Raw genomic sequence first — 111030 nt, 5'->3', positions numbered from 1 at the left:
GCGCCGACCGCCCGGCCCACCGACGCCGAGACGGCGGCGGAGTGCGAAAGCCACCGCGCCGCCCGGCCCAGCGCCGCCCGCGCCGCGTCCCCCGCCTGGCCGCGCCAGTTCTCGTCCGTGGCGGCGACCAGCGCGGCGACGTCGGCGGTCGACTCCTGCAGCCGTTTCGCCAGCCCGTCCCAGCGTGCGCCCGCCTCGCCCGCGGCGACCGGGTCGTTGCCGCGCTCGACCTCCGCGGCCATCGCCTCGTGGCTGTAGGCCTCGTACCGCGCGGTGGGAACGGGAGGTTCGGGCACGGTGCACCTCTCTCAGGGCAGCTTCGGTTCGACCAGCCCGGCCACCGTGCCCGCGCGCCGGCACGCGAGCGGGGTGTCCGAGAAGCCGGTGTTGCTGACGTCGATCTGGACGCTGGCGCGGTCGCCCACCCCGAGCAGCACGGCGCAGGTCCCGTCGGCGGCCTTCTTGTCGGCGACCTTCAGCCCCGGGTGCTGGCCGACCGTCGTCTTCGTGGCGTTCTTCTTCGCGACGTCGAGGTCGGCCAGCCCGTTCTTCTCGTCGAAGGTCACGGTGACGCCGAAGGTGCCGGGCACGGTCCAGTCGCAGGCGCGCGCGCCCGCGATGGCCTTGGGTTTGCCGAGCACGTTCACCCCGGCGGTCGACCGGTCCTGCGGGGAGAGCAGCGTGCAGGGGTCGAGCGCGGCGAGGCCGGTGGGTGAAGGGGACGGCGGCGGCACGGCGGAAGCCGAGGCCTGCGCGGAGGCGTGCCCCGCGGCGGCCGGCGGAGCGGCCTGCTGCCCGCACGCGGCAAGGAAGAGCGCGGCAAGGAAGAGAAGGAGGGCCGGGGCGAGGAGATACGGGCGGAACCCGCCCGCCGTCGACATCGGCTCGCGCGCACTCGGCCGGAACCCCCGCGCCGGTCCGTGGCCCCGCACGCCCAGGGGACTCCCCGGCCCGCGGCTCAGCCCGCGGCTCCGCGCGTCCGTCTTGTTCCCGGGCACCCGCTCAGCCACCCGTGCAGTCCACGCCGTCCGCCGCCTGCTCGTCGGCGTGCTGGTACTTCGCCAGTGCCTCGCCGATCCGGTGCTTGAGCGTCTCGAGCTCCTTGCCGAACGCCGTCAGCTGCTGCACCGCCGAGCCCTGCCCGCCGATGCCGTATTCGGCCATGAACTCGCCGATCTCGCCGGCGTACCCGCCGCCCAGCGGCACGCTCCGGCCGAGCACCTTGGCTTCGCGGACCATCTCGCCCACGACGTCCTGCAGCTCGCCGAGCTTCGCGTAAGCGTCCGTGGCCAGCTCGGGCGCGACCGCGAAGCCACGGACGTCGAAGGGCGGCTGCGTTCGCACCTCGCTCATAAGCGGTTACGCCTCTCCGTAGCCGGGCGACCTCGAACCGCAGCATACGACAGAACGGGGTGTCAGCGGGAGCACCCAGAATCGGGTGACAGGCCACCCGATCGGGGTATCGTCGCTGCTTGCGCAGCGTCATCAGCAGTGTCGTCGCCCGCGGTGCCGGACGTGTTCTCCCGGGCTTCGCGGGGTTCCGCCCCTCGGTTCGCCCGGGTTTGACACACTGGGTGGAAGGCTGGTCGCTGCGCGCGGACAGCAGCGAGGGGCCGTTCGGCCCGGCCGTGCGCACAATGCGCGCGGCCATGCGCCACCAGGAGGTCGAGTGACGTCGAGAATCCAGTCTGCGGCGCCCGGATCGGGCGAGCAGGCAACCGGGCGGCCGCCTTATCCGGCGGAGCCCTCGGGCAACGGCCGGGCCCCCGGCCACCCCGGCAGAGTGCCCCTGGACGAACTGCACGAGACCGCGCGGCGGATCGCCGCGAACGTGGAGCGGGTGCTGGTCGGCAAACCCGAAGTCATCCGGATCGCGCTGGTCACGCTGCTCGCCGAAGGCCACCTCCTGGTCGAGGACGTCCCCGGCGTCGGGAAGACGTCGCTGGCCAAGGCCCTCGCCCGGTCGATCGACTGCACGGTCAGCCGCATCCAGTTCACCCCGGACCTGCTGCCGAGCGACGTCACCGGCGTCTCGATCTACAACCGCCAGTCCGGCGAGTTCGAGTTCCGGCCCGGCCCGGTCTTCGCGAACATCGTGGTCGGCGACGAGATCAACCGCGCCTCGCCGAAGACGCAGTCGGCGCTGCTGGAGTGCATGGAAGAGCACCAGGTCACCGTCGACACCTCGACCTACCACCTCGACGAGCCGTTCATGGTGATCGCCACCCAGAACCCGATCGAGATGGAAGGCACGTACGCGCTGCCGGAAGCCCAGCGCGACCGGTTCACCGCGCGGGTCTCCATCGGTTACCCCGACCAGCAGGCCGAGCTGGCCATGGTCGACGAGCACGCCGGCCACAACCCGATGGACGACCTGCAGCCGGTGTCCGACGGCGAGACCGTGCACCGGCTGATCGAGACGGTCCGCAGCGTGCACATGGCGCCCGAGGTCCGCCGGTACGCCGTCGACGTCGTCGCGGCCACCCGCGGAGTCCCGGAGATCCGGCTCGGCGCGTCCCCGCGGGCCACGCTGCACCTCGTCCGCGCCGCGCGGGCGCAGGCCGCGCTGTCGGGCCGCGACTACGTCGTGCCGGACGACCTGCACACGGTGGCGGTCCCGGTGCTGGCGCACCGCTTGGTGCTGACCACCGAGGCCCACGCGGCCCGCCGGTCGGCGACCGACGTCGTGCGCGCGGTGCTGCACCGGGTGCCGGTGCCGCAGGGCGCCCGGCCCTAGCTTTCACCGCCGAAGGGGAAGAGAACGGCATGCTGCGTGCCCTGTCCGGCCTGACCACCCGCGGCCGCTGCCTGCTGGCCGCGGGGATCGCCGCCGCGGTGTGCTCGTTCGTGCTCAACGAACGCGACCTGCTGCGGGTCGCGGTGTTCGTGGTGGCGCTGCCGCTGCTGGTCGCCGCGTTCATCTCGGCGACCCGGCTGCGCATCGGCGCCACCCGCACGCTGCGCCCCCAGCGGGTCGCGGTCGGCGGGAACGGCGAGGTGCAGCTGGAGCTGTGGCGCAGCGGACGGCTGCCCGCCGGCGAAATCCTCCTCGAAGACGGCGTGCCGTACGCGCTGGGCTCGCGGCCACGGTTCGTCGTCGAACGCCTGCCGCACGACCGGCGGGTCGCGCTGCGCTACCCGCTGCAGCCGGTGCTGCGCGGGATCCAGCAGGTCGGGCCGCTGCGCGCGACCATCACCGATCCGTTCGGGCTGTGCGAGTTCGAGCGCGAGCTGATCGGGCACTCGCGGCTGGTCGTCGTGCCGCGCGTGGTCTCGCTGTGGGGCCTGCCGAGCGGCGCGGGCATCGGCGTCGGCGACGACGGCACGGTCCGGCTGCACGCCGGGCAGGGCGAGCCCGACGTGATCGTCCGCCAGTACCGCCAGGGCGACGACCTGCGGAAGGTCCACTGGCGCTCGACCGCCCGCCGCGACGAGATCATGGTGCGCGTCGAGGAGCGCCCGTGGCGCGGGGGCACCACGGTGCTGCTCGACCACCGCGCCGCCGCCCACCACGGCAGCGGCCCGGCCGCCAGCCTGGAATGGGCGGTGTCCTTCGCCGCTTCGGCCGCGCTGCACCTGCGGCGGTCCGGGCACCGCGTCCGGCTGGTGAGCGAGCACGGCGTCACGCTCGCCGACACCCCGGGCGACGGCGGCGACCACTACGACCACGTCGTGCTCGACGCGCTGGCCGCGCTGCAGCCCGCGCACCAGCGCGACATCACGCTGGCCGGCGACCCGGCCGAGGGGCAGGAACTGATCGCCGTGCTCGGGACGGTGAGCACCGAGGCGGTGCACGAGCTGACCCAGTTCCGCCCGCGCGGCATCCGCAGCCTCGCCGTCCTGCTCGACACGCCCACGTGGTCGGCGGGGGTGAGCGCACCCGAGCAGAGGGCGGCGGCCACCGAGGACTCGGCCGCACTGCTGCGCGCGGCCGGCTGGGGCGTGATCGTCGCCGGGCCGGGCTCGCCGATGCCCCAGGTGTGGGCCGACCTCTGCCGCAGCGGCGCCCGCCGCGGCACGCTGATCGAGGACCTGCGATGAGCACCGCCGCACAAGTTCGACAGAGCCGAACTCCACCACACTCGCGCCCACCGCGGCACGCTGAACGGGGGCCCGCGATGAGCACGCGACGCACATCCGACCGGCCCGCACCCCGAGCCGAACGCCACCGCACCAGCGCCCACCACGACACCGGGATCGGGGGCCTGCGATGAGCACCGCCGCACCGCCGCGCAAGTTCGACCGGCCCGCGCCGCGGCCGGAACGTCCGCTTTCGGCCTGGCGCAGCAGCGTCCTGGCCCCGGTCGCCGCCGGGGTCGCCACACTCTGCGCGGCGACGTCGGTGACCAGTGTCGTCACCGGGCTCGCCTGGTTCGGCTACCTGTTCGTCGCCGTCCTGCTCATCGGCGCGACCGGCCTGGCGCTGCGCTCGCTGCAGGTGCCGACCGTCCTGGTCGGCCTCGGCCAGCTGCTGGTGCTGCTGTTCCTCATCACCGGGGCGTTCACCACGCACGGGATCCTGCAGGTGATCCCCGGCCCGGACGCGTTCTCCGAGATCGGGGCCACGCTGTCGGCCGCCGCCGAGCAGATCCGCGTCGGGCTTCCGCCGGTCGAGGGCAGCCAGCCGATCCTGTGCCTCATCACGATCCTGATCGGCCTGGTCGCCGTCCTGGTCGACACGCTGACCGTGGCCGCCGCGGCACCCGCGGCGACCGGGCTCGTGCTGCTCTGCGTCTACGCCGTCCCGGCCGCCTTGAGCGAGGAAATGCTGCCGTGGTGGACCTTCCTGCTCGGCGGGGCGGCGTTCGCCGGCCTGCTGGCCGTCGACGGCAACCACCGGCACCGGCGCTGGCGGACCCGCGAGGCGCCCGGGCGCAGCGGTAAGCCGGCGGTGCTGTCCGCGCCGGTCGCGGTCGTCTGCGCGGCGATCGTGCTCGGCCTGCTGGGCGGGGCGATCACCTGGGTCGGCACGGTCGGGCGGATGCCGTTCGGCAGCAGCGGGAACGGTGCCGGCGCGGGCTCCGGCGGCTTCGGCATCCAGCCGTTCACCGAGTTGCGCGGCATGCTCGACCAGGGCGCCAACCGCGAGCTGTTCAAGGTCCGCGGCCTCGGCACGGACCGCAGGCTGATGCGCGCGATGACCCTGGACACCTACTACCCCAACAAGGGCTGGGGCCTGCACGACGACGGCCGTTCGCAACAGGGCGTGCCGGTCGGGCCGCAGCTGCCGCCGGCGCCGGGTGACGACGGCAGTGGCACCGCACGCCGGATCGACGTCGAGCCGACGAGCTGGCGGGACAACTGGCTGCCCGTGTACGGCGCGCCGCGGGTGATCGACGGGGCGGCCAACGGCTACCTCTACGACCAGATCAGCGGCACGGTGTTCACCACCCGCAGCGAGGCTCCACCCGCGTACACCGAGTATGCGGCGCTGAAGGAGCCCACGGCCGCCGAGCTGCGCGTGACCTCGCGGGTCGACGACCTGCCGCCGCGCTACACCCAGATCGCCCCGGTCGACGACCGCGTCCGCGCGAAGACCGAGCAGCTGATCGCCGGCGCGTCCAACGACTTCGACCGGGCCTCGGCGATCTGGCGGTACTTCACCGCGCAGAACGGGTTCGTCTACGACACGAAGACCGCGCCGGCGAACGACGCCGACGCGCTCACCGACTTCATCCTCAACGGCAAACGCGGCTTCTGCGAGCAGTTCGCGTCGGCGATGGGCGTCATGCTGCGGGTGGCGGGCATCCCGTCGCGGGTGGCGATCGGCTTCACCCCGGGGGTGCAGGTCAACGACTACCTGTCGATCAGCACCCAGGACGCGCACGCGTGGGTCGAGGCTTACTTCGGCGGCAAGGGCTGGGTGACGTTCGACCCGACGCCGCTGTCCGACGGCCGCGGCATCACCCCGTCGTACCTGCAGGCCGGCCCCCAGGACGGCAACCAGCCCGAGGACACCCAGGTGGCGCCGAGCACGGTCCAGTCGAGCGCGGCGCCCACCGGTGTCCCGCGCGACACCGATCAGGGCCTCCCCACGCAGGCGGCGAAGGACGCTTCGGGCAACGACGACTGGCTGTTCACCATCGCACTGGTGCTCGCCCTGCTGGGGGCGGGGGCGCTGTTCGTCGCGGCGCTGCTGCGGCGGCTGCTCGATCGAGGCCGCGCCAACGCACGGAAATCCGCGTCACGGGACACCGTTCCACCGTCCGGGACCGGACCGGCGGAGGGCGACCGGAGCGAGGGCGCGCTGCTCGTGCGGGCGCCGGCTCCCGTGGCGGCGCCGTCCCGGCCCCAGGCGGTGGTCGGCTGGCTGCCGCTGCTGGCGGCCGGGTTCTGGATCACCGCGCTCGGCCTGCTGGCGGCGACCGTGGCCTGGTGGCTCGGCGTGCTGGTGGTGGTGCTGCTGCTCCTGGTCACCGGCCCCGCCCTGGTCCGCGAGGCGGTCCGGCGACGGCGGCTGCAGCGCATAGTCCAGCAGCAACCGGGCGCGGCGGACGCGGCGTGGGCGGAGCTGCGCGCGGAGTGCGCCGACCGCGGCCTGCCCATCCCGAGCAGCGACACGGTACGCGTGGCCGGGCAGAAGCTGGCGGCGAAGCACCACCTCGACGACGAAGGCCGCGAAGACCTCCGGACGGTCATCGGCGTACTGGAGCGGTCCTGGTACGGCGAGGACGACGCGCCTCAGCCGGAGCTCCCGCCGGCCTTCGAGGGGCTGCGACGGAGTCTTCGCCGCAACGCGCCGCTCTCGTGGAAGGGCCGCCTGTTCCCGAAATCGGTCTTCCCCAACCGCGACTGACCCGCCGAGACATGCGCTGACCGGCACCACCCGTGCTTGGAGACGTGATCAGCCGGGCATCGCCCGTGATTGGGGGGTCGACTCGCGTGATTGGGGAGACGACACGCGTGATGCCTCGCCAGACGCGCGTGTCGTCCTTCCAAGTACGCGTGTCGTCCCTTCAGGCACGCGTGTCGTCCCTTCAGGCACGCGAGATGGCTCACCCGGGTGGGGGTCACCTGGTGTGATCGCTGCGGAGCGCGCGTGGGCGGGGTGGATGAGCACACAAAAAGATCCGCGTCCCCCGTGCGGTGGGACGCGGATCTCGTCGTCTTGCGGCGCTACTGCTCTTCGAAGCGCTGGCGGAAGCGCTCCTCCATCCTCTGGGTGAAGGAACTCCGGCGGCCCGATGGCTTGCCACCGCGGGCGCCTGATCCACCGCCCTTGCCGTCCCCGTCGGCGCCGTGCCGAATCGATGTGACGGCCAACATGACTCCGAAGAACATCACGAGGAACCCGAGCACGCTGATCAGCGGGATGTCGGCCACCCGGAACTGCGGCACCACCACGCCCAGCACCAGCAGGGCCACGCCCACTACGAACAGGGCGATGCCCTGAATACGCCGTCGGCGAGCGGGGCGACGCAACCGGGTGCCACGCACCGTGGATGCGAACTTGGGGTCCTCGGCATAGAGCTCGCGCTCGATTTGATCGAGCAGCCGCTGCTCATGCTCGGAGAGTGGCATCTTTCCTCCTCCGGCACAGCTGTCGCGGGCGCCGGGCCGCGCAACGTCCTGGACCCAACAGCCAACCCCAGGCGGGGTGGCACTGTCCAGGATACGAGGCCCGCGGCCGCACGACTACCCGATCCCGCATCCAGAAGGGATCGAATTGGGCTAAATCCCGCCCGAAGGGCGTTGCGGACCGTTACCGTCGCCGATCGTGACCTTTTTGCAGCTTCCACGTCGTTGTGGGCGAACGCCGCCGAGCCGAAGATCACAGGCCGTGCCCGGCCGCCCGGGACGAGAGGCCGGCCGCCGTCGATCACCCCTCCCGCGGCCCCAGCAACGACGCCGGCCGCACCGCCGCGGAGCCGAACTTCGACCGCGCCACGTCGGCCGCCACTTCGGCGTCCCGCCAGCGCGGAGCCGGCGAGTCGAACACCAGCTGCTCCCCCGACTCCCCCGTGTCGAGCCCTTCGACGCGGACGCCGATCAGCCGCACCGCCCCGGTCGGTGCGTGCTCGGTGAGCAGCGCCACGGCGACCGCGTGGATCTCGCGCGCCACGTCCGTCGCCGAGACCAGCGTGCGGGCCCGGGTGATCGTGCGGAAGTCGGCGAACCGCACCTTGATCGAGACCGTCCGGCCCCGCACGCCCCGCGCCCGCAGCGTCGCACCCACGCGCGAGGCCAGCCGCAGCAGTTCCAGCCCCAGCTCGGCCCGGTCGTGCCGGTCGACGTCGAAGGTGTGCTCCGCGCCGATCGACTTCTCCGGCGAGTCGACCACCACCGACCGCTCGTCCACGCCGTGCGCGAGCCGGTACAGGTGCTCGCCGATCGCGGTCCCCAACGACTTCTTCAGCCGCTCCGGCGGGAACGCGGCGACGTCGGCGATCGTGTCCAGCCCCAGCCGCCGCAGCTGTTCTTCGGTCCGCGCGCCGACGCCCCACAGCGCCGACACCGGCAGCGGATGCAGGAACGCCAGGGTCTCCGCCGCGGGCACGACGACCATGCCGTCCGGCTTCGCCATGCCCGACGCCAGCTTCGCGACGAACTTGACCTTCGCCACCCCCACCGAGCAGGCGATCCCGTGCTCCGCGGCAACCCGCGAACGGATCTCGGCGCCCAGCGAAGCCGGCGTCGCGCCCAGGCGCCGCAACGCCCCGCTGACGTCCAGGAAGGCCTCGTCGAGGCTGAGGGGTTCGACCAGGGGCGTCAGCTCGCGGAAAATGCCCATGACGCCGCGGGAGACCTCCCCGTAGAGCCCGGACGTCGGCGGGATGTTGATCAGGTGCGGGCACAGCCGCTTCGCCGTCGAGAACGGCATCGCCGAGCGCACGCCGAACTTCCGCGCCGGGTAGTTCGCCGCGGCCACGACGGCCCGCGGCCCGCCCCCGGACACCACGACCGGCTGGTCCGCCAGCTCGGGCCGGGTCCGCAGCTCGACCGACACGAAGAACGCGTCCATGTCGACGTGCAACATCCCGCACCCGGTGTCGTCCGGCACCGGCTCTCCCGGCCGGACCCGGAACCGGCCCATGCCGCCCGGCAACTCAGCATTTCGCCCCACGCCCGGGACGCTACCGGGCACCACCGACAGTTTCGGCGAACCGGGGCGCCAAGGCGGAAACCCCTCAGGCGGGACGCGCCACCGCGTGCAGCCGGCCCGCGATGTCCCGCAGCGCCGGCGTGCCCGCCGCCGCCCGTTCGAACTCCGCCAGTTCGTCCTCCCGGACGTCGCCGGTGACCAGGTCGGTGATCACCCGGTCGCCCTGCAGGAGGGTCACGTCCAGGCCCGCCGCCACCAGCTGGGCGCGCAGCCCTTCGGCATCGAAGCGGCGCAGCACCGTGTCGCCCGGGGCGGTGCCGTTCACGCTCTCGAGCAGCCGCCGGGCCTCGCCGACCCGGCCTGCCAGCGCGCGGTGGAGCACCGCCGCGTGGCGGTTGGCCACCAGTACCGACACCGCGCCGCCGGGGGCGACCGCCGTCGCGAGCGCGGTGAGCACCGCGGCCGGGTCGTCGACGATCTCCAGCAGCCCGTGCGCCAGCACCAGATCGGCCGAACCGGCCGGGACGTGCCTGCCCAGCGCGTCGGAGTCGTCGGCGATCACCGTGATCAGCTCCGAGACGCCCTCTTCCTCGGCCCGGCGCTGCAGCGTGGCCAGCGCGTTCGGGCTCGGCTCGACGACCGTCACCCGGCAGCCCGCCGCCGCGAACGGCACCGCCCAGCCCCCGCTGCCGCCGCCCACGTCGACGACGCGGGGGTGCTCGACGCCCCGGGCGCGGGCGGCCTTGAGCTCGGCCTCGAGCACCCGGCGAACGGCGCCCGAACCCCGGGCGGCCACGGTCTCCGTCTTCATGCCGCACAGGGTAATGCCCGGCCCCGCCCGCCTCCCCGGCTCCTCCCTTCGGGTGAACACACCCGGTGGCACCAGGAGTGACGACGATCGCGGCCCCTTGCCCGGCGGCGCCCCTCGCGCGCACCCGTAGGCTGGTCGTCGTGCACACGGTCGCCGTACTCAGCCTCAAGGGAGGCGTCGGCAAGACGACGGTCGCTCTCGGTATCGCGTCCGCCGCCTTGCGTAGGGGCACGCGGACGCTGGTGGTGGACCTCGACCCGCAGGGCAACGCCACCACGTCGCTCGACCCGCCCTTCACCGACGCCACCCTCGCGGACGTGCTCGAGACCCCCACCCGCGAGATGCTGGAACGCGCGATCGCCCCGAGCGTCTGGAGCGAGGACGTCGACGTCCTCGTCGGCACCGAAGAGCTCGAGCTGCTCAACGACCCGGACGCCGGCAGCGAGCGCCTGGCGAACTTCTCGCGCGCGCTGGACGAGCTGCACCGCGCGCCGCTGCGCGAAACGCCGTACGAGCTGGTGGTCCTCGACTGCCCGCCGTCGCTGGGCCGCCTGACGAAGTCGGCGCTGGTCGCCGCGGACAGCGCGCTCATCGTGACCGAGCCGACGATGTACGCCGTCGCCGGCGCGCAACGCGCCCTGGAAGCGATCGAGAAGATCCGCAAGGAGCTCAACCCGGACCTGCGCCCGATCGGCGTCCTGGTCAACAAGCTGCGCGCGCGCTCCTACGAGCACCAGTTCCGGATCGCCGAGCTGCGCGAGAACTTCGGCTCACTGGTGATGCCGACGGCGATCACCGACCGGCTCGCGGTGCAGCAGGCCCAGGGAGCGTGCAGCCCGATCCACGAGTGGCACTCGCCCGGCGCCCAGGAAATCGCGCTGACGTTCAACATGGTGCTGGCGAAGGTCCTGCGCTCCAACCGGGCGGGCCGGCACCGCATCGCCGCCGAGGACGCCGAGGGCCCGGACTGGCCCGAAGGCCCGGCCCCGGAGACTCCCGAGGCCCCGGCCGAGGTGTCCGAATCCGCGGGGTGAGCCGTGCCCGAAGGTGACACCGTGTTCCTGGTCGGAAAGCGCTTCGCCAGGGCGATGACGGGGAAAACGTTGCTGCGCGGGGAGTTCCGGGTGCCCCAACTGGCCACTGTGGACCTCTCCGGCCGCGAGGTGCTTGGTGTCGGGACGGTGGGCAAGCACCTGTTCACCCGCTTCTCCGGCGACCTGACCCTGCATTCGCACCTGATGATGGACGGCATGTGGGACGTCTACCCGGCCGGCGCGAAGTGGCGCCGGCCCGGCCACCACGCGCGCGTGGTGCTGACCGCCGCCGACGTCCAGGTGATCGGTTTCCGCGTCCACGACCTCAAACTCGTGGCGACGAGCAAGGAACACGACCTCGTCGCCCACCTCGGCCCGGACCTGCTTGATCCACAGTGGACGGACGAGCACGCGGCCCTGGCCACCGCGGCCCTGGCGGCCGATCCGGCCCGCGAGCTCGGCCTCGCCCTGCTCGACCAGCGCGTGATGGCGGGCGTCGGGAACCTCTACAAGTGCGAAATCTCCTTCCTGCTGGGCGTGACCCCGTGGACGCCAGTGTCCGAAGTGGACGCCGGACGCACGGTGGCGCTGGCCCGCAAGCTGCTGCTGGCCAACGCCACCGCCGGCCGCTTCGACCAGAGCACCACCGGCCACCTCGACCGCAACCGCAAGAACTGGGTGTACGAGCGCACCCGCCAGGGCTGCTTCCGCTGCGGCGGCCGGCTCCTGGTGCGCACGCAGGGCCACGACGTCCGGCAGCGGCCGACGTGGTTCTGCCCGAAAGACCAGGCGGGTCCGTACCCGGAGCAGTAAGCTCGCGCACGTGACGACGTTCAAGCTCCCGCTCTACGGGACCGACACCGAACGCGGCGACCTCGCTCCCTGAGCCGCCCGCGTTCCCGCCCGTCACCCCACACCTCCCAGGGAGCTCAGTCATGCCCGGAATCCTGACCGGGCAGGCGCTGCGCGCGTTCGCGCACGCCCTGCCCAAGGTCGAACTGCACGTCCACCTGGTCGGCTCGGCGAGCCTGCCGACCGTGCTCGAACTCGCCCGGCGCCGTCCGGGGGCCGGCGTCCCCACGGACGAGCGGGAGCTCGCGGAGTTCTTCACCTTCCGCGACTTCGCCCACTTCCTCACCGTCTACCTCGCGGTCACCTCGCTCGTCCGCGACCGCCACGACATCCACACCCTGGTGACCGGCCTGGCCGCGGACCTCGCCGCGCACAACTGCCGCTACGCCGAAGTCACCGTGACGCCGTACAACCACCTGCTCGACGGCGTGTCCGGCGACGACCTGCTGACCGGGCTCGAAACCGGCCGGGCCCGCGCCGCCGAACTGGGCGTGGAACTGGCCTGGTGCTTCGACATTCCGGGCGAAAAGGGCGTGCAGGCCGGGCGGGAGACGCTCGTGTTCGCGTTGCGCGAACGTCCCGGGGGCCTGGTGTCCTTCGGGCTCGCCGGACCCGAACTGGGGGTCGGACGGGCGCAGTTCGAGCCGTTCTTCACACGAGCACGGGAAGCCGGGCTGCACAGCGTCCCGCACGCCGGGGAAACCACCGGCCCGGCCACGATCTGGTCCGCGCTGCACGACCTCGGCGCCGAGCGGATCGGCCACGGCACCAGCTGCACCGCCGACCCGGCGTTGCTGGACCACCTTGCGGCACACCGGATCCCGCTCGAAGTGTGCCCCACCTCGAACGTGCGGACCGGCCAGGTCGCGACCATCGCCGCGCACCCCGTGCGGCGGATGCTCGACCACGGCGTCGTCGTGACGCTCAACACCGACGACCCGCCGATGTTCGGCGCCACGCTCACCGGCGAGTACGTCGCCGTCGCCGAGACGCTGGGCCTCACCGCGGCCGAACTGGCCCGGCTGGCGGAGAACGCCGTCGACGCGTCCTTCCTCGACGAAGCGCGCAAAGCAGTCCTCCGGAGCGAGATCACCGCTGTGGCTTCTCGAAAATGACGTTGCCGGACCCCCCGAACTTCGCCTAGCGTGGAAGTACACGAGAAAGGAGGTGGTCCTAAGTTGTATTCCAACAGGACTCGTGAGGTGACTGTCCGCTAGCGGATGGTACGTGGAGGACTTTGAGCAGCGATACAACCGAGCCACCTTCGGCTCATCGCCTGCTTCACGTGGTGCCTGATAGCGAATACCAGGCAGTCACCGTGCCCCCGGGGTTTCCGAGCACCAGTCCGGCTCGGGCTCAGGCGTTTGACGGCGTCTGAGAGCACCCCCGGGGGTCCCTTTATTTCCCTCATCTGTGCAGGTCATGCCACCCGGCGTCGCCGGACGACCGCCCGGCGATCAGCGTTTCGCTGTTCCGTCCCCCGGACGGCTGATGCTCGCTAGCCTGAAAGCATGCTCAGGCCGGACTACCCGATCACCACGGCACGCCTGCTCCTGCGCCCGTTCACGCCCGGGGACCTCGACGCGCTGAACTCCTTCCAATCCCGCGCCGACGTCGCCCGCTACCTGTACTGGGGCCCGCGCAGCCGCGCCGAATCGGCCGCGGCGCTCGCCAAACGGGTGCACAGCTCGACGTTGACGAAGGAAGGGCAGTTCCTGGCCGTGGCGGTCGAACTGGCCGCGACGGGACAGCTGATCGGCGACCTGAACCTGGAGTGGCTCAGCAGCGAGCACCGGCAGGGTGAAATCGGGTTCGTCTTCCACCCGGACCACCACGGCAAGGGCCTGGCCGCCGAGGCGACCACGGAGCTGCTGCGGCTGGGTTTCGAGGATCTGGGGCTGCACCGCATCATCGGCCGCTGCGACGGCCGGAACACCGCGTCGGCCGCGCTGATGGAACGCCTCGGCATGCGCCGGGAAGCGCACCTCAAGGAAAACGAGATCGTCAAGGGCGAGTGGACCGACGAGCTGATCTACGCGATGCTCGAGGACGAGTGGAAGGACCGCGACTGAGTGGCCGCTTTCACGTGAAAGCGACGCTCCGGTCGCGCGTCCCGGGCGATTTGGCAGCATAGGGGCGTGTTCTTCGACAAGATCGTCCGCCCGGCGCTGTACCGGCTGTCCCACCACGACCCCGAGCTGGTGCACGAGCGCACGATCGGCGTCCTGGCCCGGCTGGGCAAGGCCGCGCCCGCGCTGGGCGGGGCGTTCCGCGTCGACGACCCGGTGACCGTGCTGGGCCTGCGGTTCCCCAACCGCGTCGGCCTGGCCGCCGGGATGGACAAGAACGGCCGCGCGCTGCCCGCGTGGGCCGCGCTGGGCTTCGGGTTCGTCGAAGCCGGCACGGTGACGCGGCTGGCGCAGCCGGGCAACCCGAAGCCGCGGCTGTTCAGCCTCCCCGCCAGCGACGCGGTGATCAACCGCATGGGTTTCAACAACGACGGCGCGGAAGCCCTGTCCGCCAAGCTCGCGCGCGACGGGAAACCGGGCATCCCGCTGGGGATCAGCATCGGCAAGTCGAAGGTGACACCGCTCGAGGACGCCGTCGAGGACTACCGGTTCTCGCTGCGCGCGCTGTACCCGTACGCGGACTACTTCGCGATCAACGTCAGCTCGCCGAACACGCCCGGGCTGCGGCAGCTGCAGGACCGCACCGCGCTCGCCGAACTGCTGGGCGAGCTGCGCTCGACGTCGCTCGAGCTCGCCGGGAGCGGTACGCCGACGCCGGTGCTGGTCAAGGTCGCCCCCGACCTGACCGACGACGCGCTGGCCGAGCTGCTGGAGGTCGCGCTCGAACACGGCGTCGCCGGGATCATCGCGACGAACACGACCTTGGCGCGCGACGGCATCGCCCCCGCGGAAAGCGGCCTGGCCGGACAGGCGGGAGGGCTGTCCGGCCGGCCACTGACCACCCGCGCGGCCGAGGTCGTGCGGTTCGTGCACGACCACACCGGCGGGCGCCTGCCGATCATCGGGGTCGGCGGGATCATGGGCCCGGACGACGCGCTCCGGCTCGTCGACGCCGGCGCGTCGCTCGTGCAGCTCTACACGGGCTTCGCGCTGCACGGGCCGGGGCTGGTGCGCCGGGTCAGCCGGGGTCTCGCGGCCCGGCAGTAGACACGAAGCGCACGTAGCCGCGCCAGGACTCGTAGCGCTCCAGACCAGGCCCCGCCGCGGCCGGGTCGCACCGCACCGCCGGCGGGGTGGTGCCGTCCTCCAGCTCGACGCGCTCCAGCACGAACGGCGCCTTCAGCGTGGCGGCGAAGCGGTCGAAAGCGGCCGGGGACAGCCGCCAACGCTCGCCGTCGAGGCCGGTGCCGCCGTCGAGGACGCCCGGCTGCGGCGGTTCGGTGTCCAGGAGCACCATCCGGTAGCGCTCGGTGGTCCGGACCGGCCCGGTGAACCGGGCGCCGAGTGCGGTGAGGTCGGTGTTGAGCGGCTGTCCGCGCAGGTGCGCGCCGAACACGACGACGTCTTCGCCCGGCTCCGGGTAGGGCGTCATCGGCTCATCCGTGCAGACGGTCGCGAGGTCCAGGGCGATCTGGTCCTCGAACGCCCGCGTCAGGAAGGTGACGCCGAACGGGCGGCGGTCGCCGGGCAGCACCGGGACGGTGACCGCGGCCAGGTCGAGGAGGTTCGCGAAGGCCGTGCAGGAGGCCAGGCGGTGGCCCACGCCGGCCGGGTCGGCCAGGGCGTCGGCGAGTTCGGGGTGGTCGGGCACGGTGGGCAGGAGGAGGGCGTCGAAACCGGCCGGGACCTGCGCCGGGAGGGCGATCGGGTGGAGCACGGCTCCCGACGCCGTCAGCCGGGCGAGGACGCTCTTGAACGCGAGGCTCGCTGCTTCGCCCAGGAGAAGGTCGGCCGGGAACGCGATCCGCGGGTGCTCGCCCGCGCCGAGGCGGACGTCGGCGGGCCAGGGGCGCGTGGCCGGGTCGGCGCCGTCGGGGCCGGTCATCAGGGCGAGGGCGTCCCGGGCGGTGATCAGGCCGTTCGCGTACACGGAGATGCCGTCGTTCGCCCGGACGCCCGTGGCGGGCAGCAGTCCGCGCGTCGGCTTCACGGCGGCGACGGCGTTCAGCGCCGCCGGGACCGCGCCGCCGGTGCTCAGCGCCAAGTCGACGATGCCGAGCGCGACGGCGACCGCCGCGCCGCTGCCGCCGACCTTGGTGCGGTCCCAGGCCGCGGCGAGCGGACCGGCCCCCGTCTTGCCGAGCACGACGGCGCCGGCCGAGGTGAGCCGCGCGACGACGGTGGCGCTGGTTTCCGGGACGCGGCGCCCGGACGGCTGCTTCGCGACGTCGATCAGGTCCTGGACGGCGAGGACCGTGCCGGCCAGCGGGAGGTCCTCCCCCGCCTTGACGCGTTCGTCGACGGCCTTGGCGTCGACCAGGACGTCTTCGACGGCGCGGAGGGTGGTCCAGAGTTCCGGGCGGCCGGTCTCGGTGAGGCGTTCGAAGGCCGCGATGACGCGCTGGGAGGCGGTGGGCGGGGTGGTCGGCACGGGGTCCGGGTCCGGCGGGAGCGTGTTCACGGGGCGTCCTTTCCTCGGCGGTCGAGAAAGTCCACTGTGTACGGTCGGCGCCGGCGAACCTCAGTGCACGGCGGGCCTCCCGGCGAGTGACACCTCTGCATGCATGACAGAAACGTTAGATCGCGGACGTTTCCGTCGCCAGAGGTTTCCGATTACGTGCGGGTTTCGGCACCGAGAGGTGAACAGGGCGCGACGCCGCGGCGAAACGCACGATCACGCACGCGCAGTGACCAACTCCCCATGCCCCCGGATGGCGGCACCCGAACGGCCGAGTTTCAGATCCGAATGGCGGCAGAAAGCCTCAACCCGCGTGATCGAAGCCGGAGCTCGCGTGATTGCCGACGCAACTCGCGTGATCAGAGCCGTAACTCGCGTGACTGGAGGCGGAAGTCACGAGATACGGCTTCAATCACGCGGGATCCGGCCCGAATCACGCGGGTTTGGCTCAGCGGGGCATCGCAGTGATGCCTGACCGGGTCAGGAGAGTTCGCGGAGGGCCATGGCCAGGCCGGCCAGGTGGTCCGTTGCGTCGGTGAGGGCCTGCTTGGACGTCACCAGGCCGTCGCCGGCGGCGGCGACCGTGTGGCCCGCGGCCGCTACCAGGCCGCGGTAGCCCTCGAGGCCGTCGTCGAGCTGTTCGCGGAGCTTGGCGACCGCCGCGTGCAGGGCCGCCTGCTCGCGCGCGGGCGCCGAATCACGGCCGCGCTCGATCGCCTGGATGCGGGCCGCCAAGCCGCGCAAGGCGGCCGCCGCTTCGGCCGAGGTCTGCCGGGCGTCCGCGACGGACACCTCCGAGACCGGTGTCGTCCCCACCGAGGACGGCACCGAGAGCTGGCGCAGCAGCTCGGTCAGCGAGGCCTCGCACTCGGCGAGCCGTTCCATCGGCTCGCGGGCCGCCGACCGGGCGGGTGGCAGCGGCGGCGGTCCGGCCGGCGCCGCCGGGATCGGGGTGCGCTTCAGTTCGCGCAGCTTGAGGCCGGAGCGGACGCTGAACGTGCCGAACACGACGGCCCCGGCGAACGCCGCGATCGCCTGCGGCATCATCGGCGCCCCCGCGGCGCTGATCCAGCCCATCCCGGCCGCCAGGGTGAGGACGCCGCACAGGATCGTCAGCAGGATCCACAACGTCAACGCGCGGGACGTCCGGCGCTTGCGGCGCTCCAGCTTCGCCGCCGGGTGGTTCCAGCGGTCCCACTTGGCCCGGGCCTCGGCGAACGCCGGGACCTGGCTCGCCATGGACGTCAGCGACGTCGTCACGTCGGGCCGGCGGACGGGCGGCCGCTGCAGCGGGTTCGGACGGCGCGGGGGTGCGGGCTTCCCGCCGGCCTGGTCGGCCGGCGGGAAGTACTTCTGCACCTTCTGGAGCTTCTCCTGGGCGCGCACGGCGTAGTCGGGCAGCTTCTCGATGTGCTTCTCCAGCTTCGCGCTCAGCTCGCCGAAGTCACGCCGTCTGCCCTGCTGCGCCATTGCTCGCCCCCTTCGAACGGTGGCCCGTGTCAGGCCGGGTTCTTGCCCTGCTCGGCCTGCACGCGCGACTGGATCTCACGCTGGATGTCGGCCGAGCTGCTGCTCGCCGGCGTCTGGGCCGTCTTGCCGCCGTCGGTGACCTGGGCGACCGAATCGCCGCGCATCGACGAGCGGATCTGCTCGAGCCGCGAGTGCCCGGCCAGCTGCGTGGTGGAGGCCTGGACCTCCATCATGCGCCCCTGGACCGAGTTCTGCGCCAGCTCCGCCGAGCCCAGCGCCGTGGTGTAGCGCTTCTCGATCTTGTCGCGGACCTCTTCCAGCGACGGCGTGTTGCCCGGCGCGGCCAGCTGGCTCATCTGGTTCAGCGAAGCGGAGACCTGCTCCTGCATCTTCGCCTGCTCCAGCTGCGAGAGCAGCTTGGTGCGCTCGGCCAGCTTCTGCTGCAGCATCTGCGAGTTGCGCTCCACGGCCTTCTTGGCCTGGGCCGCGGCCTGCAGCGACTGGTCGTGCAGCGTCTTCAGGTCCTCGATGCTCTGCTCGGCCGTGACGAGCTGCGTCGCGAAGCTCTCCGCGGCGTTCTCGAACTCGACGGCCTTCTGCTCGTCACCCTTGTTGCGGGCTTCGTCCGCGAGGACGAGCGCCTGCCGGGTGGAGGCCTGCAGCTTCTCGACCTCGCCGAGTTGCCGGTTGAGCTTCATCTCCAGCTGCCGCTGATTGCCGATCACGGAGGCGGCCTGCTGCGTCAGCGCCTGGTGGTTGCGCTGCGCCTCCTCGATGGCCTGCTGGATCTGTACCTTCGGGTCGGCGTGCTCGTCGATCTTCGACGAGAACGCCGCCATCATGTACTTCCAGAACTTCACGAACGGGTTGGCCATCTCCTCCGCCTGCCTTCTTGCGTCCCACGGGCCTTTGCGATCTCGGGGTGGGGCGTCGCTCCCCTGCACTTGCAACGCACCGACCCCGGCGTCGGGTTCCATCGTGTCAGGTCGGCCACGTCCATTCCAGGCGACCCCGGGGGATTTCAGGGTTCGTCCCTGATCACCCCTGGAGGTAACGCCGACGGCCCCGGGCGGGTTGCCCGGGGCCGTCGGCCGAAATCGTGGTGGAAACCTCACCGTGGAAGCGCACAGAACTCGCGGAAGACACGTGCTCCGCGCGAGCCCACCTCGCCCTTACGCGGCGATCGTCGAGGCCAGCTTCGGCTGCCCGATCGTCGTGCGCAGCGTCGTGTTCATCCGCGGGGCCGGGGAAACCCGCAGGTCGGCGAGGTCGTTCCCGATCAGCTCGGACATCAGGCGGCCACCTTCGATGCCGGCCGCCGAGGCCTTGGCACCGCGCTCGGGCACCTTCTCCCGGGGCGTGCCTTCCACGATCCGCTCGTCGACCGGTGCGACCTCGACGTTGTCGAGGGCCGAAACGTCCGCCGCCACCTTGTGCAGCAGCTCGCCGAGCGGAAGGTCCAGAGCCTGGCAGATGGACGCGAGCAACTCGCTCGACGCCTCCTTCTGCCCCCGTTCCACCTCGGAGAGGTAGCCGAGGCTGACCCTGGCGGCGCGGGAGATGTCGCGCAGCGTACGACGCTGGTTGGTGCGGGCATGACGGAGCCGATCACCGATCGCCTCACGCAACAGCACGGTCATCACGCGCCTCCCTTCCGTACAAGTACTCCCTACGTTACCCAGAGCGGCGCCCCGGGCGCAGGAGTTGGTGGGCTCGTACGCCAAGGGCGAACGCGTGTTTCAGGCCAAATGTTCCCCGAGCAGGGCAAACGCCGCCCGGACCGATTCGGTCCTGATCACATCGCGATCGCCGGTCAAGGCCAGCGTACGGACTGTGCGTGTTCCCGGCCCGGCCAGCCCGACGTGCACCGTGCCCGGTTCGACGCCGTCCTGGGCCGACGGCCCGGCCACGCCGGTCAGCCCGAGGCCCCAGGTGGCCCCGCACCGGTCGCGGGCGCCCTCGGCCAGCTGGGCGGCGACCTCGGGGTGGACGGCGCCGTGCTCGGCCAGCAGGCCGGCGTCTACTCCGGCCAGCGCGGTCTTCAGTTCGGTGGCGTAGACGACCAGGCCGCCGCGCAGCGCCGCGCTCGCCCCGGGCACGCGCGCCAGGGTGGCGCAGACCAGCCCGGCGGTGAGCGATTCGGCCGCGGCGACGGTCGCGCCCCGCGCGGTGAGCGCGGCGATGAGCGCGGCGGCCTGTTCATCAGCCGCCACGGGGGGTCGCCGGTCGGCCACGCTCAGCTCCCGGTGACCCGGCGCCCGGCCGCACGCAGCCGCACCGCCCGGACCAGGTAGTCCACGCCGGTGACCACGGTCAGCACCAGCGCCAGCCCCATCAGTGCCCAGCGGACCGGGTCGGCGCCGGCGGGCAGCGGCAGCAGGTACGCCACGATCGCGGCGATCTGGGCCATCGTCTTCGCCTTGCCGCCGCGGCTGGCCGGGATCACGCCGTGGCGGATCACCCAGAAGCGCAGCAGCGTGACGCCGATCTCGCGGACCGCGATGACGATGGTGACCCACCAGCCGAGCTCGCCCAGCACGCTCAGCCCGACCAGGGCGGCGCCGGTGAGCGCCTTGTCCGCGATCGGGTCGGCGATCTTGCCGAAGTCGGTGATCAGCCCGTACTTGCGGGCGACCCAGCCGTCCAGCTGGTCGGTCGCCGACGCGACGGCGAACAGCCCGGTCGCGATCGCGCGCCAGGTGGTGTCGTGGCCGTCGCCGACGAACAGCGCGACGACGAACAACGGCACCAGGACCAGCCGCGACAGCGTCAGGAGGTTCGCGAGGTTGAGCGTGGGGACCGGGGTCGGCTCGGGGACCGAGGCTTCGTGGGTCAGGCCCTCGTCGGCGGCGTCGCTGGGGAGCGCACTCACCGGTCGGCGTCCGGTACCGCGCGGACGATCAGGTCCACGCCCGCCGAGTCGACGACCTCGCACCGCAGGAAGTCGCCGACCCGCGACTTCTTCACGGGGGTCCGGGTGGCGGAGCCCCCGGCCCGGGGCGAAGCCCCGGATGTCGCAGTCTTCTCCGGCGCGTCGAGGATGATGCACTCACCGTCGACCTCGGGGGCCTGGTGCGCGGCGCGCCCGGTGAGCTCGCCGTCGTCGTCCCGCTCGACGAGCACGTCGACGAAGGTGCCGATCCGGTCCTCGGCGCGCTGCGAGGTCAGCTCCTCGACCAGCGCGGAGATCCGCGTGACGCGCGCGGCGACCTCGTCGGGGTCGAGCTTGCCGTCGAAGGTCTCGGCCTCGGTGCCGTCCTCGTCGGAGTAGCCGAAGACGCCGACGGCGTCGAGGCGCGCGCCGGTGAGGAACCGCTCGAGCTCGGCCAGGTCGTGCTCGGTCTCGCCGGGGAACCCGACGATCACGTTGGTCCGGATGCCCGCTTCGGGCGCGTATTCGCGGATCTGCTCGGTCAGCGCGAGGAACGAATCCGTCGAGCCGAACCGGCGCATCCGGCGCAGCACCTGCTCGCTGGAGTGCTGGAAGGACAGGTCGAAGTACTCGGCGACACCCGGCGTGGTCGCGATGGCCTTGACCAGCTGCGGGCGGGTCTCGGCCGGCTGCAGGTAGGAGACGCGGACGCGCTCGATGCCGTCGATCTCCGCCAGGCGCGGCAGCAGCCGCTCCAGCGCGGTGGCGCCGTCGCGGCCGAAGTCCTTGCCGTACGACGTCGAGTTCTCGCTGACCAGGAACAGCTCCTTGACGCCGTGCTCGGCCAGCCACATGGCTTCGGCGACGATCTCGTCGGGCTGCCGCGAGACGAAGGAGCCGCGGAAGGACGGGATGGCGCAGAACGAGCAGCGCCGGTCGCAGCCGGAGGCGATCTTCAGCGCGGCCACCGGCGAGTCGTCGAGGCGCGTGCGCAGCACCCGCGGACCCCAGCCGTGCTGCGCGTGGCCCGGGACCTCGACGGTCTCGGCCGCGGCGGGCCGCTGGACCGGGCTGATCGGCAGCAGCTTGCGGCGGTCGCCGGGGGTGTGCGAGGCGATCTTGCGGCCGGCGACGACGTCGTCGAGCCGGTCGGACAGCTCGGCGTAGTGGTCGAAGCCCAGCACCGCGTCGGCCTCCGGGAGGCTGTCGGCGAGCTCGTGGCCATAGCGCTCGGCCATGCAGCCGACGGCGACGACCTTCTTGCCCGTGTCCGACGCGGCGAGCAGCGTGTCGACCGAGTCCTTCTTGGCCGACTCGACGAAGCCGCAGGTGTTGACCACCACGACGTCGGAGTCCTCGGGTTCGGCCGCCAGCTCCCAGCCGCCGGCCGCGAGCCGGCCCGCCAGCTCCTCCGAGTCGACCTCGTTGCGGGCGCAGCCCAGGGTCAGCAGGGAGACGCGTCGGGGGGCGGCTGGGTCCGTGGCAGGGGAAGGCACGACGTTCAGGGTAGCCGCCGGGCCCGGGCGGGCCGACGACGGCGTAGTTCGGTCGTGACAACCGGGGCTCCGCCCCGAGCCGGGGGCTTCGCCACCCGGACCCCCGAAAAGCAAGCTGTAACAACCGGGGCTTCGCCCCGAGCCGGGGGCTTCGCCACCCGGACCCCCGAAAAGCAAGCTGTAACAACCGGGGCTTCGCCCCGAGCCGGGGGCTTCGCCACCCGGACCCCCGAAAAGCGAGCTGTGTCGCCGCGCGCGCCGGGCGATGTGGCAGGGTTGACGATCGTGCCGTCCGACTCGCCCCGCCCGATCGTCCGCCGCGCGCGGATCGCCGACGTCCGCAAGATCAAGGCCCTGGTCGACTCGGACGCGGGCCGCGTCCTGCTGGAGAAGGACCTGGTCACCCTGTACGAGGCGGTTCAGGAATTCTGGGTCGCCGAAGTGGGTGACGAGGTGGTCGGAGCGGCCGCGCTGCACGTCCTCTGGGAGGACATCGCCGAGCTGCGCACCGTGGTGGTCGACAAGGCCGTGCGGGGCCAAGGCGTCGGGCGGGTGCTGGTCGCCCGGCTGGTCGACGAAGCGCGTGAGCTGGGTCTCAAACGGCTGTTCGTGCTGACGTTCGAGACCGGCTTCTTCGCCGGGCACGGGTTCGTGGAGATCGACGGCACCCCGGTGTCGCACGAGGTCTACGAGGAGATGCGGCGTTCGCACGACACCGGCGTCGCCGAATTCCTCGACCTGCCCTACGCCAAGCCCAACACCCTGGGCAATTCGCGGATGCTGCTCGAGCTCTGAGCCACCCCCTACGGCTGCTGGACGATTTCCGCATAGGGGCCGGATTCAGGGGGAAAATTTCCCGACAACCTCCTTTCGGGCGGTGACGTGCGTCACGGCAGGCCCGAAGCTGATCGGGCACTTGTCCCCGATCGGCGAGGAAAACACCGATGCGCACGACACTGCGGAACCTGGGGGCCACCTTGACGGTGGCCGTTTCTGTCGGCGCGGGCGCCCTGCTGGGCACCGGCACCGCGGCCGCCGTCGACATTCCGACGGTCACCGACCAGTACCTCTTCCACACGACGCTGTCCGGGTTCGAAACGATCCGGAACTCCGCGCCCTACTCCGGCCAGCTCGACTGGTCGTCCGACGGCTGCTCGTGGTCGCCGGACACCCCGTTCGGCTGGCAGTTCCTGCCGGGCTGCCACCGCCACGACTTCGGCTACCGCAACTACAAGAAGCAGGCCCGGTTCACCGAGGCGAACCGGCTGAAGATCGACGACAACCTCTACATCGACCTGAAGAGCGTCTGCGGGTCCAACGTGGCGTGCAAGGGTGCGGCCTGGACGTACTACCAGGCGGTCCGCAAGTTCGGCGGCTGAGCCCGGCCCCCTCTCCCCTGGCCCGGGTCCGCCCGGGCCAGGATGGGGTCATGGAGATCGATCACCTGCTCAGCACGACCCGCGCGGTGCGCCGGAAGCTCGACCTCGACCGGCCGGTGGAGCCCGAAGTCCTCGAAGAGTGCCTGAACCTGGCGCTGCAGGCGCCCACGCCCGGCAACGTCCAGGCCTGGTGCTGGCTCGTGGTGCGCGACCAGAGCGTGAAGGACCGGCTCGGCGTGCTGTTCCGCGAGGTCGGCGAGGCCTACCTCGCCGGCAAGGCCGCCGAGGCGGACTCGCGGGCGCTGGCGTCCGGGCAGCACCTGATCGACGTGATCGAGCGCGTCCCGGTGCTCGTGATCCCGGTCCTGCACGGGCGCCCGGCCGGGGACAACGCGGTCGACGCGGCCTTCTACGGCGGCATCTTCCCGGCGGTGTGGAACTTCCAGCTGGCGCTGCGCTCGCGCGGCCTGGGCTCGACGCTCACGACGTACCACCTCGCCCGCGAAGCCGAAGCCGCGGAGATCCTCGGCATCCCGGACGGCCACACGCAGGCCGGGCTGCTGCCGGTGGCGTACACGACCGTGCCGGACTTCAAGCCCGCCCGGCGTAACCCGCTGTCGGAAGTCGCCTTCCTCGACCGCTGGGGCACGCCGCTCAGCTGATCCGGACGGTGGCCTCCCCGGCGTCCTCGCTGACCGACACGAGCTCGATCCGGCTGGCGGCGAACGACGTCGCCTGCGGGCCGGTGCGCGGGCCGCTGTGCAGCTCGGCCGTGGTGCTCTCGCCGTGGCCGGGCTCCTTCAGCAGGAACGCCAGCGTCGCCTCCCCCTGCCAGATGCACTGCATGCCGGGACGGCACCGCGAGTCGGCGACGACCCTGGTGTAGCGCACGGTGAGGTCCTTGCCCTGCACGGCGGCTTCCTGCCCGAGGCGCAGGGTGACGTCCTGCCCGGCGGCAGCGCTCACGGTCGAGGGCGGCGCGGCAGGCCCGGGCCCGGGCCGCCCGGCGGCGACCGAGCTCCCGGCGCCCACCGTGACGACGGCGAAGGCGAACAGTCCGGCTACGAATCGCTGTAGGTCCACGTGCTGTGGACGGAACGGACCGAGCCGGGGTTGCACCGGTTACTCGTCGCCGTCGGGGTCGGTGTCCACCGGGCCGCCGCCGCGGATCATGAACAGGACCGACTCCAGTTCCTCCGGCTTGATCAGGACGTCGCGGGCCTTCGAGCCCTCCGACGGGCCGACCACGCCGCGGCTTTCCAGCAGGTCCATCAGGCGGCCCGCCTTGGCGAACCCGACCCGCAGCTTGCGCTGGAGCATCGACGTCGAGCCGAACTGGGACGTCACGATCAGCTCCGCCGCCTGCAGCAGGACGTCGAGGTCGTCGCCGATGTCCGAGTCGATCTCCTTCTTCTCGCCCGCCTTCTGCGTGGTGACGCCGTCGTTGTAGTCCGGCTGCGCCTGCTCCTTGGCGAAGTTGACGACGGCGGAGATCTCTTCGTCGCCGACGAACGCGCCCTGGATGCGGACCGGTTTGCCGGCACCCATCGGCAGGTACAGCGCGTCGCCCATGCCGATCAGCTTCTCCGCGCCCGGCTGGTCGAGGATGACTCGCGAGTCGGTCAGCGACGACGTCGCGAACGCCAGCCGCGAGGGCACGTTGGTCTTGATCAGGCCGGTGACGACGTCGACCGACGGCCGCTGCGTCGCCAGGACCAGGTGGATGCCGGCGGCTCGGGCCTTCTGGGTGATGCGGACGATCGCGTCCTCGACGTCGCGCGGGGCGGTCATCATCAGGTCGGCGAGCTCGTCGACGATCGCCATGATGTACGGGTACGGCCGGTATTCACGCTCGGAGCCCGGCGGTGCGGTGATCTCGCCCGAACGCACCTTCTTGTTGTAGTCGTCGATGTGCCGGACCTTGTTGACCTGCATGTCCTGGTAGCGCTGCTCCATCTCCTCCACCAGCCAGGCCAGCGCGGCGGCGGCCTTCTTCGGCTGGGTGATGATGGGCGTGATCAGGTGCGGGATGCCCTCGTACGGCGTCAGCTCGACCATCTTCGGGTCGATCAGGATCATCCGGCACTCGTCCGGCGTCGAGCGCGCCAGCAGCGACACCAGCATCGAGTTGACGAAGCTGGACTTACCGGATCCGGTCGAACCCGCGACCAGCAGGTGCGGCATCTTCGTCAGGTTCGCGGTGACGAAGTGGCCCTCGATGTCCTTGCCGAGGCCGATCACCATCGGGTGGTTGTCCTTGACCGTCGACGGCGCACGCAGGACGTCACCCAGGCGGACCATCTCGCGGTCGGAGTTGGGCACCTCGATGCCGACCGCGGACTTGCCGGGGATCGGCGCCAGCAGGCGGACGTTGTCGGTGGCCACCGCGTAGGCGATGTTCTTGGTCAGCGCGGTGATCTTCTCGACCTTCACGCCCGGGCCGAGCTCGACCTCGTAGCGGGTGACCGTCGGGCCGCGGGTGAAGCCGGTGACCTGGGCGTCGATGCTGAACTGCTCCAGCACGCCGGTGATCGCCTCGATCATGGTGTCGTTGGCCTTGCTGCGGGACTTCGGCGCGTCGCCGAGCTTCAGCAGGTCGGGCGGCGGGAGCTGGTAGTCGCCCTCGACGGTCCGCGTCATGGCGAGCGGCGGTTCCGGGGCCTTCTTCGGCTTCTTCTCGGGCACCTCGGCCGGCGGCGGCTTGGGCAGGACTGTGCTCGCCTTGGGTGGCTTGATCGGCGTCGGTGCCTCGGCGAGCGCGGCGTCGAGGTCGAGCTGTTCGCCGGCCTGGCGCCGCCGCGACGGCTTGCGCAGCCGCGCGGCCTTCGGGTCGGCTTCGGTGACGGTGTCCTCGTCGGTGGCGAAGCCCGAACGCAGTGCCTCGGCTTCGGCGATCTCGTCCTCGTCGAGGCCCCAGTGCCGCAGCCGGTGCGGGATCTCGCGCACCGGCGTGCCGGTGAACACGAGCACGCCGAAGAACAGGGCGAGGATCAGCAGCGGCACGGCGACCCAGGTGGTGACGCCCATGGCGAGCAGGCCGCCGGAGAAGGCGCCGACGATGCCGCCGGCGTACATCCGGCCGTCGTTGGTGTCCGGCAGCGCGGTGAAGATGTGCAGCATCCCGAGCACCGACAGGACGACCATGATCGTGCCGACCACCATCCGCGGCCGCGTATCCGGGTGCGGCTCGGACCGCATCAGCGCGACGGCGACGACGACCAGCACCAGTGGCAGGGTCACGGCCCCGGCGCCGAGGACGGTCCGGGTGGCGATCTCCACCCCGGCGCCGATCGGCCCGGCCGCCCGCCACCAGACGCCGACGGCCGCGACGATGGCCAGGGCCATCAGGCCCAGCGCGAGCCCGTCGCGGCGGTGTTCCGGCTCGAGTTCGCGGGTGCGGCCGACCGTGCGGGCCAGCGTGCCCAGGCCCTTGGCCAGCAGGTTCCAGGTGCCGCGGACGCCCTTGCCGAAGAGCCCGGGAGTCTTCCGGCGGCCCCGTGGCGCGGGCTTGCGGCCGGACGACGTACGAGCCTTCGCGGGTGTACGCGGCTTACGCGCCGCTGCCCCCTTCGCGCCGCTTCCCGTGCTTCTCTTCCTCGTCGCCGACCCAGCCATGCGTCAACGGTAACCGGCATTGCCAGTCAGTCCCGTGCGCCACTCTCGGCCCAGGGTGAACTTCTGCCTCACACCGGAGGTTGAGCGGCCATCCGGGTGAACCGATCCGGCCAGTACGCAATCGGGTGAAATCGACGTCTGCCATGCTCTGCCCCATGCTCGCGCTGCGCACCGCCGAACCGCCCCGCCGTGCTCCCGCCATCTGGCGGACCATGCTGAACATCGACCGGGGGCTGGTGAACCTGGTCGGGCGGCTGACCGTCACCGGCCGGATCCCGGCGCAGCTGCGCGGCAAGCCGCTGCTGATGGCCGCGAACCACATCGGCGTGTTCGACGCGTTCGTGCTGATGGCGGCGTGCAAGCGGCTCGGCATCAACCCGCGGTTCATGCTGGCCGGCGGCATCCTGGACGCGCCCGTGATCGGGCCGGCGCTGCGGGTCAGCGGGCACCTGCGCGTGGACCGCAAGCACGCCGGGACCGCCGTCGGGCAGTTCACCGCCGCCGTCGAGGCGCTGAAGACCACGCGCGAGCCGATCATCGTCTACCCGGAGGGCCGGATCAGCCACGACCCGGGCCTGTGGCCGGAGCGCGGCAAGAGCGGCGCCGCGCGGCTGGCGCTGGCGGCGGACGTGCCGGTGATCCCGATCAGCCAGTGGGGCGCGCACGAAGCCGTCTACTGGGGCACCGAGACCGTCAACGGCCCGGCCGACCTGGTCCCCCTGGCCCGCTCGGGGCTCAGCGCGCCGCTGCGCCGTCCGCGGTTCCGGGTGCACTTCGGCGACCCCGTCGACCTGTCGGACGTCGAGCCGCAGCGGCCGGGCGCCGGGGTGCGCGCGCACGCGAAGATCATGCAGGCGATCACCGACGGTCTCGTCCCGCTGCGCCGCGACGAGCTCGACCGGCCCCGCTTCCACGACCCCACGCGGCCCACCGACACGGTCAGCCCCTGGAAGCCGGCGTCCGGATCGTGAGACGCGCGGGCCGGCACCCCTAGAGTCGGCGGACGTGAGCACACGGATACTCGTCGTCTACTACAGCTCGACCGGGAACACCGCCGCCCTCGCCGGGTCGCTCGCCGCCGGGGCGCGCGAGACCGGCGCCGAGGTGCGGGTGCGGACCGTGCCGGAGACCGTGCCCGCCGACGCCATCGCGCGGAACCCGCGCTGGCAGGCGTGGGTCGACGCCGGCCCGCACCACGAGCTCGCCACGCTCGGCGACCTCGAGTGGGCCGACGGGCTCGCCGTCGGCAGCCCGACCCGGTTCGGCGGGCCGGCCGCCCAGCTCAAGTCCTATCTGGACAGCACGGGTGGCCTGTGGGCGCAGGGGAAGCTCGCGGACAAGGTCGCGACGTCGTTCACGACGGCGTCCACCGCGCACGGCGGCCTCGAGTCGACGCTGCTGGCGATCAACAACGTCTTCTACCACTGGGGCGCGATCGTCGTGCCGCTCGGCTACACCGACCCGCACCTGAAGGAGTCCGGCAACCCGTACGGCGGCTCGTTCGTGTCCCGGAAGTCGGCGGCGCCGGACGAGGTCGCGCTCGACGCCCTGCGCCTGCAGGGCCGGCGGCTGGCCACCATCACCACGCACGTCGCGACCGGGCTCAAGCGGGCCGAGTAACCGGAAAAACCGTTTCGGCAGTGACGCGGCGGGCCTTAGAGTCGCGACGGTGACGACCGAGCTGCCCGTCCTCGCGCCTCCCCGGGTCGCCCGCCGCGGCCGCGGGACCGCTCTCGTCCTGCTCGCCGCCCTGTTCTTCAGCACGTCGGGCACGCTGGGCAAGTCCGCGATGTCCGCCGGTTTCACCCCGGAGCAGGTGGCCGCGATGCGGATCGGGCTCGCCGGGGTGCTGCTGCTCGGCGGCGTCGCGCTGGTGGCGCCGCGGAAGCTGCGGATCCGCCGCACCGAACTCCCCGTCCTGGGCGGTTACGGCCTGCTCGGCGTCGCCGGGGTGCAGCTGCTCTACTTCGTCGCCGCGGGCCGGATCCCGGTCGGCATCGCGATCCTGCTGGAGTTCATCTCCCCGGTGCTCATCGCGCTGTGGGTGCGGTTCGTGCGGCGGCACCGGCTGCCGCGGTCGGTCTGGGGCGGTATCGCGCTGGCGATGGCCGGGCTGTCGCTGGTCGCCCAGGTCTGGCAGGGCGTCACGCTGAACGGCGTCGGGCTGCTCGCCGGCTTCGGCGCGGCCCTGTGCTCGGCCGGGTACTTCCTCCTCGGCGAACGCGCCGTGGCCGACATCGACCCGCTCGGCCTGGTCACCTGGGGCATGGTGATCGGCGCCGTCCTGATCAGCTTCGTCGCGCCGCCGTGGACGTGGCCGCTCGGGCTGCTCGGCACCGAGGTCGGGTTCGGCGCCTGGCGGCCGCCGGTCTGGCTGCTGCTGGTCCTGCTGGTGCTGGTGGCGACCGTGCTGGCCTACGTCTTCGGGATCTCGTCGCTGCGGCACCTGCCCGCGTCGGTGGCGAGCGTGCTCGGGCTGGTCGAGCCCGTGATCGTCACGGTCACGGCGTGGGCCCTGCTCGGCGAGGAGCTCACCTGGCCGCAGCTGCTCGGCTCGGCGATCCTGCTGGCCGGCGCGTACCTGGTGCAGCGGAAGTCGGAGATCCTGACGAGCTGACCTTGCGCAAGATCTTCACCCGGTGGCGCCGGAGTGCGACAATCCCGCACCGTGACGGCGAAGACGCAGGGGCTGCGGCCCGAACTCCGGCAGCGGCACGTCCGGATGATCGCCCTCGGCGGCATCATCGGCGCGAGCCTGTTCATCGGCAGCGGCGCGGTGATCCACACCGTGGGCCCGGCCGCCGTGGCCTCCTACGCGCTCGGCGGGCTGCTCGTCGTGCTGGTGATGCGGATGCTCGGCGAGATGGCGACCGCGGCGCCGTCGCTGGGTTCGTTCATGGAGTACGCGCGCGACTCGCTCGGCGGCTGGGCGGGCTTCACCATCGGCTGGCTGTACTGGTACTTCTGGGTCGGCGTGGTCGCGTTCGAGGCCGTCGCCGGCGCGAAGATCCTGCAGGGCTGGATCCCGGGCGTGCCGCAGTGGGTGTTTTCGCTGGCACTGATGCTCCTGCTGACGGCGACGAACCTGGCGTCGGCGCGCTCCTTCGGCGAGACGGAGTTCTGGCTGGCCTCGATCAAGGTCGCCACCATCGTGGTGTTCCTGCTGCTCGGGACGCTGTTCGTGCTCGGGCTCTGGCCGGACGCGCACTTCTCGGTGGGCAACATCGGCCTCGACGGCTTCGTGCCCCACGGCGGGTTCTCGGTCGTCCACGGCGTCGTCATCGTGATTTTCTCGTACTTCGGCGCGGAGATCGTCACGATCGCGGCGGCGGAGTCGGACCAGCCGGAGACGGCGGTCCGCAAGGCGACTTCGACGATCGTCTGGCGCGTGATCGTGTTCTACGTCGGCTCGGTGGCGCTGCTGGTGATGATCACGCCGTGGCGCGAGATCCCGAGCGAGACGAGCCCGTTCGCGGCGGCGTTCGGCCGCTTCGGCGTCCCCGCGGCGTCGACGATCGTGTCGGCGGTGGTGCTGACGGCGGCGCTGTCGGTGCTGAATTCGGGGCTGTACACGGCATCGCGGATGCTGTTCGCCCTGCACCGCCACGGGTGGGCGCCGGGCTGGATCGCGGACACGAACGCACGCGGCGTGCCGTGGAAGGCGATCCTGGCGTCCACGTCGATCGGGTACGTGGCAGTGGTGATGAGCTACGTGTCCCCGGACAAGATCTTCTACTTCATCATCAACTCGGCGGGCGCGGTGGCCCTGTTCGTGTACGCGATCATCTGCGGCTCCCAGCTCCGGATGCGGCGCGAGCTGGAGGTTTCGGCGCCGGATCGGCTGAAGCTCCGGATGTGGGGATATCCGTGGCTGAGCTGGGTCACGCTGGTCCTGACGCTCGTGGTGGTGGCGTCGATGCTGTTCGTCGACGAGGACACGCGAGCCCAGCTGTACCTGAGCCTGATCAGCCTGGCGGTGATCCTGGCCGTGTACGCCCTCATCCGCCGGCGAGCCGGCTCAGGGCCCCGAAAAACACGTCGGTGATCTTGGCCGGGTCCGGGGCGATGAACGCCTGACCTCCGGTGGCTGCGGTCAGCTGGTCCAGTTCCGCCTTGTCCGCGTCCGGGCCGATGCCCACGCCGATCAGGGGGATCGGGCGGCGGGCGTCCTGGAGCTCGGCCAGCTCGGCCAGCAGCTCCGGGCGGGACACGCTGTGGGCGTCCTCGTTGCGGCCGTCCGTCATCACGATCACCAGGTTCAACCGGCCGGGCTCCCACTCGCGGCGCGCCGTGCGGTACGTGTCCAGCACGCTGTCGTAGAGGCCCGTGCCGCCGTCCGGTGTCGCCTTGACCTGGGCGAGCTTGTCCAGCGCGCCGCTCGCGAGGTGCTGGGCCACCGGGGCCATCGGAAGCAGCTCGCGGTAGTCCTTGTCGCCGTCGAGGCGGGTCGAGAACGCCAGCATCCTCAGCTGGGTCGCCGGTTTGAACAGGTGCATCGCCTTGGCCGCCGCCTGCATCGTCACCTGCATCCGGTCGAGCCCGGTCCCGGGGACCTGCGCGTTCATCGACCCCGATACGTCGACCAGCACCTGCACCCGCGCGCTCAGGTTGATGCCGGCCCACTGGTTGAGCAGCTCGTCGACGGCGGCCGCGGGCGGGAGGTTCGCGGCCTTGATGCCGCCCGGCGACACCCGCGGGTCGTCGGGGTGGTCGCGCAGCGCCTGGCCGCCCGCCGCGCGCAGACCGGTCTTCGCGATCGCGTCGGCGCCCGGGTCGCCGAGGACCGCCTCGCGCAGCGCCTCGACGATCGGCCGTTGCTGCGGGGTGATCCCGCTCAGCTCCGCGAACGGGTAGTCCAAAGTGGGCACGGCGGTGGAGTAGACGGCGATCAGCGGCGACTTCGGGTCCTCGACGTTGTGGCGCAGCAAGGAGTTCTCCGACGCGGGGAACGCCGTCACCGCGGCCGTGCCACTGCCGTCGCTCGACCCCGGCAGCCGCGCGATCAGGTCCGTCTCCGTGCCGAGCGTGTTGGCCGAGAACCGCCGCAGCAACGCGACGTACGCGGCCGAGGGCTCGGGCGCCGCCTTGACGCTCTCCCGCAGGCCGAGCAGCGCCACCGCGCCGACCGGGTCGCGCGCCGGGTCGGGCATCCCCGGGACGCTCCCCGGCGCGGCCAGCGCCTCCGCCCAGGTGAGCGCCCGGTCGGGCCAGCCGAGCCCCTTGGCGACGTCCGCCGCGACGGCGAGCACCACCGGTGAGCTGGCCACCGACGCTCCGGTTTCGGGGACGTCGGCCGCGCCGAGCTGGTGGGCGCGGCGCAGCGCGAGCGTGGAATCCGGCACCCAGACCTGCGGCCGCGGGCCCCCGTCGGAGAGGGCGAGCCGCTCGGCCGCCTGCGTCGCCTCCTTGGTTTGGACCTCGACGCTGCCACACTGCAGGTCGAGCCCGCGCGCGACGAGCGACAGCGCGGGGGCGATGTCCGAGGACGCGGTGACGAGGACCTTGGCGGGCTGCTCGCACGTCGGCCGCGAGCGCCCGGCCGACACGGTGATCCACGCCGCGGCGCCGAGGACGAGCACGAGGCCGGTCGCCAGGGCGGGCGCGAGCAGCCGGCGTCGTCTGCCGTCCGAATGACGTCCCATCGGCGCGGCCTCTCTGCGCGAGGCGGGTGGGGATCAAGGCTATCCCGCAACGAACCAGCCGCATGTGCGCCGGACGGCCTAACAGGCCCCCAAAACCGTGAATGCCACCTTGAGGGACTTCAAGTTCCTCAAGGTGGCATTCACGGTTTGGACCGGGGGCTAGACCGGGATGACCGTCGGGACGATCATCGGACGGCGGCGATAGGTGTCGGCCACCCAGCGGCCCACCACCCGGCGGACCGCCTGCGCGATCCGGTGGGTGTCGGTGATGCCTTCGGCCTCCGTGCGCGCCAGCTCCATCTCCACCAGCGGCACGACCGCGTCGAGCGCCTTCGGGTCGTCGGAGAAGCCGCGGCCGGACACCGTGGGGCTGCTGACCGGGCGGCCGGTGCTGGAGTCCACCGCGACGCTGATCGAGATGAACCCGCCCTCGCCGAGGACCAGCCGGTCGGACAGGGTCGACTCGCCGACGTCGCCGACCGACAGGCCGTCGACGTAGACGTGGCCGACCTCGACGCGGCCGGTGCGGGACGCCTTGCCGTCGACCAGGTCGACGACCACGCCGTCCTCGGCGATGACCACGTTCTCCGGGGCGACGCCGGTGCGGATCGCCAGCTCGCCGTTCGCGCGCAGGTGCTTCCACTCGCCGTGCACCGGCATCACGTTGCTCGGCCGCACCGCGTTGTACAGGTAGAGCAGCTCCCCCGCCGACGCGTGGCCGGACACGTGCACCTTGGCGTTGCCCTGGTGGACGACGTTCGCCCCGAGCCGGGTCAGGCCGTTGACCACGCCGAACACCGCGGTCTCGTTGCCCGGGATCATCGAGCTGGCCAGCACGACGGTGTCGCCGGCGCGGATCGAGATCTGCCGGTGCTCGCCGCGCGCCATCCGCGACAGCGCCGAGAGCGGCTCGCCCTGCGAACCCGTCGAGACGAACAGGACCTTGCTCTCCGGCAGGGTGCTCGCCTGGTCGAGGTCGACCAGCAGGCCGTCCGGCACGTTGAGCAGGCCCAGCTCGGCGGCGATCCCCATGTTCCGGACCATCGACCGGCCGACGAACGCGATCCGGCGGCCGTGCCGCTGCGCGGCGTCGAGCACCTGCTGGACGCGGTGGACGTGGCTGGCGAAGCAGGCCACGATCACGCGCTGGTCGACGCGGCGGATGACGTCGTCGAGGACCGGGCCGATGTCGCGCTCGGGCATCACGAACCCGGGCACCTCGGCGTTGGTCGAGTCGACGCAGAACAGGTCGACACCCTCGTCGCCGAGCCGGGAGAACCCGGCCAGGTCGGTGAGGCGCCCGTCCAGCGGCAGCTGGTCGAGCTTGATGTCGCCGGTGTGCAGGACCACGCCCGCCGGGGTGCGGATCGCGACCGCGAGCGCGTCCGGGATGGAGTGGTTGACCGCGAAGAACTCGAGGTTGAACACGCCGACGTCGCGGCGCTCGCCCTCGCGGACCTGGATCAGCTTCGGCCGCTGCCGGTGCTCCTTGGCCTTCGCCGCGAGCAGCGCGTTGGTGAACTTCGAGCCGTAGATCGGCAGGTCCGGCCGCAGGCGCAGGAGGAACGGGACGGCACCGATGTGGTCCTCGTGCCCGTGGGTGAGCACCAGGCCTTCGATGTCGTCGAGGCGGTCCTCGATCGCGCGGAAGTCGGGCAGGATCAGGTCGACGCCGGGCTGGTCGTCCTCGGGGAAGAGCACCCCGCAGTCGACGATGAGCAGCCGTCCGCCGAATTCGAAGACGGTCATGTTGCGCCCGACCTCGCCGATGCCGCCCAGCGCGACGACGCGCAGGGCTCCCTCGGGCAGTTCGGGCGGGGCGTTGGTGGGGCCTGGACCTTGGGGAAGTGAGCTCACCGAGGCAGTGTCCCAACGCTGGTGTGCGAGGTCGGCGCTACGTAGGCCGCTCGCGAATCTGCTTGTGCCACCCGCTCACCATGCCAGGCCTGAGCCGCCGTGTCGCCCAGCGGCACGCCGCCCTGGGCAAGATCGGCGGCGATCAGGGCCGTCTGCTCGGCGGTCGGCGCGACGATCGGGAGCCGCGGGCCGCCGATGTCGAAGCCGCGCAGCCGCAGCGCCGCCTTGCTGAAGGCGACCCCGCCGACCCGCGACATCGCGCGCAGCACCGGCAACATGCCGCGGTGGTTCGTGCGGGCGGTGGACGTGTCGCCGTTCTCGTAAGCGTCGATCATCGCGCGGATCCGGCCCGCGACGACGTGACCGATCACACTCACCACGCCGACGCCGCCGACCGACATCCACGGCAGGTTCAGGCCGTCGTCGCCGGAGTAGTAGGCGAGGTGGGTGTTGGCGATCACCTCGGAGCCGGCGATGAGGTCGCCCTTGGCGTCCTTGACCGCGACGATCCGCGGGTGCTCGGCCAGCCGCAGCAGCGTGTCGACCTCGATCGGGACGACCGAGCGCGGCGGGATGTCGTAGAGCAGCACGGGCAGCCCGGTGCTGTCGGCGACCGTGGTGAAGTGCGCGTACAGCCCGGCCTGGCTGGGCCGCGAGTAGTACGGGGTGACGACCAGCAGGCCGTGCGCCCCGGCCTCCTCGGCCTGCTTCGCCTGCTCGACGCTGTGCGCGGTGTTGTTGGTGCCCGCGCCGGCCACGACGGTCGCGCGGTCGCCGACGGCCTCGACCACGGCGCGGATGAGTTCCTGCTTCTCCGCGTCGCTCGTGGTGGGGCTCTCGCCGGTGGTGCCGTTGACCACGAGGCCGTCGTTCCCCAGCTCCACGAGGTGCTCGGCCAGCTCCTGCGCCCGCTTCAGGTCCAGTGCCCCGTCGGCGTCGAAGGGGGTGGCCATCGCGGTGAGGACCCGCCCGAACGGCCGTCCGGGCGCTGCGGTAGGTGGGTTGGACATGGCAGAACGGTACCTCGTCCCGCCGACGAAAACCGCGCCGACCTGGTCACGGGCGCCAAGTGCGGAGGATTTCCCGGTGCCGGCCGCTCGTCGCGGAACTTCTACTTGACCTTGGTCACGATCGGGGCGGAGATGGGGCCGCCGTCGCCCTTCGCCAGCACGCAGTAGAACTCGCGCGTCGGGTACTCACCCGACTTGTCGGGCACGCTCTGCCACTCGCCCTGCGTCGGGACGAGTGCGCGGTACGTGAGGCCTTGGCGCTGGGTTTCGGGGACGATCGAGGAGCGGAAGGAGGTCGCGCAGCGGGCTTCGGCCACCGCCGTGACGGCGGCCAGGCCCGGGTAGGCGGCGACTTCCGCTTCGCTGTCGGACCAGCTCGCGGTGCCGATGGGGTACCCGGCGTCGTAGATCTCGAGGGTGTGGCTCTCTTTGCAGTCGCCGTCGTTCTCGTCGCTGATGACGCCGCCGTCCTGCACCGGGGCGTTGTAGCAGAGGTAGCTGGAACTGGCGTCCACGCGCATCTGCCCGCCGAGGCCGAACGTCATGGTCGGCAGCATCTGCTGGTCGACGGCCGGGGTTTCGAACGCCTTGCCCGCGAAGAAGCCGCCGACCAGTGCGCCCACGACGAGTACCGCGGCCGCCGAGAGCCACAGGGCGCGGTGGTTCTTCTTCGGCGGCTGCGGCGCGGGGGCGCCCAGCATCGCGGTGCCGTGCGGCGGGGTGGGCCGCACGCCCTGCGCGGTGGTCAGCAGGTTCTGGGCCTGGGCCGCGGTCAGCCGGGCGTCGGGGTTGGCGACGAGCAGGCCGAGGATCGCCGCGGCGAGCGGGCCCTGGCCGCGGGTGAGGTACGGGATTTCGGTCATGATCGCGTGCAGCGTCGCCGCCGTGGTCGCCCGCTCGAACGGCATCGAGCCTTCGACGGCGAAGAACAGCGTCGCGCCGAGGGACCACAGGTCGGACGCGGGCATCGCTTCCCGGCCTTCGACGCGCTCGGGCGCCATGAACGCGGGCGAGCCGACGATCATGCCGCTGGTGGTCAGGCGCGGGTCGTCGACGGCGTGGGCGATGCCGAAGTCGGTGAGCTTCACCCGGCCGTCCGGCGGGACCAGGATGTTCGCCGGCTTGACGTCGCGGTGCACGATCCCGGCGGCGTGCGCGGCCTGCAGCGCGGCGAGCACCCGCTCCCCCAGCTGCGCGGCCTGCGCGGCGGGCATCGGGCCCCGCTGCCGCACGAGCTCGGCGAGGCTCGGCGCCTCCACGAGCTCCATGACGATGAAGGTGGTGCCGCCGTCGGTGACGACGTCGTAGACGGTGACGATCGCCGGGTCGTTGAGCCGCCCGCCGGTACGCACCTCGCGCAGGGCGCGTTCGGAGAAGACGGCGGCCGACTCGGCGTCCGGCAGCCGCAGCTCCTTGACGGCGACCTGGCGGCCGATGACCTGGTCCTGGGCCCGCCACACGACACCCATGCCGCCCCGGCCCAGCTCGCCCAGCAGGAGGTAGCGGCCCGCGACGACCCGCTGACCAGGCGTGGCGGGCGCCTGCGGTGGGTAGGGCCGGGTCTGTTCGTCGGTCACGGTGCTCCTTCGGGCGGCGGTCGCGCAGATGCTAGTCGGACCGCCGCGGAGCGCTCGGGGTTCCGCGGAATTCGGGACTCAGCGGGGCGGGGTGTAGGTCTCCCCGTGGTACGGGATCCACCGGTACCCCGGGGCGAAGTCGCTGAACTCGGCGCGTTTCCCGGTCGCCGCCCAGATGTCTTCGCTGACCACCAGACCGGCGAGGCGCGTCAGGCCGGTCTCGGCCATCAGCTCGTCGTAGGTGCGGAATCCGCCCGTTTCGAACCCGGCGAGGGCGTAGCGGTAGACCGGCGGCGCCGTCCGGAGGAGCCAGTAGAGCCGCCGCGCGACGGCGGTCATGGCCGTCGCCTCCGCCCCCGAGTTCGGCCCGTTCCGGCCGAGACCCTCGGGCTGCACCCCGCACCACCAGCCGCTGCCGTGGGTGAAGACACGCGCCGACCAGCCGTCGAAGTGCCGCGCGAGATCGCGGGCGTGGGTCTCGCGCTCCCCGCATTCGGCGTTGAGGGCGAAGATCCTGGCCATGACCACGTCTCCCCGTTCGTGGGTCAACCGGTGACCGTCAGGTAGATGAGCACCAGGTTGAGAGCGATGATGATCGCCGCGATCACCGAGGCCGCAACCGTCGTCAGCCGGCGGTTCGCGTCCACCCCCATCACATCACGGTCGGCCGTCAAGCGGATCAGCGGTACCAGCGCGAAGGGGATCCCGAACGACAGCACCACCTGGGAAACGACCAGCGCGGTGCTCGGGTCGGCGCCGAGGGCGAGCACCACGATGGCCGGGATGAGCGTGATCAGCCGGCGCAGGACCAGCGGGATCCGCTTGTGCAGCAACCCTTGCATGATCATCGCGCCCGCGTACGCGCCGACCGACGTCGAGGCCAGGCCGGACGCCAGCAGGCCGATCGCGAACATCAGGGCGATGCCGGGGCCGAGCGCCTGGGCGACCGCGCTGTGCGCGCCTTCGATGCTGTCGACGCCGTCCTGGCCCTGGAGGTTCGTCGCGGCGAGCAGGAGCATGCCGAGGTTGACCGCCCCCGCCAGCAGCATGGCCAGGCCGACGTCGGCGCGGGTGGCGCGCAGCAGGCGGCGGCGGGTGGTCACGTCGGGCAGGCCGTGGCGGTCGCGGACCAGGCCGGAGTGCAGGTAGACGGCGTGGGGCATGACCGTCGCGCCCAGCATCGCCGCGGCGATGAGGATGCTGCCCGCGCCGTCGAACCTCGGCACCAGCCCGCCGAGCGTTTGGGTGGCCGACGGCGGCTCGACGAACAGGCTGGCCAGGAAGCCGATCGCGATCACCGCCAGCAGCCCGGTGACGACCCGCTCGAACGTCCGCTGACCGCCGCGGTCCTGCACCGCCAGCAGCGTCAGCGAAACCGCGCCGGTGATCACGCCGCCGACGATGAGCGGCAGGTCGAACAGCAGGTTGAGCGCGATGGCGCCGCCGACGACCTCGGCCAGGTCGGTGGCGATGGCGACGACCTCGGCCTGCGCCCAGTAGGCCAGCCGCGCCGGCCGGGACAGGCGGGCGCGCAGGGCCTCGGGCAGCGACATCCCGCTGACCAGGCCGAGCTTCGCCGACAGGTACTGCACGAGCACGGCCATCAGGTTCGCCGCGACGATCACCCAGACCAGCAGGTAGCCGTAGCGGGCGCCGGCGCTGATGTTGGAGGCGACGTTCCCGGGGTCGACGTAGGCGATGGAGGCGACGAACGCGGGCCCGAGCAGGGCCGACCCGGTGCGCAGGCGGGACACCAATCTCGGGCGGACAGCCTCGGTCACCGCCATGAAGCCTGCCTTTCACCGGATGTCGGGGATCCCAAACCGAAGTTTAGGCATGCCGAACTTTGCTTTTCAAGGGTGAGCGCGCCCACCCTCGCGTCCGGATACCCAAAAAGCCGTGAAGGCCACATCGAGGGACGTAGCGTCCTTGGAGGTGGCCTTCACGGACTTCGGGTCAGGGGTGGGCGACCTCGTGGCCGGATTCGCGCAGCGCCGTGACCGCGTGGTCGAGGTCGGTGGCGCGCACCAGGATGTGGTCGGTGTCGAACGTCGACATCGAGAACAGCGCGACCCCGGCGGCGGCCAGCTCCGAGGCCAGCGCGGCGATGATGCCGGTGAGCGTGAACTCCAGCGGGCCGCGGACCGACAGCAGCCGCCAGCCGTCCTCGGCCGCCGTGCTGCCGCCCGGCTCGCGGCCGGCCGGGCAGATCACGGACAGTTCCTCGGGCGTCCGCGTCACCGACACGAAGGCGTCTCCGGGTTCGAGGAGCTCGGCGGGCACCGCGGCGTCCGCGGGCAACCGCACGACGGCGTACTCGCCGGGCCGGACATCGATCGCGAGTCGCTTCATCAGCCTTCCAGCACCTTCGGGCTCGTGGCGATCTCGGTGCCGTCGGGCAGCGTCGAGATGGTGAAGTCCGCGAACACGTTCGCGGCCGCTTTCTGCAGCTGCCGCAGGCATTCCACGGCCAGCTCGCGGATTTCGACGTCGGCGTGCTCGGTGGCGCGCATCGCGACGAAGTGGCGCCAGGCGCGGTAGTTCCCCGTCACGACGATCCGGGTCTCGGTCGCGTTCGGCAGCACGGCGCGGGCGGCTTGGCGGGCCTGCTTGCGGCGCAGGGTCGCGCCCGGGACGTCGGCGAACTTCTCTTCGAGCCCGGCCAGCAGCTCGGTGTAGGCGTCGACGCTCGCCCGGGTCGCCGCGAGGAACTTCTCGTGCAGCACCGGGTCGTTCGCGATCACCTCCGGCTCGACGAACTCGGCGTTGCGCTCCGGGACGTAGCGCTGCGAGAGCTGGGAGTAGGAGAAGTGGCGGTGCCGGATCAGCTCGTGGGTCAGCGACCGGGAGATGCCGGTGATGTACAAGGTCACCGAACCGTGCTCCAGCACCGAAAGGTGGCCGACGTCGATGATGTGCTCGAGGTAGCCGGCGTTGGTCGCGGTGGCCGGGTTCGGCTTCGTCCAGGACTGGTAGCAGGCGCGGCCGGCGAACTCGGCGAGCGCTTCGCCGCCGTCCGCGTCGGTCGACCACGGCACGTCTTCGGGCGGGAAGAACTCGGTCTTCGCGATCAGCTGCACTCTGGGTGACACGGTTCCGGTCACGTCAGCACTCCTTCTCCCGGCACCCGCGCAGCCTAACCGCGCGGGGCCGCCCACTCCCGGGGGACACGTGACATCACGCCCGCCTTGACTGACGCCACAGATGACGTCATAGTGGTGTCATGGACCTGACGCCGTACATCGCCAACCTTCGCGAGGACCTCGCGAACACGGCTGCCGCCGGGGACGAGCACACCCGGCGGGCGGCCGCACTGCTGTCTTCCGCGCTCGAACCCGCCGTCCGCCTGACTCTGATGAACGCCCTCGCCGACCTCGCCGCCGAGGTCACGGCCGCATTGCCGGGCCAGGTGGTGGACGTCCGGCTCGACGGCCGCGATGTCCGCGTGGTCGTCACCGGCACCGCCGAGGAGACGGCGTCACACGCGACACCACGTGACACCACCCCGCCGCCACCGATCGACGGTGGTGACATCAGCCGGATCACGCTCCGGCTGGTCGAGCAGATCAAGGGGCAAGCCGAGCGCGCGGCGGCGGCCCAGGGCGTCTCGCTGAACACGTTCGTTTCGCAGGCGGTGCAGGGCGCGCTGGGGCACGGCGCGCTCGGCGGCGGGGGCCACAAGCACCACGGCAAGGGCGACCGGCCCGGGTCGCACCTGCACGGCTGGGTCGAAGGCTGAGGGGATCACGATGAGCGAAGAACAGACCACACCGGCCGAAGAGCCGAACGACGAACTGGTCCGGATCGACGAGTTCGACACCGAAGTCCCGCTGGAGCTCGACATCAGCGTCACGATCGGCCGCGTCGAGGTCGTCCTCGACGGCGATTCCGGCGCGCGCGTCGAGCTGCGGCACGACCAGGGCGAGCAGCAGCCGTGGGTGGCGGGCGTCAACAGCCTGCTGTCCTGGGTCGGCGAACGCTTCGGCGACCAGCTGGGCGTCGACCCGGGCGCCTCCCCCGCCGAGGCGGTGCGGCAGAGCCGGATCGAGAAGCTGGGCAACCGGCTGGTCGTGAGCGCGCCGAAGGCGTGGCAGCTGCGCAACGTCGCGCTCGCGGTGAAGGTGCACGCGCCGGCGGGCTCCCACGTCGAGGTGCGGGCCGGCGCGGCGGACGTCACGGTGACCGGCTCGGCCGGCCGCGTCGACCTGCTGACCGGCTCCGGCGAGGTGAAGCTCGACCGCGCCGACGGCTCGGCCACGATCCGCACCGGCAGCGGCGCCGTCAAGCTCGGCCCGACGCTCGGCGGGCTGCAGCTGCGCAGCGGCAGCGGCCACGTCGAGGCGTCGTCGATCGCCGGGTCGGCCACCCTGGCCACCGGCACCGGCGACGTCTGGCTGGGCGCGGTCTCCGGCGAAGTGATGGCCCGCACGGGCAGCGGCGACCTGTCGGTGGCCGACGCCGGTTCGGGCACGCTCGATCTGATCACCGGCTCCGGCGAGGTCCGGATCGGCATCCGCGGCGGGACGGCGGCCGAGGTCGATCTGACCTCCAGCGCCGGCCGGGTCTCCAGCGAGCTGGACGTCGCCGACACCGCCCCCGAAGGCGGCGTGAAGCTGAAGGTCCGCGCCCGCACGGGCACCGGCAACGCCGTGGTCACCCGCGCGGCGAGCTGAGCAAGGGGGAGGGACGGGCCGTTCCCGGCGGGGGTGCCGGGGACGGCCCGTTCGCGCGAACACCGGAAAGCGTCGTGCGGTGGGGTGGAGTGCATGACTCGTCCATGTCGTCCGGCACGTCGCCCGAGCCGGGGATACCTGCCGTGCGCCGCGCCTCAGCGCACCAGCTTCGCCAGCGGCCCCGCCAAGTCGCCCCGCAGGCCTACGGCCACGCCTGACAAGCCGAGCCACTCCGCCATGTGGCGCAGCTCTGCCGCCAGCTCCGGGAGTACCCGGGCCACGTCCGCGCCTTCCTCGGCGAACGCGCCCTGGACCCGCAACACCCCTGCCGCACGGTCGGCCTTCAGGTCCACCCGCGCCACCAGCGAGCCGTCCAGCAGGAACGGGAACACGTAATACCCGTACACCCGCTTCGGCTCCGGGACGTAGATCTCGATCCGGTAGTGGAACCCGAACAACCGCTCGGTGCGGGCCCGCTCCCAGATCAGCGGGTCGAACGGGCACAGCAGCGCGCGGCCCGGCACCGACCTCGGTGTGCGCGACGCCGTATGCCGGTACGCCACCTGCTTCCAGCCGCGGACCTCGACCGGCTCCAGGACCCCGGACTCCACCAGCTCCGTCACCGCCTGGCGGGCCGTGGCCGGGCCGAGGCGGTAGTAGTCGCGCAGGTCGGTCTCCGTCGCGACGCCCAGTGCGCGCGCCGAGCGCTCGATCAGTCCGCGTGCGCCCTCCTCCGCCGAGACCGACCGGGCCAGGATTTCCGGCGGGACCACCCGCTCGGTGAGGTCGTAGAGCCGCTCGAAGGACCGCCGCGTGCCCGTGGTCAGCCGGCCGATGCCGAACAGGTACTCGCAGACGCGCTTGACCTCCGACCGCTCCCACCACGAGCCCGGGCCCCGCCGCTGCGCGTCCGCCTCCACTGCGCGTTCGATGCCGCCCGCGCCGATCGGGCCGAACTCCTTGACCACCGACAGGATCTCGTCGACCAGCCCCGGCGACTTCTCCACCAGCGGCCGGTAGTTCCGCCACCAGCCGTCCCGCTTCGCGCCCGACCGGATCAGCGGCCAGTCTTCGATCGGCAGCAGGCTGGCCTCGTGCGCCCACGTCTCGACCAGCAGCCGCGGCTGGCGGGCCGAGTGCGCCCACGCCGCGCTGTCCAGCAACTCGGGCTCGTACGCACCGAGCCGCGAGAACACCGGCATGTAGTGCGCCCGGACCGCGACGTTCACCGAGTCCAGCTGCAGCAGCTGCACCCGCGAAAGCACGCGTTTCAGGTGCCGCCGCGAAGGCGCACCGGACGGACGTGGGTCGGCGAAGCCCTGCGCGGCCAGGAACGTCTTCCGGGCCGTCGAGACACTGATCGTTTGCATGGTGAGGACATGGTGCCAGCCACCACCGACAGTTTTCGCGAGAACGCTCCACCACCGCCCTCACCGGAGGAGCTTCGCTCCGCTGTACTAACTTCTGCCCATGAGCGACGCCGCCGTCCGCCCCGCCGACCTGTCCGACGCCGCGGAGATCGCCCGCATCCAGCGGGACACCTGGCACGCCGCCTACGAGGACCTCCTCGGCAAGCAGGCGCTGGCCGAACTGGACGCCGCCGACCTCGTCGGGACCTGGACCGAGACCATCGACTACCCCGCCACCCTGGTCTACGTCGCGACCGAGGGCGAGTTCACCGTCGGCTTCTGCGTCGCGGGCCGCGCACCCGAAGGCGAGGTCGCCGCCGCCGACGGGAGCCTGCCCGAGGACGCGGACACCACCGGCCTGATCGCCACCCTGCTCGTCGAGCCGCGCTGGGGCCGCCGCGGTCACGCCGGACGGCTACTCGCGACGGCCGCCGCCGGGCTCCGGGCCGACGGCGCCGGGCGCGGCATCGCCTGGGTCGCCCAGGGCGACCACGCCACCCTCGGCTTCTACCGGCGGGCCGGCTGGCACCCCGACGGCACGGTCCGCACCCTCGACACCGGCGAACGCACGATCCGCGAGGTCCGGCTCACCGGCCCCCTCGACCTCGCGCTCGCCTGAACCCGGGAAGATCACCCACCGCATCACCGCGTACATGAACACGCCTTCGCAGGCGCCCGCGAGCAGCCGCGAGACGTGGTATTCGACGCCCAGCGCCGTCAATCCCGCGCCCACACCCAGCAGAAACGCGGCGTAATTGACAGCAATCGCCACGATGTAAAGCGCGAGCTGGATTCCGACGGCGGCGTGGGAATGGAAGTTGAACGTCCGGTTCAGCACGAAACTCAGCCCGAACGCGCAGCCGTACGCCAGCGTGATCGCCAGCCACACCGGCCGGCCGAGCAGGCCGTGGAACACGGTGAGCAACGCCAGGTCGACCCCGAACGTCAGACCGTTGATGAGGCAGAACCCGAGGAACGTCGGCGCCACGATCCGCGACAGGCCCAGCGGCAGCACGCGCACGACGGCCCGGCAGAGGGCGCCGAATCGGTCAGCGGGCGTACGGGTTTGCTCGGTGGCCACCCCGCCAGCGTGCCGGTGGAGGGTGACGGCCGGCCGTCCGGCAGGTGATCTTCTGGTGCCGGCCACCGGCCGAAAGGTGGGGCCAACACCAGTGCGCGGAGATTTCAGGCTGATAACTTGGAAGAACGCGAGCGATTTTCAGGAGGTGACACGATGAGCTGGATCCTGCTGACGCTGGGCGTGGCGTTCGGTTCGGCCATCGTGCCGCTGATCAACGCCGAAGTGTTCCTGCTCGGGCTGTGCGCGAGCCAGCCGGGGCTGCACTGGCTGTGGCTCGGGGCCGCGGTGGCCGTCGGGCAGATCGCCGGGAAGACGCTGTACTACCTCGCCGCGCGCGGCACGATCAAGCTGCCGAAGCCGCTGCACGACCGCTTGCACCGCGAACGCCCGATGACGCCGCGGCGCGTGCGCTGGCAGCTGCGGACCAAGCGGCTGCGTGGCCGGGTCGAGTGGCTGCGCGAGCGCTGCCACCGGCACCCGCACTGGATGGCCGGGACCTACGGCGTGAGTTCGTTGGTGGGCCTGCCGCCGTTCATGGCGACGAGCGTGCTGGCCGGGCTGGTCCGGATGCGGTTCGTGACCTTCCTGACCACGGGACTGGCCGGAAGGTGGATCCGGTTCAGTTTGATAGCGGCTTCACCCGCGGTGTTCGCGGGGTGGCTGCACCACTGACGCCACTGAGCAGAGTGCGGTCCGCGCGACCCTGCGGCCCGGGAACACGATGCCCTCTATCGCGCCATCTCCTGCAGCAGCGCCCGCGAGGCTTCCTCGCTCAAAGCCTTGCCCGACAAGAGCTTCACCAGCTTCCGGTAGCCGGCGACAGCGCCCGGCTCGTTGATGAAGGCGCTGGCGTGGTGATGCTCCAGCAAGACTATCGGTGACTCACTGGAAAACTCGTAGAGCGCGAACATGTCCCCCTTGCCCGGGTGATATCCCACGTCAGCGGGCACGATCCGCACTGAAATGTTCGAGGTGACAGCCAAGCCGAGCAGGTGGTCGATCTGGTCGGACATGATGTTCGGGTCGCCCACCACTTCGCGGATCGCCCGTTCGGAGACGATCGCCTTGAGCCGCGCCGGCTCATCCCCGGAAAGAATGCGCTGCCGTTTCAGGCGGGCCACCAGCCGCGCATCGACATCCTCCACCCTGATTTCGGAAGCGGCCAGCAAAGCCCGGGCGTAGTCGGGAGTCTGCAACAGCCCCGGAATGACCAGCGGGGACCAATTCGTGATCAGGCTCGCCGAACGTTCGCACTGGATGACCGCGGTGAGCGCCGCGGGCAGATCCGACGGGTTGGCGTCCAGCCAGTTCGGATCCTTCACGTGCTGGGTCAAGGACAAAATCCGGTTCGTCACCGCCCGGTCCACCCGCAGGTACCCGAGGATCCGCGCCACCTCCTCGATCGGCGGCACCCGGACCCCGAGTTCCCACTGGGACAGCAACCGCGGGTCCACCTCCAGCGCCCTCGCCAGCTCGCGCAATCCGAAATTCCGTGCTTCGCGTACTTCGCGCAGCGACGCGGACAACGCCCGTGAACCAGGAGAAGACGAAGTCGGTTTCATGCGGGCGATAATACGAAGGCCCCGCATTTCCCGAATGAACGACAACTGTCAGCGAATTGCCACACCTGGGGAACTCAACGGTCCGCCGCCTCCAGTTCCACGGCTTTCTTCATCGTCTCGCGGGCCCGGCGACGGTCACCGGCGACGTCGTACGCGTACGCGAGCCTGTACCAGACCCGCCAGTTCCCCTGGTCGGCCTCGACCTCCGCGCGGCGCTCTTCGAACCACGCGTCGGCCGCCTCGCGGTCCACCCGGCCCGAGGGCCGGCGCGGCAGGTCCGAGACGTCCGGGAGCGCGCCCTCGGCGTCCAGGCGACGCGACAGGCGCTGGATCTGCAGACCGCTGCGCCAGGTCACGACGACGACCCAGACGCCGAGGACGGGCAGCAGCAGGACGCCGGCCCCCAACGCGATGCCGACGCCCGTTCCCGTCTCGAGCAGGGCGAACGCCCGGTCCGCGAGCAGAACCAGGTACACCAGCAGCGCCGCCGTCAGCAGCAGCGCGACATTGCGGGCCTTCACAGGTCGAGGACGTTTTCCAGACCGACCGTCAGGCCGGGCCGCGTCAGCACCGTGCGGACGCCGAGCAGCACACCCGGCATGAACGACGTCCGGTCGAGCGAGTCGTGGCGGATGGTCAGGGTCTCCCCCTCGCCGCCGAACAGGATCTCCTCGTGCGCGACCAGGCCCGGCAGCCGGACCGAGTGCACGCGGACGTCCTCGACCGAAGCGCCGCGGGCGCCGTCCAGCTCGGCCGTCGTCGCGTCCGGCCCCGGCGTCACGCCCGCCTCGGCCCGCGCGGCGGCGATCATCCGCGCGGTGTGCGCCGCGGTGCCCGAAGGCGCGTCGGCCTTGCGGTTGTGGTGCAGCTCGATGATCTCGGCGGAGGCGTAGAACTTCGCCGCCTGAGCCGCGAACCGCATCGCCAGGACCGCGCCGAGGGCGAAGTTCGGCGCGATCAGCACCCCCAGCTCCGGCTTCGGCTCCAGCAAGGCACGCAGCTCGGCCAGCCGCTCCTCGCTGAAGCCGGTGGTGCCGACGACCGCGTGGATGTCGTGCTCGACCAGGTACTTCAGGTTGTCCATCACGGCGTCGGGGTGGGTGAAGTCGACGACCACCCGGGCGTCGGCCAGCGCCGCGAAGTCGTCGCCGGCGTCCAGCGCTGCGACGAGCTTCATGTCTTCGGCGCCTTCGACGGCGTTCACCACCGTCGCACCCATGCGGCCGCGCGCGCCGAGCACACCGACGTTGATGGTCATGAAGCGATCACCTCGTGCAGGTCGTCCGGAAGGTCGTCGGCGTGAGCGTACGGCCCCACGACCGCCGCCGCCGAGACCCCGCCCGGCCGCGCGAACAAAGTGCGAGCGAGCGCACACACGTCCTCGGCGGTCACCGCGTCGATGCGGGCGATCGTGTCGTCGACGCCCAGGTAGTGGCCGTAGTTGAGCTCGTTCTTGCCGATCCGCGACATCCGCGACGACGTGTCCTCCAGGCCCAGCACCAGCCCGCCACGCAGCTGGCCCTTGGCGCGGGCCACCTCGGCATCGGTCAGGCCGTCGACGCCGACCTTGTCGAGCACCTCGCGGATGACGCCGGCGACGTCGCCGAGCTTCTCCGGCTGGCACCCGGCGTACACGGCCATGTGGCCGGTGTCGGCGTAGCTCGCGACCGACGAGTACACCTGGTAGGCCAGCCCGCGCTGCTCCCGGATCTCCTGGAACAGCCGCGAACTCATGCCGCCGCCGAGCGCCGCGTTCAGCACCGACAGGGCGAAGCGACGGTCGTCGTGGCGCGACAGCGAACGCAGGCCGAGCATGACGTGCGCCTGCTCGGTGTCGTCGGTGTGCAGGGCCAGCTTCGGCACGGTCTTGATCCGGGCGCGGCCCTCGCGCGGGGCGACCGGCGTCGCGGCTCCGGTCAACCGGTCCTTCAAGGCCTTGCGGACCAGCCGGAGCACCTGGTTGTGGTCGATGTTCCCGGCCACGGACAGGACCATCCGCGGCAGCGTGTACCGGCGCTTGTAGAAGTTCCGCAGCGCCGCGGGCGCCATTTCCACAATGGACTTCTCGGTGCCGAGCACCGGGCGGCCGAGCGGGTGGTCGCCGAGGATCGCGCTGACGAACGTCTCGTGCAGCAGGTCCTCGGGATCGTCGTCGCGCATCGAGATCTCTTCGAGGACGACGCTGCGTTCCATGTCCATGTCCCGGTCGGTGCACAGCGCCTCGAACACGACGTCGGTGACCAGGTCCACGGCGAGCGGGAGGTCGGCGTCGAGCACCTGCGCGTAGTAGCAGGTGTGCTCCTTCGCCGTGAAGGCGTTGAACTCGCCGCCGACCGCGTCGATCTCCTCGGCGATCTGCGTGGCGTCGCGGTGCTTGGTGCCCTTGAACAGCAGGTGCTCGAGGTAGTGCGCGGCGCCGGCGACGGCGGCCGGCTCGTCGCGGGAGCCGATGCCGACCCAGAGCCCGACCGTGGCCGAGCGGGACGCCGGGACGTGCTCGGTGATCACGCGCAGGCCGCCGGGCAGAACGCTGCGCTTGACGACCGCACCGTCCGGAGTGGACTCGAGCGTGCGGGTGGTGCCGACGGGCTGCTCGTGCCCGGAAACCTGCCGTGCCATGGGTTCCTTACTCAACTAGCCGCGAAGGCCACCTTGAGGGACTCTTGGTCCCTCAAGGTGGCCTTCACGGACAGACTTGCTCAGGCGTCGGCCTTCTCGGCGTCGGCGGCGGGCGCGTCACCCTCGGCGGCCGGGGCGTCGTCCTCCTTGACCACGATCAGGCTGATCTTGCCGCGGTTGTCGATGTCGGCGATCTCGACGCGGAGCTTGTCGCCCACGTTGACCACGTCCTCGACCTTGTTGATCCGCTTGCCGTTGCCCAGCTTGGAGATGTGCACCAGGCCGTCCTTGCCCGGCAGCAGGGAGACGAACGCGCCGAACGCGGCCGTCTTCACCACGGTGCCGAGGAAGCGCTCGCCGACCTTGGGCAGCTGCGGGTTGGCGATGGCGTTGATCAGGTCGATCGCCGCCTCCGCCGACGGGCCGTCGGCCGCGCCCACGTAGATCGTGCCGTCGTCCTCGATGGAGATGTCGGCACCGGTCTGCTCGGTGATCGAGTTGATCATCTTGCCCTTCGGGCCGATGACCTCGCCGATCTTGTCGACCGGGATCTTCACGCTGGTGACGCGCGGGGAGTACGGGCTCATCTCGTCCGGGCTGTCGATCGCCTCGGCGATGACCTCCAGGATGGTGAGGCGAGCGTCCTTCGCCTGCTTCAGCGCGGCGGCGAGCACCTCGGAGGGGATGCCGTCGAGCTTCGTGTCCAGCTGCAGCGCGGTGATGATGTCCTTGGTGCCGGCGACCTTGAAGTCCATGTCGCCCAGGGCGTCCTCGGCACCGAGGATGTCGGTGAGCGCCACGTAGCGGGTCTCGCCGTCGACCTCGTCCGAGACCAGGCCCATCGCGATGCCCGCGACCGGCGCCTTCAGCGGCACGCCGGCGTTGTACAGCGCCATCGTGGACGCGCAGACCGAGCCCATCGAGGTCGAGCCGTTCGAGGCCAGCGCCTCGGAGACCTGGCGGATCGCGTACGGGAACTCGTCCCGCTTCGGCAGCACCGGCACCAGGGCGCGCTCGGCGAGCATGCCGTGGCCGATCTCGCGGCGCTTCGGCGAACCGACGCGGCCGGTCTCGCCGGTGGAGAACGGCGGGAAGTTGTAGTGGTGCATGTAGCGCTTGTGCGTCTCTGGGGACAGCGAGTCGATCTGCTGCTCCAGGCGAAGCATGTTCAGCGTGGTGACGCCCAGGATCTGGGTTTCGCCGCGCTCGAACAGCGCCGAGCCGTGCGCCCGCGGGATCACGGCGACCTCGGCCGAGAGCGACCGGATGTCGGTGAGGCCACGGCCGTCCATGCGGATCTTCTCGGTGAGGACCCGCTGGCGCATGATCTTCTTCGTCAGGGCCTTGAACGCCCCGCCGATCTCCTTGTCGCGGCCTTCGAAGGCTTCGCCCTCGCCCACGCCGACCTTCTCCAGCACGGCGGCCTTGACCTCGTCGGTCGCGGCGTCGCGGTCCTGCTTGCCCGGGATCTGCAGCGCACGAGCCAGGTCGTCGGTGGCGATCGCCGCGACGGCGTCGTAGACGTCCTGCTCGTAGGCCAGGAAGACCGGGAACTCACCGGTCGGCTTGGCGGCGACGTCGGCCAGCTTCTGCTGGGCCTCGCACAGCACCTTGATGAACGGCTTCGAGGCCTCGAGGCCCGCGGCGACCGCGGCCTCGTCCGGCGCCTTGCCGCCCGCGGCGATCAGGTCGAGCGTGTGCTCGGTGCCCTCGGCCTCGACCATCATGATCGCGACGTCCTCGCCCACGATGCGGCCGGCGACGACCATGTTGAAGGTCGCCTTCTCCAGCTGCGACCAGGTCGGGAACGCGACCCACTGGTCCTCGACCAGTGCGACGCGCACGCCGCCGACCGGGCCCGAGAACGGCAGGCCGGCGAGCTGGGTCGACGCCGACGCGGCGTTGATGGCCAGCACGTCGTACGGGTCGTCCGGGTTCAGGCTCTGGACGGTGATGACGACCTGGATCTCGTTGCGGAGACCGTCGGTGAACGAGGGGCGCAGCGGCCGGTCGATCAGGCGGCAGGTCAGGATCGCGTCGGTCGAGGGACGGCCCTCGCGGCGGAAGAACGCGCCGGGGATGCGGCCGGCGGCGTACATGCGCTCCTCGACGTCCACCGTCAGGGGGAAGAAGTCGAAGTGGTCCTTCGGGTGCTTCGACGCGGTCGTCGCCGAGAGCAGCATGGTCTCTTCGTCGAGGTACGCGACGACGGCGCCGGCGGCCTGCTTGGCCAGGCGGCCCGTCTCGAAGCGGACGGTGCGGGTGCCGAACCGGCCGTTGTCGATCACGGCTTCGGTCTCGTGCACGGTGACTCCGGTGGAGTCGGTCATAGAGTGTTTCTCCTCTTTAGTTCCTTCTATACGGCGCGAGTCTCCCACCCTGGGACCCGTTTCGCTGAGGACGCTCGAGGAATGAGGCCGGTCTTCGATCGAAGCTCCCGGGACTCTTCCCGGAAGCCACTACCGAGGACCGGCGGACGGACCCTCGTGCGCGCTCGCGCCGTTCTTCTTTAAAACGAGGGGGAGCGACCCGGTGGTCACTCCCCCTCGGCTACCACTATCGGCGCAGGCCGAGGCGCTGGATCAGCGCACGGTAACGCTCGATGTCCACCTTCATCACGTAGTTCAGCAGCCGGCGGCGACGGCCGACCAGCAGCAGGAGCCCGCGACGCGAGTGGTGGTCGTGCTTGTGAGCCTTGAGGTGCTCGGTGAGGCCGACGATCCGCTTGGTCAGCAGCGCGACCTGGGCCTCGGGGGATCCCGTGTCCGAGTCGTGCACGCCGTACTCGGCCAGGACCGACTTCTTCTCTTCGGTGGACAACGCCACTTGTGTTGCTCCTCGAAATAATCAGTGCCGTGCGACCCCGGGCGTGGATGCACGCCGGGAAGACGGTCACGGCCGCCACGGACTGCAGCCGGACCCGCTCGTGAGGTTACCAGCCCGCTGAACAGGGCCTTCAGGCGCCGTCCAGCCCGAAGGCACGGACCACCCGGTACCGGGGACCACCCGGCCCGCGTTCGCTGGTCATCAGCGCCACCTCGGTGGCCTGCCAGCTCCGGCTCGCGAAGCCGGCGAGCTCTTCGGTCCAACGCGCGGCGAGCCCCGGTTCTTCCCGGGGGAACCGCGCGAGCGTCAGGTGGGGCCGGTAGGGCCTCTCTTCGGCGTCGGCGCCCGCGGCGTGCGCGAGCGGCGTCAGCTCCGTTCCGGCGACAGTCAACCACAGCACCCCGGGGAACGTCGCGGCCTTTTCCAGCCGGACGTCCACCGCGGCGCGGCCGGCCAGCCGCCCGGCCAGCCAGGCGCTGCGCGTCTCGACGTCGTCCGGCCCGTAGTAGGCGAGGGTGACGTGCCAGCGCTCCGGCGGCTCCCAGCGGAGGCCGTCGTTCCGCTCGCCCAGCGCGCCGGCGACCGCTTCGACGACGTCGGACGGCGGGAGCAGCGCGCTGAACAGAACCGGCATCAGGCGCCGTGGCCCGCCCGGCGGAGCAGGTCGGCGATGGCCGGGAACTCGTCGTCGAGGCGCTTGGCGGCCTCGCCCAGGTCTTCGTCCTCGGCCAGGTCACGCAGGTAGGCGAGGACTTTCTGGTCTTCGTTGACCACCGGGATGTTGTCGCGGCCGACGGTGGGGCGGGAGTCCCGGACGTCCTCCATCGCGGCCAGCATCGCGTCGCGGTTGCCGGCGGCGACCTCGGGCACCAGGATCTTGCGCTCGAGCATGATCATCCTGGCCAGCACGACCGGGTTGCCGATCTTCGCCCGCCGCCCGCTCATCACCTGGCTGAGCATGGGGGCGCTGATCCCGAGGACTTCGGCCAGGAACGCCTGCGAAACGTCGAACGCGACGACGAGCCGGCGCACGCGGTCGCCGAGCGGCTCCCCGTACCACTCGCGCTGCAACGCGATGTTGCGCTGGACGATCTTGTGGTCCTCCACCAGTTCCGCTCCCCTAAACCCGCTCGTCCGGACGGCTTGCGCACACCGTCGGTGAGCATCTTGCCATCGCTGTCACGTGGTTGGACGCGGAATCCCCCATTCGTCCCCGGTCAGGCGTCCGGGGGCAGTTCGAGCGCCTTTCTCGTCTCCACCACGTCGTCGTCGATCTGCGCGACCAGCCCGGCCGAGTCGGCGAATCGCACCTGGTCACGCAGCCGCGCCACGAAGTCGATGGCCACGTGCTGGCCGTAGAAGTCCTCGTCGACGTCGAGGACGAACGCCTCGACGGTCCGCTCGCGCCCGGAGAACGTCGGGTTGGTGCCCACCGAAACCGCGGCGCGCAGCCGGCGTGTGGGATCGGCCGAACGGGTGAACCACGCGCTGTACACGCCGTCGGCCGGGACGGCGGCGAAACGCGGCGTCGACAGGTTCGCCGTCGGGTAGCCGAGCTCGTGGCCCCGGCCGTCGCCGCGGACGACGATGCCCTCCAGGCGGTGCGGGCGGCCGAGCGCTTCGGCGGCGGCGACCACGTCACCGGCGTCGATGCACGACCGGACGTACGTGCTCGAAAAGGTGATCGCCGACTGGTCCTCTTCGGACAGTTCCTTGCCCTGCAGCTCCGCGCCGAACGCGGCGAAGCCGAACCGGCGCCCGAGGGTGCGGAGCAGCTCGACGTTGCCGGCCGCCTTGGCACCGAAGGTGAAGTTGTCGCCGACGATCACCGCGGCCGCGTGCAGCCGGTCGACCAGCACCTCGTGCACGAACTCCTCCGGCTGCAGCCGGGACAGCTCCAGGGTGAACGGCAGTACGCAGAAGACGTCGACGCCGAGGCCTTCGACGATTTCGGCCTTGCGCCGCAACGTCGTCAGCTGCGCCGGGTGGCTGCCCGGGCGCAGCACCTCCGACGGGTGCGGGTCGAACGTCAGCATGACGCTCGGCAGGCCGCGTTCGGCCGCCGCCGCCACCGTCCGGCTGATCAGCTCCTGGTGCCCGCGGTGCACACCGTCGAACACGCCGATGGTGACCACGCACCGGCCCCAGCCGCCGGGAAGGTCCCCCAGCCCACGCCACCGCAGCACGTCACACTCCCGTCTTCTCGAGCCCACCCTAGGCGGGCAGCAACACGACCACTGCTCGGGACACGCCCTGTTCGTCGGCGGCCAGGGCGAGCACCCGGCCGTCGGGTCCGAAGAGCCCGTAGGTGCCCTCGACCCCGGCCGCCGGGATGCGCTGGCCGTGGCGGACCGCTTTCGCCGTCGCGGCGTCGAGGTCGCGGCGCGGGAACGCGGCGGCGACGGCGGCGTCGAGGTCGAGGCTCAGTTCGGGCTGCTCCTCGAGCTGGTCGAGGGTCCTCGCCTTGGCGAGGGTGAAGGGGCCCACCGTGGTGCGCCGGAGCGCCTTGAGGTGGCCGCCGACGCCGAGGTCCGCGCCGAGGTCGCGGGCCAGCGCGCGGACGTAGGTGCCGGAGGAGCACTCGACGACCGCGTCGACCTCGACGTGGTCGTCCTCGTGGCGGACGGCGAGGACGTCGAAGCGGTAGACGGTGACCGGGCGGGCCGGGATGACGACGTCCTCGCCGGCGCGGACGCGGGCGTAGGCGCGCTTGCCGTCGATCTTGACCGCGCTGACCGCGCTGGGCACCTGCTGGATGTCGCCGGTCAGCTTTTCGACGCCGTTGGCGATGGCGTCGTCGGTGACGTGCCGGGTTCCGGCGTGGGCGAGGACTTCGCCCTCGGCGTCGTCGGTCGTGGTGCTGCTGCCGAGGCTCAGCGTGGCGAGGTAGGTCTTGCGGTCCAGCGCCAGGTGGCCGAGCAGCTTGGTGGCGCGCTCGATGCCGAGCACGAGCACACCGGTCGCCATCGGGTCGAGCGTGCCGGCGTGCCCGACCTTGCGGGTGCCCATGATGCGGCGGGCGCGGGCGACGACGTCGTGCGACGTCATGCCGGCGGGCTTGTCGACGATCAGGAGGCCGGGTGGCGGGGCAGGACGGCGGGGCGGTTTCGGGCTCGACACGCGGCCACCCTAGCGGCCGCTGGTCGTGGTTCGATCAGGCCGCTCGGGTCCCGGGTGACGCCGGGGTCAGGCGGCGACGATCGGGGTTTCCGGTAGGGCGGCGTCCCAGCGGCGGCGCGTGATCCGCACCGGCAGGTCCTCGCCGCGGGCCGCGGCCAGGAACAGGTGGGCGCGGGTCCGGCGCCACCACACCAGCAGCCGGAAGGTGCCCACCGCGAGGATGACGACGATGGCCAGCAGCGAGACCCGGAAGTTTCCGCCGGTCCACTGCAGGAACACGCCGACGCCGAGCGCGGCGATCGTCGTCGCCACGAATCCGCCGACGTTGACCACGCCGGTCGCCGTGCCGACGCGGCTGAGCGGGTTGTAGTCGCGGGCGAGGGCGAAGCCGATCATCGACGCCGGGCCGCCGAGGGCGAGGAAGGCGAACGCGGGCACCAGCACCGGCAGCGGCACCTGGCCGGGCCAGCCCAGCAGCACCGCCCAGACCAGCGCGGCGCCGCCGATGTAGCCGCCGACCAGCGGCATCCGCAGCGACGGCCGGCGGCCGATCAGCCCGCCCAGCAGCGGGCCGCCCGCCATCGACCCGAAGACGAACACCGTGAGCAGCGCACTCGCCATGGCCTTCGACTGCCCTTGCCCCTGGACCAGCCAGGGGACGCCCCACAGCAGCGTCAGGGCGTTCGGGGCGAACATCGTGCTGAAGTGGACCCAGAAACCCAGGCGCGTCCCCGGCGTCCGCCAGGCCTCGGCGACCTGGCCGGCGAGTTCCCGCGGCAGGACGGCTTCGCGGACGGGCGGTTGCTCGCCGGCCGGGACGTCGCGGACCCGGAGCGTCACGACGACGGTGTAGAGGACCGTGACGGCGCCGACGGCCAGGAAGGTGGGGGTCCAGCCGGCGCCGTCGAGCAGCAGGGACAGCGGGACGGTGGCGGCGAGGTTGCCGATGTAGCCGACGGCCGCGGTGAACGACGTCAGCAGCGCGTACTGGCGGCCCGGGAAGTGGGCGGCGACCAGGCGCAGCACGCTGACGAACGTGAGCGCGTCGCCGAGGCCGAGGACACCGCGGGCGAGCAGGCCGAGGCCGTAGGAGTGGGCGACGCCGAGCAGGAGCTGGCCGGCCCCGAGCACCAGCACCGCGACGGTGAGCACGCGGCGGGGGCCGTAGCGGTCGACCAGGACGCCGGTCGGGATCTGCATCGCGGCGTAGACGCCGACCTGCAGCACGGTGAAGGTGCCGAGTGCGGCCGCGCCGACGCCGAAGCGTTCGGCTGCCTGCAGCCCGGCGACGCCGAAGGAGGTGCGGTGGAAGACCGCCAGCAGGTAGACGGTGACGGCGGCGAGCCAGATCAGCCAGGACCGGGCGGTGGCGCGGCCGGTGGCGGGCACAAGTTCCTCCTGGGTTTCGGCGTTCGTTCCCCAGTACTTGTATCGCCTAAGCAACGACGAAACATACCCGGACCAGGGTGGTTTTCCCCACAAGTAACGGCCATCACCCGTGCTCAGAGCCGTAACTCGCGTGATTGAAGCCGGAACTCGCGTGATTGAGGACGGAACTCGCGAGTTACGGCTCTGATCACGCCAGTGACGGCTCCGATCACGTGAGTTACGGGTTCAGGCGGGGCGGACGGCGCCGGTCACCGCCCAGTTCCCGGAGCGCCAGCGGGCCAGGACCGCCGCCAGGCGGAGGACCATGAAAAGCGAGAGGCCGGTCCAGATGCCCGTGAGGCCCCAGCCGAAACCCAGTGACGCCCAGATCAGCGGCAGGAACCCGAGGGCCGCGCTGCCCAGGGTCGCGTTGCGGAGGAAGGCCGCGTCGCCCGCGCCGAGCAGGACGCCGTCCAGGGCGAAGACCACCCCGGCGATGGGCTGCAGCGCCACGAAGAACCACCACGCGTGCGGGATCTCGGCGAGCACGCCCGGGTCGGACGTGAACGCGTGCGGCAGCACCCACGACAGCGACGCGAACAGCACGCACAGGAAGCAGCCCAGCAGCAGCCCGTACCCGGTGATCTGCGACGCGACCCCGCGCGCCTGCCGGACCGCGCCGGCCCCCAGGGCCGCTCCGACCAGCGACTGCGCCGCGATCGCCACCGAGTCCAGCACCAGCGCGAGGAACGTCCACAGCTGCAGCACCACCTGGTGGGCGCCGACCGCCTCGGTCGACGTCCGGGCCGCGACCGCCGCCGCCGAGACGAAGCACGCCTGGAACGCCAGGCTGCGCAGCACCAGATCGCGGCCGAGGCCGAGCTGGGCGCGCATCACCTTGAAGTCCGGCCGCAGCCCGGCCTTCTCCTTCGCCAGCGCCGCGAAGAACAGCACCGCCGAAATCACCTGCGCGGCGACGTTCGCGATCGCCGAACCCTCCAGCCCGAGCCCCGCGCCGTACACGAGGACCGGGCACAGCACCGCCGAGATCCCGTTGCCCGCCAGCACGTACCGCAACGGCTTCGCGGTGTCCTGCACCCCGCGCATCCAGCCGTTGCCGGCCATGGTGACGAGGATCAGCGGCGCCCCGAACAGCGCGATCCGCAGCCAGGACACCGCCGCGCCGGCGATCTCGTCGCTGCCCGAGAGGACCCGCGCGATCGGCCAGGCCAGCAGCTGCCCGGCGACCAGCACGAAGAGCCCGACGAACACCGCCAGCCACGTCGCCTGCACGCCCTCGCGGACCGCGTCGGCCCGGCGGCCGGCGCCGTGCAGCCGCGCGGTGCGGGACGTCGTGCCGTACGACAGGAACGTCAACTGGCCCGCCACCTGGGCCAGCACGACGCCGCCGAGCGCGAGCCCGGCCAGCGACAGCGCGTCGAGGTGGCCGACCACGGCGGTGTCGACCAGCACGTACAACGGCTCGGCGGCCAGCACCCCCAGCGCGGGCACGGCCAGGCCCAGCACGCGCTTCGCCGGAACCCGCTCGGTCTCCTCCACGTTCACCACGAACCGGACTCTAACCGCCGCCACCGACCGTCCTGACCGGCGGGAACCCGGGAACTTTCCGCCCCCGCCGTCCGACGCCCGGAGCCGGCTTCAGAGCAGCGGCGCCCGCTCCAGCGCTTCGCGCAGGCCGGCCAGGACCTCGTCGACGGTACCGGCGATCGTGCAGCCCGCGGCCTGCCGGTGCCCGCCGCCGCCGAACTCCGCGGCCACCGCGGAGACGTCGATCCCGATCGAGCGCAACGAGATCTGCCACTGCCCGGGGGTGGCCGGGTCCTGCTTGAGCACCGCCGCGACGGCCGCCTCGCGCACCGAACGGACGACGTCGATGACCGACTCGACCTCTTCGGCGCGCACCGTGCGCGCCGCGTCGACGCGGACCACCGCGTGCACGAACCCGCGGCCCTGCGCGGCTTCCGGCTCCAATCGAGCCTCGCGAAGCACCGACGCGAGCATCGGCAGCCAGGCGAACGGGCGCTCGTCGACGATCCGCCGCACCACCGCTTCCGGGTCGGCCCCCGCCTCCAGCAGCCGGGCCGCCATCCGGTGCGTTTCCGGGCTCGCCCGGCGGAACCCGCTGGTGTCGGTGACGATCCCCGCGTAGAGCCCGCGCGCGATCGGCTCGTCCAGCTCGGCGCCCAGCTCGTCCAGGACCCGGAACACGAGGACCGCGCTGGCCTCGGCGCTCTCGTCGACGACGTGGCAGGTGCCGTAGAAGGTGTTGGTCGCGTGGTGGTCGATCACCAGCACCGCGCCGGCCTGCTCGACGCGCCCGGCGAGCCGGCCGAGCCGCTTCGGGGTCGGCGTGTCGACACAGACCAGCAGCGCGTCGGTGTCCGGCAGGGCGTCCGGGTGGGTGAGCAGGCCGTCCTCGTCGAGCCACCGCAGCGTCTCCGGGGCCTCGTCGGGCTCGCCGAAGGAGACGCGCACCTTCGCGCCCCGCTGGACCAGGGCCCGGCCGAGGGCCAGCGCGCTGCCCAGCGCGTCCGCGTCCGGCCGGACGTGGCCGAGGATCGTCACGTCCGTGGCCGACGCGAGCAGCGCGGCCGCGTCCCGGATGTCCTGCGCCGAAGTAGGGGTCACGGTGCGTCACGCTACGCTCTGCGGGATGCCTGAGTACGCGATGCTGGTCTACCCGTCGGCCAACCGGGTCTACGCCGCCTCCGCCCCCACGCTGCTGCGCGCCGAGCTGGCGGTGTTCGGCGCCGGGCTGGCGGCCGAGCTGTCCGCGATCGAGGAGGTGGAGCTCGGTGGCGTCGGCTACGTGCGCTTCACCAGCTCGGCGCCCCTCGGTGAGCGCGACCTCGCCCTCCTGTCGAACCTCTCGTCGCTGTACGCGCTGTTCGAAGTGGGTGACGGCGTCCTGCGCCCGGTGACGGTGACGCCGCTGGCGAAGGCCGACTCGGACCTGCTGACCATCCAGAAGTACCCGGGCAAGACGAACGAGCTGTTCACCAAGCTGCTGGTGAACGTCACGCTGATGGCGACGGCGGACCCGTTCCCGGACCAGCCGAAGTACCTGCTCGACCCGCTGTGCGGCCGCGGCACCACGCTGAACCAGGCGATGATGTACGGCCTGCACGCCACCGGCCTGGACGTCGACGCCAAGGACTTCGAGGCCTACGAGGCGTTCATCAAGACGTGGCTGCGGAACAAGCGCGTGAAGCACACCGCCGAGTCGGGCCAGCTGCGACGCAACAAGGTCCGCCTCGGCCGGCGGCTCGACATCGAGTACGCGCTGACCAAGGACGAGTACAAAGCGGGCGACACCCGCAAGCTCACCTACTTCAACGCCGACACCCTCACCACCGACGAGGTGCTGCGGGCGAACTCCTGCGACGTGATCGTCACCGACGCCCCGTACGGCGTCCAGCACGGCAGCCACCGCGAAGCCGGTCTCCAGCGCAGCCCGCGTGACCTCCTCGCCGCCGCGGTACCGGTGTGGACCCGGGTGCTGCGCCCGGGCGGCGCGCTCGGCATCTCGTGGAACACGACGGTCCTCCCGCGGGAAGAGCTCGTCGAGGTGCTCCGCAAGGCCGGGCTCGACGTCCGCGAGGGCGGGCCGTGGGAAGAGTTCGCCCACCGGGTGGACCAGGCTATCCTGCGCGACCTGGTCGTCGCGGCCAAACCCGCTTCCTGAGTCCGCAAAAGCGCCTCAGGAAGCGGTGAGCTCACCCGGCTTGGGCGCCTGCCCGTTCTCCTGCGGCAGGCCCGTGGGGGCCGGCGAAGTGCTCAGGCCGCGCTTCACCGAATCCAAAATGGACAGCCCTTGGCCGACGAGCCCCGCGGCCATCTCCCCGAGACCGTCGGCGCCGTTGAGGATGTTGACGTTCGCGCCCGCCAGCCCCCGCCCGGCTTCCTTGACGATCTGCGGCAGCTGGTCGATGAGCATCCGGTCGAGCGCGACCCGGTTGTTGGACGCGGCCGCCTCCGCCTGCACGCGCATCTTCTCCGCCTCGGCGATCGCCAGGATCCGGATCCGCTCGGCCTCCGCGTCGGCGGGCTTGATGACTTCGGCCACCAGCTGCTGTTGCCGCAGCTCGGCTTCGCGCTGGGCCAGCTCGGTGCGCGCGTCGATGACTTCCTGCTGCGCCTTCGCCTGGGCGAGCGGGCCGGCCTGGGCGGCCTCGGCCTGGGCCTTGTCGACCTCGGCCCGGTACTGCGCCTGCACGATCGACGTCTGCCGGGCGTATTCCGCCTGCGTCCGCTGCGACTTCTGCTGGGCTTCCGCCGCGGCCTGATCGGCCACGGCCTGCGCGATCTGCGCGTCCCGCTGGATGGCGGCGTTGTGCGGCGCGGCCATCGCGGCGATGTAGCCGAGCTTCATGTCGTCGATCGACTGGATCTGCAGCGCGTCGACGGAAAGGCCGATCTTCGCCATCTCCACCGCCGAGCCGTCCAGCACCTCGGTCGCGAGCTTCTGCCGCTCGGTGATGATCTCCTCGACGGTCATCGACCCGATGATCGAGCGCAGGTGGCCGGAGAAGATCCGGCCGGTCAGCACGGACATCTGATCCTGGTCGGAGAGGAACCGCTGGCCGGCGTTGACGATGCTCTCGGTGTCGTTGCCGACCTTGAACGCGATCACCGCCCGCACCGTGAGGGCGATGGCCTGCTTGGTCACGCACACCTCGGTCACTTCGGCCTCGCACATGGCGAGCGTGAGGAACCGGACTTTCCGGAAGACCGGCATGACGAACGCACCGTGGCCCGTGACGACCCGGAACGGCGACGCGCCCTGGCTGTTCTTGCCCCCGGAGATGAGCATGGCCTCGTTGGGAGCCGGCACGCGATAACCGAACATCGACTGTCCTTCTGCGAACACTAGGAAGCAGGATCCGAGGCGTCCCACGCCACGACGTCGACCGTGCGCCGTCCCCGGGCTTCGACGACCAGGACGGTCGTGCCCTTCGGCAGCTCCGTGTCGGACCAGGCAAAGAAGGTTTCCAGGCCACCCCTGATCCTGATCAGCACCTCCCCGGGGCCCCGCTGCCCGCGGGTGCCGACCAGGAGGACTCCGGTGCGGCCGGACGGGGAGAGATCGGAGTGCATGGGTGCCGACCTCCCTCGGTGGCCGTCTCGGTGCGAGTTGACCCCGCTCACCCCATTGTGCTCTCGCCGGGCGCGCGCCGGGGCCACTGTGAGGTTCCGATCGGGGAGGCAACCGGGCGGGCCGCTCAGGCGTGCAGGACACCTGCCCCTGGCTATACTCCGGAACGTGACCACCCGGCAACGCCCCCTGCGCGCGGACGCCCGGCGCAACCGGGAAGCGCTGGTCGCGGCCGCGCGGGAAGTGTTCGGCGCCAAGGGGGTCGACGCTCCCCTCGACGAGATCGCGCGGCGCGCCGAGGTCGCCATCGGCACCCTCTACAACCGGTTCCCGACGCGGGTGGACCTCGTCGAAGCCGCGTTCCTGCCGACGCTGGACGAAGCGAAGGCGGTGACCGAAGAGGCCCTCGCGTGCGCGGACCCGTGGGAGGGGTTCGTCCTGTTCCTCGAGCGTTCGGTCCTGATGCAGGTGGCCGACCGCGGGTTCACCCAGGTGTGCGCGCGAGCGTTCGACCCGGATTCGGGGCTGGAGAAAGCCAAGCACGCCATGGCTTCCCGGATGGAGCGGATCATCACGCGCGCCCAGGAAGCCGGCGCACTGCGGCCGGACTTCCGCAACCACGACCTGGCGGTGGTCTTCGCCGCGGCTTCCGCGGCGCCGGACTGGCGGCGCGGGCTCGCCCTGGTCCTCGACGGCCTGCGCGCCTCGGCCGCCCACCCGCTGCCGTGACCTGGCTCGCCGACACCCGCGCGTCGTACGACACGGTCGCGGAGAGTTACGCCGACTTCGTGTCCGACGCGCTCGAAAAGCAGCCGTACATGCGCGCTGCGCTGACGCTGTTCGCCGCCCAGGCCGACGGTCCGGTGGTGGACGTCGGCTGCGGCCCGGGGCAGTTCACCGGGTTCCTGGCCTCGCTGGGCGCCGAGGCGTCCGGGATCGACCTCTCCCCCGCGATGGTCGGCCTCGCCCGGAGTGCGCACCCGCAGCTGCGGTTCGAAGTCGGCTCGATGACCGAGCTGGCCCTGCCCGACGCGTCGGTGGCGGGCGTGCTGGCGTTCTGGTCGCTGATCCACGTCCCGGACGACGAGGTCCCGGTGGCGCTCGGGCACTTCCGGCGCGTGCTGCGGCCCGGCGGGCTGCTGGTGATCGGCTACCACGTGGGCGCGGGAACCCGGCTGAAGACCGAAGGCTACGGCGGGCACCCGATGCGGGTCCACATCCACCTCCGGCAGCCGTGGTGGCTGGCCCGGCAGGTGCGGAAGGCCGGGTTCACGATCGAGGCGGAATGGTCGCTCGACCCGGAAAACCCGGTGTCGCAGGCGATCCTCTTCGCGCGGACCGCGGAGGAGAGCTAGGCGAAGGCCTGCTCGGCAAAGCCGAGACCACCGCGCTCGGTCATGGTGAGGACCTGCCGGTCCACGTGCTGCGGCGGCGTGCGCAGGTACTGCCGGAAGCCCCGCGCGCGGAACCTGAGGTCGAACTCGTGCCCCTCGAGGTGCCACAACGGGTACGGGCGCTCGTCCGGGGGGTCGAGGCGGTGGAGGTCCGCGATCTCCAGGTTCCCGTGCAGCGGACCGATGTCGCCGGTGAGGTCCCAGGTCTGCTCGAACACCAGCGTCGCCGGGGCGATCCAGAAGGTGAAGTACTTCTGGCGCGGCGCCGGATCGACCCAGCGCACGATGTAGTCCAGGTCCAGCAGGAGCCGGGCCGGCGGGAGGTCGTCGTCCTCGGCGACGCTGAGCGCGTGGATCCGGCAGTCGTGCCAGCCCATGACCGGGAAGTCCGCGTCGGTCCAGACGGCCTTGGACAGCCCGGACGGCGAATCACTCACGACAGGCGCTCCCCCACGAACTTCAGGACCTCCGGCAACGTGCCCCGCCAGTATTCGTCGTTGTGCCCGCCCGGGGAGAACCGCGACACCTCGGGCGAAACCGCCTTCACCAGCCGACGGTCCGCACCGAGAAACGGGTCCGACTCGCCGCACCACACGCCGAGGCCCGCGGGGCGCAGGTCGGCTGTGTGCAGCAACGGTTCCGCCGCCCGCCAGTTCGTCTCGTCCGCGAACACCTTGCGGCTGCGGGCGTCCGGCCAGCTGACGAACAGCGCCGCGCTCGCCGTGGCCACCGCCTTCAGGTCCGGGTGGGCGCGGGCGAACCGCAAGGCGCCGAAGCCGCCCATCGAAATGCCGAACACCGCCGAAGCCGGGCGCAGGTCCCGGCCGGCCAGCCAGCCGGGGACTTCGTCGGTGAGCATGCGCTGCGGGTCGTCGCCGGAACCGACGTCCACCCAGTAGTGGTCGCCGTCGAGCGCCGCGATGGCGAAGGGCGGGGTGCCCGCGCGGACCGCTGTCGTCAGGAGCGAGGGGACGCCCAGTTCGAGGAAGGTCCGTGCCCGGGCGCCGCGGCCGTGCAGGGCCAGGCACACCGGAAGCCCCGAAGCCGGGACGCCTTCGGGCGTGATCAGCACCAGGTCGACGTCGGTGCCGCGGGCCGCCGACCGCGTGCGGTGCACCGTCACCGGGTCACGCAGCGCCGACGGGTGCGTCGGCACCGGCACCGCGGGCGGGCCGGGCGGCGGCCCGGACGGCGTCGACGAGCAGCCCGCCAGCAGCGCCAGTGCGCTGCCGGCGAGCAGGCCGCGTCGGGACAGCACGGAGCTCAGCTCCGGCTCTCCTCCTCCGCGAGCTCGTCGTCATCGGCCTCTTCGCGAGGCGCCTTGTAGGGGTCGGGCTCGCCCGCGTGCTGGGCACCGGTCGCGCGCCGCGCGACCTCCGCGTCGGCCTCGCGGGCCTTCGCGAGGAGGTCCTCGATCCGCTTCGACTCCTCGGGAATCGTGTCGGCGACGAAGGTCAGCGTCGGCGTGTAGCGGACCCCGGTGCCCTGCCCGACCTTGGTGCGCAGCACGCCGCGCGCCGATTCGAGCGCGGCCGCGGCACCGGCGAAGTCCGGGGGGATGTCCAGCTTCTCGCCGAGCACCGTGTAGTACACCGTGGCGTCGTGCAGGTCGCCGGTGACCTTCGTGTCCGTGATGGTCACGTAGTCCAGCCGGGGGTCCTTGACCTCGTGTTCGATCGCGGACGCCACGATCTGCGAGATCCGCTTGGCGAGCTTGCGCGCCCGAGCAGGATCAGCCATGTCGTTCTCCTAGAGGAATTCAATCGTCTGGACCGAGCAGCCGGCGATGGGCGGAGAGCAGTTCGAATTCCGGCCTGCTCGCCACGTACCGCTCACACGAGTCGAGCACGTCACGGACGTGCTCGCCACCTTCGGCGACCACGGCCACCCCGATGAGGGTCCGGCGGTGCAGATCGGTGTGCCCGGCTTCGGCCACTGACACGGCGAAGCGCTTGCGCACCTCGGCCAGCACCGGACGGACCACGGATCGCTTCTGCTTCAGCGAATGGACGTCGCCGAGCAGGATGTCGAGCTCGAGAGCTCCGACGAACATAGGCAGTTTGGGTGGTGTCGTAGGGATGGGAACGATCTCGAGGGGGCTCCGGGTGGCGGAGCCCCGGCCCGGGTGTCACAGCGAAGGCCCCGGGTGTGCGGCGAACCGCACACCCGGGGACACACGCCTTACGCTCGCGGCTTCTCGCGCTGCTCGTACGTCTCGATCAGGTCGCCGACCTTGAGGTCGCCGTACGAACCGAGGGTGAGACCGCACTCGTAGCCTTCGCGAACCTCGACCACGTCGTCCTTGAACCGCCGCAGCGAGCTGACCGGCAGGTTCTCCGCCACGACCGTGCCGTCGCGAAGCAGACGGGCCCGGGCGTTGCGCCGGATCTCGCCGGACATGACCAGGCAACCCGCGATCGTGCCGATCTTGGAGGACTTGAAGACCTCGCGGACCTCCGCGCGGCCCAGCTCGACCTCTTCGTACTCCGGCTTGAGCATGCCCTTGAGAGCCTGCTCGATCTCGTCGATCGCCTGGTAGATGACCGTGTAGTACCGGACGTCGACGCCCTCGCGGGTGGCCCGCTCGGTCGCCTTGCCCTGGGCGCGGACGTTGAACCCGAGGACGATCGCGTCGGACGCGGTCGCCAGGTCGATGTCCGACTCGGTCACGCCACCGACACCGCGGTGGACCACGTTCAGCTCGACCTCGTCGCCGACGTCCAGCTGGAGCAGCGAGGCTTCGAGGGCCTCGACCGTACCCGAGTTGTCACCCTTGATGATCAGGTTGAGGCTGTTCGTCTCCTTCAAGGCGGAGTCGAGGTCCTCGAGGCTGACCCGCTTGCGGCGCGACGCGTTGAGCGCGTTGCGAGTACGAGCGGAACGGCGCTCGGCGATCTGCCGGGCGACGCGGTCCTCGTCGACCACCAGGAAGGTGTCGCCCGCACCCGGCACCGAGGTGAACCCGATGACCTGGACGGGACGCGACGGGAGCGCCTCGGTGACGTCGACGTTGTGCTCGTCGACCATCCGGCGGACGCGGCCGTAGGCGTCACCCGCCACGACCGAGTCACCGACGCGCAGCGTGCCGCGCTGGACCAGGACGGTGGCCACCGGGCCGCGGCCGCGGTCGAGGTGCGCCTCGATCGCGACACCCTGGGCCTCCATGTCCGGGTTGGCCCGGAGGTCCAGAGCGGCGTCGGCGGTCAGCAGGATCGCCTCGAGCAGGCCGTCGATGTTGATGTTCTGCCGCGCGGAGATCTCGACGAACATCGTGTCGCCGCCGTACTCCTCGGCCACGAGGTTGTACTCGGTCAGCTGCTGCCGGATCTTGTCCGGGTTCGCGCCTTCCTTGTCGATCTTGTTGATCGCGACCACGATCGGCGCCTTGGCGGCCTGCGCGTGGTTGATCGCCTCGACCGTCTGCGGCATCACACCGTCGTCGGCCGCCACCACGATCACCGCGATGTCGGTCGAGTTCGCACCACGGGCACGCATGGCGGTGAACGCCTCGTGGCCCGGGGTGTCGATGAAGGTGATCAGGCGCGGGTTGCCCTCGAGCTCGGTCTCGATCTGGTACGCACCGATGTGCTGCGTGATGCCGCCGGCCTCGCTCTCGCGGACCTTCGTCTTCCGGATCGTGTCGAGCAGCCGGGTCTTACCGTGGTCGACGTGACCCATGATGGTCACGACCGGCGGCCGGATCTGCAGGTCCTCTTCGCCACCGGCGTCGTCGCCGTAGGTGATGTCGAAGGTGCCCAGCAGTTCGCGGTCCTCCTCCTCGGGGCTGACGACCTGAACGTGGTAGTTCATTTCGCCGCCGAGCAGCTCGAGGATGTCGTCCGACACGGACTGCGTCGCGGTGACCATCTCGCCGAGGTGGAAGAGCACCTGCACCAGCGAAGCCGGGTTGGCGTCGATCTTCTCGGCGAAGTCGGTCAGCGAGGCACCGCGCGGCAGCCGGATCGTCTCGCCCTGGCCCTTGGGCAGGCGGACGCCGCCGACGCTGGGCGCCTGCATGTTGTCCATGTATTCCTGGCGCTTCTGCCGCTTCGACTTGCGGCCCTTGCGCGAGGGACCACCCGGGCGCCCGAAGGCACCCGCGGTACCGCCACGGCCACCGGGGCCGCCACGGCCACCGCCGCCGCCACGGAAACCGCCGCCACCGGCCGGGGCACCGCCACCGGGACCGCCGCCACCCGGACGGAAGCCGCCACCGGCGCCGCCACCGCCACCGGGACCGCCGCGGAAGCCACCGCCGCCGCCACCGCCACCGGGGCCGCCGCGGAAACCGCCGCCGCCGCCACCGCCACCGGGGCCGCCACGGGCGCCGCCACCGGGACCACCACGGGCGCCGCCACCGGGACCACCGCGAGCGCCGCCACCGGGACCGGCGGCCGGGCGCTGCGTGCGGCCCGGCATCATGCCGGGGTTCGGCCGCGGGGGCATGTTGCCCGGGCTCGGCCGGTTGCCACCGGCGCCACCACCCGGCCGCGGGGCCGGACGGTCACCGCCGGCGCCACCGCCGGGACGCGGCGGGCGGTTGTCGCCGCCCTGACCGCCACCGGGGCGCGGGCCCTGGGGGCGCGGCGGGGCGCCGGAACCGACGCCGAACGGGTTGTTGCCGACGCGCGGGGTGCGCGGGCCGGGCTTGGGACCGCCGGGCTTGGGGCCCTGCGGCTTCGGCGGGACGACCGAACCGGTGTTGCCCGAAGGCGCGGCCGGGGTGTCCTGCTGGGGAGCGGCGGGCGCGTCCGCTTTCGCGGCCGGGACCTGCTCCTCGGGTGCGGGTGCGGCGGGCTGCTGACGCGGGCCGGGCCGGGGGCCGGGGCGCTGCCCCGGGGTGGCCGGCTTCGACGCCGCGGGCGCCTGCTGCTGCTGGGGTGCCGCCGCCGGGGCCGGAGCGGCCGGGGCGGGTGCCGCCTTGGCCGCCGGAGCCTGCTGCTGGGCAGGCGCGGGGGGCTTCGGGGCGGCGGGCGCACCGGGCTTGGCGGCCGGCGGGCCGGGGCGCGCCGACGGACCGGGGGTGGGCTTCTTGGCGCCCTTGGGCGCATACGCGTCGCGCAGACGGCGGGCGACGGGCGCCTCGACCGTGGACGACGCGGACTTGACGAACTCGCCTTGTTCCTTCAACTTCGCGAGAACGTCCTTGCTGGTGATGCCGAGCTCTTTCGCGAGCTCGTGTACGCGGGCCTTGCCTGGCACAACTCTCCTCATCTAGGGGAGGCCAGGCGGGGGACCCGCTGACCTCGTCCTTATTGTCTGACGCTCATGGCTTCAGCTTCACGGCTGACTCATGACGGGTCGACCTGCTTCCTTGATTCCTCGCGAAGCCGGGGACGTCCCTGCTTCGTGGTGCGTAGTGGTGCGCCCGACGTGCTCGCGGACCTCGCGAGCGTCGAGCGCCCCGGGAGCCCGCAAGGCTCTCGGGAAGGCTCGCCGCCGTTCGGCTTTGGCCAGGCAGTCCGGGTCGGGGTGCAGCCAAGCTCCCCGGCCCGGCAGCCGCCGACGTTCGTCGACGACCACCCGCCCGACCACCGCGACCACGCGCAGCAGCTCACCGATCAACGCCCGCCGCTTGCAGCCGACACAAGTCCGCACCGGGCAATTCCGGTGGGGCTGGTGCTCGGCTACCCGCCGCGGGCTTCGAACCACTCCCGAGTCTACCGCTTCGACCTTCACTCAGCCGAACCGGTTGTCGCGGCGGGCCGCGATGGACGTGCGTGGTCTTGATCACCCTCGTCGTCCACCGGTGCGGCGTCACTGCGGATGTCGATCCGCCAGCCGGTCAACCGGGCGGCCAGGCGGGCGTTCTGGCCCTCCTTGCCGATCGCCAGCGACAGCTGGAAGTCCGGCACCACGACGCGAGCGGTCTTCGTCCGCTCGTCCACGACCCGTACCGAAACAACCTTCGCGGGCGACAGCGCATTCCCGACGAAGCGAGCGGGGTCCTCGGAGAAGTCGATGATGTCGATCTTCTCACCGGCCAGCTCGCTCATCACGTTGCGCACGCGCGCGCCGACCGGGCCGATGCAGGCGCCCTTGGCGTTGACGCCCGGCACGCTGGACTTCACCGCGATCTTCGTGCGGTGCCCCGGCTCGCGCGCCACGGCGGCGATCTCGACCGTCCCGTCGGCGATCTCCGGCACCTCCAGCGCGAACAGCTTGCGCACCAGGTTCGGGTGTGACCGCGAGAGCGTGATCTGCGGGCCGCGGTTGCCGCGCGAGACCGTGACCACGTACGCCTTGATCCGGCTGCCGTGTTCGTAGGACTCCCCGGCCACCTGCTCGGCGGACGGCAGCACGCCCTCGGTGTCACCCACCTGGACCACGACCATGCCGCGCGCGTTGGCGCGGGCGTCGCGCTGGATGACGCCGGCGACGATCTCGCCCTCCTTGGTGGAGAACTCGCCGAAGGTCTTCTCGTGCTCGGCGTCGCGCAGCCGCTGCAGGATGACCTGGCGTGCGGTGGTGGCGGCGATCCGGCCGAACCCCTCCGGGGTGTCGTCCCACTCCTCGTCGACCTGGCCGTCGGGGGTCAGCGTGTGCGCGAGCACACGCACCAGGCCCGTCTTCCGGTCGATGTCGACGCGGGCGTGCGACTGGTGGCCCTCGGTGTGCTTGTACGCGGTGAGCAAGGCCGTCTCGATGGCCTCGATCACCGTTTCGAAGGGGATGTCCTTGTCCCGTTCGATCGCCCGCAGCGCGGCGATGTCGACGTTCACTTCGACCCCTTCTCCGTCTCGGCCGCGATCATGCCGGACGCGTCGTCTTCGAGCAGTTTCAGGTCCTCGGCGGGCGGCTGCTTGAACTCGATCTCCACGACCGCCTTCGCCACGTCGGCGTAGCGGACGTCGCGGAACTTGCCATCGGCCAGGACGCGGGCGGCGTCCTGGCCCGCGTGACCGACCCGGCCGACGAAGGGCGCACCTTCGGCCGGGGTGATCTTCACCAGGCGGTACCGCGCGCGCCGCCAGTGCCGGGCCTGGGTGAGCGGGCGGTCGAGGCCCGGCGAGGTGACCTCCAGCGTGTACGCGCTCGCGAGCACGTGCTCGTTCTCGTCGAGCGCCCCCGAGACCGTGCGGCTGATCTCGGCGATCTCGTCCAGCCCGACACCGTCGTCGGAGTCGACGACGACCTTGACCAGCTGCCGCCGGCCGGCCTGCTGCACCTCGAACGAATCGAGGTCGAAACCCGCGGCGGTGACGGCTTCGGCCACGATCGGCTGAAGCCGGCTGGCGAGTTCTCCTGGCACGTGGGGGTCTCCTTGCTCGGACTGGATGGTGGTCGGGTCGGTGGTGGACCAGCTTATCCGGTCGCCCGGTCACCCCGCGCGAGCGGCGGGGCCGCCCGGGGGCCTGGCAGGATGGGGCGGCGTGACCGGAAGACCGACCGAGCTGACCCGTCGTGCCGCCCTCCGCGTGGGGGCGCTGGCCGCATTGGCCGTTCCCCTCGCCGCCTGCGGGCCCGGCTACGACGAAAGCCCCGACCCACTGCAACCGCTGCTGGCCGCCGCCGAGGCGGACGCCGCCGCCGCCCGGGCGCTGGCCAAGGGGGCCGACGCCGACGCCGCCGGCCCGCTCGCCGACGCGCGCGCGGCGCACGCGGCCGCGCTGAAGTCCGAAGTGGGCCGGCTGAACCGGCCCAAGCCGTCGCCGTCCCCGACCCCGCCGGCGCCCGCGGCGCTGAGCGACCTGAAGGAGCGGCTGGCGGCCGCGCGCAAGCAGGCCGAAGACCTCGTCCCCGGGCTGCCGCGCTACCGCGCCGGGCTGGTCGCGGCCGTGGCGGCGGGCTGCGGTGCGCTGCAGCGCACCGCACCGGCGCTGGGTCCGGGCGAGGACGCCCCGAAGGTGGGGGCCACCCCGTCCGGCGCCGTGCCGCCGGAGGCGGTGGACCCGCTGCAGGCGGCGCTGGCCGCCGAGCACGCCGCCGTGTGGGTGTACGGGCTGGTCAGCGCGTTCCTCCCGGGCGACTTCGGCGACGCCGAGAAGAGCGGGGCCGCGGAGCACGCCCTGCGCCGTGACCTGCTGCAGTCGATGCTCTCGGCGGCCGGGGCCACCCCCGTCGCCCCGGAAGCGGCGTACGTCCCGAAGAACCCGGTGACGGACGCGACGTCGGCGGCCCAGGTGGTGGCGACGGCCGAAGCGGACTGCGCGTCGGCGTGGCTGGCGGTGGTGAACCACACGGACGACGCGGGCCTGCGCACGACGGCCCTGCACGCCCTGGTGGCGGCTTCGCGGCGCGGTACGCCGTGGCGGTCCGAGGCGGGCGAGAAGCCGACGGCGATCGCCCTGCCCGGCCAGCCGGCCTGAAGGGGGTCAGGAGTGGGTCAGCTGTGGAGGTCGGCCGAGAGGCGGAGGGCGTCGTCGGCGATCTTCTCGATCAGGTCCTTGTCCTTGTGCTTGGCGTAGAAGTCGGCCAGCACGATCGTCGTGTTCGTGCCGTCCACCTTCGACGCGTACGCCGCGTCACTGCCGCTCACGCTCGGGGTGCCCGTGGCGGCGAACGTCTTGTCGCGGACCAGGTCGGTGACGTTGCCGGTGCCGTCCTTCTCCGTCAGCGCCTTGAGCGCCTTCGCCTTCGACGAGTCCGGCATCCCGACCACCACCACGGACACCAGGGCCTTCGCCCCGCCCGACTCCGTCGTGTACAGCGCCCGGACCAGCGACTGGCACGGGTTGTCCTGGAAGAAGTCCTTGGTATCGCCGTAGGACTTCGCGGTGCAGTCGCCGGTCTTCTCCGGCCCGGCGACCTTCGTGAACTGGAACTGCCCGGAGTTCTGCGCCGGCGGCTGCGCCACCGGCTCGTCCGGCGCGGAGTCGTGCCGGATCAGGTACCACAGCAGCCCGGAGACGACGGCGATCGCGACCAGCCCGGCGCCCCTGAGCAGCAGGGACCGGGTGTCGCGCGCCGGCGGCACGGGCGGCCGGGGCTGCGGGGGAACCGCGCCCAGCGGGGCCGTGTCGGACGGGCCTGGGGTGAAATGCGCACCAACCACGGGGCCATACGGTAGTTCACCCGCCCGTGGCCGTTCACTCGAATGCGGGTAACAGGCGTTCGACGTCGTCAAGGGTGTTGTAGAGGTGGAAGCCGACCCGCACCCGGCCGCCGCGGACGCTCGAGACGATCCCCGCCTCGGCCGCCCGTTCGGGAGAAGCGTCGAGCGCCACGATCGCAGTGCCGCGCGGCGGCAGCCCGAGCTTCTCCAGCAGCGTGTCGGCAAGCCCGGTGTTGTGCGCCCGGACCTGCGCGAGGTCGAGGCCGCCGAAGTACTCCAGCGCCACGGCCGAGCCGACGTGGGCCAGCCAGACCGGCGAGAGGTCGAACGCGCGGGCGTCGCCGGCCAGCCGCAGCGGGAGGCCGTAGACGGTGGCCCACGGGTCCTCCCCCGCGTACCAGTTCGCCGCGACCGCGCGGGTGCGCTCCTGCGCGTCCGGCCGCACCGCGAGCCACGCGCTGCCACGCGGTGAGCAGAGCCACTTGTAGCCGGCCCCGACCACCCAGTCCGCCCAGGCGACCTCCAGCGGCAGCCAGCCGACCGCCTGGGTCGCGTCGAGCAGCACGGCCGCCCCGGCGGCCTCGGCCGCGCCGCGCAACGCCGGGAGGTCCATGATCCGGCCGTCGGCGGACTGCACGACGCTCACCGCGACGACGTCGTGGCCTTCGACCCGCGACGGCAGCACGTCCAGGGGCACCTCGGTCACCGTGACGCCGGGGTTCGCCGCGAAGGGGAACGTCACGCTGGTGAAGTCCCCTTCGGCGGCGAGCACCCGGGTGCCGGCGGGCAGCGCCGCGGCCACGTTCGCGATCAGCTGCGAGACCGACGCGCCGCTCGCGACGCGGCCGGGTTCGACGCCGAGCAGCCGGGCGAACCCGGCCCGCGACCGCTCGACGTACTGGTCGAACTCCCCCGGCCGGATCGCTCCGGTCCGCCACCGGTCCACCGATGCGGCGACGGCCTCGGCCACCGGCGCGGGCGGGATGCCCACGCTGGGCGTGTTCAGGTATCCGGGCGGGACGGCGAAGTCGGTTCCGAAGGCACGCATGCCCCGACCCAAGCAGATCCGGCCGGGCCGGTTCACCCGATTTTCGGCAGCAGCGCGGTGACGTCGGCGTAGCCCGGCGGGCTCAGCGGCAGGTCACGGCCTTCGCGCACGGCCAGCGCGGTTTCGGCCGCGGCCGCGAGGGCCATCCGGTACGGCAGCGAGCCCAGGCTGACCCGCGCGACCCCCAGCTCCGCCAGGCCGGCCACGGTGACCCGGCCCGGCAGGAACAGCAGGTTGAGCGGGACGCCGACGGCGACGATCCGCTCGACGTCACCCGGCTCGGCGAGCCCGGGCACGAAGACGCCGTCGGCGCCCGCCGCCGCGTACGCCCGCACCCGCCGCTCGGCTTCGGCGATCGAGCGGTCGCCGGCCCAGTGCGTGTCCGTCCGGGCGTTGACGAACAGGCCGGGCACCCGGTCCTTCACCGCCTCGACCAGCGCACAGTGGACGTCGACCGGCGCGAGCGTGCCGTCGGGCCTGCCGTCTTCGAGGTTGACGCCGACGGCACCGGCGCCGGCCAGCTCGGCGGCGAGGTCGGCGACCGCGGCCGGGTCCGCACCGAAGCCGTCGGCGATGTCGACGCTGACGAGCGCGTCCAGCCGCGCCAGGCGGGTGGCGAGGGCGACGGTCGCGTCGCGCGTCGACGGTGCGCCGTCGGGTTCTCCCGCCGCCGCGGCCACGCCGAGGCTGGTCGTGCCCAGGGCGCGGAAGCCCTGCGCGGCGAGGAAGGCGCCGACGCCGAACTCCCACGCGTTCGGCAGCAGCAACGGGGAGCCGGGCACGTGCAAGGCACGGAATTCGTCCATGGGCCCGAATCTAGGTCCGCGACGCTTCGGCGGGCACCGAAGCGAACGGCTCCAGCACCCCCGGCACGGCCGCCACCGCGAACGCGAGGCCCTCGGCGGCGTCGGCGTCGCGGATCGAGTAGGCGCCCGATCCGGCCGCGGTGGTCGCGGTGAACGTCGCCAGCCCGCGACGGCGCTGGAACACCGACTGCTTCACCGTCCAGCCGAGCACTCCGTCCCGCGCCAGCACGGCCGTGCTTCGCCGGACCGTACCCGCCCGCATCACCAGGTAGCGGCCGCGCGAGCCGTGCCCGAGGCCGCGGTAGGCGTCCAGGGCCAGCAAGAGCGCCACCGGCAGCGCGACGACGGCGAGCAGCCCGCCGAGCACGAGCAGGACGTCGGTGAGCAGCGCGCCGAGCACCAGCAGGACCAGCACGGGGACGAGCGCCGCGAGCACGGCCCAGCGCAGCCGCCGTCCCCGGGCGGCCGGTGGGTGGGGCACCAGCGGGACCTCCGCCACGGGTTCGCCCGCGACCCGCGCCGCCACCTCCCGGGCGATCGCGCGCGGCACGACCGGCAGCAGCGTCTTGGCTTCGGTCTTGCCGTCGTCGCTCTTCATGCCCGTGGCGATGGCGTCCACGCGCGCGGCGCCGGAAAGGCGGGCGCCGAGCGGCTCGACGAGTTCGACGCCGCGCAGGCGCCGTTCTTCGACGGTGATCGACCGGGTCGTGAGCAGGCCCCGGCGGACGCGCAGCGTGCCGCCGGGTTCGCGCTCCAGCCGGTAGTGCCACCACATCTCGACGAACAGGCCGGCGGCACCGGCGACGCCGATGACGATCGCCAAGGCCAGCAGGAGCAGGGTGCTCGCGGGCAGTGGCAAGTCGCCGAAGAGGTCCAGCAGCCACTTCAGCAGCCCGGCCCCGGCGCCGAACCAGTCCGCGACCTTGAACAGCGCACCGAACGCGGCCAGGCCGAGCGTCGGCGCGACGAAAGACACCGGTGCGTAGCGGATCCACCGCGGATCGAGGGTCGCCAGTGGGCCGCCGGCGGTTTCGTGGGCCTCGGCGCGGTGCAGCAGCTCGGTGCGCAACGCTTCGGCGTCGGCCCTGGCCAGCGGGGCGAGGGTGATGCGGCCCGACCCGGACGTTTCGTGCTGCCCGGTGCCGACGGTCAGCACCGCGACGCCGAACGCGCGGTGCAGCGGGTTCGCCGTCAGGTCGACGCTGCGGATGCGTTCGCGGGACAGGGACTTGCGCGTGTGTGCGACGAACTCGAACTCGATCTCCAGGCGCTCGGCCGTGCACCGGAACCGGGTGTACCGCCAGCGGGCGTATTCGGCGAGCACCCCGGCGCCGACGAGGAGCGCCGCGGCCGGGACGAGCCACAGCGACCTGGTCCCGATGGCGATCGGGGTGCCGGCCGAGACGGCGATCCCGGCCATCAGGACCGCGGTGACGCCGAGGGTGCGCCGGTCGAGCCGGCGCCAGCCGGTCACGTCGCGTCCCCGGGCGTGGCGTCCGTGCGTTCGGTCAACCGCTCGGCGACCTCGGCCGCGAGCCGCGCGTCGAGGCCGCGGAGCTTCACCGCGCCGCGTGCCGAGGCCGTCGTCACCGTGACGGTGGCGAGCCCGAAGCGCTGCTGCAGCGGCCCGCGCAGCGTGTCGAACGTCTGGACGCGCGAAAGCGGGGCCACGCGCCACTCCTGCCACAGGAAGCCCGAGCGCACGTAGACCGCCGTGTCGGTGACCTCCCAGCGGTGCAGGCCGAACCACCACCGCGGCAGCACCGCGCACCAGGCCGCGCCGATCAGGGCGATCACCGCAGCCGGGACCAGCAGCCACCACGCGGCCGGCGGGATCAGCAGGCCGAGGACCGCCGGCACGAGCGCGGCGGGCGCGAAGACCAGCGCTCCTTGCGTGCGCCACCAGGCGATCGCGCGACGGTCGAGTGCGTGGCGCGGTGGCCGCAGCCGTACTTTTCCGGTCTCCACCGGACACCCCCGAGGTTGTTTTACAATGCGACCGCATCGTAACGGCGGAGCCCGGGTTTTCGCAATGCGATCGCATGACAACGGGAGCGGACGTGCCGAAACAGGTGGACCACGAGCAGCGCCGGGTGCAGATCGCCGAGGCGCTGCTGCGGCTGACCACGCGCGCCGGGCTGGAAGGCGTCAGCCTGCGCCAGGTCGCGGCCGAAGCGGGCATGTCCATGGGATCGGTGCAGCACTACTTCAAGACGAAGGACGAGATGCTGCGGTTCGCCCTGGAGCACCGCCACCGGCTCCGCAGCGAGCGGATCACCGCGAAGGTGCTGGCCGAGGGACCGCCGACGCCACGGTCGATCCTGCGCGCGTGCCTGGTGGAGATCCTGCCGCGCGACCACGACAGCGAGGCCGACTTCCTGATCGGCGTCGCGTACTTCATCCGCGCCGTGGCGGACCCGGCGATGGCGAAGGCCTTCGGCGAGGGCATGCCGGAACTGCTGGCGTTCTTCGCCGACCAGGTCCGCCAGGCCCAGGACGCGGGCGACGTCCCGGCCTGGGCCGACCCCGAGATCGAGGCGGCCCTGCTGTGGGCGATCGCGGACTCCCAAGGCTCGGAAATCCTGATGGGCCACCGAACCCCGGCCGAAGCGATCTCCACTGTGGACTACTACCTCGACCGCCTCTTCACCCCCTGACCCCGGCGGACGACACGCGCACCTGGACGGACGACACGGCGAGTACGAGGTCCGGTCCCGCGTGTCGTCCGCCTGGGTACGCGTGTCGTCCGGGTGGGTCAGCCGCCGCCGGAGCCGGCCGCGATCGCGGCCGTGCGGGCCGCCTGGAGTTCGCGGATCACCTTGCGCAGGGCCGGGACCGCGGCACCCGCCTGCTCCTCCAGCCGCGCGAGCCGCGCGCGGTGGCGGCGGCGCTCGCCCCGCGGGAGCACCGCGTCCAGCTCGGCCGCCGCGGCCAGCGACGTCAGGGCCGCGACGTCCGCGGGCACCGGTGCGGTGCCGCGCAGCGCCGCCGTCACGTGGTCGTGGAGCGCGGCCGCCGTCGCCACGTCGCGGACCACCGGGCGGCGGCGCGGGAACACCCCCAGCACGCGGGACATCCGCAACGAGAGCACGCCCGCCGCGTCGAGCTGGGCCTCCACGGACTGCAGCGTCCCGCGGGCTCCGCGGCGGACGCAGGCACGCCACTTCCGGTGCGGGTCGGCGGTCAGTTCGGCGAGCAGGTCGTCGAGCACCAGGTGACCGGTGCCGCCGGTGCCGGAAACCACCGGGCGGCCGCCGTCGTCGGCGAGCCGGCCGCGCAGCACCAGGTCCGTCAGCGCCGCCGCGCGGACCAGCTGCGCCACGCGCTCCCGGTCCGGCAGCCGGTTGCGCCCGGTGTCGCACGCCAGCAGGTACGCCCGGGCGGGCAAGGACAGCTCGCTCATCTCACTTCCGTCCCTCATCGTGGAGTCCCCAGTCCACCGGTTCCCCGATGCCGGGCGAAACCGGCGGAGGACGGTGATCGCGGCGACGAACGTTGCGCGCCGGCCCACGGGCCGCAACTTTGGTTGCGCATCCGGGGCCGCGGCCCGCGTGAGCCGTTAACGTGGCCGCGTGACCACCGCCCGGCGGCCGCTGTGGCCCAGCCGCTCCGACGCCTGCTGGCTGTTCGTGGCGGCGTTCGCGTTCGCCGGGCTCAACGTCCTGCTCTACCGGCTCGGCGACGTCACGACCGGCCTGCTCGGCCCGGCGGCCGGGCTGGTGCTGCAGCTGCTCTGCGACTTCTCGCTGGTGCTGCTGTTCCGGTTCCCCGGGCCGGTGTGCGCGTTCCTGACCGCGGTGGCGTTCGCGATGCTCGCCTCCGACACCTTCGCACCCGGCCTGCTCGTGCCGCTGCACCCGCTCGCCCTGACGACGGTGCCGGCGATCACCCCGGTGATCCTGTCCCAGGCGGCGCGGGTGCTGGACCGGCGGACCGTGCTGTGGGTGGCCGGCGTCCTGGCCGTGGTGGCCGCGCGGCCGTGGACGCCGAGCTGGTCGACCACGCCGTTCGGCCTGCTCAACACCGCGCTGCCGGCGCTGAGCTCGCTGTACTTCCAGGCGCGGCGGCAGCTGCTGCAGTCGCTGCGGGACCGGGCGGAACGCGCCGAGCGCGAGCAGCACCTGCTCGCCGAGCAGGCCCGGGCGGCGGAACGGCGCCGGCTCGCGGGCGAGATGCACGACGTCGTCACGCACCGGCTCAGCCTGATGGTGCTGCACGCCGGCGCGCTCGGCGTGACGTCGGCCGACCCGGCCGCGCGGACCGCGGCCGAGGACATCCGCCGCGAGGGCGCGCTGGCGCTGGACGAACTGCGCGACCTGGTCGGTGTCCTGCGCAACGGCGTCGAGTCCGGGCCGCGGACGCTCAGCCCGGCGGAACCCGGCGACCCGGCGCGGCTGGTCGAGGAGTCCCGGTCGGTCGGGGTGACGACGGAACTCGTCGTGGACGGTGATCCGGCCCAGGTGTCGCCGACCGTGGCGCGCACCGCGTACCGGCTGGTGCAGGAGGCGCTGACGAACGTGCGCAAGCACGCGCCGGGCGCGGCGGCGACGGTGTCCCTGCGCTACCACCCGGGTGGCCTGGACGTCTCGGTGGGCAACACGGCGGCGGCGCGTATGCCCGACCCGGCGCTGGCCGGCAGCGGTTCCGGGGCTGGGCTGGCGGGCCTGCGGCAGCGCGTCGAACTGGTCGGCGGGCGGTTCGACGCCGCCCCGGCACCCGGCGGCGGATTCCGGGTCGGTGCGATACTGCCCGCCTACGTCCCCACGGCGGAAGGCACGCACGGTGATCCCGGTGCTCGTGGTCGATGACGAGCCGATGGTGTGCGCGCACCTGCGCACGATCCTGGGCTCGGCGGGCGACATCGAGGTCGTCGCCCAGGCCGCCGACGGCGCCGAAGCCGTCGAGGCCGTGGTCCGGCACCGGCCGCGCGTGGTGCTGATGGACCTGCGGATGCCGGGGGTCGACGGGCTGACCGCGATCCCGCGGATCACGGCGTTGCCGGACCCGCCGGCGGTGGTGGCCCTCACGACGTTCGACGCGGACACCTACGTGCTCCGGGCGTTGCGCGCGGGCGCGGCGGGGTTCCTGGTGAAGTCGACACCGCCGGAGGACCTGATCAGCCTGGTCCGCGTGGCGGCGGACGGCCACACGGTGCTGTCCCCGTCGGCCGCTCGCCGGCTGGTGGCGTTGTCCACCGACAGCCGCGAACGCGGCGAAGAGGCGCGCCGCCGGACGGCGGGGCTCACCGAACGGGAGCGGGACGTGCTGGCCTGCCTCGGCGCGGGACTGTCCAATGCGGACATCGCCGCCCGCCTGCACCTGGCCGAGGCGACGGTGAAGAGCTACGTCTCGCGGATGCTGGTGAAGCTGGACTGCGCGAACCGGACCCAGGCGGGGTTGCTGGCCCACGAGGCGGGTTTGGTGGCCCGTTAAGGAAACAACAGCGGGGCGGCGTGCCAAATCGCCCAGCCGTTGAGCAGGAACCACCCGCCGATCCACAGGGGCGAAGGCACGGCGGTGCGCTTGGCCAGCGCGGCGGCGTCGTCCTTCTGGGTCTTGAACCCGCTCTGCCTGCGGTTGACGACCAGGATCCGCACGCCGTCGAGCTCACTGGTCAGCAGCAGCCAGGCTTCGGTGTACGCGATGCCGGTGCGCAGCCAGCCCGGGGCGTAGCGCAGGGCCGAGTACACGACCGCCCCCACCACGACGATCAGGACGACGGTGAGCAGGTCACGGGCGAACAGCAGCAGGAACGCCAACGCGGCGAGAGTCAGGACGAGTACGGCCTGGACGTGCCCGCGGTGCAGCAGAACGGCCGCGCCCAGCCCGGCCAGCGGCGGCATCGCGTACCCGGCGGCACCGGCCAGCACGGCGCCGAGCCCCGAGTCGTGCTTCCCTTCGACGTGGCCGGAGCCCGCACTGGTGATGGCGACGCGGGAGACGTCACCGCCGGTCAACAGGATCACCAGCGCGTGGCCGCCTTCGTGGAACAGGGTGCCCAGGACATTGGCGTTGCGCAGGAGGCTCCGCCGGCCACTGGGCGGCGTGACGACCGAAGTCAGCGACACCGCGAAGGCGAACAACGCGGTGACAGCAACAACTCCCCAGCCCGGCGCGGGCACGGTCTCGTTGAGCACGGCGACAGTGTCCCTGCGGGCGGGACCGCGGAACCCGTACGGAGACGGTTTGTCCAGGAGCTGTCCAGCCGAGGTGACTATGCGGACGCGGGCGTGTGCTCCGCGTCGTAGGCGTCCCGGGCTTGCTGGACCGAGGACATGTGCCGCCGGGCCCAGCGATCCAGCACGTCCAGCGGCTCGGACAGGTTGCGTCCCAGGGCCGTCAGCTCGTACTCGACCTTCGGCGGGATCGTCGGGTACGCCGTGCGGGTGAGGATGCCGTCGCGGACCAGGCTGCGCAGCGTCTGCGTCAGCACCTTCTGGGAGATCCCGTCCACCCGGCGGCCGATCTCGGTGAACCGCAGCGGGCCGCCGGAGAGCGCGCCGACGATCAGCACCGTCCACTGGTCGCCGATGCGGTCGAGCAGCTGGCGGGTCGGGCAGTTGCGGTCGTACGGGTCGGGGCCCACGGCGCACCTCCTCACTTTCCGCGAGAGAGTAACACGCCGTTCAGGCAGTGGCGGCGGCCAATCCTCCGGCCACCCGCTTGATGAAGGAGCCGAGGAACCACCGGTAGAACCAGCCGGTGCCGGGGATCTGGGGCGTGAACGTCGAGTGCCAGTGGATGTCGGTGCCGCCGTCGCGGGGTGAGAGGTCGACGTAGGCGACGTAGTCCCGCAGCGGCAGGCCGTGCTCCAGCGCATAACCGAACCGGCGGCCGGGCTCGAGCGCGACGATCTTCTCGTACGACCGGACGCCGTTCGTCTTGAACAGCCGGACCGCGCCCAGGCCTTCCGGCTCGTCCGTCCCCGCGCGGACCGACCTCGGCACCAGCCACCGCATGCTGATCTACCACTTCGACTCGAAGGAAGGCCTGCTCACGGCGGTGGCGCGGGAGGTCGAGGCCCGGCAGCGCGCCGCGCTCGCCGGCCTCGGCCCGGCGGACGCGGGCCGCGAGTTCTGGCGGCGGCTCACCGACGAAAGCCTGCGCGCCAACGAAAAGCTGTTCTTCCAGCTCTACGGCCGTGCCCTGGGCGGCACCCCGGGCACGGCGGACTTCCTCGACGGCGTGGTCGAGGACTGGCTCGGCCCGATCGAGGCCCTGCTCGCCCGGTACGGCGTCCCGGAGGCCGACCGGCCGGCCCACGCCCGGCTGGGCCTCGCCGTGGCCCGCGGGCTGCTGCTCGACCTCGTCACCACCGGCGACCGTGCCGCCGTCGACGCCGCCATGGACCAGTTCTTGGCGAGGTACGAAAACCCGTGATGCACTGGCGCCATGCGCTTGCTACTGGGGTTCATGGCGGCCTTGAGCACGACGGCGGGACTCACCCCCGCGGCTTCGGCATCGCCGCCGGAAAGCCGCCCGATCTACGCCTACGACCAGGCGATCCGCGAGACGGCGTGGGTGGAGACCGGCACCGACCACGACCGCGACGGCAAGCCCGACCGCGTCGCCGCCGACGTCATCCGGCCCGGCGCGCACGTGCGCGTCCCGGTGATCCTCGACGTCAGCCCGTACTACGCGTGCTGCGGGCGCGGCAACGAAATGCAGAAGAAGACGTACGCACCGGACGGCACCCCGCAGCAGTTCCCGCTGTTCTACGACAACTACTTCGTGCCCCGCGGCTACGCGGTCGTGCTGGCCGACGTCGGCGGGACGAACCGGTCGTCCGGCTGCTTCGACGACGTCGGGTCCGGCAACGCGGTCGTGAACTGGCTCAACGGCCGGGCGAAGGCCTTCGACGCCCCCGACGGCGGCCGGCCGGTGAAAGCGGACTGGGCCACCGGGGACGTCGGCGCGATCGGCAAGTCGCAGGACGGCGCCACCGCGATCGGCATGGCCGCTTCGGGCATCGCCGGGCTGAAGACGATCGTGCCGATCGAAGGCGTCGCGGACAACTACGCCCAGCTCATCGCGAACGGCGCGCCCCTGGCCACGCCGGAGAACACCGGGTCGTCCTTCACGTACAACGAGCGTGCGGCCGAGCTGTGCCGGCCGTTCGAGGCGGACCTCGAGGCGCGCGCGGGCACGAACGGCGACTACAACGCCTACTGGCGGAGCGTGAACTTCGTCCCGCGTGCCGGGCAGGTCCGCGCGAGCGTGCTCGCCGCGCAGGGCTTCGGGGACTGGGTCGTCGCGCCGAACCAGTTCGCCGCCTACTGGGACGCGCTGGGCCGGGCGGGCGTCCCGCGCAAGGCGTGGCTGAGCCAGGCCGGCCACACCGACCCCTTCGACCTGCAGCGGGCGCGGTGGGTCGAGACGCTGCACCGCTGGTTCGACCGCTGGCTGCTCGGTCTGCGCAACGGCGTCGAACACGAGCCCGCCGTGCACCTCGAAACCGCGCCGGACCAGTGGACCGACGTCCGGAACTGGCCGCCCGCCACGCGCCCGGTGACGTTGCACCCAGCAGGTGACGGCACGCTGGGCCCGATCGGTTCGGGCACGGCGAGCGTCGTCGACGACCCGGCCGTCACCCGCGAGCAGTGGGTGGCCGGGCTGTCGGCCGCGCGGTTCACCGGCGCTCCCCTGGCCACGCCGGTGCGGATCGCCGGGTCGCCGTCGGTGACGATCACCGCGTCGTCCGACAAGACCGCCGCCCGGCTCGGCGTCGCGCTCGTCGACTACGGCCCCGCCGAGGCGCGCAACACCGCGACCTACGGCAGCGGGGTGAAGAACCTCGCCACGCGTTCGTGCTGGGGTGCCGGCTCCGGCGCCGACAGCGCGTGCTTCCTCGACACGGCCGCGGACGTCCTCTCGGCCGGCCACCGGATCGTCGCCGCCGGCTGGGCGGACCTCGGGCACCACGCGTCGCTGCGGCACGGCGAGCCGCTCGTCCCGGGCCGGGCGTACCCGATGACGTTCACCCTCACCGCGCTCGACCACGTCGTGCCGGCCGGGCACCGGCTCGGGCTGGTCCTCGGCGGCACCGACGGGCTGCTGTTCGACCCGGCGCTGCCGCCGCTGGGCGACACGGTGACGTTCGACCTCGCGCGGACGTCGGTCACCCTCGGCCTTACAGAGCCCGAACACTAGGCGGACGCCCTCCGTACACCGTCCGGCGAAAGTACTTCCCGTAGCCCGGAACGAAACGAGGGAGTCACGATGCGAGGAACCACCTGGACGCGACTGGCGCTGGCGGGCTGCGTGAGCGCGGTCGGCCTGCTGGTGGCGGCGCCGCTGGCCTCGGCGCAAACGCCGTCGCCGGTCGCGCCGATCACGCTCAGCCCGGAGGAGTCGCAGCAGGTCTGCTCGGACTGGGTACCGAAGCTGCAGAAGAAGGCCGACAACCTGAAGAAGCGGATCACCGGCGGGCCCGAGATCAGCGGCTCGGTCGCCAACCTCAAGGCCCGCGCCGCCGACCAGCGGGCCAAGGGGCACACCGCCCGCGCCGACCAGCTGGACCAGCGCGCCGGCAAGCGGCAGGGCCGGATCGGTGAGCTGGACGCGGCCAAGCAGAAGCTCGACGCCTTCGCGTCCGCGCACTGCAAGCCGGCCAAATGAGGGGCGCGAGGATCGCGGCGGCGGTCGGGGCCGCCGCGCTCATCGCGCTCGGCTGCTCGGCCTGCCGCGACAACCTGATGGGTTCGCCTTCCCCGGGCGCGCCGCCGACGTCGGAGCTGAGCGGCATCGAGTCGACGCTCAACGGCATCGAGGCCGACGTCGACAGCGATGGCTCGCCCTGACCGGCTAGCGTCTCCCCTCTGAACACGGCGGAGACGGGAGCAGGTATGGGGTCACCGGGACGCGGCCTCGTCCTCGTGGTCGAGGACGAGGCCGCGATCGCCGAGCTGGCGGCGCTCTACCTCAAGCGCGACGGCTTCGGCGTGCACGTCGAGGCCGACGGCGGTCGGGCGCTGGACGCCGTCCGGCGCCTCAAGCCGGTGGCGATCGTGCTCGACATCGGACTGTCCGGAATGGACGGTATCGAGATCTGCAAGGCGCTGCGCGCGGCCGGGGACTGGACACCGGTGCTGTTCGTCACCGCCCGCGACGACGAGCTGGACCGCGTGCTGGGCCTGGAGATCGGCGCGGACGACTACCTCACCAAGCCGTTCAGCCCGCGCGAACTGGCGGCCCGGGTCCGGACGGTGCTGCGTCGCGCCTCGGGGACGACGCCGGCCGCGGAGACGTTCGCGGTGGGCGGCGCGCGCGTCGACGTCACCAGCCGGCGCGCGTGGGCGGGAGACGTCGAGGTTTCGCTGACGTCGACGGAGTTCGACCTCCTCACGCACCTGCTCCGGCACCCGGGGCAGGTGCTTTCGCGCGATCAGCTGCTCAGCGCCGTCTGGGGGTACGCCGCGGCGGCGGGCACACGCACGGTGGACGTCCACGTCGCGCAGCTGCGGGCGAAACTCGGCCCGTCGAGTCCGATCAGGACGGTGCGGGGCACCGGCTACGCGGCGGACCCGGCATGAGAGGCACTCTCGCCGGCCGGATCACGCTGGTGTGCCTCGCGGTCGCGGGGGTCGCGGTGATCGTGGCGGGTCTGGTCGCGTCCCGGCTGATCCGGACCACGGCGGACAACGTGCTGCAGTCTTCGCTGGCCGCGCAGGCCGACGTCGTCGCGTCGCAACTGGACGAAACGGGCATCGGCAACCGGCTGGGCGTCGGCAAGGTCGCGGACGTCGTGCGCGGGCAGGGCATCTCGGTGGTCGTCCGCCGGGCGGGCGGACAGGCGCTCGGGGAAGCCGTCGCCGTCCAAGCCGCGGTCAAGGCCGGGCTCGGTGCGGACGAGTCCCAGCGCGTCACGGTGGCGGGCTCGCAGTACCTGGTCGAGACGCGGGTGGTCGGCGCGCGCGGGGCGGCGTTCGCGCTGGTCCTGCCGGCGCGGAACGCCCAAGCGACGCAACGGGCGCTGGTGCGCAACATCCTGCTGGCGCTGGCCATCGGGCTGCTGGTGGCGGCGCTCGCGGGGTTCGTCTCGGGCCGGCTGCTGGGCCGTCCGCTGCGCCGGGCCGCGGCGGCCGCGGGCTCACTGCGGGCGGGGCGGCGGGACGTGCGGGTGCCGGTGCAGGGGCCGCGTGAAGTGGCGGAGGTGGCCGGATCGCTGAACTCGCTGGCCGACGCGCTGGCCGTGAGCGAGGCGCGGCAGCGGGAGTTCCTGCTGTCGGTGTCGCACGAGCTGCGGACCCCGCTGACGGCGGTGACGGGTTTCGCCGAGGCGATCGCGGACGGCGTCGCTTCCGGTCCCGACGCCGTCCGGGCCGGGCAGACCATCCAGCGGGAGGCGGTGCGGCTCGAGCGGCTGGTCACGGACCTGCTGGAACTGGCCCGGCTGGGCGCGGACGAGTTCCGCCTCGACGTCGCTTCGCTGGATTTGGGCGCACTGGTCCGCGACTGCGCGGAGGTCTGGCGGCTGCGGTGCGAGCGGGAGGACGTCCGTCTTTCCGTCGCGGCCCCTCCCGGCCCGGTGCCGGTACTCGCGGACGCGCGCCGGTTGCGTCAGGTGGTCGACGGCCTGGCGGAGAACGCCCTGCGCGTCACGCCCGCGGGTGCACCGATGGTGTTCTCGCTCACAGTGTCCGATTCCGCGGCCTCGCTGGCGGTCCGCGACGGCGGTCCCGGCCTGGCCCCGGAGGACTACCCGGTGGCGTTCGAGCGCGGGGTGCTGAACGCCCGCTACCGCGACCGCCGCCCGGTCGGCTCGGGCATCGGCCTGGCCTTGGTCCACGGCCTGGTCACCCGCATGGGTGGCACCCTCACCGCCGGCCCGGCTCCCGAGGGCGGCGCCGCGTTCACGATCACGTTCCCCATCACCCGCCCCTGACGGGTTCGCCGGTCCGGTATCCGGGACTCGCGTGCTTGGAGGCGGGACTCGCGTGATTGGGGACGGAACTGGGGCTGGGGGGGTGGCTCGTTAGGGTCGGGGGATGGAGATGCTGCACCTGCGCTACTTCGTCGCGGTCGCCGAGGAACTGAACTTTTCCGCGGCCGCGCGGAAGCTGCACATGGCCGCGTCGCCACTGTCACAGCGGATCAAGGACCTCGAGCACGAGCTGGGGCAGCAGCTGTTCGACCGCAGCACCCACCACGTCACCCTCACCGACGCCGGGGCCGCGCTGCTGCCGCTCGCCCGGGACGTCCTCGAGCAGGTCAACGCCATCCCGTGGAAGCTGGCCGAGGCGACCACGCCGCAGCGCAGCACCGTCTTCCTCGGCATGCCCGCCGGCGTGCACCCCGACCTGCGGGAGCGCGTCAACGCCCTCGCCGAGCGCGTCAAGGCGCGGTACGAGCTCAAGCGCTGGCCCGGCACCACCGCCGACCTCGTGCAGGGCGTGCACGACGGGAAACTGGCGCTCACCCTCGCCCGGCTGCCGGTCACCGATCCCGCGCTGGAACAGCTGCCCGTGATGACCGAACGGCTCGGCGCGGTCGTGCCGGCCGACCTGTTCGCCGGCCGGGAGTCCGTCAGCCTGGCCGAGCTGACCGAATTCCCGTACGTGGCCTCACCTGGGGAAATCGTTCCCGCCTATTTCGAGCAACTGGACCACCAATTGAGCGAACTCGGCGTCAGGAAACGCATCCGGCTGACCAACACCGGCTACGGCGGGACGTCCGAAATCATTTCCAGCGGTGAGGCGTTTTCCATTTCCATGCTCGACGACAAGAGCCCGATGCACGGCTACCGGCTCGACAACGTCACCGTGCTGCCGTTCACCGATTTCCGGCCCCAGCTGGACACCGGCCTGCTCTGGCGGCGCGACCGCACCGAGGGCGACCTGCACGAACTCGTCGAGGCCGCAAAAGAGATCTTCGCGGAGCCACTCAGCAGCTGACAGAATGGTATGACCGCTGCGGTCATACCATTGTTCGCATCATGATCATTCCCTTTTGCCGCGCGCACTACTAACTTCGGTTGTAGAGCGACACAGCAAGGTGCGAAAGGACGAATGATGACGGACATCACCGACACCACGACCGGCCCGCTGGACGGCGTGCGCGTGATCGACCTCTCGACCGTGGTCATGGGCCCGTACGCGGCCCAGATCCTCGGTGACCTGGGCGCCGACGTGATCAAGATCGAATCCCCCGCGGACACCGTGCGGGTCGGCGAGTACCGCACCACGCCGGGCATGACCGCGCTGAACCTGAACGTCAACCGCAACAAGCGCAGCGTGGCCCTCAACCTCAAGGACGAGGCCGAGCGCGAGCAGGCGCTCAAGCTGATCGACACCGCCGACGTGCTGATCACCAACATGCGCCCCGGCGCGCTGGCGCGGCTCGGCCTGAACTACGCCGACGTCGCCGAGCGCAACCCCGGCCTGGTCTACGCCCACGCGCAGGGCTTCCGCAGCGACTCCGACCGCGCCGGGAACGCCGCCTACGACGAGACCGTGCAGGCCTCCTCCGGCCTGGTCGACGTGGCCAACCGCGCGCTCGGCGAGCCGGTCTACCTGCCGACGATCATCGGCGACAAGGTGTCGTCGCTGACCATCGCCTACAGCGTGCTCGCCGCACTGGTCCACCGCGACAAGACCGGCCGGGGCCAGCAGATCGAAATCCCGATGACCGACACGCTGATCGCGTTCAACCTGGTCGAGCACCTCGCCGGGCACACGTTCGAGCCGGCCGAGGGCCCCACCGGCTTCGCGCTGTCGATGACGAAGGGCCACGCCGCGGTCCGCACCAAGGACGGCCTCGCCTGCGTGATCCCCTACAACCCGCAGAACTTCCGCGACTTCTTCGCCGCGGCCGAGCGCCCGGACCTCGCCGCGGATCCGCGGGTGAACGGCGACGCCATCAACCGCGCCGACAACGCATGGCTGAGCGAGCAGATCGCGGTGTGCGCCCCGGCGCTGACCACCGAGGAGTGGGCCGAGGTGTGCGCCAAGCACAGCATCCCGATGGCCCCGGTGCTGGAACTGGACCAAGCGCACGAGGACCCCTACGTCCGCGACGGCCACCTGCTGGACACCGTCGAGCACCCGAGCGAGGGCGCCATCCGCACGGTCGGCATCCCGGTGAAGTTCTCCGCGACGCCCGGCTCGATCCGCCGCCTGGCCCCGCTGCCCGGCCAGGACACCGCCGAAGTCCTCGCGGAACTCTGAAAGAAGCAAGTCATGACCGAAGTACGCACCGAACGGATCGGCAGCACCCTGCTGATCACCATCGACCGGCCCCAGGCCCGCAACGCGGTGAACGCCGCCGTCGCGGCCGGCCTGGCCGCAGCCCTGGACGAGCTGGAGAACGATCCCACGCTCCGGGTGGGTGTCCTGACCGGCGCCGAGAACACCTTCAGCGCCGGGATGGACCTCAAGGCCGCTCTCCAGGGCGAGTCGCCGGAGATCCCGGGCCGCGGGTTCGGCGGCCTGACCGAAGCCGAGCTGACCAAGCCGCTGATCGCCGCCGTCGAAGGGTTCGCCATGGGTGGCGGGTTCGAACTCGCCTTGGGCTGCGACCTGATCGTGGCCGGTGAGGACAGTCGCTTCGGCCTCCCCGAGGTCAAGCGCGGGCTGATCGCCGCGGGCGGCGGCGTGATCCGGCTGCCGAAGCGGATCCCGCACCACCTGGCGATGGAGTTCCTGCTCACCGGCGAGCCCGTCACCGGCCGCCGCGCCGGCGAGCTGGGCCTGGTCAACCGCGTGACGCCGGACGGCGACGCCGCCGCCGTCGCGCTCCAGCTGGCCGAGAAGCTGGCGGAGAACGCGCCGCTCGCGCTCGCCGCCGTCAAGAAGATCGTGCGCGGCTCGGAGGCCGAGGCCTTCGCCGTGCAGCGCGAAGAGACCAAGAAGCTGATGCAGTCCGCCGACGTCCGCGAAGGCATGACCGCCTTCGCCGAGCGCCGCGCTCCGAAGTGGACAGGCGAATAACCATGAAGATCGACGAAGTCCGCAGGCACGTGACCACTCCCCTGACCGCTCCCGCCTTCGCGCCGGTGGTCCCGAGGTTCACGAACCGCGAGTACCTCAACATCGTCTACCGCACCGACGCCGCCACCCTGCGCGCGGTCGTCCCGGAGCCGCTGCAGGTCGAAGAACCGTTGGTGCGCTTCGAGGTCATGAAGATGGGCGACGTCTCCGGCTACGGCCCGTACACCGAGTCCGGCCAGGCGATCGAGGTCAGCTTCGACGGCGAGCGCGGCGAGTACCTGCACGCGATGTACCTCGACAACTTCCCGGCGACCGCGTCCGGGCGCGAGGTGAGCGCGTACCCGAAGACCGCGGGGAGTCCGAGTCTCTATGTCGACAACGGCGTTCTCGTGGGTACGCTGGACTACGGGACGCTGCGGGTGGCCACCGCGACCATGGGCTACAAGCACCACGAGCTGGACGCCCGCGAGGCCGAAAGGCAGATCACCGTCCCGACGTTCATGCTCAAGACGATCCCCGGCTACGACGGCGCCCCGCGCGTCCAGGAGCTGGTCCGCACCGAGATCACCGACGTCGTGGTCAAGGAGGCCTACACCGGCCCCGCGCGGCTGCAGCTGTTCCAGCACGTCCTGGCCCCGCTGGCCGACCTGCCGGTGCTGGAGGTCGTCTCCGCCAGCCACATCCTCACCGACCTGACGCTCGCTCCGGTCAAGCCGGTCTTCGACTACTTGAAGGGAGTGCAGTCGTGACGCAGGAATTCCGCACCGCCGCGGTGATCGGCGCCGGCACGATCGGCCTGTCCTGGACGGCGCTGTTCGCCGGCCACGGCCTGACCGTCCGGGTGAGCGACCCGCGGCCGGACCTCGCCGAGGCCGTCGTGAACGCCCTGGAGGAGTTCACCCCGCACCTGGCCGCCCGCGGCCTCGACGTCACCGGTCTCGCCGACCGGGTCATCCTCGCCGGCGACGTCGCCGAGGCCGTCCGCGACGCGGACGTCGTGCAGGAGAACGGCCCCGAGAACGTCGAGTTCAAGAAGGACCTGTTCGCGACGCTCGTCCGGGAAGCCCCGGCGCACGCGCTGCTGCTCAGTTCGTCGTCGGCCATCCCCTCGACGGCGTTCACCGGCGAGATCGACGGCAGCCGCGTCCTCATCGGCCACCCGTTCAACCCGCCGCACCTGATCCCCCTGGTCGAGGTCGTCCCCGGCGAGCGCACCAGCGAGGAATCCGTGCGGAAGGCCGTCGACTTCTACACCTTCCTCGGCCGGACGCCGGTCGTGGAGCGCAAGGAGATCCCCGGGTTCGTCGGGAACCGGCTGCAGAACGCGCTGAGCCGCGAAGCGATCTACCTCGTCGAGCAGGGCGTGGTGACCCCCGAAGACCTGGACAAGGTGATCACGAACTCGCTCGGCATCCGCTGGGCGACCGTCGGGCCGTTCCTCGGCTCGCACCTCGGTGGCGGCCCCGGCGGCTACCGGCACATGGCCGAGCACATCGGCAAGTCCATGAAGCAGATGTGGGCCGGGCTGGGCAACCCCAGCCAGAGCCCCGAAGAGCAGGAGCGGCTCATCGAAGCCGTCGAAAAGGCTTACGGCTCCTCCACGTACTCGGAACTCGCCGAGACGCGCGACCGCAAGCAGCTCGCAGTGTTGAACGCAGTGGAGGAGAACTGACATGGAACCGCTCAAGGACAAGCTCACCGCCGACTTCTACGACTTCGAGGCGCTGCTGCCCGACGACGAGCACAAGCTGCTCGTCAAGGCGCGCGAGTTCATGACCAACGACGTCAAGCCGCTGGTGAACGACAACTGGGAGGCCGGCACCTTCCCGAAGGAACTCATCGGGATGTTCCGCGAAAGCGGTCTCGCCGGCCTGCCGTACGAGGGCTACGGCGAGCACAAGCCCGCGGTCAGCCACCTCCTCACCGGCATGATGGCGATGGAGATGAGCCGCACCGACGCCTCGGTCGCGACGTTCTTCGGTGTCCACAACGGACTCGCGATGTACTCCATCTACAGCGGCGGCAGCCAGGAGCAGCGCGACCGCTGGCTCCCCGAGATGGCCGCGATGGACAAGATCGGCGCGTTCGCGATGACCGAGCCGCTCGGCGGGTCCGACGTCGCGGGCGGCATGCGCACCACCGCGAAGCGAGACGGGAACAGCTGGATCCTCAACGGCGCCAAGAAGTGGATCGGCAACGCGACCTTCGCCGACTACGTCGTCGTGTGGGCCCGCGACGTCGACGACAACCACGTCAAGGGCTTCGTCGTGGAGAAGGGCACCCCCGGTTTCGTGCCGGAGAAGATCCAGGGCAAGACCGCCTTCCGGATCGTCGAGAACGCCGAGATCACCTTGACCGACGTCCGCGTGCCGGAAGCGAACCGGCTGCAGGGCATCAACTCTTTCCGGGACGTCGCGGAGATCCTGCGCGCCACGCGCGGCGGGGTCGCCTGGCAGGCGCTGGGCGTGATGATCGGCGCCTACGAAGCCGCACTCGCCTACGCCCAAGAGCGCAAGCAGTTCGGCCGGCCGATCGCCCGCTTCCAGCTGGTGCAGGACCTGCTCGTCAAGAGCCTCGGCAACATCACCGCCTCCTGGGGCATGCTGGTGCAGCTCGCCCGCCTGCAGGACGCGGGCATCTTCAAGGACGAGCACTCGTCGCTGGCCAAGGCGTTCGTCACCTCGCGGATGCGGGAGGTCGTCGCCTGGAGCCGGGAGATCTTCGGCGGCAACGGGATCGTGCTCGGCTACGACGTCGCGCGGTTCTTCGCCGACGCCGAGGCGATCTACTCCTTCGAAGGCACGCGCGAGATGAACACCCTGATCGTCGGCAAGGCGATCACCGGGCAGAGCGCGTTCGTGTGAGGCGCTAGTCGACGCAGCCGGCGGCCGTACTGGTCGCCGGCTGTTTCGTGTCCGCAGTGCCCGCAGTGCCCGAAACGCTCGAGGTACCCGAAGAGCCCGGCGTCGGCACCTTCGTACCGGTGGCCGCCACCGGCTTCACGCCGCCGGGTGTGTCGTCGCCCGCGGCCTGGACCGCCGGTGTGCTGATCGCCGTGCGGACGAACTGCTGGACCTGCGCCGGGTCGACCTTCACCGCGTCGCCGTCGGACGGCGTCTGCATGGAGAGGCTCTGCACCGGAACGGTGGCGAACGCGATCGCGCCCGAGCTCATCCCCCGCAGCTGCTGCGCGAAGCTCAGGACGTCCCAGCCCTTGTCCAGGACCACCGAGCCCTGCACCGCGCTGACCAGCGAACTCAGCTTCGAGGGATCGGTGAACGTGCCCGCGCTCAGCACCTTCTTCGCCATCCCGGACAGGAACGCCTGCTGCCGCGCGATCCGGTCGAGGTCGCCGTTGGCCAGCCCGTGGCGCTGGCGGACGAAGGCGAGCGCCTGCGCCCCGGACAACGTCTGCGTCCCGGCCGGGAAGTCCGCGCCGGAGTACCGGTCGTGCACCGGCGCCTTGAGGCAGACTTCGACGCCGCCGACGGCCTGCGACAGCGCGTCGAACCCGGCGAGGTTGATGGCCGCGTAGTGGTTGATCGTCAGCCCGGTGAACTTCTCCACGGTCTGGATCGCGGTCTTCGCGCCGGCCGCGTTCGCCGCCACTTCCAGCTGGGCCCCGCTGAGCCCCTCGGCCCGCAATCCGGACATCGAGGCGTTCTTGCCGCGGCTGTAGGCCGAATTGATCTTGTGCTTGCCGTACCCGCCCGCGATGTCCACATAGGAGTCACGCGGGATCGAAAGGGCGGTGGCCGCGGCGCCGCCCGCCGGGATGTGGACCACGATCATCGTGTCGGTGGTATCGCCGCCGTCGTCACCGCCTCCGGCGTGCAACGCGTCGAGCACGTTCTGTGGCAACGGGTTGCCGTACGCGTCGGTCCGGGCGTCGATCCCGACGAGCAGAAGGTTCTGGGCGACCTTCAGCGGCTCACCCGGCGGGCTGTCATCGTTGTCGACCTGCGCCGCGGGCGGGATGACGTCGGCGGTGACGATGCCGGCGTCGAGGGAGCTCAGCTGCGTCCACAGGTAGCCGGTGGCGCCGAGCACCACCGTCGAGACGACGCCGAGCGCGACCCGGCCGCCGATGCGGCGCCCCCGCGACGACAACAGCACAGCTTTCCCCTTGCTTCCCTCGGGTGTTCCCCCTTTCGAGGATCACCGCGTTAGCTGGGAATCAGCTGAGAAAGTTGTCGGAAAGCTGTGACGCTGCCCGATCGGCCGAGGCGATTCGGGCCCATCGGCCGGTTTTGGCACGCACCGTAGGGAAGTGCGTACGGGGAAGTGCTGTGGCACCGGCCACACCCGTCCCCGCTATCGCGTCACCGCGGCAGCTTGCGCCAGATCGCGCGCGGCAGGAGGCGCATCGCGAAGAAGACCGGACGGAGCACCCCCGGCACCCACACGACCCCCCGGCCGCGGCGGAGCGCGGCGACGGTCGCCTCGGCCACCTGGTCCGGGGTGCTGGAGAACGGCGCGGGCGCCATGCCCTCGGTCATCCGGCCGATCACGAAGCCGGGCCGGACGAGCAGCAGGTGGACGCCGGAACCATGCAGCGCGTCGGCGAGGCCGCTCGCGAAGCCGTCGAGCCCGGCCTTGGCCGAGCCGTAGACGTAGTTCGCGCGCCGCACGCGCACCCCGGCCACCGAGGAGAACACGACGAGACGGCCGCGCCCCTGCGCGCGCAGCAGGTTCGCGGCGTGGGTCAGCACCCCGACCTGAGCGACGTAGTCGGTGTGCACGATCGCGGCGGCGTGGGCGCTGTCCTGTTCGGCGCGGGCCTGGTCGCCGAGGATGCCGAAGGCGAGCACGACGGTATCCAGCGGCCCGTGCTCGGCCGCCACCTTCTCCAGGAACGCACCGTGCGCGGCGAGGTCGTCGGCGTCGAACTCGGCCGTTTCGACCGTTTCGGCACCGGCCTCCCGCAGTGCGGCGACCTCCGCGGTCAGGTCCGCGCCCGGCCGCGCGGCCAGCACGAACCGCCGTACGTCCCCGCTGACCAGGCGTTTCGCCACGGCCAGCCCGATCTCACTGCGTCCGCCGAGCACCAGCACCGTTCCGCTCACCGCAGCAGTATCTCTGTTCGGGGGTTCCGGGTGGCGGAGCCCCCGGCCCGGGGCGGAGCCCCGGTTTCAACACAGTCTCCCAGCCGGGGTGCGCTAGCGTGCCCGGGTGGGTCACGCTCCGGACTTCGTCGCGCTCGTCGAACGGCACCGCCGGGAAATCCAGGTGCACTGCTACCGCATGCTCGGCTCGCTGACCGAGGCCGAAGACCTCACCCAGGAGACGTTCCTGCGCGCCTGGAAGGGCCGGGACGGGTTCGAAGGCCGGGCGAGCGTGCGCACCTGGCTCTACCGGATCGCGACGAACGCGTGCCTCGACGTCCTCGCCCGGCGGCCGCGGCGCGTGCTGCCCGACCAGCTCGGCCCGGCCGGGGAGCCGGAGGGCCCGATCACGGCCGTGGACCTGCCGTGGCTCGAGCCGTACCCGGACCGGTTGCTCGACGGCGCGGCCCCGGACGACACCGGCGCCGCCGTGGTCGCGCGGGAGACCATCGAGCTGACCTACCTCGCCGCCGTCCAGTACCTGCCGCCGCGCCAGCGGGCCACGCTGATCCTGCGGGACGTGCTCGGCTGGACGGCGAAGGAGACGGCGGCGCTGCTGGAGACGAGCGTGGCGTCGGCCAACAGCGCGCTCCAGCGGGCTCGCGCGACGTTGCGTGAGCGGTTGCCCGCGCGGCGTGCAGAGTGGACGGTGGGCGACCCGACGGCCGAGGAAACGGCGCTGCTCAAGCGGTTCATCGCCGCCTACGAGGACGGCGACCCGGCGGCGGTCGCCCGGTTGCTGCACGAGGACGCCCAGGCGGTCATGCCGCCGTACTCGCTCTGGTTCGCCGACCGCGCCTCGATCATCCGGGCGCTTTCACTCTCGATGGACCCGGCGTCGCCGCACTGCATCGGGCGGTTCCGGATGCGGCCGGTGCGCGCCAACCGCCAGCCCGCGGTGGCCGGTTACCTGCGGCGCCCGGACGAGCACGATTACCGGTGGTTCGGAGTCACCCTGCTCACCGTCGAGGACGGGCTGATCACGGCGATGGCCGCGTTCGAGTCGGCCACGGCGGCAGCTTGGGGCCTGCCGGAGACGTGGCCGACCGGGCACGACGGCCCCGGAGCCGCGTGAGGGATGCAAAGAAACGCATATATGTCGCCTCGCCGACGGTAAAAAGCCCGGGTGGGTGATTCACGAGAATCACCCACCCGGGCGCGCACACAGCCGGAATCGAATTTCTTCCGGATTCGGTGGTTGTGCTCGAGGCCGCCGGGAAGAGGTCACCGGGCAGCAGCGTCAGGCTGCTCGGTGCCGCTGCGGAGCGGTGCGCACCAGCCGACGGCGTTCGTCCGCGGTGGTGCCGCCGAAGACGCCGTGGTCGAGGCCGTTGTCAAGCGCGTAGCCGAGGCATTCGGCGCGCACGGGGCAGCGCGCGCACACGGCCTTCGCCTGCGCCGTCTGCCGGGCGCCGGGGCCGACCTCGGAGATCGGGAAGAACAGTTCCGGGTCCTCGTCCTTGCAGGCCGCGAGTTCCGCCCAGCCCGTCATCGTGGCTTCCATTTCCTTCGTTCACCTCCTTCTCTCACTGCTTCTTTCGGGGGCTCCGGGTGGCGGAGCCCCCGGCCCGGGGCGAAGCCCCGGATGTCACTGCTTCTTTCGGGGGCTCCGGGTGGCGGAGCCCCCGGCCCGGGGCGAAGCCCCGGATGTCACTGCTTCCCATTGTTGGGACGCGTCAACCGACTTAACCGCGGCGGACGCGCGAGCGTATCCGCCTGGGTCAAGGGGGTTTTGGCTTCGGTCCCCGGCTCACCCTCCGGGCAACCAAGACTGCAACACATGAGAGTACGCCTTTCTTCCTGGGATCTCGATGTCGATCACGTCACCCGATCGGCGACGTCCGCGCTGCGGCACCACCCGGCCGGGTACTCCGCCGAACGGCTCGGCGAGGGCGCCGGACCGCCTCAGCGGGCCGGTCTTTGCCGCGTACCGCAAGGCTTTCCGGCCCCAGCGCGGCCGAAACACCGCCGCCGCGGCCGGACGCCCCCCACTCCTGGCCGTCCCGCCGTCCGCCGTGTGCCGCGGTGACCGGAACCCGCCGTTCGCGGAGCCACGTGACGCCGATCGACGGCACGCTCGCCGGAGGCCGGTCGCACGGCCGTCCGGAGCGGATCTTCGATCGCGGCTCGGTGGGTCACCACTGTCGGGTACCCGGGATCCCCCGCGCCCATTCGTCACGAGCCGTCACCGCTGCGACGCAGTCCATTACTCCTACCGAGGAGTCTTGATCGAATCGTTACACGTAGCGGTCACCTCAGCGCACCTGTCCTTGTGAGGGCGAGGGGTGGTGAGGGGTCCGTGGGCGGTCACGAGGAGTTCGACGCGTTCTTCCGCGCCGACTTCGCGCCCCTCGTGGCGTTCCTCTGCAAGGCCGGGTTCGAGGTCGAGGCGGCCCGCGACGTCGCCGCCGAGGCGATGCTGCACGCACTGGAGGCGTGGCCGACCCTCGAAGACCCCCGGGCCTGGGTCCGCCGGGTCGCCGGGCGGCTGCTGGACGCCCCGGGCGACGCACGGGCGGACTGGACCCTGGCCGGCGACCCGCGGGACGACGAGGAGCTCGCCGGGCTGGTCGAGCAGCACGCGGGGCTCATCGACCTGCTCGCCTCCCTCCCCGGCAAGCAGCGGATGGTCCTGGCGTGGTCGCTCGACGGGTTCACGCCCACCCAGATCGCCGAGGCGCTCCGGATCGCGCCCGCGACCGTCCGTTCCACCCTCCGCCACGTGCGGGAACGCCTCAGGCGAACGCGGGTCGCGCGACCCGGTGACCAGCGGGACAGGGAAAGGTGAGCGAAATGCCGGCAACCGAGTACGGGGATCGGGCGATCACCGAGCAGCTGCGGGAGTCCAACGCCGCCCTGCACGACTCCCTGCGCGCCGGCCTCGACGTGGAGGGCGCCCTGCTGCGGGTCCGCAGCAGGGCGCTCGTCCGGGAGATCGCCGCGACGCAGCCCCCGGAGTCGTTCCCGCCGCACTGGCGGCACCACGACGAGCCGGTCGCCGCCGCGATCGCGGGGGACGACGCCGCGACCGCCCGGCTGCTCGCCACCATCCGGCCGCTGGTGGTGCGCTACTGCCGCGCCCGCGTCGGCCGGCACGAGCGCTCGTTCGCTTCGGCGGACGACGTCGCCCAGGAGGTCTGCCTCGCCGTGCTCACCGCGCTGCCGTCCTACCACGACCAGGGCCGCCCGTTCCTCGCGTTCGTCTACGGCATCGCCCAGCACAAGGTCGCCGACGCCCACCGCGCCGCGGCCCGCAACCGCACCGACCCGGTGCCCGAGGTCCCCGACGGCGTCAGCGACACCGCCGGCCCGGAACAGCGGGTCCTGCGGTTCGAGCTGAACGAACGGCTGGCCCGGCTGCTGGACGTGCTGCCGCCGAAACAGCGCGAGATCGTCGTGCTGCGGGTGGTCGTCGGGCTGTCGGCGGAGGAGACGGCCGCGGCGGTGAGCTCGACAGCCGGCGCCGTCCGCGTCGCCCAGCACCGCGCGCTCGGCCGCCTGCGCCGGCTGCTGACCGGCGAGGAAAACTGAACCCGCCGGCCCGGCCGACAACTTCCGCGTGGCCGGCGACACGCCGCTCGAGACCGGCGCGTTCGAGGCGGAGCAGCCGGCCGATGAGTTTTCCGGGCCGGGCCCCGTCAGTACGGGTGACTCCGGACCGAAAGGCGGCCCCATGGCCAAGCTCCTGTACCACATCACGATGTCCCTCGACGGCTTCGTCGCCGGTCCCGCCGACGACATGTCGTGGCTCGGCAGCCTGCCCGCCGGGCCGAACCCGGTCGTCGAGCGGGTGGTCGGCGGCATCGGTGCGGTCCTGATGGGACACCGCACCTACGCTCCGACGACGACGGCGGAGGGCCGGGTGTACGGCGGCAACTGGACGGGCCCGGTCTTCGTCCTGACCCGCGACGCCGCGCCGACGGCGGGATTCACCCTGGTCGAAGACCTCGGCGAGGCGGTGGCGGCGGCGTCGGCCGCGGCGGGAGACGGTTACGTCGCGGTGCTCGGGGCCACGACCGCGCGGCGGTGCCTGGAGGCCGGGCTGCTCGACGAAGTGCTGGTGCACGTGGCGCCGGTCCTGCTCGGCGACGGCGTCCGGCTGTTCGAGCACCCCGGCGGAACCCAGGTCCGGCTCGAAGCCGTGGAGCTGAGCCACGCCGGGGCGATCGGCAACCTTTGGTACCGGGTGGCTTGAGGATCGGTGCAGGGGTCGCCGGCAGCGTCCTGGCGAGTTTCCCGGATCACCCCACCAGGACGTTCTTGTAGAAGAGGTTGGCGTAGCGGTTGACGTTGTCGACGCTGCTGCGTGAGCCGAAGCCGAGGAAGAGGCGGGTTTCGCCGTCGGCCGTGCGGTAGACCGCCATTCCCTCGGGTTCGCGCCAGACGAGGGACTCGCCGGCCCGGGTGATCGCGCGTTCCTTCACCGCGCCGGTCGTCATGTCGATGCGCGTGACGTAGGAGTCGATGTCCGCCGAGTCGGCGTGGCCCGCCCCGTCCAACGTGTACAAGGAGCTGCCGAGGATCGTGTAGCCCTGGAAGACGACGCCCGAGGTGCTCAGCGCCGGCTGCGGAAAGTGGGCCAGTGGCTCGGAAAAGTCGCCGGCGGCGGCCTTCGCGAGCGGGTACACGCTGAACCACATCCTGCCGCCTTCATCGCGGCGCACGGCCATCCGCTGGTACACCGGGTCGGTGGCGCAGGTGATGTTCTTGCTGCCGGTGAGGAACTTCTTCACCGACGGGGTGCCGCCGTCGACGAATTTGAAGCGGGCGAGCGCGGTACCGCGGGATTCGGTGGTGGTTCCGTCGGCGTCGCACTCCATCCAGATGTAGGAGGCGGTGCCGACGGGTTCCACTCCCAATGACACGCCGTGCCCGGCGTGGTTCACGTGCATGGAGCCGAGCAGTTCGCCGGAGAAGCTGAGCTGGCTGACGCACAGGTCGTCGCCGGAGGTGCCGTTCTGCGCCTGCACGATGAAGAGGCGCCGGTTGACGTTGTCGAAGGCGAAGCCCTGCATCACGTGGTGCGACTCGTGCAGCATCTTGCTGCGGAACAGGTCGTAGGAGGGTTTGGTGATGTCGAAGTACGGCGACCCGGGAATGCCGGCCCCCTCGGCGGCGGCGGTCCCGGCGAACAGGGCACCGGCCCCGAGCGCGGCGGCGGTCGCGGCCCCTGCGCGGAACAGCGAACGCCGGGAAAGCGCTCTCGCGGTCATCATTTCGACGGGGTTCTGCGACACGATTCGCCTCCTGGTTCGAACGTCGGGCGAGTGAGCCTCCCCCGGCCGCGTACAGGCGACGTACAAAACCGGATATACGAGCGGCCGCTGAGGGAATCCGCGGTTTCGCTCCGCTCGTCCGAGCTTTCCGTCACCGCGGCCGGGGCGAAGGCTTCTTTCCCAGTTCTTCCGCGAAGATGGCGTCAACGCGCGAGCCCGCTCGCCGCAGGGCTCGCGCGGCCGTGCGGATCAGGTACCCGGCGGCGAACACGAACAGCAGCGTCAGGCCGATGACCGCGGGGTTCGCCACGACGACCTCCCGGTATTCGCGTGCGAGGTAGCCCAGGCCCGCTCCCACGGTGAACGCGTCCAGCAGCGCCAGCCGGGTTGCTCGGTGGCGGGACGACGTGGCCCTGGATGCAGAGGCCATCGCTTCCTCCCGCCGTTCCGGTCAGCGGTGACGCCTTTGCAACCTAGACGAGAGTGGGCCGGTTGGCGGCCACTTCAACCTGTTCGGCCTACCGGGTCTGCCCGGATGGCCGCTGTGATAACTTGAAGCGAACTGAGTGTTCTGTGCGCATGCAAACCTCGTGCCGCTTGCGTGCCCGAGGGCCAGGGGGCGGTAGCTCAGTCGGTTAGAGCAGGGGACTCATAATCCCTTGGCCGCGGGTTCGAGCCCCGCCCGCCCCACCGACTCGGTCTTTCGTGAGAAACACCCGTTACCGCTCGTAGCGCCATGCGGCCCGTCGAGTGTTCTCTAGTGCCCGCCGTGGCCGGAGCCGCCCGGGTGGTGACCCGAACCGCCCGGGTGCAGGTGGAACCGGCTCACCTCGGGCGGGTGGACGACGAAGGGCCGCATCATGCCCTCGTCCTCGTGATCGAGGATGTGGCAGTGGTACATGAACTGGCCGGTCGCGTCCTCGAACCGGCCGGCGACCCGGATCCACTCGCCCGCCCACAGGTTGAACGTGTCCTTCCAGCCCTCCTCGTGCTTCTCGATCGCCGGGCCGTCGCCCGGTGCGGGCAGCGGCCTGGTGGTGCCGCCGGCCGCGACGTCGAACGCCGTCAGGTCGCCGAACTTGTGCCGGCTCAGCAACTGGAACCGCGCCATGTGGATGTGCATCGGGTGCGGGGCCCCGCCGAGCTGGATCAGGTTCCACACCACCCACCGGCCCCGGTCGACGAAGACCGTCGTCGTGTCGTCGAACAGGCGGGCCACCGTCCGGAACGTCCGCACCCGCCCCGTCGCCGGGTCGGTGACCTGGAGGACCCCCTCCTCCGGGAAGTGCATCGGCAGCTCCCCCGGTTCGGTGATCTCCTTCAGCTCCCACATCTCCGGGTGCGGCCGGCCGGCCACCCCCGGCGGGGTCGTCGCCACGAACACCTCGTCGTGGTCCGCCGGCACGGCCACCCGGACGTACGATGTGGACAGTCGGGCCGGCGGCACGAACGAGTCGGCGCGGCGGCGGCTCTCCACGCGGAACTCCATGATGTCCGGCTCGATCGAGGCGCCGGTGTTGACCAGCCGCAGGCGCTGCCCCGGAAACCGGCTGAAGTCGATCAGCAGGTCGACGCGCTCGGCCGGGGTGAGGGTCAGCCCGCCCACCGGCACCGCCGCCGGCGCGGGGAGCAGGCCGGCGTCCGTGCCGGCGATCCGGACCGCGTCGTTGTGCACGGTGCCCGCCTCGTCGACCAGGTCGAGGCGGAAGAACCGGCCGTTCGCCATGTTGAGCACGCGAAAGCGGTACCAGCGCGCGTCGACGTCCAGGTGCGGCCAGATGACGCCGTTGACGAGGGTGAACGGGCCGGTGACGGGGGCCGTCGTACCGGACGCGGGCAGGTACTGGAACTTGAACAGCAGCCGGCCGGTGAGCGCGCCGGTCGCCGGGTCGGTGTCGAGGTTGCGGTCGGCGAGGATCAGCGGGATCTCGTGGTCGCCGCGGGGCAGGCGCAGCCTGTCCTCTTCTTCGTCGCGGATCAGGTACAGCCCGGCGAGTCCGGAGTGGACGTTGAACCGCGTCACGGCCATCGCGTGGTCGTGGTACCAGAGCGCGGTGGCCGCCTGGCGGTTCGGGTACTCGGTGAGCTGGGTGCGCCCCGGCGAAATCCCGTTGTGCGCCCAGCCGTCGTTGCCGCCGTCGGTCAGCGCGCCGTGCAGGTGCACGACGTTCCACGGCGGCAGGTCAGCGACGCCGTCGATCAGCTCCACCCCGGCGGGCAGGCTGCCGTCCGCGGCGCGGTAGCCGGGCCGGTTCGCCGGCGTCGGCTGCGCGTACGGCGCCCGCACCGCCACCAGCGGCACCGTGCCCCGGAGCTCGTTGGCCCACGCCACCCGCAGCCGCCGGTGGCTGCGCACCTCGATGGTCGGGCCGGGGAACCGGCCTTCGTAGGTCCACAGCGTGGTTTCCGGCAGCTGGGAGTGCAGCCGCGTCCGCGCGGTGGTCATCGTGATCGTGAGTTCGCCGGAGTTCCGCCGCGAATGCGCCTGGATCACCGCCGGGATCCGCAACGGGTCGAGGAACTTGGCGAGACCGAAGTTCGGCGCCGCAGACGGCAGCTGCCGTCCGCGGCCGGTCGCCGGCTGAGCCGCCGAAGCCGCCGCCCTCGGGGCACTCGGACCGAGCAAGCTCACCCCCGCCACGACGCCCGCGGAACCGAGCGCCGCGGCGGCGAGGAAGGTACGACGGTCGACGGAGTCATCCACCGGTGTTTCTCCTGTTTGTGCGTCACCAGGCAACCGGGAGCTCATTCGGCACCTGGAAACCGGCGGTGGGGGTGAACGGGTTTTCCTCCGCCGGGACCGCGCGCCGGAGACGGGACAGCCGGTCGAGCAACCTGCCCAGGGGCGAGCGGCTTGTGCCCGGCCCTCGACAGGCAACCCGGCGCCGGCTCGTAAGGGCACGTGCGGTCCGTCGGGAACACAACGGTTTCAGTCACGCGGGAACCTCCGGGCACGGCGAATACCGGCGATCCGCACGGCGTGGAGCGGGTGGGTGCGGCTCGGATCCGGAACGTTAGCCAAGCGACGGCCGGCTGCGCATCCCCACACTTGGTATTGATCGGAGTCGCGGCGCGCCGCCCCGGCGTCCGCCGGCCGCCGCAATCGGCACTTCCCGGGGAAACCGCGCTTGCGAGTCCTCAGTGGACATCGGCAGCGGAGCGCGGACCCGGCTGCCGCGGCGGTCAGCGCACGCGGTCGTAGACCACCGCCGTCTCGCCCAGCTCGCCGGTTTCGTGGTGCGTGAGCTGCCACTTCGAAGCCGGCAGGCCGTCGTCGAACAGCCGGGGGCCGCCGCCCGCGATTTCCGGGCAGATCATCAGGTACAGCCGGTCGAGCAGGTCCGCCGCGAGCAGCGGCTTGATGACGCTCGCGCTGCTGTTGACGAGGATGTCGCCCCCGGGCCCGCCCTTCAGCTCGGTGACGACGTCCGCCGCCGGGGCGCGCACCAGCCGCGTGCGCTCCCACGGGGCGTCGGCCAACGTGGTGGAGAAGACCACCTTTTCCGCGTCCACCAGCCATTGCGCGTAGCCGCGGTCCCGCGGGTCGGCGTTCTCGTCGGCGGCGACCGTGGGCCAGAACCCCAGGAACCCCTCCGCGTTGCGGCGGCCGAGCACGGCCGTCGTCGCCCCTTCCCAGATGCGGGCGAGGTGGCGCCGCGCGACTTCGGTGGTCACGTACGGCAGGATCGCGCCCATGTCGGCGGGCCCGCCGGGGCCGTGGTAGCGCCCGTCCAGGGTGAGGCTCAGGTTCGCGGTCACCCGGCGGTCGGTCGGCTCGGTCATGGGATCAGCCCTTTCTCTTGGCAAGAACGTCGGTGAGGTGGTCGAGCACCTGGCTCCAGCCGGGTTCGATCCCGGCGATGAAGGGGACGGCGTCGACGGTCGTCGCGGTGATGCGCAAGCCCAGCCGCAGCCGGGTGCCGTCCGGATCCGGGTGGAGCTCGAGGTCGTAGTCGCCGGTGAAGGAGGCGGGGCCCGTCACGGCGAGGTCGAACGCGAGGTGCCCGGGCTCGTCGGCGACCCGCACCCGGCCTTCGGAGTGGTACTCGCCGTCGGCGTCGCGGTAGCCGAGCACGATCCGCCCGCCCGGCCACGGCTCGAGGGTGCAGGCGGTGACCGTCATCGACGGCGGAACCCACCAGGAAGCCAGCAGGTCCGGGTCGGCCCAGTGCCGCCAGACCACGTCGGGCGGCGCGGGCAGGAGGCGGTCGAAGGCGAACGTGCGCCCGTCCGCCCACCGGTCCCGGTCCGCCATCGCGGCGTCGGCCTCGATGGTCGCCCGGTACCGCGCCAGGGCCTCCCGCTCACCCGCGTGCGCCTCGGTGGCGTCAGCCAGCTCCCGCAGCCGGCTCGCGAGCGCCGCCAGGGGTCCGGCTTCGAGGGCGTACACCCGCCGCTGCCCGAGCGGGAAGACGGTGACCAGGCCGGCGCGGGCCAGGGTCTGGAGGTGCTTGGTGGTCTGCGGCTGCCGCAGCCCGGTCAGTCCGGCCAGCTCCCCCACCGAGCGGGGGCGCTCGGCGAGGAGTTCGACGATGCGCCACCGCGCGGTGTCGCCCAGTACGGCAGCAATCCGGTCCATGAGCTGAGTATTCACCGGGGAGAATATTCATGTCAAGGAATATCTTGGCCCGCCAGCCAGCGCAGCCCGTAGGCGTACCCCAGCTGCGGCGCGGCGAACTCCTGAGCCACCTCGCACGCGCCGTCGAGCGGCAAGGACTCCCCCGGCTGGGGCGGATCGGCGAGGACCGACGGCGGGACGCGGTCCAGCCGCCACACCACCGCGGGCGGCCGCTGCGGGTCGAACCGGACCCGCACCGTGAACGACTCGCACGTCACCAGCGGCACGAACACGTACGACGGCCGGATCGGCAGGCCGTCCCGGATGCGGTAGACCAGCGAGTAGGTGTGGCTGTCCCCGCGGGACAGCGGGCGCGGCAGGTCGAGCAGCCAGCGGAAGTGCCGTTGCCCCTCCCGGTGCGCGGCGCTGATCCGGACGCCGTGCCGGGCGTCCGCGGCGACGTGCCGCTCGCCGTCGCGGCCGTCCTCGGTGCGGGGCACCGTGAACTGGGCGGAAATCCGGCCGAGACCGTCGCAGGTCGCCACGATCAGCCGTTCCTCGGTCACCTCCGGCTCGGCGGTGTCGAGCCGCACGAGCACCTCGAGCCGCTTGACGAACCAGCCCTTGTCCGGGTCGGGCTCCCCGTCGCCCGGCCGCGTGCCGGCCTCGATCTCCGCGGCGAGCCGGACGAACGACCGGTCGATCCGCCGCCGGGCCGTGCGCTCCGAGACGCGCAGCCGGTCCGCGAGGACGCCGACCCGTTCGCTGAGGCGGGCGTGCTGCGAGCCGGGGGCGATGCCCAGCGCGACGTTGACCGCCAGCCGGTCGTCGGGCGGAAAATCCGCGATCGCGGCCGAAATCGCTTCGCGCAGAACGCGCCGCGCGTCGCGGTCGCTCGTCGTCCGGTGGATTTCGCACCAGCCGGAGACGACCGGCCCGAGCCGGCTGCGCAGCCGGTCGGCTTCCAATCCCCACCCGCGCCGCAAAGTGGCGAGTTCCCGGAGCAGCCCGTCCTTGTGTGCCATGGGATTTCCATTGTGACACGGGCACTTCTCGGCGATCGGCGGCACCGGCTGCGCCGATCAGGTGATTCCCCGGTGGCCAGCGGCTGGCCAATTCCCCGGGATTTCGGCCCGCGTGCGGCCTTTTCCCATTCTCCGCCTGCCCGACCATTTTCCCGTCGACATCGGGGAGGCAGGTTGCTCGACACCATCGGCCCGGCCGACGTCGCCGGGGTGCGGAAACTGGCTCGCGACGGCCTGCTCGCCGGCTCGGCCGCGGCCGCCCGGCCCCGCGCGCTGGCCCGGTTGCGCGGCGGGGTCTACACCGTGGCGTGGCCGCTGGTGTTCACGCGGATCACCAAGCCGCTGGAGCACCGGCGCCGGCACGCGGACTGCGCCCGCGGGCTCGAGTGGCTGCGGCCGGACTGCCTGGACCGCTTCCACGACGACGTGGAAGCGGTGGTGGAGCACGCGCTGCGGCGCGCGACCGGCCCGATCGAGAACCTCGAGGGCTGGCTGGCCACCCGGCTCAACCCCGCGACGGTGGACGCGCACCGGCGGCGGCGCGGCGGGATCGGGGCGCTGCAACGACCTCGCCTCCCGTCTTGGCTGGCCGACGCACTCGGCGGCGACCCCTGGCTGTGCGACCTCGCCGTGCAGATCCTGGTCTGGGTGGGGGTGCCGGCCACGGCGGGTGCGGAGCTGTGGCCGCTGGACGGCTGGGCCGCGCGGCGCACGGAGGTCACCGGCGAGCCGGTGGCCGACCGCGACGCGCTCGACCGCGAGGTCGAGCAGGTGCTGGCGGCCATGCGCACCCGGCCGAAGTGGCACGCCGAGCACGTCGAGCGCCCGCTGGGGCACAAGCAGGCCCCGGTCGCACCGATGGCGGCGGAGCTCCCGGCCCTGGAACTGGTCGGCGCGCACGAGATCGAGGACGCCCGGCTCGCGGACTTGGCCGAGCAGGCCCTGCAGGCGATCGAAGTCCGCCTGAACCGCGACGAAGCACCGGCGGCGGCGGTCACCACGGTGGTCGGGATGCTGTTCGGCGAGCTCGCCGCCGGCAGCGCCGCCCGCGACGACTGGCTCGCTGCCGCGCTGGCGGACCCGGCGCGGTTGGAGGCGATCGTGGCCACGGTCATGACCATCCTGGGCCGTTGAGCGCCGGGCCGACCCGGCGCTCACCCACCTTCCGACGGCCGCCCCGAGGTGGCCTTGGGTGCGCCAGACGCATTGACGGCCACCTCGGGTGCGTCCGACGAACCGAAGGCCACGTTAAGTGCGTCTCGCGCACCGAAAGCCACCTCGGTCACGACCCACGCACCGAAAGCCACCTCGGTCGCAACACGCACCGAAAGCCACCTCGGGGCGCTCGGACCGGTCACCGTCCGGAGCCCGGGAGACCGGAATCGCCCTCCTCGACCGACCGGCGCCGGGCCTCGAACGCCGCCGTCAGCGCCTCGGGCGGGCAACCCGCCGTTCGCGCGCGCCTGACCGCCGCCGTCAGCTCGGCCAGCAGCAGCGCGCGCACGGCCGCGCGGGTGGCCTCCGGGAGTCTCGAGAGCGGTGTCGCTGCTTCCGTCACCCTCGACCTCCTCTCCCCGGCACCAGCCTTCCCCTGACGGACGGACACGGCTCAGCGCCACCACGGCGGCGGGGGCACCGGGAGCTGCAGCGGGCAGCCGCCGGTGTGGCTGCCCGTCCAGCAGTCCGCGAGCCAGCGGGCCAGCGCGACCGGGCCGAGCAGGCTGTCCTCCCACACCGGGGTCAGCTCGCCCGCCCGGCGCAGCACCGCTTCGGCCGTACCGCAGAAGGAAACCACCGCCGCGACCGCCGTGTCGGCCCGCTCACCGGACCAGGCGACCGCGGCTCGCGGCAGCCGGGCCGGGATGGCCAGGCCGGTGCCGATGGTGCAGTTGCGCGCCAGCTGCACGGCGAGATCGAACTCGACCGCTTCGGCGTGCCGCTGTCTGGCTCGCCAGCGAGGCGAAGCAGCGGCCACGGACAACCCGACCAGCCGGGCCGCGACCAACCCGTCCCACACCGTCAGAAGCACCGCTCGCGTGTCGGCCGGATGGACGGCGGCGAGCTCGTGGGTGACAGCGCTGAGCCAGGCACACGGGTCCTTGACTTGACGATCAGCGGTGACGGTCACGGCAGTCAGTTTCCCACCGGGACGCGGCAACAACCCCCGGATGATCATGGTTCACCCCAGGACCACCCGGTCGGTGGCGGGCCGTTGAGCGGCGGGCGTAACCCGATCGGGCACTCCGCGTGACCAAATCGTCACAGTCATGCGATCATGTCGGCGCTCAGTGCCGAGCACGCCCTCCGACCGTTCCCGCGAAAGGCCCCACACCGAGTGATCAAGATCAGCAAAAGCCGGGCCGGCACCCAGCGCGTCACCTTCAGCCTCCCGATCGGCGCGCCGCCCGGCCGGGTGAGCGTCGTGGGCTCGTTCAACGACTGGACGCCCGGCCGCCACCACCTCACCCCGCGGTCCAACGGCCGCCGCTCGGCGTCGGTCGACGTGGCACCGGGCACGGTGCTCCAGTTCCGCTACCTCGGCGAGGACGGCCACTGGTTCGACGACCCGGACCTGCCCGACCGCGCCGACGGCAACTGCATCTGCACGACTACGTGACGACCCGGACGGCTCAGGCCCGGCGGCGGCGCTTTCCCGCGCCCCCGCTTCGCCGGGCCGGTTTCGCCGCGGCGGGCTTGCGTTCCGGGCGCTTGCGCTCCGCCGGCGCCGGCGCGCGGCCGCGCGTGCTGTTCACCGTCCGGCCGCGGACGATCCCGATGAACTGCTCCATCAGGTCCGTCGTCTCCTCCTCCGGCCAGGACAGCGCGACACTCGACTGCGGCGCGTCCCCGACCGGCCGGTAGGTGAGGTCACGGCGGTGGTGCAGGCGGGCGAGCGACTGCGGAACGACGAGCACCCCGACGCCGGCGGCGACCAGCTCGATCGCGTCCGCCGTCGTTTCGGGCCGCGAGGCCGCCGGCCGCCCCGGCCGGGTTTCCCACTCCAGCGTGTCGTCGAGGGGGTGCAGCACGACCTCGTCCGCCAGGTCCACGGTGGACACTTCGTCCGCCGCCGCGATCAGGTGGTCCTTCGGCACCACGACCACCGTCGTCTCGGTGTAGAGCGGGATCGCGTGCAGGCCGTCCCGGTCGATCGGCGACCGCAGCAGCGCCGCGTCGGCGTCGCGGGCGCGCAGCAGGCCGGTCGCGTCGGCGGCGGCGACCGGCACGAGGAGCAGCGGGACCTCCGGCACCCGCTCGCCCCAGGTCCGCACCCACTTGGCGGGCGTCGCTCCCGGAACGTACGCGAGCTTGAAAGAGGTCACCGGGTCAGGTTACCGGGAGTCACGCTGGCTACCCTGGACGGCATGACGTCGCCCAAGACCACCCAGACCATGAAGCCCGCGACGGCGGCGAAGAAGCTGGGTGTGTACCTCGAAGCCACCCCCGCGGAGTTCCGGGAGGGCGTCGTCACGCGCGACGAGCTGAACGCGCTGCAAGCCGACCCGCCCGAATGGCTGCGGGAGCTGCGCCGCACCGGCCCGCACCCGCGGTCGGTGGTCGCGGCGAAGCTGGGCGTCTCCATCGGCGGCCTCACCCGCGGCGGGATCACCGAGCCGCTCACCACCGAGGAGATCGACGCGCTGAAGGCGGACAGTCCCGACTGGCTGGTGCGGGAGCGCGCCACCCAGGCCGAGGTGCGCAAGGAAACGCTGCGGGTCAAGGAAAAGAAGGACTGAGCCGGGCCGCGCGGACATGACGACCGACCTCTCGCCCGAGGCCGCGGACCGCCTCGACGCCGAAGACGAGCTCGCCGCCTTCCGCGAGCGGTTCGTGCCGATCACCGATCCCGGCGTCGTCGCCTACCTCGACGGGAACTCACTCGGCCGTCCGCTGCGGGCCACCGCCGAGCGGCTCCAGGAGCTCGTCACCCACGACTGGGGCTCCCGGCTCATCCGGTCCTGGGAAGAGCGCTGGCTCGCGCTCCCCGAAGAAATCGGGGACGAACTCGGCCGCGTCGCGCTCGGGGCCGCCGCCGGGCAGACCATCGTCGCCGACTCGACCTCCGTGTGCCTCTACAAGGCGCTCCGGGCCGCCGTCGCGCTGCGGCCCGGGCGCGACGAAATCGTCACCGACACCGCGAACTTCCCCACCGACCGGTTCCTCGTCGAGAGCGTCGCCACCGAACTCGGCCTCACCGTCCGGTGGCTCGAGGGCGAAGACGTCGCCGCGGTCACCGGGCCGCGCACCGCGGCGGTCGTGCTGTCCCATGTGGATTACCGGTCGGCGGCGATCACCGACCTGGCCGCTGTCACGCGGCTGGTGCACGAGCACGGCGGCCTCGTCGTGTGGGACCTCTGCCACAGCGTGGGCGCGCTCCCCGTCGAGCTGGACGCGGCCGGCGCCGACTTCGCCGTCGGCTGCACCTACAAGTTCCTCAACGCCGGGCCCGGCGCGCCCGCGTTCCTCTACGTCAACGCGCGCCACCACGAGACGTTCGCCCAGCCCATCACCGGCTGGATGGGCGCGGCCGACACCTTCGGCATGGCCGCGCGGTACGAGCCCGCGCCCGGGATCCGGCGGGCGCTGTCCGGCACCCCGCCGGTGCTCGGCATGGCCGGCGTCCAGGAAGGCGTGGCGCTGCTGGCCGAAGCGGGCATCGACCGCGTGCGGGCCAAGGCGGTGGCGCTCGGCCGGTGGGTGCTCGCCCTCGCCGACGCGTGGCTGGTCCCGCTCGGGTTCACCGTCGCCTCGCCGCGTGACGACGACCGGCGGGGCGCCCACGTCACCGTCGGCCACCCGGACGCCGAACGGCTTTCGCGCGTGCTCATCGACCACGGCGTGCTCATCGACTTCCGCCGGCCCGACGGCATCCGCATCGGGCTGAGCCCGCTCACCACCGGCTTCGCCGAGGTCCGGCGGGCGATGGACCGCATCCGCGAGCTCGCCGGCTGAGTACCCTCGACCAGCTGAAGCAGGACTCGGCAAAAATAGTAGCCCGGGCCTCCCTCCCGGCGCTGCGCGAAGGCCGCGACGACGGCCGGTCGCCGCGCCGGTTGCTGGCCGACAAGGTGTGGTTCACGAAGGCGGTCCTGTTCCCGGTCCGCTTCCTGTACTCGGGGACGACATCGACGGGCCGCGCGGCCCGGGCACGACTGGGGTGGCGGGCTCGCCTTCGACCTGGCGGCCCGGCACCCCGGCCGGGTGCGCGGCTGGCGTTCTTCGAAACCATCGTCAAGCCCATGGCCTGGGACGACCTGACCCCGCAGGCGGCCGAGCGGTCGCGGAAGATCCGCACGCCGGGCGTCGGCGAGGACCTGGTGCTGACGCAGGACCTGTTCATCCGCCAGGCGTTCACCGGCGGGGTGCGCACCCCGGTCGGCGCCGACGACCTGGCCGCCTACCTCGCCCCGTTCCCGACCCCCGAAAGCCGGCGCCCGGTCCTCGCCTGGGCGCGCCGGCTCCCGCTCGGCGGCGACCCGGCGGAGCTCGTCGAGCGCATCGAGGCCTACGACGAGTGGCTGGCCACCAGCGACGGCACCCCGAAGCTGCTCATGACGTTCGAAGGCGCACCGACGCTGCTCATCGGCGAAAAGATGGCGCAGTGGTGCGTCGACCACATCGCCGCGCTGGACGTCGCCGCCTGCGGGAAGGCCGGGCACCACGCCCAGGAAGACCGGCCGAAGGAGATCGCCGCCGAGCTCGCGGCGTGGCTGGACCGGCACGGTCTCCGCTGAACGTCACGTGTGCCGCAGCGGCGGGTCCGCCGGCACGCCGAGAACGCGCGCGGCGACCCACGCCAGGCCGTCCGCGGTGCGGGCCGGGGTGTCCGACGGCTGCATGACGTGGCTGAGGACCGCGCGGACGACCAGGTCGATCACCACCGCGACCTGGTCGCCGGTCAGCGGGGGCCGGTAGGCCGCCACGCGGCCGGCCAGCACGGCCTTCGCCCGGGTGAGCAGCGCGCCGGCGTCGGTGGTCAGCAGCGGGAGGAGTTCCGGGGCGGTGCCGTGGGTCGCGGAGGCGATCGCGCGCAGCAGCGTGTTGCCGTCGGCGAGCTCGAGTACCGCGCGGACGGCGTCGTAGATCGCCTCGACCAGGTCGTCCGGATGGCGGTCGAAGGCGGCGCCGACGGCCGCGAGGAACCGGTCGAGCTCGTGGGCGACCATCGCCTCGGCCAGCGCGGCCTTGGAGCCGACCTCGTTGTACACGGTCTGCCGGCTGACGCCGACCAGTTCGGCCAGCCGGGCCATCGTGACCGCCGGCCAGCCGGACCGCGCGGTCAGCTCGATCGCCGCGGCGATGATCGGCCGCCGGTGCTGACCACCGTCGGCCGGCGCCGGGCCTGCCCCGCTCATGATCGTCATTCTAGGTGGCGCCACCCCCGCCGGAGCCGACCCGGCCCGGCGCGACGAAGTCGATCTTCTCGCGCACGCCGCAGTCCGGGCAGCACCAGGAGTCCGGGATCGCCGACCACGGCGTGCCGGCCGGGAAGCCCTCGCGCGGATCGCCGCGTTCCTCGTCGTAGACGTACCCGCAGCCGGGGCACATGCCGCCTTCGGTGGCGTCGCCCCGGGTGTCGGCGACGACGCGCTCGGCCGCCGTGACCCGGGTTCCGTAGCGGGCCAGGACCTTCGCCCGGCGGCCGGGATGGATGTTGGCGCGCGAGATGTCGCCGCCGTAGTGGGCGAGCACCCGCGGGTCCATCACCCGGCGCCACAGCGGCGGGACGAGCGCCAGCACGATCATCCCGGCGTACCCGGTGGGCAGCACCGGCGACTCGGCGAAGTCGCGCAGCGTCTGGTAGCGGCGGGTCGGGTTGGCGTGGTGGTCGCTGTGCCGCTGCAGGTGGTAGAGCAGGACGTTCGTGGCGATGTTGTTGGAGTTCCAGCTGTGGCTGGGGTCGACGCGTTCGTAACGGCGCCGCCCGGGCACGCCG

Annotated in this window: 118 protein-coding genes, 1 tRNA gene and 1 pseudogene (2 of these 120 cut by a window edge); 49 read left to right on the top strand and 71 right to left on the bottom strand. The window is 72.1% G+C overall.

Going from position 1 to position 111030, the window contains the following annotated elements; all coding sequences use genetic code 11:
• The 3 genes in view from AB0M80_RS16290 to AB0M80_RS16280 are tightly spaced (at most 12 nt apart) and all read right to left on the bottom strand, a layout consistent with a single transcriptional unit that may run on beyond the window.
• A protein-coding gene (locus AB0M80_RS16290) for a PPE domain-containing protein (RefSeq protein WP_364564729.1) crosses the window boundary here: on the bottom strand, window positions 1-296 show its 5' portion. It extends 262 nt beyond the left edge of the window; 296 of the gene's 558 nt are visible here — the first part of the coding sequence; the start codon lies at window positions 294-296; its stop codon lies beyond the left edge, outside the window.
• Between the two features lie 12 nt (window positions 297-308).
• On the bottom strand, window positions 309-1010 hold the full coding sequence (locus tag AB0M80_RS16285; protein WP_364564727.1) for a DUF3558 family protein: 702 nt from the start codon (window positions 1008-1010) through the stop codon (window positions 309-311).
• Window positions 1003-1353, bottom strand: coding sequence for a hypothetical protein (locus AB0M80_RS16280; RefSeq protein ID WP_364564725.1), 351 nt, complete (start codon window positions 1351-1353; stop codon window positions 1003-1005). Before AB0M80_RS16280 ends, AB0M80_RS16285 begins: the two co-directional genes overlap by 8 nt.
• 119 nt (window positions 1354-1472) lie before the next feature.
• Between AB0M80_RS16280 and AB0M80_RS16275 the strand changes: the two genes are divergently transcribed.
• The 4 genes from AB0M80_RS16275 to AB0M80_RS16260 all read left to right on the top strand — a co-directional run bounded on the left by AB0M80_RS16275 (window position 1473) and on the right by AB0M80_RS16260 (window position 6796).
• A complete protein-coding gene (locus AB0M80_RS16275; protein ID WP_364564722.1) occupies window positions 1473-1673 on the top strand; it encodes a hypothetical protein in 201 nt (66 codons plus the stop codon).
• A 110-nt stretch (window positions 1674-1783) separates the two neighbouring features.
• Window positions 1784-2737 carry a MoxR family ATPase gene (locus tag AB0M80_RS16270; RefSeq protein WP_364564720.1) on the top strand — a complete coding sequence of 318 codons (954 nt, stop codon included), beginning with the start codon at window positions 1784-1786 and terminating at the stop codon, window positions 2735-2737.
• Window positions 2738-2766: 29 nt separating this feature from the next.
• On the top strand, window positions 2767-4041 hold the full coding sequence (locus tag AB0M80_RS16265; protein ID WP_364564718.1) for a DUF58 domain-containing protein: 1275 nt from the start codon (window positions 2767-2769) through the stop codon (window positions 4039-4041).
• Window positions 4042-4210: 169 nt separating this feature from the next.
• On the top strand, window positions 4211-6796 hold the full coding sequence (locus tag AB0M80_RS16260; protein WP_364564716.1) for a DUF3488 and transglutaminase-like domain-containing protein: 2586 nt from the start codon (window positions 4211-4213) through the stop codon (window positions 6794-6796).
• A gap of 320 nt (window positions 6797-7116) precedes the next feature.
• On the opposite strand, the gene AB0M80_RS16255 is transcribed toward AB0M80_RS16260, so the two are convergent.
• From AB0M80_RS16255 to AB0M80_RS16245, 3 genes are all read right to left on the bottom strand, one after another.
• On the bottom strand, window positions 7117-7521 hold the full coding sequence (locus AB0M80_RS16255; RefSeq protein WP_364564714.1) for a DUF3040 domain-containing protein: 405 nt from the start codon (window positions 7519-7521) through the stop codon (window positions 7117-7119).
• A gap of 298 nt (window positions 7522-7819) precedes the next feature.
• Window positions 7820-9034: a DNA polymerase IV gene (gene dinB, locus AB0M80_RS16250; RefSeq protein ID WP_364564793.1), complete on the bottom strand. Its 1215-nt coding sequence runs from the start codon at window positions 9032-9034 to the stop codon at window positions 7820-7822.
• Window positions 9035-9128: 94 nt separating this feature from the next.
• On the bottom strand, window positions 9129-9854 hold the full coding sequence (locus AB0M80_RS16245) for a methyltransferase domain-containing protein (protein ID WP_364564711.1): 726 nt from the start codon (window positions 9852-9854) through the stop codon (window positions 9129-9131).
• 140 nt (window positions 9855-9994) lie between these two features.
• Between AB0M80_RS16245 and AB0M80_RS16240 the strand changes: the two genes are divergently transcribed.
• The 5 genes from AB0M80_RS16240 (at window position 9995) to AB0M80_RS16220 (ending at window position 14916) form a co-directional block, all read left to right on the top strand.
• Window positions 9995-10888, top strand: a complete 894-nt coding sequence (locus AB0M80_RS16240; RefSeq protein ID WP_364564708.1) for a ParA family protein — start codon at window positions 9995-9997, stop codon at window positions 10886-10888.
• A 3-nt stretch (window positions 10889-10891) separates the two neighbouring features.
• The gene (locus AB0M80_RS16235; protein WP_364564705.1) at window positions 10892-11701 is read left to right on the top strand and encodes a DNA-formamidopyrimidine glycosylase family protein; all 810 of its coding nucleotides are present in this window, start codon (window positions 10892-10894) and stop codon (window positions 11699-11701) included.
• A 122-nt stretch (window positions 11702-11823) separates the two neighbouring features.
• Window positions 11824-12855 (top strand): adenosine deaminase, encoded by a 1032-nt coding sequence (gene add, locus AB0M80_RS16230; RefSeq protein WP_364564703.1) that lies wholly within the window; start codon window positions 11824-11826, stop codon window positions 12853-12855.
• A 396-nt stretch (window positions 12856-13251) separates the two neighbouring features.
• A complete protein-coding gene (locus AB0M80_RS16225; protein WP_364564702.1) occupies window positions 13252-13812 on the top strand; it encodes a GNAT family protein in 561 nt (186 codons plus the stop codon).
• Window positions 13813-13878: 66 nt separating this feature from the next.
• Window positions 13879-14916 carry a quinone-dependent dihydroorotate dehydrogenase gene (locus tag AB0M80_RS16220; protein WP_364564699.1) on the top strand — a complete coding sequence of 346 codons (1038 nt, stop codon included), beginning with the start codon at window positions 13879-13881 and terminating at the stop codon, window positions 14914-14916.
• Here the strand turns inward: AB0M80_RS16220 and AB0M80_RS16215 are convergent.
• The 7 genes from AB0M80_RS16215 to rimO all read right to left on the bottom strand — a co-directional run bounded on the left by AB0M80_RS16215 (window position 14888) and on the right by rimO (window position 22165).
• A complete protein-coding gene (locus AB0M80_RS16215) occupies window positions 14888-16330 on the bottom strand; it encodes an amidase family protein (protein ID WP_364564697.1) in 1443 nt (480 codons plus the stop codon). The two genes, AB0M80_RS16220 and AB0M80_RS16215, sit on opposite strands and share 29 nt — an antisense overlap.
• A 477-nt stretch (window positions 16331-16807) precedes the next feature.
• Complete coding sequence (locus AB0M80_RS16210; protein WP_364564694.1) at window positions 16808-17797, bottom strand: hypothetical protein; 990 nt, start codon at window positions 17795-17797, stop codon at window positions 16808-16810.
• 29 nt (window positions 17798-17826) lie between these two features.
• Window positions 17827-18672, bottom strand: a complete 846-nt coding sequence (locus AB0M80_RS16205; protein WP_364564692.1) for a PspA/IM30 family protein — start codon at window positions 18670-18672, stop codon at window positions 17827-17829.
• Window positions 18673-18969: 297 nt separating this feature from the next.
• A complete protein-coding gene (locus tag AB0M80_RS16200; RefSeq protein WP_364564691.1) occupies window positions 18970-19437 on the bottom strand; it encodes a helix-turn-helix transcriptional regulator in 468 nt (155 codons plus the stop codon).
• Between the two features lie 99 nt (window positions 19438-19536).
• Complete coding sequence (locus tag AB0M80_RS16195) at window positions 19537-20010, bottom strand: CinA family protein (protein ID WP_364564688.1); 474 nt, start codon at window positions 20008-20010, stop codon at window positions 19537-19539.
• Window positions 20011-20033: 23 nt separating this feature from the next.
• Window positions 20034-20669: a CDP-diacylglycerol--glycerol-3-phosphate 3-phosphatidyltransferase gene (gene pgsA, locus AB0M80_RS16190; protein ID WP_364564686.1), complete on the bottom strand. Its 636-nt coding sequence runs from the start codon at window positions 20667-20669 to the stop codon at window positions 20034-20036.
• Window positions 20666-22165, bottom strand: a complete 1500-nt coding sequence (rimO, locus tag AB0M80_RS16185) for a 30S ribosomal protein S12 methylthiotransferase RimO (protein ID WP_364564684.1) — start codon at window positions 22163-22165, stop codon at window positions 20666-20668. Before rimO ends, pgsA begins: the two co-directional genes overlap by 4 nt.
• Before the next feature lie 285 nt (window positions 22166-22450).
• Between rimO and AB0M80_RS16180 the strand changes: the two genes are divergently transcribed.
• The 3 genes from AB0M80_RS16180 (at window position 22451) to AB0M80_RS16170 (ending at window position 24206) form a co-directional block, all read left to right on the top strand.
• Entirely contained in the window at window positions 22451-22960 is a 510-nt protein-coding gene (locus AB0M80_RS16180; RefSeq protein WP_364564681.1) for an amino-acid N-acetyltransferase, read from the top strand.
• A gap of 149 nt (window positions 22961-23109) precedes the next feature.
• Entirely contained in the window at window positions 23110-23544 is a 435-nt protein-coding gene (locus tag AB0M80_RS16175) for a phospholipase (RefSeq protein WP_364564679.1), read from the top strand.
• A 50-nt stretch (window positions 23545-23594) separates the two neighbouring features.
• Window positions 23595-24206, top strand: coding sequence for a nitroreductase family protein (locus AB0M80_RS16170; protein WP_364564677.1), 612 nt, complete (start codon window positions 23595-23597; stop codon window positions 24204-24206).
• Here AB0M80_RS16170 and AB0M80_RS16165 read toward each other — a convergent pair.
• Both AB0M80_RS16165 and AB0M80_RS16160 read right to left on the bottom strand, forming a co-directional pair.
• Window positions 24199-24627, bottom strand: coding sequence for a hypothetical protein (locus AB0M80_RS16165; protein WP_364564674.1), 429 nt, complete (start codon window positions 24625-24627; stop codon window positions 24199-24201). The genes AB0M80_RS16170 and AB0M80_RS16165 overlap by 8 nt on opposite strands.
• 39 nt (window positions 24628-24666) lie before the next feature.
• On the bottom strand, window positions 24667-27159 hold the full coding sequence (locus AB0M80_RS16160) for a DNA translocase FtsK (RefSeq protein ID WP_364564672.1): 2493 nt from the start codon (window positions 27157-27159) through the stop codon (window positions 24667-24669).
• 143 nt (window positions 27160-27302) lie between these two features.
• Here AB0M80_RS16160 and AB0M80_RS16155 point away from each other — a divergent pair, with 143 nt between their 5' ends.
• From AB0M80_RS16155 to AB0M80_RS16140, 4 genes are all read left to right on the top strand, one after another.
• Complete coding sequence (locus AB0M80_RS16155) at window positions 27303-28130, top strand: lysophospholipid acyltransferase family protein (RefSeq protein WP_364564670.1); 828 nt, start codon at window positions 27303-27305, stop codon at window positions 28128-28130.
• A 34-nt stretch (window positions 28131-28164) separates the two neighbouring features.
• Entirely contained in the window at window positions 28165-28779 is a 615-nt protein-coding gene (gene wrbA / locus AB0M80_RS16150) for an NAD(P)H:quinone oxidoreductase (protein WP_364564668.1), read from the top strand.
• Window positions 28780-28828: 49 nt separating this feature from the next.
• On the top strand, window positions 28829-29776 hold the full coding sequence (locus AB0M80_RS16145) for an EamA family transporter (protein WP_364564666.1): 948 nt from the start codon (window positions 28829-28831) through the stop codon (window positions 29774-29776).
• 105 nt (window positions 29777-29881) lie between these two features.
• Window positions 29882-31204: an amino acid permease gene (locus AB0M80_RS16140; RefSeq protein ID WP_364564791.1), complete on the top strand. Its 1323-nt coding sequence runs from the start codon at window positions 29882-29884 to the stop codon at window positions 31202-31204.
• On the opposite strand, the gene AB0M80_RS16135 is transcribed toward AB0M80_RS16140, so the two are convergent.
• The 8 genes from AB0M80_RS16135 to thyX form a co-directional block, all read right to left on the bottom strand.
• The gene (locus tag AB0M80_RS16135) at window positions 31158-32801 is read right to left on the bottom strand and encodes a substrate-binding domain-containing protein (protein WP_364564663.1); all 1644 of its coding nucleotides are present in this window, start codon (window positions 32799-32801) and stop codon (window positions 31158-31160) included. The two genes, AB0M80_RS16140 and AB0M80_RS16135, sit on opposite strands and share 47 nt — an antisense overlap.
• Before the next feature lie 159 nt (window positions 32802-32960).
• On the bottom strand, window positions 32961-34658 hold the full coding sequence (locus AB0M80_RS16130) for a ribonuclease J (RefSeq protein WP_364564660.1): 1698 nt from the start codon (window positions 34656-34658) through the stop codon (window positions 32961-32963).
• Entirely contained in the window at window positions 34655-35668 is a 1014-nt protein-coding gene (gene dapA / locus AB0M80_RS16125) for a 4-hydroxy-tetrahydrodipicolinate synthase (protein WP_364564658.1), read from the bottom strand. Before dapA ends, AB0M80_RS16130 begins: the two co-directional genes overlap by 4 nt.
• A 101-nt stretch (window positions 35669-35769) precedes the next feature.
• A complete protein-coding gene (locus AB0M80_RS16120) occupies window positions 35770-37245 on the bottom strand; it encodes a serine/threonine-protein kinase (protein WP_364564656.1) in 1476 nt (491 codons plus the stop codon).
• A 78-nt stretch (window positions 37246-37323) separates the two neighbouring features.
• Complete coding sequence (locus tag AB0M80_RS16115; RefSeq protein ID WP_364564654.1) at window positions 37324-37767, bottom strand: hypothetical protein; 444 nt, start codon at window positions 37765-37767, stop codon at window positions 37324-37326.
• Window positions 37768-37790: 23 nt separating this feature from the next.
• Window positions 37791-39032 carry an Nramp family divalent metal transporter gene (locus AB0M80_RS16110; protein WP_364564651.1) on the bottom strand — a complete coding sequence of 414 codons (1242 nt, stop codon included), beginning with the start codon at window positions 39030-39032 and terminating at the stop codon, window positions 37791-37793.
• A gap of 169 nt (window positions 39033-39201) precedes the next feature.
• A complete protein-coding gene (locus AB0M80_RS16105; RefSeq protein WP_364564649.1) occupies window positions 39202-39597 on the bottom strand; it encodes an ACT domain-containing protein in 396 nt (131 codons plus the stop codon).
• On the bottom strand, window positions 39597-40349 hold the full coding sequence (gene thyX, locus AB0M80_RS16100) for an FAD-dependent thymidylate synthase (protein WP_364564647.1): 753 nt from the start codon (window positions 40347-40349) through the stop codon (window positions 39597-39599). Before thyX ends, AB0M80_RS16105 begins: the two co-directional genes overlap by 1 nt.
• A 119-nt stretch (window positions 40350-40468) precedes the next feature.
• Here thyX and AB0M80_RS16095 point away from each other — a divergent pair, with 119 nt between their 5' ends.
• The gene (locus AB0M80_RS16095) at window positions 40469-40984 is read left to right on the top strand and encodes a toxin-antitoxin system HicB family antitoxin (RefSeq protein ID WP_364564644.1); all 516 of its coding nucleotides are present in this window, start codon (window positions 40469-40471) and stop codon (window positions 40982-40984) included.
• A 10-nt stretch (window positions 40985-40994) separates the two neighbouring features.
• A complete protein-coding gene (locus AB0M80_RS16090; protein ID WP_364564642.1) occupies window positions 40995-41918 on the top strand; it encodes a DUF4097 family beta strand repeat-containing protein in 924 nt (307 codons plus the stop codon).
• Window positions 41919-42073: 155 nt separating this feature from the next.
• Here AB0M80_RS16090 and AB0M80_RS16085 read toward each other — a convergent pair whose 3' ends face one another.
• On the bottom strand, window positions 42074-43288 hold the full coding sequence (locus tag AB0M80_RS16085) for a crosslink repair DNA glycosylase YcaQ family protein (protein ID WP_364564639.1): 1215 nt from the start codon (window positions 43286-43288) through the stop codon (window positions 42074-42076).
• A gap of 100 nt (window positions 43289-43388) precedes the next feature.
• Between AB0M80_RS16085 and AB0M80_RS16080 the strand changes: the two genes are divergently transcribed.
• A complete protein-coding gene (locus AB0M80_RS16080) occupies window positions 43389-43946 on the top strand; it encodes a GNAT family N-acetyltransferase (RefSeq protein WP_364564636.1) in 558 nt (185 codons plus the stop codon).
• A 66-nt stretch (window positions 43947-44012) separates the two neighbouring features.
• On the opposite strand, the pseudogene AB0M80_RS16075 reads toward AB0M80_RS16080, so the two are convergent.
• Window positions 44013-44243: pseudogene (locus AB0M80_RS16075) on the bottom strand (GtrA family protein); the annotation flags it as partial.
• Window positions 44244-44561: 318 nt separating this feature from the next.
• Between AB0M80_RS16075 and AB0M80_RS16070 the strand changes: the two are divergent.
• Window positions 44562-45080 carry a hypothetical protein gene (locus AB0M80_RS16070; RefSeq protein WP_364564633.1) on the top strand — a complete coding sequence of 173 codons (519 nt, stop codon included), beginning with the start codon at window positions 44562-44564 and terminating at the stop codon, window positions 45078-45080.
• Between the two features lie 56 nt (window positions 45081-45136).
• On the opposite strand, the gene AB0M80_RS16065 is transcribed toward AB0M80_RS16070, so the two are convergent.
• The 13 genes from AB0M80_RS16065 to AB0M80_RS16005 form a co-directional block, all read right to left on the bottom strand.
• Entirely contained in the window at window positions 45137-45970 is an 834-nt protein-coding gene (locus AB0M80_RS16065) for a Scr1 family TA system antitoxin-like transcriptional regulator (protein WP_364564631.1), read from the bottom strand.
• Between the two features lie 74 nt (window positions 45971-46044).
• On the bottom strand, window positions 46045-46491 hold the full coding sequence (locus tag AB0M80_RS16060) for a hypothetical protein (protein ID WP_364564628.1): 447 nt from the start codon (window positions 46489-46491) through the stop codon (window positions 46045-46047).
• The gene (gene dapB, locus AB0M80_RS16055) at window positions 46488-47228 is read right to left on the bottom strand and encodes a 4-hydroxy-tetrahydrodipicolinate reductase (RefSeq protein WP_364564626.1); all 741 of its coding nucleotides are present in this window, start codon (window positions 47226-47228) and stop codon (window positions 46488-46490) included. The genes AB0M80_RS16060 and dapB overlap by 4 nt, the downstream gene beginning before the upstream one ends.
• Window positions 47225-48589, bottom strand: coding sequence for a pitrilysin family protein (locus tag AB0M80_RS16050; protein ID WP_364564623.1), 1365 nt, complete (start codon window positions 48587-48589; stop codon window positions 47225-47227). Before AB0M80_RS16050 ends, dapB begins: the two co-directional genes overlap by 4 nt.
• Before the next feature lie 80 nt (window positions 48590-48669).
• Window positions 48670-50919, bottom strand: a complete 2250-nt coding sequence (locus AB0M80_RS16045; protein WP_364564621.1) for a polyribonucleotide nucleotidyltransferase — start codon at window positions 50917-50919, stop codon at window positions 48670-48672.
• Between the two features lie 226 nt (window positions 50920-51145).
• Window positions 51146-51415 carry a 30S ribosomal protein S15 gene (gene rpsO, locus AB0M80_RS16040; RefSeq protein WP_364564618.1) on the bottom strand — a complete coding sequence of 90 codons (270 nt, stop codon included), beginning with the start codon at window positions 51413-51415 and terminating at the stop codon, window positions 51146-51148.
• 130 nt (window positions 51416-51545) lie between these two features.
• Window positions 51546-52049 carry an RNA 2',3'-cyclic phosphodiesterase gene (gene thpR, locus AB0M80_RS16035; RefSeq protein ID WP_364564615.1) on the bottom strand — a complete coding sequence of 168 codons (504 nt, stop codon included), beginning with the start codon at window positions 52047-52049 and terminating at the stop codon, window positions 51546-51548.
• A complete protein-coding gene (locus AB0M80_RS16030) occupies window positions 52049-52522 on the bottom strand; it encodes a helix-turn-helix transcriptional regulator (RefSeq protein WP_360668957.1) in 474 nt (157 codons plus the stop codon). The genes thpR and AB0M80_RS16030 overlap by 1 nt, the downstream gene beginning before the upstream one ends.
• Window positions 52523-52632: 110 nt before the next feature.
• Window positions 52633-53601: a bifunctional riboflavin kinase/FAD synthetase gene (locus AB0M80_RS16025; protein ID WP_364564612.1), complete on the bottom strand. Its 969-nt coding sequence runs from the start codon at window positions 53599-53601 to the stop codon at window positions 52633-52635.
• A gap of 28 nt (window positions 53602-53629) precedes the next feature.
• Entirely contained in the window at window positions 53630-54535 is a 906-nt protein-coding gene (gene truB, locus AB0M80_RS16020; protein ID WP_364564610.1) for a tRNA pseudouridine(55) synthase TruB, read from the bottom strand.
• A gap of 66 nt (window positions 54536-54601) precedes the next feature.
• Entirely contained in the window at window positions 54602-55924 is a 1323-nt protein-coding gene (locus tag AB0M80_RS16015) for an MFS transporter (protein ID WP_364564607.1), read from the bottom strand.
• 225 nt (window positions 55925-56149) lie between these two features.
• Window positions 56150-57469: an MATE family efflux transporter gene (locus tag AB0M80_RS16010; RefSeq protein WP_364564789.1), complete on the bottom strand. Its 1320-nt coding sequence runs from the start codon at window positions 57467-57469 to the stop codon at window positions 56150-56152.
• Between the two features lie 93 nt (window positions 57470-57562).
• Complete coding sequence (locus tag AB0M80_RS16005; RefSeq protein ID WP_364564604.1) at window positions 57563-58552, bottom strand: bifunctional oligoribonuclease/PAP phosphatase NrnA; 990 nt, start codon at window positions 58550-58552, stop codon at window positions 57563-57565.
• A 25-nt stretch (window positions 58553-58577) separates the two neighbouring features.
• Between AB0M80_RS16005 and AB0M80_RS16000 the strand changes: the two genes are divergently transcribed.
• Entirely contained in the window at window positions 58578-59609 is a 1032-nt protein-coding gene (locus AB0M80_RS16000) for an SAM-dependent methyltransferase (RefSeq protein WP_364564601.1), read from the top strand.
• 15 nt (window positions 59610-59624) lie between these two features.
• Here the strand turns inward: AB0M80_RS16000 and AB0M80_RS15995 are convergent, their stop codons facing one another.
• Window positions 59625-60773 (bottom strand): SPFH domain-containing protein, encoded by a 1149-nt coding sequence (locus AB0M80_RS15995; protein WP_364564598.1) that lies wholly within the window; start codon window positions 60771-60773, stop codon window positions 59625-59627.
• 20 nt (window positions 60774-60793) lie between these two features.
• The gene (locus tag AB0M80_RS15990) at window positions 60794-61021 is read right to left on the bottom strand and encodes a hypothetical protein (protein ID WP_364564596.1); all 228 of its coding nucleotides are present in this window, start codon (window positions 61019-61021) and stop codon (window positions 60794-60796) included.
• Window positions 61022-61187: 166 nt separating this feature from the next.
• Here AB0M80_RS15990 and AB0M80_RS15985 point away from each other — a divergent pair, with 166 nt between their 5' ends.
• Window positions 61188-61748, top strand: coding sequence for a helix-turn-helix domain-containing protein (locus tag AB0M80_RS15985; protein ID WP_364564593.1), 561 nt, complete (start codon window positions 61188-61190; stop codon window positions 61746-61748).
• A complete protein-coding gene (locus AB0M80_RS15980; RefSeq protein WP_364564590.1) occupies window positions 61745-62374 on the top strand; it encodes a class I SAM-dependent methyltransferase in 630 nt (209 codons plus the stop codon). The genes AB0M80_RS15985 and AB0M80_RS15980 overlap by 4 nt, the downstream gene beginning before the upstream one ends.
• Here AB0M80_RS15980 and AB0M80_RS15975 read toward each other — a convergent pair.
• The 8 genes from AB0M80_RS15975 to rimP all read right to left on the bottom strand — a co-directional run bounded on the left by AB0M80_RS15975 (window position 62371) and on the right by rimP (window position 69665).
• Window positions 62371-62850 (bottom strand): hypothetical protein, encoded by a 480-nt coding sequence (locus AB0M80_RS15975; RefSeq protein WP_364564587.1) that lies wholly within the window; start codon window positions 62848-62850, stop codon window positions 62371-62373. The genes AB0M80_RS15980 and AB0M80_RS15975 overlap by 4 nt on opposite strands.
• Window positions 62847-63671 (bottom strand): alpha/beta hydrolase-fold protein, encoded by an 825-nt coding sequence (locus AB0M80_RS15970; RefSeq protein ID WP_364564585.1) that lies wholly within the window; start codon window positions 63669-63671, stop codon window positions 62847-62849. Before AB0M80_RS15970 ends, AB0M80_RS15975 begins: the two co-directional genes overlap by 4 nt.
• Before the next feature lie 5 nt (window positions 63672-63676).
• A complete protein-coding gene (gene rbfA, locus AB0M80_RS15965; RefSeq protein ID WP_364564582.1) occupies window positions 63677-64153 on the bottom strand; it encodes a 30S ribosome-binding factor RbfA in 477 nt (158 codons plus the stop codon).
• 19 nt (window positions 64154-64172) lie between these two features.
• Window positions 64173-64466 (bottom strand): DUF503 domain-containing protein, encoded by a 294-nt coding sequence (locus AB0M80_RS15960; protein WP_323331477.1) that lies wholly within the window; start codon window positions 64464-64466, stop codon window positions 64173-64175.
• 128 nt (window positions 64467-64594) lie between these two features.
• Window positions 64595-67615: a translation initiation factor IF-2 gene (gene infB, locus AB0M80_RS15955; RefSeq protein WP_364564788.1), complete on the bottom strand. Its 3021-nt coding sequence runs from the start codon at window positions 67613-67615 to the stop codon at window positions 64595-64597.
• 78 nt (window positions 67616-67693) lie between these two features.
• A complete protein-coding gene (locus AB0M80_RS15950; RefSeq protein WP_364564579.1) occupies window positions 67694-68011 on the bottom strand; it encodes a YlxR family protein in 318 nt (105 codons plus the stop codon).
• A 77-nt stretch (window positions 68012-68088) separates the two neighbouring features.
• The gene (gene nusA / locus AB0M80_RS15945) at window positions 68089-69135 is read right to left on the bottom strand and encodes a transcription termination factor NusA (RefSeq protein ID WP_364564576.1); all 1047 of its coding nucleotides are present in this window, start codon (window positions 69133-69135) and stop codon (window positions 68089-68091) included.
• Window positions 69132-69665, bottom strand: coding sequence for a ribosome maturation factor RimP (gene rimP / locus AB0M80_RS15940; protein ID WP_364564573.1), 534 nt, complete (start codon window positions 69663-69665; stop codon window positions 69132-69134). The genes nusA and rimP overlap by 4 nt, the downstream gene beginning before the upstream one ends.
• 121 nt (window positions 69666-69786) lie before the next feature.
• Between rimP and AB0M80_RS15935 the strand changes: the two genes are divergently transcribed.
• On the top strand, window positions 69787-70722 hold the full coding sequence (locus tag AB0M80_RS15935) for a ferritin-like domain-containing protein (protein ID WP_364564570.1): 936 nt from the start codon (window positions 69787-69789) through the stop codon (window positions 70720-70722).
• 17 nt (window positions 70723-70739) lie between these two features.
• Here AB0M80_RS15935 and AB0M80_RS15930 read toward each other — a convergent pair whose 3' ends face one another.
• From AB0M80_RS15930 to AB0M80_RS15910, 5 genes are all read right to left on the bottom strand, one after another.
• Window positions 70740-71363 carry a hypothetical protein gene (locus AB0M80_RS15930; protein WP_364564786.1) on the bottom strand — a complete coding sequence of 208 codons (624 nt, stop codon included), beginning with the start codon at window positions 71361-71363 and terminating at the stop codon, window positions 70740-70742.
• Between the two features lie 79 nt (window positions 71364-71442).
• The gene (locus AB0M80_RS15925; protein ID WP_364564567.1) at window positions 71443-72456 is read right to left on the bottom strand and encodes an aminotransferase class V-fold PLP-dependent enzyme; all 1014 of its coding nucleotides are present in this window, start codon (window positions 72454-72456) and stop codon (window positions 71443-71445) included.
• A gap of 32 nt (window positions 72457-72488) precedes the next feature.
• Window positions 72489-73262 carry an isocitrate lyase/phosphoenolpyruvate mutase family protein gene (locus AB0M80_RS15920; protein WP_364564564.1) on the bottom strand — a complete coding sequence of 258 codons (774 nt, stop codon included), beginning with the start codon at window positions 73260-73262 and terminating at the stop codon, window positions 72489-72491.
• Window positions 73263-73272: 10 nt separating this feature from the next.
• Window positions 73273-74736: a PH domain-containing protein gene (locus AB0M80_RS15915; protein WP_364564561.1), complete on the bottom strand. Its 1464-nt coding sequence runs from the start codon at window positions 74734-74736 to the stop codon at window positions 73273-73275.
• Window positions 74733-75230, bottom strand: coding sequence for a PH domain-containing protein (locus AB0M80_RS15910; RefSeq protein WP_364564558.1), 498 nt, complete (start codon window positions 75228-75230; stop codon window positions 74733-74735). Before AB0M80_RS15910 ends, AB0M80_RS15915 begins: the two co-directional genes overlap by 4 nt.
• Window positions 75231-75322: 92 nt before the next feature.
• Between AB0M80_RS15910 and AB0M80_RS15905 the strand changes: the two genes are divergently transcribed.
• The gene (locus tag AB0M80_RS15905) at window positions 75323-75919 is read left to right on the top strand and encodes a TetR/AcrR family transcriptional regulator (RefSeq protein WP_364564556.1); all 597 of its coding nucleotides are present in this window, start codon (window positions 75323-75325) and stop codon (window positions 75917-75919) included.
• A 98-nt stretch (window positions 75920-76017) separates the two neighbouring features.
• Here AB0M80_RS15905 and AB0M80_RS15900 read toward each other — a convergent pair whose 3' ends face one another.
• Window positions 76018-76665 (bottom strand): GPP34 family phosphoprotein, encoded by a 648-nt coding sequence (locus tag AB0M80_RS15900; RefSeq protein ID WP_364564553.1) that lies wholly within the window; start codon window positions 76663-76665, stop codon window positions 76018-76020.
• A gap of 169 nt (window positions 76666-76834) precedes the next feature.
• On the opposite strand from AB0M80_RS15900, the gene AB0M80_RS15895 reads away from it, so the two are divergent.
• Entirely contained in the window at window positions 76835-78070 is a 1236-nt protein-coding gene (locus tag AB0M80_RS15895; protein ID WP_364564550.1) for a histidine kinase, read from the top strand.
• The gene (locus tag AB0M80_RS15890) at window positions 78045-78695 is read left to right on the top strand and encodes a response regulator transcription factor (RefSeq protein WP_364564548.1); all 651 of its coding nucleotides are present in this window, start codon (window positions 78045-78047) and stop codon (window positions 78693-78695) included. The genes AB0M80_RS15895 and AB0M80_RS15890 overlap by 26 nt, the downstream gene beginning before the upstream one ends.
• On the opposite strand, the gene AB0M80_RS15885 is transcribed toward AB0M80_RS15890, so the two are convergent.
• The 3 genes from AB0M80_RS15885 to AB0M80_RS15875 form a co-directional block, all read right to left on the bottom strand.
• Window positions 78692-79399, bottom strand: coding sequence for a M50 family metallopeptidase (locus AB0M80_RS15885; protein ID WP_364564545.1), 708 nt, complete (start codon window positions 79397-79399; stop codon window positions 78692-78694). The genes AB0M80_RS15890 and AB0M80_RS15885 overlap by 4 nt on opposite strands.
• A 77-nt stretch (window positions 79400-79476) precedes the next feature.
• Window positions 79477-79848 carry a helix-turn-helix domain-containing protein gene (locus AB0M80_RS15880; RefSeq protein ID WP_364564542.1) on the bottom strand — a complete coding sequence of 124 codons (372 nt, stop codon included), beginning with the start codon at window positions 79846-79848 and terminating at the stop codon, window positions 79477-79479.
• A gap of 40 nt (window positions 79849-79888) precedes the next feature.
• On the bottom strand, window positions 79889-80221 hold the full coding sequence (locus tag AB0M80_RS15875; protein ID WP_364564540.1) for an SRPBCC family protein: 333 nt from the start codon (window positions 80219-80221) through the stop codon (window positions 79889-79891).
• On the opposite strand from AB0M80_RS15875, the gene AB0M80_RS15870 reads away from it, so the two are divergent.
• The 12 genes from AB0M80_RS15870 to AB0M80_RS15815 all read left to right on the top strand — a co-directional run bounded on the left by AB0M80_RS15870 (window position 80220) and on the right by AB0M80_RS15815 (window position 91053).
• Entirely contained in the window at window positions 80220-80642 is a 423-nt protein-coding gene (locus AB0M80_RS15870; RefSeq protein WP_364564537.1) for a TetR/AcrR family transcriptional regulator, read from the top strand. The genes AB0M80_RS15875 and AB0M80_RS15870 overlap by 2 nt on opposite strands.
• A 12-nt stretch (window positions 80643-80654) precedes the next feature.
• Complete coding sequence (locus tag AB0M80_RS15865; RefSeq protein ID WP_364564534.1) at window positions 80655-82412, top strand: CocE/NonD family hydrolase; 1758 nt, start codon at window positions 80655-80657, stop codon at window positions 82410-82412.
• Window positions 82413-82481: 69 nt separating this feature from the next.
• Window positions 82482-82880: a hypothetical protein gene (locus AB0M80_RS15860; protein ID WP_364564531.1), complete on the top strand. Its 399-nt coding sequence runs from the start codon at window positions 82482-82484 to the stop codon at window positions 82878-82880.
• Window positions 82877-83062: a hypothetical protein gene (locus tag AB0M80_RS15855; RefSeq protein WP_364564529.1), complete on the top strand. Its 186-nt coding sequence runs from the start codon at window positions 82877-82879 to the stop codon at window positions 83060-83062. The genes AB0M80_RS15860 and AB0M80_RS15855 overlap by 4 nt, the downstream gene beginning before the upstream one ends.
• A 45-nt stretch (window positions 83063-83107) precedes the next feature.
• Window positions 83108-83794, top strand: coding sequence for a response regulator transcription factor (locus AB0M80_RS15850; RefSeq protein ID WP_364564526.1), 687 nt, complete (start codon window positions 83108-83110; stop codon window positions 83792-83794).
• Window positions 83791-85146: a HAMP domain-containing sensor histidine kinase gene (locus tag AB0M80_RS15845; protein WP_364564523.1), complete on the top strand. Its 1356-nt coding sequence runs from the start codon at window positions 83791-83793 to the stop codon at window positions 85144-85146. The genes AB0M80_RS15850 and AB0M80_RS15845 overlap by 4 nt, the downstream gene beginning before the upstream one ends.
• Window positions 85147-85249: 103 nt before the next feature.
• Window positions 85250-86155 (top strand): LysR family transcriptional regulator, encoded by a 906-nt coding sequence (locus AB0M80_RS15840; protein ID WP_364564520.1) that lies wholly within the window; start codon window positions 85250-85252, stop codon window positions 86153-86155.
• A gap of 117 nt (window positions 86156-86272) precedes the next feature.
• Window positions 86273-87427 (top strand): CoA transferase, encoded by a 1155-nt coding sequence (locus tag AB0M80_RS15835; protein WP_364564518.1) that lies wholly within the window; start codon window positions 86273-86275, stop codon window positions 87425-87427.
• 12 nt (window positions 87428-87439) lie between these two features.
• Entirely contained in the window at window positions 87440-88189 is a 750-nt protein-coding gene (locus AB0M80_RS15830; protein WP_364564515.1) for a crotonase/enoyl-CoA hydratase family protein, read from the top strand.
• Window positions 88190-88191: 2 nt separating this feature from the next.
• Window positions 88192-88938, top strand: a complete 747-nt coding sequence (locus tag AB0M80_RS15825) for an acetoacetate decarboxylase (RefSeq protein WP_364564513.1) — start codon at window positions 88192-88194, stop codon at window positions 88936-88938.
• Window positions 88935-89861 (top strand): 3-hydroxyacyl-CoA dehydrogenase NAD-binding domain-containing protein, encoded by a 927-nt coding sequence (locus AB0M80_RS15820; protein ID WP_364564510.1) that lies wholly within the window; start codon window positions 88935-88937, stop codon window positions 89859-89861. The genes AB0M80_RS15825 and AB0M80_RS15820 overlap by 4 nt, the downstream gene beginning before the upstream one ends.
• A 1-nt stretch (window position 89862) precedes the next feature.
• A complete protein-coding gene (locus tag AB0M80_RS15815) occupies window positions 89863-91053 on the top strand; it encodes an acyl-CoA dehydrogenase family protein (RefSeq protein ID WP_364564507.1) in 1191 nt (396 codons plus the stop codon).
• 4 nt (window positions 91054-91057) lie between these two features.
• Here AB0M80_RS15815 and AB0M80_RS15810 read toward each other — a convergent pair whose 3' ends face one another.
• Together AB0M80_RS15810 and AB0M80_RS15805 are read right to left on the bottom strand one after the other, a co-directional pair.
• On the bottom strand, window positions 91058-92305 hold the full coding sequence (locus AB0M80_RS15810; RefSeq protein WP_364564504.1) for an LCP family protein: 1248 nt from the start codon (window positions 92303-92305) through the stop codon (window positions 91058-91060).
• Window positions 92306-92511: 206 nt separating this feature from the next.
• Window positions 92512-93255 carry an SDR family NAD(P)-dependent oxidoreductase gene (locus tag AB0M80_RS15805; protein WP_364564501.1) on the bottom strand — a complete coding sequence of 248 codons (744 nt, stop codon included), beginning with the start codon at window positions 93253-93255 and terminating at the stop codon, window positions 92512-92514.
• A gap of 106 nt (window positions 93256-93361) precedes the next feature.
• Here AB0M80_RS15805 and AB0M80_RS15800 point away from each other — a divergent pair, with 106 nt between their 5' ends.
• Window positions 93362-94369 (top strand): RNA polymerase subunit sigma-70, encoded by a 1008-nt coding sequence (locus AB0M80_RS15800; RefSeq protein ID WP_364564498.1) that lies wholly within the window; start codon window positions 93362-93364, stop codon window positions 94367-94369.
• 165 nt (window positions 94370-94534) lie between these two features.
• Here AB0M80_RS15800 and AB0M80_RS15795 read toward each other — a convergent pair whose 3' ends face one another.
• Window positions 94535-94798, bottom strand: a complete 264-nt coding sequence (locus AB0M80_RS15795) for a WhiB family transcriptional regulator (protein ID WP_003056777.1) — start codon at window positions 94796-94798, stop codon at window positions 94535-94537.
• Between the two features lie 795 nt (window positions 94799-95593).
• Here AB0M80_RS15795 and AB0M80_RS15790 point away from each other — a divergent pair.
• The 3 genes from AB0M80_RS15790 to AB0M80_RS15780 all read left to right on the top strand — a co-directional run bounded on the left by AB0M80_RS15790 (window position 95594) and on the right by AB0M80_RS15780 (window position 97489).
• Window positions 95594-96082, top strand: coding sequence for a sigma-70 family RNA polymerase sigma factor (locus AB0M80_RS15790; protein WP_364564495.1), 489 nt, complete (start codon window positions 95594-95596; stop codon window positions 96080-96082).
• A gap of 146 nt (window positions 96083-96228) precedes the next feature.
• The gene (gene shbA / locus AB0M80_RS15785; RefSeq protein WP_364564784.1) at window positions 96229-96825 is read left to right on the top strand and encodes an RNA polymerase sigma factor ShbA; all 597 of its coding nucleotides are present in this window, start codon (window positions 96229-96231) and stop codon (window positions 96823-96825) included.
• A 142-nt stretch (window positions 96826-96967) separates the two neighbouring features.
• Window positions 96968-97489, top strand: a complete 522-nt coding sequence (locus AB0M80_RS15780) for a dihydrofolate reductase family protein (protein ID WP_364564492.1) — start codon at window positions 96968-96970, stop codon at window positions 97487-97489.
• A 46-nt stretch (window positions 97490-97535) separates the two neighbouring features.
• On the opposite strand, the gene AB0M80_RS15775 is transcribed toward AB0M80_RS15780, so the two are convergent.
• Both AB0M80_RS15775 and AB0M80_RS15770 read right to left on the bottom strand, forming a co-directional pair.
• Window positions 97536-98531: a teichoic acid biosynthesis protein C gene (locus tag AB0M80_RS15775; RefSeq protein ID WP_364564489.1), complete on the bottom strand. Its 996-nt coding sequence runs from the start codon at window positions 98529-98531 to the stop codon at window positions 97536-97538.
• 130 nt (window positions 98532-98661) lie between these two features.
• Window positions 98662-98940: a hypothetical protein gene (locus AB0M80_RS15770; RefSeq protein ID WP_364564486.1), complete on the bottom strand. Its 279-nt coding sequence runs from the start codon at window positions 98938-98940 to the stop codon at window positions 98662-98664.
• 186 nt (window positions 98941-99126) lie between these two features.
• Here AB0M80_RS15770 and AB0M80_RS15765 point away from each other — a divergent pair.
• Window positions 99127-99200: transfer RNA gene (locus AB0M80_RS15765), tRNA-Ile, on the top strand.
• A 67-nt stretch (window positions 99201-99267) separates the two neighbouring features.
• Here AB0M80_RS15765 and AB0M80_RS15760 read toward each other — a convergent pair.
• The 4 genes from AB0M80_RS15760 to AB0M80_RS15745 form a co-directional block, all read right to left on the bottom strand.
• Window positions 99268-101214, bottom strand: a complete 1947-nt coding sequence (locus AB0M80_RS15760; protein WP_364564483.1) for a multicopper oxidase domain-containing protein — start codon at window positions 101212-101214, stop codon at window positions 99268-99270.
• A gap of 479 nt (window positions 101215-101693) precedes the next feature.
• Window positions 101694-102293 carry a dihydrofolate reductase family protein gene (locus tag AB0M80_RS15755; protein WP_364564481.1) on the bottom strand — a complete coding sequence of 200 codons (600 nt, stop codon included), beginning with the start codon at window positions 102291-102293 and terminating at the stop codon, window positions 101694-101696.
• A 4-nt stretch (window positions 102294-102297) separates the two neighbouring features.
• Window positions 102298-103089, bottom strand: a complete 792-nt coding sequence (locus tag AB0M80_RS15750; RefSeq protein WP_364564479.1) for a metalloregulator ArsR/SmtB family transcription factor — start codon at window positions 103087-103089, stop codon at window positions 102298-102300.
• Between the two features lie 32 nt (window positions 103090-103121).
• Window positions 103122-104093: a hypothetical protein gene (locus tag AB0M80_RS15745; RefSeq protein ID WP_364564476.1), complete on the bottom strand. Its 972-nt coding sequence runs from the start codon at window positions 104091-104093 to the stop codon at window positions 103122-103124.
• Between the two features lie 174 nt (window positions 104094-104267).
• Here AB0M80_RS15745 and AB0M80_RS15740 point away from each other — a divergent pair, with 174 nt between their 5' ends.
• Window positions 104268-105227, top strand: a complete 960-nt coding sequence (locus AB0M80_RS15740; RefSeq protein ID WP_364564473.1) for a hypothetical protein — start codon at window positions 104268-104270, stop codon at window positions 105225-105227.
• A gap of 220 nt (window positions 105228-105447) precedes the next feature.
• Here AB0M80_RS15740 and AB0M80_RS15735 read toward each other — a convergent pair whose 3' ends face one another.
• Together AB0M80_RS15735 and AB0M80_RS15730 are read right to left on the bottom strand one after the other, a co-directional pair.
• On the bottom strand, window positions 105448-105651 hold the full coding sequence (locus tag AB0M80_RS15735; protein ID WP_364564470.1) for a hypothetical protein: 204 nt from the start codon (window positions 105649-105651) through the stop codon (window positions 105448-105450).
• 51 nt (window positions 105652-105702) lie between these two features.
• A complete protein-coding gene (locus tag AB0M80_RS15730; protein ID WP_364564467.1) occupies window positions 105703-106221 on the bottom strand; it encodes a hypothetical protein in 519 nt (172 codons plus the stop codon).
• A gap of 207 nt (window positions 106222-106428) precedes the next feature.
• Between AB0M80_RS15730 and AB0M80_RS15725 the strand changes: the two genes are divergently transcribed.
• Window positions 106429-106710, top strand: coding sequence for an isoamylase (locus tag AB0M80_RS15725; protein WP_364564464.1), 282 nt, complete (start codon window positions 106429-106431; stop codon window positions 106708-106710).
• A gap of 13 nt (window positions 106711-106723) precedes the next feature.
• Here AB0M80_RS15725 and AB0M80_RS15720 read toward each other — a convergent pair whose 3' ends face one another.
• Window positions 106724-107416, bottom strand: a complete 693-nt coding sequence (locus AB0M80_RS15720; RefSeq protein WP_364564461.1) for a LysR substrate-binding domain-containing protein — start codon at window positions 107414-107416, stop codon at window positions 106724-106726.
• 42 nt (window positions 107417-107458) lie between these two features.
• Between AB0M80_RS15720 and AB0M80_RS15715 the strand changes: the two genes are divergently transcribed.
• The 3 genes from AB0M80_RS15715 to AB0M80_RS15705 all read left to right on the top strand — a co-directional run bounded on the left by AB0M80_RS15715 (window position 107459) and on the right by AB0M80_RS15705 (window position 109828).
• Window positions 107459-107830, top strand: a complete 372-nt coding sequence (locus AB0M80_RS15715) for a DUF5997 family protein (RefSeq protein WP_364564458.1) — start codon at window positions 107459-107461, stop codon at window positions 107828-107830.
• Between the two features lie 16 nt (window positions 107831-107846).
• A complete protein-coding gene (locus tag AB0M80_RS15710; RefSeq protein WP_364564455.1) occupies window positions 107847-109046 on the top strand; it encodes an aminotransferase class V-fold PLP-dependent enzyme in 1200 nt (399 codons plus the stop codon).
• A gap of 287 nt (window positions 109047-109333) precedes the next feature.
• Window positions 109334-109828, top strand: a complete 495-nt coding sequence (locus AB0M80_RS15705) for a hypothetical protein (RefSeq protein ID WP_364564452.1) — start codon at window positions 109334-109336, stop codon at window positions 109826-109828.
• 3 nt (window positions 109829-109831) lie between these two features.
• Here AB0M80_RS15705 and AB0M80_RS15700 read toward each other — a convergent pair whose 3' ends face one another.
• Window positions 109832-110458, bottom strand: coding sequence for a TetR family transcriptional regulator (locus AB0M80_RS15700; RefSeq protein ID WP_364564449.1), 627 nt, complete (start codon window positions 110456-110458; stop codon window positions 109832-109834).
• Window position 110459: 1 nt separating this feature from the next.
• Window positions 110460-111030: the end of a fatty acid desaturase gene (locus AB0M80_RS15695; protein WP_364564446.1), read on the bottom strand. It continues 848 nt past the right edge of the window; 571 of the gene's 1419 nt are visible here — the last part of the coding sequence; its start codon lies off the right edge, out of view; its stop codon occupies window positions 110460-110462.

It is taken from the genome of Amycolatopsis sp. NPDC051045, from assembly GCF_040682955.1.
In the GTDB taxonomy this organism is placed as follows: Bacteria; Actinomycetota; Actinomycetes; order Mycobacteriales; family Pseudonocardiaceae; genus Amycolatopsis.
The sequence above is the reverse complement of the archived record's forward strand: the minus strand, read 5'-3'. Positions and strand labels throughout refer to the sequence as shown.

What these genes read in the sequence shown, in the direction of transcription:
- AB0M80_RS16280 (WP_364564725.1), bottom strand. Translation starts at nt 1,353, where the DNA reads ATGAGCGAGGTGCGAACGCAGCCGCCCTTCGACGTCCGTGGCTTCGCG.
- AB0M80_RS16265 (WP_364564718.1), top strand. Translation starts at nt 2,767, where the DNA reads ATGCTGCGTGCCCTGTCCGGCCTGACCACCCGCGGCCGCTGCCTGCTG.
- AB0M80_RS16260 (WP_364564716.1), top strand. Translation starts at nt 4,211, where the DNA reads ATGAGCACCGCCGCACCGCCGCGCAAGTTCGACCGGCCCGCGCCGCGG.
- AB0M80_RS16255 (WP_364564714.1), bottom strand. Translation starts at nt 7,521, where the DNA reads ATGCCACTCTCCGAGCATGAGCAGCGGCTGCTCGATCAAATCGAGCGC.
- dinB (WP_364564793.1), bottom strand. Translation starts at nt 9,034, where the DNA reads ATGGGCCGGTTCCGGGTCCGGCCGGGAGAGCCGGTGCCGGACGACACC.
- AB0M80_RS16245 (WP_364564711.1), bottom strand. Translation starts at nt 9,854, where the DNA reads ATGAAGACGGAGACCGTGGCCGCCCGGGGTTCGGGCGCCGTTCGCCGG.
- add (WP_364564703.1), top strand. Translation starts at nt 11,824, where the DNA reads ATGCCCGGAATCCTGACCGGGCAGGCGCTGCGCGCGTTCGCGCACGCC.
- AB0M80_RS16225 (WP_364564702.1), top strand. Translation starts at nt 13,252, where the DNA reads ATGCTCAGGCCGGACTACCCGATCACCACGGCACGCCTGCTCCTGCGC.
- AB0M80_RS16210 (WP_364564694.1), bottom strand. Translation starts at nt 17,797, where the DNA reads ATGGCGCAGCAGGGCAGACGGCGTGACTTCGGCGAGCTGAGCGCGAAG.
- AB0M80_RS16205 (WP_364564692.1), bottom strand. Translation starts at nt 18,672, where the DNA reads ATGGCCAACCCGTTCGTGAAGTTCTGGAAGTACATGATGGCGGCGTTC.
- AB0M80_RS16200 (WP_364564691.1), bottom strand. Translation starts at nt 19,437, where the DNA reads ATGACCGTGCTGTTGCGTGAGGCGATCGGTGATCGGCTCCGTCATGCC.
- AB0M80_RS16175 (WP_364564679.1), top strand. Translation starts at nt 23,110, where the DNA reads ATGCGCACGACACTGCGGAACCTGGGGGCCACCTTGACGGTGGCCGTT.
- AB0M80_RS16170 (WP_364564677.1), top strand. Translation starts at nt 23,595, where the DNA reads ATGGAGATCGATCACCTGCTCAGCACGACCCGCGCGGTGCGCCGGAAG.
- AB0M80_RS16160 (WP_364564672.1), bottom strand. Translation starts at nt 27,159, where the DNA reads ATGGCTGGGTCGGCGACGAGGAAGAGAAGCACGGGAAGCGGCGCGAAG.
- AB0M80_RS16155 (WP_364564670.1), top strand. Translation starts at nt 27,303, where the DNA reads ATGCTCTGCCCCATGCTCGCGCTGCGCACCGCCGAACCGCCCCGCCGT.
- AB0M80_RS16140 (WP_364564791.1), top strand. Translation starts at nt 29,882, where the DNA reads ATGATCGCCCTCGGCGGCATCATCGGCGCGAGCCTGTTCATCGGCAGC.
- AB0M80_RS16135 (WP_364564663.1), bottom strand. Translation starts at nt 32,801, where the DNA reads ATGGGACGTCATTCGGACGGCAGACGACGCCGGCTGCTCGCGCCCGCC.
- dapA (WP_364564658.1), bottom strand. Translation starts at nt 35,668, where the DNA reads ATGTCCAACCCACCTACCGCAGCGCCCGGACGGCCGTTCGGGCGGGTC.
- AB0M80_RS16115 (WP_364564654.1), bottom strand. Translation starts at nt 37,767, where the DNA reads ATGGCCAGGATCTTCGCCCTCAACGCCGAATGCGGGGAGCGCGAGACC.
- AB0M80_RS16110 (WP_364564651.1), bottom strand. Translation starts at nt 39,032, where the DNA reads ATGGCGGTGACCGAGGCTGTCCGCCCGAGATTGGTGTCCCGCCTGCGC.
- AB0M80_RS16105 (WP_364564649.1), bottom strand. Translation starts at nt 39,597, where the DNA reads ATGAAGCGACTCGCGATCGATGTCCGGCCCGGCGAGTACGCCGTCGTG.
- AB0M80_RS16095 (WP_364564644.1), top strand. Translation starts at nt 40,469, where the DNA reads ATGGACCTGACGCCGTACATCGCCAACCTTCGCGAGGACCTCGCGAAC.
- AB0M80_RS16090 (WP_364564642.1), top strand. Translation starts at nt 40,995, where the DNA reads ATGAGCGAAGAACAGACCACACCGGCCGAAGAGCCGAACGACGAACTG.
- AB0M80_RS16085 (WP_364564639.1), bottom strand. Translation starts at nt 43,288, where the DNA reads ATGCAAACGATCAGTGTCTCGACGGCCCGGAAGACGTTCCTGGCCGCG.
- AB0M80_RS16080 (WP_364564636.1), top strand. Translation starts at nt 43,389, where the DNA reads ATGAGCGACGCCGCCGTCCGCCCCGCCGACCTGTCCGACGCCGCGGAG.
- AB0M80_RS16070 (WP_364564633.1), top strand. Translation starts at nt 44,562, where the DNA reads ATGAGCTGGATCCTGCTGACGCTGGGCGTGGCGTTCGGTTCGGCCATC.
- AB0M80_RS16065 (WP_364564631.1), bottom strand. Translation starts at nt 45,970, where the DNA reads ATGAAACCGACTTCGTCTTCTCCTGGTTCACGGGCGTTGTCCGCGTCG.
- dapB (WP_364564626.1), bottom strand. Translation starts at nt 47,228, where the DNA reads ATGACCATCAACGTCGGTGTGCTCGGCGCGCGCGGCCGCATGGGTGCG.
- AB0M80_RS16050 (WP_364564623.1), bottom strand. Translation starts at nt 48,589, where the DNA reads ATGGCACGGCAGGTTTCCGGGCACGAGCAGCCCGTCGGCACCACCCGC.
- AB0M80_RS16045 (WP_364564621.1), bottom strand. Translation starts at nt 50,919, where the DNA reads ATGACCGACTCCACCGGAGTCACCGTGCACGAGACCGAAGCCGTGATC.
- thpR (WP_364564615.1), bottom strand. Translation starts at nt 52,049, where the DNA reads ATGCCGGTTCTGTTCAGCGCGCTGCTCCCGCCGTCCGACGTCGTCGAA.
- AB0M80_RS16000 (WP_364564601.1), top strand. Translation starts at nt 58,578, where the DNA reads ATGCCTGAGTACGCGATGCTGGTCTACCCGTCGGCCAACCGGGTCTAC.
- AB0M80_RS15995 (WP_364564598.1), bottom strand. Translation starts at nt 60,773, where the DNA reads ATGTTCGGTTATCGCGTGCCGGCTCCCAACGAGGCCATGCTCATCTCC.
- AB0M80_RS15990 (WP_364564596.1), bottom strand. Translation starts at nt 61,021, where the DNA reads ATGCACTCCGATCTCTCCCCGTCCGGCCGCACCGGAGTCCTCCTGGTC.
- rbfA (WP_364564582.1), bottom strand. Translation starts at nt 64,153, where the DNA reads ATGGCTGATCCTGCTCGGGCGCGCAAGCTCGCCAAGCGGATCTCGCAG.
- AB0M80_RS15960 (WP_323331477.1), bottom strand. Translation starts at nt 64,466, where the DNA reads ATGTTCGTCGGAGCTCTCGAGCTCGACATCCTGCTCGGCGACGTCCAT.
- AB0M80_RS15925 (WP_364564567.1), bottom strand. Translation starts at nt 72,456, where the DNA reads ATGCGTGCCTTCGGAACCGACTTCGCCGTCCCGCCCGGATACCTGAAC.
- AB0M80_RS15920 (WP_364564564.1), bottom strand. Translation starts at nt 73,262, where the DNA reads ATGGACGAATTCCGTGCCTTGCACGTGCCCGGCTCCCCGTTGCTGCTG.
- AB0M80_RS15900 (WP_364564553.1), bottom strand. Translation starts at nt 76,665, where the DNA reads ATGAGCGAGCTGTCCTTGCCCGCCCGGGCGTACCTGCTGGCGTGCGAC.
- AB0M80_RS15870 (WP_364564537.1), top strand. Translation starts at nt 80,220, where the DNA reads ATGCTGATCTACCACTTCGACTCGAAGGAAGGCCTGCTCACGGCGGTG.
- AB0M80_RS15875 (WP_364564540.1), bottom strand. Translation starts at nt 80,221, where the DNA reads ATGCGGTGGCTGGTGCCGAGGTCGGTCCGCGCGGGGACGGACGAGCCG.
- AB0M80_RS15865 (WP_364564534.1), top strand. Translation starts at nt 80,655, where the DNA reads ATGCGCTTGCTACTGGGGTTCATGGCGGCCTTGAGCACGACGGCGGGA.
- AB0M80_RS15860 (WP_364564531.1), top strand. Translation starts at nt 82,482, where the DNA reads ATGCGAGGAACCACCTGGACGCGACTGGCGCTGGCGGGCTGCGTGAGC.
- AB0M80_RS15855 (WP_364564529.1), top strand. Translation starts at nt 82,877, where the DNA reads ATGAGGGGCGCGAGGATCGCGGCGGCGGTCGGGGCCGCCGCGCTCATC.
- AB0M80_RS15850 (WP_364564526.1), top strand. Translation starts at nt 83,108, where the DNA reads ATGGGGTCACCGGGACGCGGCCTCGTCCTCGTGGTCGAGGACGAGGCC.
- AB0M80_RS15845 (WP_364564523.1), top strand. Translation starts at nt 83,791, where the DNA reads ATGAGAGGCACTCTCGCCGGCCGGATCACGCTGGTGTGCCTCGCGGTC.
- AB0M80_RS15840 (WP_364564520.1), top strand. Translation starts at nt 85,250, where the DNA reads ATGGAGATGCTGCACCTGCGCTACTTCGTCGCGGTCGCCGAGGAACTG.
- AB0M80_RS15835 (WP_364564518.1), top strand. Translation starts at nt 86,273, where the DNA reads ATGACGGACATCACCGACACCACGACCGGCCCGCTGGACGGCGTGCGC.
- AB0M80_RS15830 (WP_364564515.1), top strand. Translation starts at nt 87,440, where the DNA reads ATGACCGAAGTACGCACCGAACGGATCGGCAGCACCCTGCTGATCACC.
- AB0M80_RS15825 (WP_364564513.1), top strand. Translation starts at nt 88,192, where the DNA reads ATGAAGATCGACGAAGTCCGCAGGCACGTGACCACTCCCCTGACCGCT.
- AB0M80_RS15815 (WP_364564507.1), top strand. Translation starts at nt 89,863, where the DNA reads ATGGAACCGCTCAAGGACAAGCTCACCGCCGACTTCTACGACTTCGAG.
- AB0M80_RS15795 (WP_003056777.1), bottom strand. Translation starts at nt 94,798, where the DNA reads ATGGAAGCCACGATGACGGGCTGGGCGGAACTCGCGGCCTGCAAGGAC.
- AB0M80_RS15780 (WP_364564492.1), top strand. Translation starts at nt 96,968, where the DNA reads ATGGCCAAGCTCCTGTACCACATCACGATGTCCCTCGACGGCTTCGTC.
- AB0M80_RS15770 (WP_364564486.1), bottom strand. Translation starts at nt 98,940, where the DNA reads ATGGCCTCTGCATCCAGGGCCACGTCGTCCCGCCACCGAGCAACCCGG.
- AB0M80_RS15755 (WP_364564481.1), bottom strand. Translation starts at nt 102,293, where the DNA reads ATGACCGAGCCGACCGACCGCCGGGTGACCGCGAACCTGAGCCTCACC.
- AB0M80_RS15750 (WP_364564479.1), bottom strand. Translation starts at nt 103,089, where the DNA reads ATGGACCGGATTGCTGCCGTACTGGGCGACACCGCGCGGTGGCGCATC.
- AB0M80_RS15745 (WP_364564476.1), bottom strand. Translation starts at nt 104,093, where the DNA reads ATGGCACACAAGGACGGGCTGCTCCGGGAACTCGCCACTTTGCGGCGC.
- AB0M80_RS15715 (WP_364564458.1), top strand. Translation starts at nt 107,459, where the DNA reads ATGACGTCGCCCAAGACCACCCAGACCATGAAGCCCGCGACGGCGGCG.
- AB0M80_RS15710 (WP_364564455.1), top strand. Translation starts at nt 107,847, where the DNA reads ATGACGACCGACCTCTCGCCCGAGGCCGCGGACCGCCTCGACGCCGAA.
- AB0M80_RS15705 (WP_364564452.1), top strand. Translation starts at nt 109,334, where the DNA reads ATGGCCTGGGACGACCTGACCCCGCAGGCGGCCGAGCGGTCGCGGAAG.
- AB0M80_RS15700 (WP_364564449.1), bottom strand. Translation starts at nt 110,458, where the DNA reads ATGACGATCATGAGCGGGGCAGGCCCGGCGCCGGCCGACGGTGGTCAG.